119 protein-coding genes, 1 pseudogene and 1 riboswitch (1 of these 121 running past the window's edge) are annotated in these 107,920 nt (G+C 64.7%); of the genes and pseudogenes, 55 read left to right on the top strand and 65 right to left on the bottom strand.

Annotation, left to right across the window (positions count from 1 at the left end; all coding sequences use genetic code 11):
* Nucleotides 1-10 precede the first annotated feature (10 nt).
* Nucleotides 11-967, top strand: a complete 957-nt coding sequence (locus JJC00_RS34385; protein WP_200470181.1) for an alpha/beta fold hydrolase — start codon at nt 11-13, stop codon at nt 965-967.
* An 18-nt stretch (nt 968-985) separates the two neighbouring features.
* Here the strand turns inward: JJC00_RS34385 and cycA are convergent, their stop codons facing one another.
* On the bottom strand, nt 986-1,381 hold the full coding sequence (gene cycA, locus JJC00_RS34380; protein ID WP_200470180.1) for a cytochrome c-550 CycA: 396 nt from the start codon (nt 1,379-1,381) through the stop codon (nt 986-988).
* Between the two features lie 267 nt (nt 1,382-1,648).
* Between cycA and JJC00_RS34375 the strand changes: the two genes are divergently transcribed.
* Nucleotides 1,649-3,142, top strand: coding sequence for an FAD-linked oxidase C-terminal domain-containing protein (locus JJC00_RS34375; RefSeq protein WP_200470179.1), 1,494 nt, complete (start codon nt 1,649-1,651; stop codon nt 3,140-3,142).
* 52 nt (nt 3,143-3,194) lie between these two features.
* Here the strand turns inward: JJC00_RS34375 and JJC00_RS34370 are convergent, their stop codons facing one another.
* Nucleotides 3,195-3,533 carry a putative quinol monooxygenase gene (locus JJC00_RS34370; RefSeq protein ID WP_200470178.1) on the bottom strand — a complete coding sequence of 113 codons (339 nt, stop codon included), beginning with the start codon at nt 3,531-3,533 and terminating at the stop codon, nt 3,195-3,197.
* A 168-nt stretch (nt 3,534-3,701) separates the two neighbouring features.
* On the opposite strand from JJC00_RS34370, the gene JJC00_RS34365 reads away from it, so the two are divergent.
* From JJC00_RS34365 to JJC00_RS34355, 3 genes are all read left to right on the top strand, one after another.
* On the top strand, nt 3,702-4,937 hold the full coding sequence (locus JJC00_RS34365) for an FAD-binding protein (RefSeq protein WP_200470177.1): 1,236 nt from the start codon (nt 3,702-3,704) through the stop codon (nt 4,935-4,937).
* Nucleotides 4,938-6,260 (top strand): glycolate oxidase subunit GlcF, encoded by a 1,323-nt coding sequence (glcF, locus tag JJC00_RS34360; protein WP_200470176.1) that lies wholly within the window; start codon nt 4,938-4,940, stop codon nt 6,258-6,260.
* A 68-nt stretch (nt 6,261-6,328) separates the two neighbouring features.
* Nucleotides 6,329-6,703, top strand: a complete 375-nt coding sequence (locus tag JJC00_RS34355; protein WP_200470175.1) for a histone — start codon at nt 6,329-6,331, stop codon at nt 6,701-6,703.
* Between the two features lie 329 nt (nt 6,704-7,032).
* Here JJC00_RS34355 and JJC00_RS34350 read toward each other — a convergent pair whose 3' ends face one another.
* Nucleotides 7,033-7,215 (bottom strand): hypothetical protein, encoded by a 183-nt coding sequence (locus JJC00_RS34350; protein ID WP_200474379.1) that lies wholly within the window; start codon nt 7,213-7,215, stop codon nt 7,033-7,035.
* On the opposite strand from JJC00_RS34350, the gene JJC00_RS34345 reads away from it, so the two are divergent.
* Nucleotides 7,142-8,143: a TorF family putative porin gene (locus tag JJC00_RS34345; protein WP_200470174.1), complete on the top strand. Its 1,002-nt coding sequence runs from the start codon at nt 7,142-7,144 to the stop codon at nt 8,141-8,143. The two genes, JJC00_RS34350 and JJC00_RS34345, sit on opposite strands and share 74 nt — an antisense overlap.
* A 197-nt stretch (nt 8,144-8,340) precedes the next feature.
* Here JJC00_RS34345 and JJC00_RS34340 read toward each other — a convergent pair whose 3' ends face one another.
* Nucleotides 8,341-10,104, bottom strand: coding sequence for an ABC transporter ATP-binding protein/permease (locus JJC00_RS34340; protein WP_200470173.1), 1,764 nt, complete (start codon nt 10,102-10,104; stop codon nt 8,341-8,343).
* A gap of 315 nt (nt 10,105-10,419) precedes the next feature.
* On the opposite strand from JJC00_RS34340, the gene JJC00_RS34335 reads away from it, so the two are divergent.
* Both JJC00_RS34335 and JJC00_RS34330 read left to right on the top strand, forming a co-directional pair.
* Entirely contained in the window at nt 10,420-12,084 is a 1,665-nt protein-coding gene (locus JJC00_RS34335) for an L-lactate permease (RefSeq protein WP_200470172.1), read from the top strand.
* 139 nt (nt 12,085-12,223) lie between these two features.
* A complete protein-coding gene (locus JJC00_RS34330; protein ID WP_200470171.1) occupies nt 12,224-12,622 on the top strand; it encodes an META domain-containing protein in 399 nt (132 codons plus the stop codon).
* Between the two features lie 153 nt (nt 12,623-12,775).
* Here the strand turns inward: JJC00_RS34330 and JJC00_RS34325 are convergent, their stop codons facing one another.
* From JJC00_RS34325 to JJC00_RS34315, 3 genes are all read right to left on the bottom strand, one after another.
* Complete coding sequence (locus JJC00_RS34325; protein ID WP_200470170.1) at nt 12,776-13,987, bottom strand: hypothetical protein; 1,212 nt, start codon at nt 13,985-13,987, stop codon at nt 12,776-12,778.
* 141 nt (nt 13,988-14,128) lie between these two features.
* Nucleotides 14,129-15,757, bottom strand: a complete 1,629-nt coding sequence (gene groL / locus JJC00_RS34320; protein ID WP_200470169.1) for a chaperonin GroEL — start codon at nt 15,755-15,757, stop codon at nt 14,129-14,131.
* 117 nt (nt 15,758-15,874) lie between these two features.
* Entirely contained in the window at nt 15,875-16,171 is a 297-nt protein-coding gene (locus JJC00_RS34315; RefSeq protein WP_027534160.1) for a co-chaperone GroES, read from the bottom strand.
* 317 nt (nt 16,172-16,488) lie between these two features.
* On the opposite strand from JJC00_RS34315, the gene JJC00_RS34310 reads away from it, so the two are divergent.
* On the top strand, nt 16,489-17,010 hold the full coding sequence (locus tag JJC00_RS34310; RefSeq protein ID WP_200470168.1) for a hypothetical protein: 522 nt from the start codon (nt 16,489-16,491) through the stop codon (nt 17,008-17,010).
* Between the two features lie 164 nt (nt 17,011-17,174).
* On the opposite strand, the gene JJC00_RS34305 is transcribed toward JJC00_RS34310, so the two are convergent.
* Nucleotides 17,175-17,954 (bottom strand): protein phosphatase CheZ, encoded by a 780-nt coding sequence (locus JJC00_RS34305; RefSeq protein WP_200470167.1) that lies wholly within the window; start codon nt 17,952-17,954, stop codon nt 17,175-17,177.
* 311 nt (nt 17,955-18,265) lie between these two features.
* Between JJC00_RS34305 and JJC00_RS34300 the strand changes: the two genes are divergently transcribed.
* Both JJC00_RS34300 and JJC00_RS34295 read left to right on the top strand, forming a co-directional pair.
* Nucleotides 18,266-19,081 carry a L,D-transpeptidase gene (locus JJC00_RS34300; protein WP_200470166.1) on the top strand — a complete coding sequence of 272 codons (816 nt, stop codon included), beginning with the start codon at nt 18,266-18,268 and terminating at the stop codon, nt 19,079-19,081.
* Between the two features lie 115 nt (nt 19,082-19,196).
* Nucleotides 19,197-19,412: a hypothetical protein gene (locus JJC00_RS34295; protein WP_200470165.1), complete on the top strand. Its 216-nt coding sequence runs from the start codon at nt 19,197-19,199 to the stop codon at nt 19,410-19,412.
* A gap of 63 nt (nt 19,413-19,475) precedes the next feature.
* On the opposite strand, the gene JJC00_RS34290 is transcribed toward JJC00_RS34295, so the two are convergent.
* The 5 genes from JJC00_RS34290 to JJC00_RS34270 form a co-directional block, all read right to left on the bottom strand.
* Nucleotides 19,476-20,306 carry a DUF2076 domain-containing protein gene (locus tag JJC00_RS34290; RefSeq protein ID WP_200470164.1) on the bottom strand — a complete coding sequence of 277 codons (831 nt, stop codon included), beginning with the start codon at nt 20,304-20,306 and terminating at the stop codon, nt 19,476-19,478.
* Nucleotides 20,307-20,432: 126 nt separating this feature from the next.
* Nucleotides 20,433-21,278, bottom strand: coding sequence for a ChbG/HpnK family deacetylase (locus JJC00_RS34285; protein WP_200470163.1), 846 nt, complete (start codon nt 21,276-21,278; stop codon nt 20,433-20,435).
* The gene (locus tag JJC00_RS34280; RefSeq protein WP_200470162.1) at nt 21,275-22,309 is read right to left on the bottom strand and encodes a glycosyltransferase family 2 protein; all 1,035 of its coding nucleotides are present in this window, start codon (nt 22,307-22,309) and stop codon (nt 21,275-21,277) included. Before JJC00_RS34280 ends, JJC00_RS34285 begins: the two co-directional genes overlap by 4 nt.
* 86 nt (nt 22,310-22,395) lie before the next feature.
* Nucleotides 22,396-23,373, bottom strand: coding sequence for an ATP phosphoribosyltransferase (gene hisG / locus JJC00_RS34275; protein WP_200470161.1), 978 nt, complete (start codon nt 23,371-23,373; stop codon nt 22,396-22,398).
* A gap of 3 nt (nt 23,374-23,376) precedes the next feature.
* A complete protein-coding gene (locus JJC00_RS34270; protein WP_200470160.1) occupies nt 23,377-24,528 on the bottom strand; it encodes an ATP phosphoribosyltransferase regulatory subunit in 1,152 nt (383 codons plus the stop codon).
* Nucleotides 24,529-24,910: 382 nt separating this feature from the next.
* Here JJC00_RS34270 and JJC00_RS34265 point away from each other — a divergent pair, with 382 nt between their 5' ends.
* Nucleotides 24,911-25,417, top strand: coding sequence for a hypothetical protein (locus JJC00_RS34265; RefSeq protein WP_200470159.1), 507 nt, complete (start codon nt 24,911-24,913; stop codon nt 25,415-25,417).
* A 202-nt stretch (nt 25,418-25,619) separates the two neighbouring features.
* Nucleotides 25,620-26,435: a helix-turn-helix domain-containing protein gene (locus tag JJC00_RS34260; protein WP_246774021.1), complete on the top strand. Its 816-nt coding sequence runs from the start codon at nt 25,620-25,622 to the stop codon at nt 26,433-26,435.
* Between the two features lie 15 nt (nt 26,436-26,450).
* Here JJC00_RS34260 and JJC00_RS34255 read toward each other — a convergent pair whose 3' ends face one another.
* A complete protein-coding gene (locus JJC00_RS34255; RefSeq protein WP_200470157.1) occupies nt 26,451-27,206 on the bottom strand; it encodes a 16S rRNA (uracil(1498)-N(3))-methyltransferase in 756 nt (251 codons plus the stop codon).
* A 207-nt stretch (nt 27,207-27,413) separates the two neighbouring features.
* Here JJC00_RS34255 and JJC00_RS34250 point away from each other — a divergent pair, with 207 nt between their 5' ends.
* Nucleotides 27,414-28,073 (top strand): hypothetical protein, encoded by a 660-nt coding sequence (locus JJC00_RS34250; RefSeq protein ID WP_200470156.1) that lies wholly within the window; start codon nt 27,414-27,416, stop codon nt 28,071-28,073.
* A complete protein-coding gene (gene ubiA, locus JJC00_RS34245) occupies nt 28,070-29,002 on the top strand; it encodes a 4-hydroxybenzoate octaprenyltransferase (RefSeq protein ID WP_200470155.1) in 933 nt (310 codons plus the stop codon). The genes JJC00_RS34250 and ubiA overlap by 4 nt, the downstream gene beginning before the upstream one ends.
* On the opposite strand, the gene JJC00_RS34240 is transcribed toward ubiA, so the two are convergent.
* Nucleotides 28,999-29,517 carry a DUF6101 family protein gene (locus JJC00_RS34240; protein ID WP_200470154.1) on the bottom strand — a complete coding sequence of 173 codons (519 nt, stop codon included), beginning with the start codon at nt 29,515-29,517 and terminating at the stop codon, nt 28,999-29,001. The genes ubiA and JJC00_RS34240 overlap by 4 nt on opposite strands.
* Before the next feature lie 278 nt (nt 29,518-29,795).
* Between JJC00_RS34240 and JJC00_RS34235 the strand changes: the two genes are divergently transcribed.
* The 7 genes from JJC00_RS34235 (at nt 29,796) to JJC00_RS34205 (ending at nt 35,869) form a co-directional block, all read left to right on the top strand.
* Nucleotides 29,796-31,199, top strand: coding sequence for a TldD/PmbA family protein (locus JJC00_RS34235; protein WP_200470153.1), 1,404 nt, complete (start codon nt 29,796-29,798; stop codon nt 31,197-31,199).
* Entirely contained in the window at nt 31,186-31,998 is an 813-nt protein-coding gene (locus JJC00_RS34230; protein ID WP_200470152.1) for an inositol monophosphatase family protein, read from the top strand. The genes JJC00_RS34235 and JJC00_RS34230 overlap by 14 nt, the downstream gene beginning before the upstream one ends.
* A gap of 62 nt (nt 31,999-32,060) precedes the next feature.
* Nucleotides 32,061-32,306: a DUF4170 domain-containing protein gene (locus JJC00_RS34225; RefSeq protein WP_200470151.1), complete on the top strand. Its 246-nt coding sequence runs from the start codon at nt 32,061-32,063 to the stop codon at nt 32,304-32,306.
* Entirely contained in the window at nt 32,303-33,016 is a 714-nt protein-coding gene (locus JJC00_RS34220; protein ID WP_200470150.1) for a lysophospholipid acyltransferase family protein, read from the top strand. The genes JJC00_RS34225 and JJC00_RS34220 overlap by 4 nt, the downstream gene beginning before the upstream one ends.
* Nucleotides 33,009-34,337, top strand: a complete 1,329-nt coding sequence (locus JJC00_RS34215) for a 3-deoxy-D-manno-octulosonic acid transferase (protein WP_433996470.1) — start codon at nt 33,009-33,011, stop codon at nt 34,335-34,337. The genes JJC00_RS34220 and JJC00_RS34215 overlap by 8 nt, the downstream gene beginning before the upstream one ends.
* Entirely contained in the window at nt 34,330-35,346 is a 1,017-nt protein-coding gene (gene lpxK, locus JJC00_RS34210) for a tetraacyldisaccharide 4'-kinase (RefSeq protein ID WP_200470148.1), read from the top strand. Before JJC00_RS34215 ends, lpxK begins: the two co-directional genes overlap by 8 nt.
* 214 nt (nt 35,347-35,560) lie before the next feature.
* Nucleotides 35,561-35,869, top strand: coding sequence for a hypothetical protein (locus tag JJC00_RS34205; RefSeq protein WP_200470147.1), 309 nt, complete (start codon nt 35,561-35,563; stop codon nt 35,867-35,869).
* Between the two features lie 16 nt (nt 35,870-35,885).
* Here JJC00_RS34205 and JJC00_RS34200 read toward each other — a convergent pair whose 3' ends face one another.
* Nucleotides 35,886-36,113 carry a DUF2093 domain-containing protein gene (locus JJC00_RS34200; RefSeq protein WP_200470146.1) on the bottom strand — a complete coding sequence of 76 codons (228 nt, stop codon included), beginning with the start codon at nt 36,111-36,113 and terminating at the stop codon, nt 35,886-35,888.
* 182 nt (nt 36,114-36,295) lie between these two features.
* Between JJC00_RS34200 and JJC00_RS34195 the strand changes: the two genes are divergently transcribed.
* Nucleotides 36,296-37,126, top strand: coding sequence for a dienelactone hydrolase family protein (locus tag JJC00_RS34195; protein ID WP_200470145.1), 831 nt, complete (start codon nt 36,296-36,298; stop codon nt 37,124-37,126).
* Between the two features lie 160 nt (nt 37,127-37,286).
* The gene (locus JJC00_RS34190; protein ID WP_200470144.1) at nt 37,287-37,436 is read left to right on the top strand and encodes a hypothetical protein; all 150 of its coding nucleotides are present in this window, start codon (nt 37,287-37,289) and stop codon (nt 37,434-37,436) included.
* A 192-nt stretch (nt 37,437-37,628) separates the two neighbouring features.
* On the opposite strand, the gene xseA is transcribed toward JJC00_RS34190, so the two are convergent.
* Complete coding sequence (gene xseA / locus JJC00_RS34185) at nt 37,629-39,251, bottom strand: exodeoxyribonuclease VII large subunit (protein ID WP_200474320.1); 1,623 nt, start codon at nt 39,249-39,251, stop codon at nt 37,629-37,631.
* Between the two features lie 139 nt (nt 39,252-39,390).
* Between xseA and JJC00_RS34180 the strand changes: the two genes are divergently transcribed.
* The 3 genes from JJC00_RS34180 to JJC00_RS34170 are packed head-to-tail and all read left to right on the top strand — an operon-like array spanning nt 39,391 to nt 41,259.
* Nucleotides 39,391-40,401: an alpha/beta hydrolase gene (locus JJC00_RS34180; RefSeq protein ID WP_200470143.1), complete on the top strand. Its 1,011-nt coding sequence runs from the start codon at nt 39,391-39,393 to the stop codon at nt 40,399-40,401.
* Nucleotides 40,398-40,952, top strand: a complete 555-nt coding sequence (locus JJC00_RS34175; protein WP_200470142.1) for a hypothetical protein — start codon at nt 40,398-40,400, stop codon at nt 40,950-40,952. The genes JJC00_RS34180 and JJC00_RS34175 overlap by 4 nt, the downstream gene beginning before the upstream one ends.
* Before the next feature lie 4 nt (nt 40,953-40,956).
* Complete coding sequence (locus JJC00_RS34170; RefSeq protein ID WP_200470141.1) at nt 40,957-41,259, top strand: winged helix-turn-helix domain-containing protein; 303 nt, start codon at nt 40,957-40,959, stop codon at nt 41,257-41,259.
* Between the two features lie 128 nt (nt 41,260-41,387).
* Here JJC00_RS34170 and JJC00_RS34165 read toward each other — a convergent pair whose 3' ends face one another.
* The 3 genes from JJC00_RS34165 to JJC00_RS34155 are packed head-to-tail and all read right to left on the bottom strand — an operon-like array spanning nt 41,388 to nt 42,677.
* The gene (locus tag JJC00_RS34165; protein WP_200470140.1) at nt 41,388-42,197 is read right to left on the bottom strand and encodes a TIR domain-containing protein; all 810 of its coding nucleotides are present in this window, start codon (nt 42,195-42,197) and stop codon (nt 41,388-41,390) included.
* Nucleotides 42,197-42,445, bottom strand: coding sequence for a hypothetical protein (locus JJC00_RS34160; RefSeq protein ID WP_200470139.1), 249 nt, complete (start codon nt 42,443-42,445; stop codon nt 42,197-42,199). Before JJC00_RS34160 ends, JJC00_RS34165 begins: the two co-directional genes overlap by 1 nt.
* Entirely contained in the window at nt 42,420-42,677 is a 258-nt protein-coding gene (locus JJC00_RS34155; protein WP_200470138.1) for a hypothetical protein, read from the bottom strand. The genes JJC00_RS34160 and JJC00_RS34155 overlap by 26 nt, the downstream gene beginning before the upstream one ends.
* A gap of 348 nt (nt 42,678-43,025) precedes the next feature.
* Between JJC00_RS34155 and purD the strand changes: the two genes are divergently transcribed.
* Nucleotides 43,026-44,309 (top strand): phosphoribosylamine--glycine ligase, encoded by a 1,284-nt coding sequence (purD, locus tag JJC00_RS34150; protein ID WP_200470137.1) that lies wholly within the window; start codon nt 43,026-43,028, stop codon nt 44,307-44,309.
* Between the two features lie 165 nt (nt 44,310-44,474).
* The gene (locus tag JJC00_RS34145) at nt 44,475-45,380 is read left to right on the top strand and encodes an alpha/beta fold hydrolase (RefSeq protein WP_200470136.1); all 906 of its coding nucleotides are present in this window, start codon (nt 44,475-44,477) and stop codon (nt 45,378-45,380) included.
* On the opposite strand, the gene JJC00_RS34140 is transcribed toward JJC00_RS34145, so the two are convergent.
* A complete protein-coding gene (locus JJC00_RS34140; protein ID WP_200470135.1) occupies nt 45,377-45,835 on the bottom strand; it encodes a nucleoside deaminase in 459 nt (152 codons plus the stop codon). The two genes, JJC00_RS34145 and JJC00_RS34140, sit on opposite strands and share 4 nt — an antisense overlap.
* 119 nt (nt 45,836-45,954) lie before the next feature.
* On the opposite strand from JJC00_RS34140, the gene JJC00_RS34135 reads away from it, so the two are divergent.
* Both JJC00_RS34135 and rsmD read left to right on the top strand, forming a co-directional pair.
* Nucleotides 45,955-48,036, top strand: coding sequence for a pseudouridine synthase (locus JJC00_RS34135; RefSeq protein WP_200470134.1), 2,082 nt, complete (start codon nt 45,955-45,957; stop codon nt 48,034-48,036).
* A 1-nt stretch (nt 48,037) separates the two neighbouring features.
* A complete protein-coding gene (gene rsmD, locus JJC00_RS34130; protein WP_200470133.1) occupies nt 48,038-48,592 on the top strand; it encodes a 16S rRNA (guanine(966)-N(2))-methyltransferase RsmD in 555 nt (184 codons plus the stop codon).
* Between the two features lie 114 nt (nt 48,593-48,706).
* Here rsmD and mutL read toward each other — a convergent pair whose 3' ends face one another.
* A complete protein-coding gene (gene mutL / locus JJC00_RS34125) occupies nt 48,707-50,521 on the bottom strand; it encodes a DNA mismatch repair endonuclease MutL (protein ID WP_200470132.1) in 1,815 nt (604 codons plus the stop codon).
* A gap of 271 nt (nt 50,522-50,792) precedes the next feature.
* On the opposite strand from mutL, the gene JJC00_RS34120 reads away from it, so the two are divergent.
* Nucleotides 50,793-51,092: a ribbon-helix-helix domain-containing protein gene (locus JJC00_RS34120; protein WP_200470131.1), complete on the top strand. Its 300-nt coding sequence runs from the start codon at nt 50,793-50,795 to the stop codon at nt 51,090-51,092.
* A 136-nt stretch (nt 51,093-51,228) separates the two neighbouring features.
* On the opposite strand, the gene JJC00_RS34115 is transcribed toward JJC00_RS34120, so the two are convergent.
* From JJC00_RS34115 to JJC00_RS34100, 4 genes are read right to left on the bottom strand one after another with little or no spacing between them, the layout of a single operon-like run.
* Nucleotides 51,229-52,797, bottom strand: a complete 1,569-nt coding sequence (locus JJC00_RS34115; RefSeq protein WP_200470130.1) for a GMC family oxidoreductase — start codon at nt 52,795-52,797, stop codon at nt 51,229-51,231.
* A 30-nt stretch (nt 52,798-52,827) separates the two neighbouring features.
* Complete coding sequence (locus JJC00_RS34110; protein ID WP_200470129.1) at nt 52,828-53,376, bottom strand: gluconate 2-dehydrogenase subunit 3 family protein; 549 nt, start codon at nt 53,374-53,376, stop codon at nt 52,828-52,830.
* Nucleotides 53,377-53,422: 46 nt separating this feature from the next.
* Nucleotides 53,423-53,818 (bottom strand): VOC family protein, encoded by a 396-nt coding sequence (locus JJC00_RS34105; RefSeq protein ID WP_200470128.1) that lies wholly within the window; start codon nt 53,816-53,818, stop codon nt 53,423-53,425.
* Entirely contained in the window at nt 53,819-54,205 is a 387-nt protein-coding gene (locus JJC00_RS34100; RefSeq protein ID WP_200474319.1) for a c-type cytochrome, read from the bottom strand.
* Between the two features lie 195 nt (nt 54,206-54,400).
* Here JJC00_RS34100 and JJC00_RS34095 point away from each other — a divergent pair, with 195 nt between their 5' ends.
* On the top strand, nt 54,401-54,814 hold the full coding sequence (locus tag JJC00_RS34095) for a hypothetical protein (protein ID WP_246774020.1): 414 nt from the start codon (nt 54,401-54,403) through the stop codon (nt 54,812-54,814).
* A 167-nt stretch (nt 54,815-54,981) separates the two neighbouring features.
* On the opposite strand, the gene arfB is transcribed toward JJC00_RS34095, so the two are convergent.
* The 7 genes from arfB to JJC00_RS34060 all read right to left on the bottom strand — a co-directional run bounded on the left by arfB (nt 54,982) and on the right by JJC00_RS34060 (nt 64,106).
* The gene (arfB, locus tag JJC00_RS34090; RefSeq protein WP_200470127.1) at nt 54,982-55,398 is read right to left on the bottom strand and encodes an alternative ribosome rescue aminoacyl-tRNA hydrolase ArfB; all 417 of its coding nucleotides are present in this window, start codon (nt 55,396-55,398) and stop codon (nt 54,982-54,984) included.
* A 115-nt stretch (nt 55,399-55,513) separates the two neighbouring features.
* Entirely contained in the window at nt 55,514-56,905 is a 1,392-nt protein-coding gene (locus tag JJC00_RS34085) for a M16 family metallopeptidase (RefSeq protein WP_433996469.1), read from the bottom strand.
* Nucleotides 56,902-58,293: a M16 family metallopeptidase gene (locus JJC00_RS34080; protein ID WP_200470126.1), complete on the bottom strand. Its 1,392-nt coding sequence runs from the start codon at nt 58,291-58,293 to the stop codon at nt 56,902-56,904. The genes JJC00_RS34085 and JJC00_RS34080 overlap by 4 nt, the downstream gene beginning before the upstream one ends.
* A 193-nt stretch (nt 58,294-58,486) precedes the next feature.
* Nucleotides 58,487-59,218 (bottom strand): hypothetical protein, encoded by a 732-nt coding sequence (locus tag JJC00_RS34075; RefSeq protein WP_200470125.1) that lies wholly within the window; start codon nt 59,216-59,218, stop codon nt 58,487-58,489.
* A 110-nt stretch (nt 59,219-59,328) separates the two neighbouring features.
* Nucleotides 59,329-59,823 (bottom strand): signal peptidase II, encoded by a 495-nt coding sequence (lspA, locus tag JJC00_RS34070; protein WP_200470124.1) that lies wholly within the window; start codon nt 59,821-59,823, stop codon nt 59,329-59,331.
* A 9-nt stretch (nt 59,824-59,832) separates the two neighbouring features.
* A complete protein-coding gene (gene ileS / locus JJC00_RS34065; RefSeq protein WP_200470123.1) occupies nt 59,833-62,931 on the bottom strand; it encodes an isoleucine--tRNA ligase in 3,099 nt (1,032 codons plus the stop codon).
* Nucleotides 62,932-63,134: 203 nt separating this feature from the next.
* Complete coding sequence (locus JJC00_RS34060) at nt 63,135-64,106, bottom strand: bifunctional riboflavin kinase/FAD synthetase (RefSeq protein ID WP_200470122.1); 972 nt, start codon at nt 64,104-64,106, stop codon at nt 63,135-63,137.
* 231 nt (nt 64,107-64,337) lie between these two features.
* On the opposite strand from JJC00_RS34060, the gene JJC00_RS34055 reads away from it, so the two are divergent.
* A complete protein-coding gene (locus JJC00_RS34055) occupies nt 64,338-64,733 on the top strand; it encodes a response regulator (RefSeq protein WP_027551917.1) in 396 nt (131 codons plus the stop codon).
* A 163-nt stretch (nt 64,734-64,896) separates the two neighbouring features.
* On the opposite strand, the gene JJC00_RS34050 is transcribed toward JJC00_RS34055, so the two are convergent.
* The 9 genes from JJC00_RS34050 to uvrC all read right to left on the bottom strand — a co-directional run bounded on the left by JJC00_RS34050 (nt 64,897) and on the right by uvrC (nt 73,646).
* Entirely contained in the window at nt 64,897-65,751 is an 855-nt protein-coding gene (locus JJC00_RS34050; RefSeq protein ID WP_200470121.1) for a TIGR01459 family HAD-type hydrolase, read from the bottom strand.
* 15 nt (nt 65,752-65,766) lie between these two features.
* The gene (locus JJC00_RS34045; protein WP_200470120.1) at nt 65,767-67,233 is read right to left on the bottom strand and encodes an EAL domain-containing protein; all 1,467 of its coding nucleotides are present in this window, start codon (nt 67,231-67,233) and stop codon (nt 65,767-65,769) included.
* 150 nt (nt 67,234-67,383) lie between these two features.
* Nucleotides 67,384-68,514 carry a YihY/virulence factor BrkB family protein gene (locus JJC00_RS34040; protein WP_200470119.1) on the bottom strand — a complete coding sequence of 377 codons (1,131 nt, stop codon included), beginning with the start codon at nt 68,512-68,514 and terminating at the stop codon, nt 67,384-67,386.
* Nucleotide 68,515: 1 nt separating this feature from the next.
* On the bottom strand, nt 68,516-69,097 hold the full coding sequence (locus JJC00_RS34035; RefSeq protein WP_200470118.1) for a phage holin family protein: 582 nt from the start codon (nt 69,095-69,097) through the stop codon (nt 68,516-68,518).
* Between the two features lie 80 nt (nt 69,098-69,177).
* Nucleotides 69,178-70,137, bottom strand: a complete 960-nt coding sequence (prmB, locus tag JJC00_RS34030) for a 50S ribosomal protein L3 N(5)-glutamine methyltransferase (protein WP_200470117.1) — start codon at nt 70,135-70,137, stop codon at nt 69,178-69,180.
* The gene (locus tag JJC00_RS34025; RefSeq protein ID WP_200470116.1) at nt 70,137-70,619 is read right to left on the bottom strand and encodes a molybdenum cofactor biosynthesis protein MoaE; all 483 of its coding nucleotides are present in this window, start codon (nt 70,617-70,619) and stop codon (nt 70,137-70,139) included. The genes prmB and JJC00_RS34025 overlap by 1 nt, the downstream gene beginning before the upstream one ends.
* Nucleotides 70,620-70,622: 3 nt before the next feature.
* Complete coding sequence (moaD, locus tag JJC00_RS34020; protein WP_200470115.1) at nt 70,623-70,874, bottom strand: molybdopterin converting factor subunit 1; 252 nt, start codon at nt 70,872-70,874, stop codon at nt 70,623-70,625.
* Nucleotides 70,871-71,488 (bottom strand): CDP-diacylglycerol--glycerol-3-phosphate 3-phosphatidyltransferase, encoded by a 618-nt coding sequence (gene pgsA / locus JJC00_RS34015; protein WP_148777642.1) that lies wholly within the window; start codon nt 71,486-71,488, stop codon nt 70,871-70,873. Before pgsA ends, moaD begins: the two co-directional genes overlap by 4 nt.
* A 94-nt stretch (nt 71,489-71,582) precedes the next feature.
* The gene (gene uvrC, locus JJC00_RS34010; RefSeq protein WP_200470114.1) at nt 71,583-73,646 is read right to left on the bottom strand and encodes an excinuclease ABC subunit UvrC; all 2,064 of its coding nucleotides are present in this window, start codon (nt 73,644-73,646) and stop codon (nt 71,583-71,585) included.
* A gap of 252 nt (nt 73,647-73,898) precedes the next feature.
* Here uvrC and JJC00_RS34005 point away from each other — a divergent pair, with 252 nt between their 5' ends.
* Nucleotides 73,899-74,522 carry an outer membrane protein gene (locus JJC00_RS34005; RefSeq protein ID WP_200470113.1) on the top strand — a complete coding sequence of 208 codons (624 nt, stop codon included), beginning with the start codon at nt 73,899-73,901 and terminating at the stop codon, nt 74,520-74,522.
* Between the two features lie 86 nt (nt 74,523-74,608).
* On the opposite strand, the gene JJC00_RS34000 is transcribed toward JJC00_RS34005, so the two are convergent.
* The 4 genes from JJC00_RS34000 to JJC00_RS33985 form a co-directional block, all read right to left on the bottom strand.
* Nucleotides 74,609-74,824, bottom strand: a complete 216-nt coding sequence (locus JJC00_RS34000; RefSeq protein WP_027534220.1) for a cold-shock protein — start codon at nt 74,822-74,824, stop codon at nt 74,609-74,611.
* 252 nt (nt 74,825-75,076) lie between these two features.
* A complete protein-coding gene (locus tag JJC00_RS33995; RefSeq protein WP_200470112.1) occupies nt 75,077-75,937 on the bottom strand; it encodes a 23S rRNA (adenine(2030)-N(6))-methyltransferase RlmJ in 861 nt (286 codons plus the stop codon).
* 158 nt (nt 75,938-76,095) lie between these two features.
* The gene (locus JJC00_RS33990) at nt 76,096-76,797 is read right to left on the bottom strand and encodes a ribonuclease T2 family protein (RefSeq protein ID WP_200470111.1); all 702 of its coding nucleotides are present in this window, start codon (nt 76,795-76,797) and stop codon (nt 76,096-76,098) included.
* 135 nt (nt 76,798-76,932) lie between these two features.
* Entirely contained in the window at nt 76,933-77,397 is a 465-nt protein-coding gene (locus tag JJC00_RS33985) for a hypothetical protein (RefSeq protein ID WP_200470110.1), read from the bottom strand.
* A 182-nt stretch (nt 77,398-77,579) separates the two neighbouring features.
* Between JJC00_RS33985 and JJC00_RS33980 the strand changes: the two genes are divergently transcribed.
* Together JJC00_RS33980 and JJC00_RS33975 are read left to right on the top strand one after the other, a co-directional pair.
* Nucleotides 77,580-77,885 (top strand): hypothetical protein, encoded by a 306-nt coding sequence (locus tag JJC00_RS33980; protein WP_200470109.1) that lies wholly within the window; start codon nt 77,580-77,582, stop codon nt 77,883-77,885.
* A 45-nt stretch (nt 77,886-77,930) separates the two neighbouring features.
* Nucleotides 77,931-78,461, top strand: a complete 531-nt coding sequence (locus tag JJC00_RS33975) for a DUF3617 domain-containing protein (protein WP_200470108.1) — start codon at nt 77,931-77,933, stop codon at nt 78,459-78,461.
* Between the two features lie 16 nt (nt 78,462-78,477).
* Here JJC00_RS33975 and JJC00_RS33970 read toward each other — a convergent pair whose 3' ends face one another.
* The 3 genes from JJC00_RS33970 to JJC00_RS33960 are packed head-to-tail and all read right to left on the bottom strand — an operon-like array spanning nt 78,478 to nt 81,156.
* Nucleotides 78,478-79,866 carry an ATP-binding protein gene (locus tag JJC00_RS33970; protein ID WP_200470107.1) on the bottom strand — a complete coding sequence of 463 codons (1,389 nt, stop codon included), beginning with the start codon at nt 79,864-79,866 and terminating at the stop codon, nt 78,478-78,480.
* Nucleotides 79,867-79,885: 19 nt separating this feature from the next.
* Nucleotides 79,886-80,617 carry a response regulator gene (locus JJC00_RS33965; RefSeq protein ID WP_200470106.1) on the bottom strand — a complete coding sequence of 244 codons (732 nt, stop codon included), beginning with the start codon at nt 80,615-80,617 and terminating at the stop codon, nt 79,886-79,888.
* Entirely contained in the window at nt 80,614-81,156 is a 543-nt protein-coding gene (locus tag JJC00_RS33960; RefSeq protein ID WP_200470105.1) for a MarR family winged helix-turn-helix transcriptional regulator, read from the bottom strand. The genes JJC00_RS33965 and JJC00_RS33960 overlap by 4 nt, the downstream gene beginning before the upstream one ends.
* A gap of 338 nt (nt 81,157-81,494) precedes the next feature.
* Between JJC00_RS33960 and JJC00_RS33955 the strand changes: the two genes are divergently transcribed.
* The 4 genes from JJC00_RS33955 to JJC00_RS33940 all read left to right on the top strand — a co-directional run bounded on the left by JJC00_RS33955 (nt 81,495) and on the right by JJC00_RS33940 (nt 85,091).
* Nucleotides 81,495-82,577, top strand: a complete 1,083-nt coding sequence (locus JJC00_RS33955; RefSeq protein ID WP_200470104.1) for a branched-chain amino acid aminotransferase — start codon at nt 81,495-81,497, stop codon at nt 82,575-82,577.
* 146 nt (nt 82,578-82,723) lie between these two features.
* On the top strand, nt 82,724-84,244 hold the full coding sequence (gene hisS, locus JJC00_RS33950; protein WP_200470103.1) for a histidine--tRNA ligase: 1,521 nt from the start codon (nt 82,724-82,726) through the stop codon (nt 84,242-84,244).
* A gap of 117 nt (nt 84,245-84,361) precedes the next feature.
* Nucleotides 84,362-84,565: a tautomerase family protein gene (locus JJC00_RS33945; protein ID WP_200470102.1), complete on the top strand. Its 204-nt coding sequence runs from the start codon at nt 84,362-84,364 to the stop codon at nt 84,563-84,565.
* Between the two features lie 133 nt (nt 84,566-84,698).
* Nucleotides 84,699-85,091: a thioesterase family protein gene (locus tag JJC00_RS33940; protein ID WP_200470101.1), complete on the top strand. Its 393-nt coding sequence runs from the start codon at nt 84,699-84,701 to the stop codon at nt 85,089-85,091.
* A gap of 3 nt (nt 85,092-85,094) precedes the next feature.
* Here JJC00_RS33940 and proC read toward each other — a convergent pair whose 3' ends face one another.
* Nucleotides 85,095-85,970 carry a pyrroline-5-carboxylate reductase gene (gene proC, locus JJC00_RS33935; RefSeq protein ID WP_200474316.1) on the bottom strand — a complete coding sequence of 292 codons (876 nt, stop codon included), beginning with the start codon at nt 85,968-85,970 and terminating at the stop codon, nt 85,095-85,097.
* 151 nt (nt 85,971-86,121) lie between these two features.
* A complete protein-coding gene (locus JJC00_RS33930) occupies nt 86,122-86,622 on the bottom strand; it encodes a YbjN domain-containing protein (protein WP_200470100.1) in 501 nt (166 codons plus the stop codon).
* A gap of 412 nt (nt 86,623-87,034) precedes the next feature.
* Nucleotides 87,035-87,208, top strand: a riboswitch (FMN riboswitch).
* A 74-nt stretch (nt 87,209-87,282) separates the two neighbouring features.
* Between JJC00_RS33930 and JJC00_RS33925 the strand changes: the two genes are divergently transcribed.
* From JJC00_RS33925 to JJC00_RS38660, 5 genes and pseudogenes are all read left to right on the top strand, one after another.
* Nucleotides 87,283-87,867 (top strand): 6,7-dimethyl-8-ribityllumazine synthase, encoded by a 585-nt coding sequence (locus tag JJC00_RS33925; protein WP_200470099.1) that lies wholly within the window; start codon nt 87,283-87,285, stop codon nt 87,865-87,867.
* A gap of 172 nt (nt 87,868-88,039) precedes the next feature.
* A complete protein-coding gene (locus tag JJC00_RS33920) occupies nt 88,040-88,381 on the top strand; it encodes a hypothetical protein (RefSeq protein ID WP_200470098.1) in 342 nt (113 codons plus the stop codon).
* A 23-nt stretch (nt 88,382-88,404) separates the two neighbouring features.
* On the top strand, nt 88,405-88,716 hold the full coding sequence (locus JJC00_RS33915; RefSeq protein WP_200470097.1) for a hypothetical protein: 312 nt from the start codon (nt 88,405-88,407) through the stop codon (nt 88,714-88,716).
* Nucleotides 88,717-88,839: 123 nt separating this feature from the next.
* Nucleotides 88,840-89,187, top strand: a pseudogene (locus JJC00_RS33910) (MHYT domain-containing protein); the annotation flags it as partial.
* 29 nt (nt 89,188-89,216) lie between these two features.
* On the top strand, nt 89,217-89,339 hold the full coding sequence (locus tag JJC00_RS38660; RefSeq protein ID WP_283816756.1) for a hypothetical protein: 123 nt from the start codon (nt 89,217-89,219) through the stop codon (nt 89,337-89,339).
* A gap of 8 nt (nt 89,340-89,347) precedes the next feature.
* Here the strand turns inward: JJC00_RS38660 and JJC00_RS33905 are convergent, their stop codons facing one another.
* The 8 genes from JJC00_RS33905 to JJC00_RS33870 form a co-directional block, all read right to left on the bottom strand.
* Entirely contained in the window at nt 89,348-90,382 is a 1,035-nt protein-coding gene (locus JJC00_RS33905; RefSeq protein WP_200470096.1) for a D-alanine--D-alanine ligase family protein, read from the bottom strand.
* Nucleotides 90,379-91,407: a putative zinc-binding metallopeptidase gene (locus tag JJC00_RS33900; RefSeq protein ID WP_200470095.1), complete on the bottom strand. Its 1,029-nt coding sequence runs from the start codon at nt 91,405-91,407 to the stop codon at nt 90,379-90,381. Before JJC00_RS33900 ends, JJC00_RS33905 begins: the two co-directional genes overlap by 4 nt.
* 217 nt (nt 91,408-91,624) lie before the next feature.
* On the bottom strand, nt 91,625-92,578 hold the full coding sequence (locus tag JJC00_RS33895) for a ribose-phosphate pyrophosphokinase (RefSeq protein ID WP_200470094.1): 954 nt from the start codon (nt 92,576-92,578) through the stop codon (nt 91,625-91,627).
* Between the two features lie 194 nt (nt 92,579-92,772).
* The gene (locus JJC00_RS33890) at nt 92,773-93,396 is read right to left on the bottom strand and encodes a hypothetical protein (RefSeq protein WP_200470093.1); all 624 of its coding nucleotides are present in this window, start codon (nt 93,394-93,396) and stop codon (nt 92,773-92,775) included.
* Nucleotides 93,397-93,510: 114 nt separating this feature from the next.
* Nucleotides 93,511-94,278, bottom strand: coding sequence for a peptidoglycan editing factor PgeF (gene pgeF / locus JJC00_RS33885; protein WP_200470092.1), 768 nt, complete (start codon nt 94,276-94,278; stop codon nt 93,511-93,513).
* Nucleotides 94,278-95,396, bottom strand: a complete 1,119-nt coding sequence (locus tag JJC00_RS33880; RefSeq protein WP_200470091.1) for a class I SAM-dependent methyltransferase — start codon at nt 95,394-95,396, stop codon at nt 94,278-94,280. Before JJC00_RS33880 ends, pgeF begins: the two co-directional genes overlap by 1 nt.
* A 21-nt stretch (nt 95,397-95,417) precedes the next feature.
* A complete protein-coding gene (gene lgt / locus JJC00_RS33875; protein WP_200470090.1) occupies nt 95,418-96,263 on the bottom strand; it encodes a prolipoprotein diacylglyceryl transferase in 846 nt (281 codons plus the stop codon).
* A gap of 8 nt (nt 96,264-96,271) precedes the next feature.
* The gene (locus JJC00_RS33870) at nt 96,272-97,009 is read right to left on the bottom strand and encodes a dienelactone hydrolase family protein (protein WP_200470089.1); all 738 of its coding nucleotides are present in this window, start codon (nt 97,007-97,009) and stop codon (nt 96,272-96,274) included.
* Nucleotides 97,010-97,181: 172 nt separating this feature from the next.
* On the opposite strand from JJC00_RS33870, the gene JJC00_RS33865 reads away from it, so the two are divergent.
* The 5 genes from JJC00_RS33865 to ychF all read left to right on the top strand — a co-directional run bounded on the left by JJC00_RS33865 (nt 97,182) and on the right by ychF (nt 101,396).
* A complete protein-coding gene (locus JJC00_RS33865) occupies nt 97,182-97,433 on the top strand; it encodes an accessory factor UbiK family protein (protein WP_200470088.1) in 252 nt (83 codons plus the stop codon).
* A 220-nt stretch (nt 97,434-97,653) separates the two neighbouring features.
* A complete protein-coding gene (locus JJC00_RS33860) occupies nt 97,654-98,649 on the top strand; it encodes an IS5 family transposase (protein ID WP_200470087.1) in 996 nt (331 codons plus the stop codon).
* 257 nt (nt 98,650-98,906) lie between these two features.
* Nucleotides 98,907-99,629, top strand: a complete 723-nt coding sequence (locus JJC00_RS33855) for a 50S ribosomal protein L25/general stress protein Ctc (protein WP_200470086.1) — start codon at nt 98,907-98,909, stop codon at nt 99,627-99,629.
* 58 nt (nt 99,630-99,687) lie between these two features.
* Nucleotides 99,688-100,293, top strand: coding sequence for an aminoacyl-tRNA hydrolase (gene pth / locus JJC00_RS33850; RefSeq protein ID WP_200470085.1), 606 nt, complete (start codon nt 99,688-99,690; stop codon nt 100,291-100,293).
* A 5-nt stretch (nt 100,294-100,298) separates the two neighbouring features.
* Nucleotides 100,299-101,396: a redox-regulated ATPase YchF gene (gene ychF / locus JJC00_RS33845; protein ID WP_200470084.1), complete on the top strand. Its 1,098-nt coding sequence runs from the start codon at nt 100,299-100,301 to the stop codon at nt 101,394-101,396.
* Between the two features lie 18 nt (nt 101,397-101,414).
* On the opposite strand, the gene JJC00_RS33840 is transcribed toward ychF, so the two are convergent.
* Nucleotides 101,415-101,711 (bottom strand): DUF4282 domain-containing protein, encoded by a 297-nt coding sequence (locus JJC00_RS33840; RefSeq protein WP_045003742.1) that lies wholly within the window; start codon nt 101,709-101,711, stop codon nt 101,415-101,417.
* 159 nt (nt 101,712-101,870) lie between these two features.
* Between JJC00_RS33840 and JJC00_RS33835 the strand changes: the two genes are divergently transcribed.
* The 3 genes from JJC00_RS33835 to JJC00_RS33825 all read left to right on the top strand — a co-directional run bounded on the left by JJC00_RS33835 (nt 101,871) and on the right by JJC00_RS33825 (nt 103,163).
* Entirely contained in the window at nt 101,871-102,323 is a 453-nt protein-coding gene (locus JJC00_RS33835; protein ID WP_200470083.1) for a MaoC family dehydratase, read from the top strand.
* Complete coding sequence (locus tag JJC00_RS33830) at nt 102,323-102,802, top strand: MaoC family dehydratase (protein ID WP_200470082.1); 480 nt, start codon at nt 102,323-102,325, stop codon at nt 102,800-102,802. The genes JJC00_RS33835 and JJC00_RS33830 overlap by 1 nt, the downstream gene beginning before the upstream one ends.
* A gap of 214 nt (nt 102,803-103,016) precedes the next feature.
* Nucleotides 103,017-103,163: a hypothetical protein gene (locus JJC00_RS33825; RefSeq protein ID WP_164938884.1), complete on the top strand. Its 147-nt coding sequence runs from the start codon at nt 103,017-103,019 to the stop codon at nt 103,161-103,163.
* A gap of 39 nt (nt 103,164-103,202) precedes the next feature.
* Here JJC00_RS33825 and JJC00_RS33820 read toward each other — a convergent pair whose 3' ends face one another.
* From JJC00_RS33820 to JJC00_RS33805, 4 genes are all read right to left on the bottom strand, one after another.
* The gene (locus JJC00_RS33820) at nt 103,203-103,340 is read right to left on the bottom strand and encodes a hypothetical protein (protein ID WP_200470081.1); all 138 of its coding nucleotides are present in this window, start codon (nt 103,338-103,340) and stop codon (nt 103,203-103,205) included.
* A gap of 269 nt (nt 103,341-103,609) precedes the next feature.
* Nucleotides 103,610-104,035 (bottom strand): hypothetical protein, encoded by a 426-nt coding sequence (locus tag JJC00_RS33815; protein ID WP_200470080.1) that lies wholly within the window; start codon nt 104,033-104,035, stop codon nt 103,610-103,612.
* Nucleotides 104,036-104,207: 172 nt separating this feature from the next.
* Nucleotides 104,208-105,119: a hypothetical protein gene (locus JJC00_RS33810; RefSeq protein ID WP_200470079.1), complete on the bottom strand. Its 912-nt coding sequence runs from the start codon at nt 105,117-105,119 to the stop codon at nt 104,208-104,210.
* A 242-nt stretch (nt 105,120-105,361) separates the two neighbouring features.
* A complete protein-coding gene (locus JJC00_RS33805; protein WP_200470078.1) occupies nt 105,362-105,802 on the bottom strand; it encodes a nuclear transport factor 2 family protein in 441 nt (146 codons plus the stop codon).
* 310 nt (nt 105,803-106,112) lie between these two features.
* Between JJC00_RS33805 and JJC00_RS33800 the strand changes: the two genes are divergently transcribed.
* Nucleotides 106,113-106,346 (top strand): hypothetical protein, encoded by a 234-nt coding sequence (locus JJC00_RS33800; protein WP_200470077.1) that lies wholly within the window; start codon nt 106,113-106,115, stop codon nt 106,344-106,346.
* 123 nt (nt 106,347-106,469) lie between these two features.
* Here the strand turns inward: JJC00_RS33800 and uvrB are convergent, their stop codons facing one another.
* Nucleotides 106,470-107,920, bottom strand: partial view of an excinuclease ABC subunit UvrB gene (uvrB, locus tag JJC00_RS33795; RefSeq protein ID WP_200470076.1) — the 3' portion only. Its footprint extends 1,507 nt past the window's final position; 1,451 of the gene's 2,958 nt are visible here — the last part of the coding sequence; the start codon falls outside the window, past its right edge; the stop codon is at nt 106,470-106,472.

Here is a 107,920-nt window from a genome sequence, read left to right as displayed (position 1 = left end):
GACTCACTTCATGATCGTTATGTCAGCCGTGACGGCGCTGGTGCTGCTGGCGCTGGTCACACAGGCCGGAATTGTCGCCGTGCAGCGCGCCTTTCCGCCGCAGGGCCGGATGATCGAGGTCGATGGCGCGACGCTCCACGTCGTCGACATCGGCCGGCGCGATGCCCGCCTGCCGATTGTAATGCTGCATGGCGCGAGCTCCAACCTCGAAGTGATGCGGCACCCGCTCGGCGACCTCCTGGCCAAGCAGCATCGTGTCATCCTGATCGACCGTCCCGGCCACGGCTGGAGCACGCGCGCGCGACGGCAGGATTCGACGCCGGACGTCCAGGCGAGGATGATCGTCGCGGCGCTCGGCAAGCTCGGGATCGATCGCGCGGTCTTCGTCGTGCATTCCTGGAGCGGCGCACTCGGCGCGCGACTGGCGCTCGATCATGCGAGCCGCGTCGCCGGTCTTGTGATGCTGGCACCGGTGACCCATCCCTGGCGCGGCGGCGTCGGCCGCTACAACGAGATCATCGCAATGCCGGTGATCGGCCCGCTGCTCGCTTACACCATCACGTTGCCGCTGGGCTATTTCGTCGCCGAGTCCGGTGCGCGCAATGTGTTCCTGCCGCAGACAATGCCGGACGGCTTCGTGAAGGACTCCGCGACGCCGCTGCTGCTGCGCCCGCGTGAATTCATCGCCAATGCCTATGATCTGGTGACGCTGAAGGCAGCGGTGGCCGCGCAGGCTCCGCACTACGGCGAGATCAGGGTGCCCGTTACGATCATCGCTGGCGCGCCCGACAAGACGGTGAAGACCGACATCCACGCGCGTCCGTTCGCAGCGACGGTGCCGAACGCAAAGCTGATCGTGCTGCCCGATCTCGGCCACATGGTGCAAAACGCGGTGCCGGATCTCGTGAAGACGGAGATCGAGACGATGATCGCTAACATCGCCCCGGCGCAGGCGGCCGCAGATTAGCGGCCGCCGTTCGTCCGCTTACTGCTTGATCTTCCCGTCCTTGTCGAACTGCGACACGTAGGTCCAGAGATTGTTGATCTCGGTCTCGTTCTTGATGCCGGCGAACGCCATCTTGGTGCCGGGGATCTTGGCCTTCGGATCCTTGATGTATTCCTTGAACTGCGCCTCGTTCCAGGTGATGCCGGAATTCTTGTTCGCATCCGAGTAATTGTAGTCGGGCGCGGTGCCGGACTTGCGACCGTCGAGGCCGTTGAGCTCGGGGCCGACCTTGTTCTTGGCGCCTTCGCCGATTGCATGGCAGGCCAGGCATTTGTTGAACGACGATTTGCCGGCCGCGGCATCCTGCGCCATCGCGCTGGTGGCCGTGGCAGTGACGGTGAGGATCATCAGCGCGCCAAAAGTCAGTTTTTTCATAGGGTGCTCTTCGTCTCTTTCCCGGTGGGTCCTATTCGGTCGGCGATCGTCGAACCCTGCCGGTTTTGGCACGGCCCGCTCGGCTTGGACAAGCCACGAAACCATGACAGGTTTCATGATTTCCTACTTGTCCCAGAGCGAACTCGGCCTGAGATCGTGGCTCCGACTTTCGGACGGCCTATCCAAACCATCGCGGACGTGGTTGATTTGCCGTGATAAATCGCCGTTCGGCGCGAGCCGGAAGGATATGCCCGTGAAGGATTTGATATGGCCATCATGATGCCTGCGAGCGATCAGACGGTGCTCGCGCGCCGCGCGGAGATCGTTGCTGCATTGCGCGCAATCGTGCCCGGCGAGGGCGTGATCGATAGCGCCAGCGAGATGCGGGCCTATGAATCCGATGGGCTGACCGCCTACCGGCAGCCGCCGATGGTCGTGGTGCTGCCCGACACCACCGAGCAAGTCTCGCTCGTCCTGAAATATTGTGCCGCCCACGGCATCAAGGTGGTGCCGCGCGGCTCCGGCACCTCGCTATCCGGTGGCGCGCTGCCGCTGGAGGACGGCGTGCTGCTGGGCCTCGGCAAGTTCAAGCGCATCCGCGAGATCGATTTCGACAACCGCGTCGTCGTCACCGAGCCTGGCGTGACCAATCTTGCGATCAGCCAAACGGTCGCGCATGCCGGCTTCTATTACGCGCCCGATCCGTCCTCGCAGATCGCCTGCTCGATCGGCGGCAATGTCGCGGAAAATTCCGGCGGCGTGCATTGCCTCAAATACGGCATGACCACCAACAACGTGCTCGGTTGCGAGATTGTCCTGATGAGCGGCGAGATCCTGCGCATCGGCGGCAAGTCGGCGGAGCATTCGGGTTACGACCTGATGGGTGTCATCACGGGCTCGGAAGGGCTGCTCGGCGTCATCACCGAGATCACGGTGCGCATTCTGCAGAAGCCGGAGACGGCGCGCGCACTGATGGTCGGTTTTGCGCAAGTCGAGGCAGCCGGCGAATGCGTGGCGCGGATCATCGGCGCCGGCATCATCCCAGGCGGCATGGAGATGATGGACAAGCCCGCGATCCACGCCGCCGAAGCCTTCGTTCATGCCGGCTATCCGCTCGATGTTGAGGCGCTGCTCATCATCGAGCTCGACGGCCCGAAGATCGAGGTCGACGAGCTGATCACGCGCGTCGAGGCCATCGCGAACGGCTGCGGCTCGACCACCTGCCAGATCTCGACCTCGGAGGCCGAGCGCAATCTGTTCTGGGCCGGGCGCAAGGCCGCATTCCCCGCGGTGGGGCGCATCTCGCCCGATTATCTCTGCATGGACGGCACCATTCCGCGCGGCGCGCTGCCGAAGGCGCTCGCGCGCATCCGCGAGCTCTCGGAAAAATACCAGCTCGGCTGCGCCAACGTCTTCCACGCCGGCGACGGCAATCTGCATCCGCTGATCCTCTACGATGCCAACAAGCCCGGCGAGATCGAGCGCGCCGAAGCCTTCGGTGCCGACATCCTGCGCGCCTGCGTCGAGTTCGGCGGCGTGCTCACCGGCGAGCATGGCGTCGGCATCGAGAAGCGCGATCTCATGGGCGACATGTTCACCGAGATCGACCTGAACCAGCAGCAGCGCCTGAAATGCGCCTTCGACTCGCAAGGTCTGCTCAACCCCGGAAAAGTGTTTCCGACCCTGCACCGTTGCGCCGAGCTCGGCCGCATGCATGTGCACGCCGGCAAGGTGGCGTTCCCGGACATTCCGCGGTTCTAGCGAGAGTGCGGAGGGAAGGGCTCGCGACCCGAGCGCTTCCCTCCAACAAGGCTTACAGCAACCCGTATTGCGCGCGCTCACGCTTCGCCAGCAGTGGCAGGGCCTGGCCCGTGATGTAGGTCTTGAAATGCGCGCTGTCCTGGTGCGCCTTAAAGGCAGCCTCGTCGCGGAACAGCTCGTAGAACAGGAATTGTGCCGGATTTTCCCTGGCGCGGCTGATCAGGAACAGTTTTACGCCGGGCTCGCTCTGCGCTTCCGGCAGGAAGCCGCGCAGGATCTCGGCGACCCGCTCCGCCTCGCCCTCCTTGGCTTCCCACTGCGCGACGACCAGAAGGCCGCCGCCATTGATCGCCTCGGCAATGGTGCGCTGGTTCATGGTCTGTTGATTCATATTGAACTCCTTTTCGCTGGCCCGCCCTCAGAAGCTCGATCAGTAGCGAAATTTGGAAGGCAATGGTTCGATACTGATCGAAGCGAGATGTGGCGCCGCGCTGCACCAAGTTCTGTCATCCGACGCGCGAATTGATTTTCGACGCGAATTTCGCTACCGCCTTTTCCCGTGGATACGCTCAGGGTCAGAGACGCCAAAGACGTCGAAGAGGTGGTGCGCGCGGCGATTGCCAATGAGCAGCCGCTCGAGATCATCGGTCATGGCTCCAAGCGCAGCATCGGGCACGCGATGGCGACCAACGCCGTACTCGACATCTCGGCGCTGAATGCCGTCACCTCCTACGAGCCCAATGAGCTGATCGTGACGCTCCAGGCCGGCGCGCCGCTCGCCGACGTGCTGTCGCTGATCGATGCCAAGAACCAGCAATTCGCCTTCGAGCCGATGAACACCGCGCCGCTGCTCGGCACGCCCGTATCAGGCACCATCGGCGGCATGATCGCGGCAGGTCTCGCCGGCCCGCGCCGGATCAAGGCGGGCGGGGCGCGCGACCATCTCCTGGGGGCGCATGCCGTCTCCGGTTTCGGCGACAGCTTCAAGACCGGTGGCAGGGTGGTGAAGAACGTCACAGGTTACGACCTCTGCAAGCTGCTTTCGGGCTCCTGGGGTACGCTGTCGGTGATGACTGAAGTGACGCTGAAGGTGATGCCGAAGCCCGAAGCCGAGCGGACGCTGCTGCTGCGCGGGCTCGACGATGCCGCCGCCAACAAGGCGATGACCGCGGCCCTCGGCTCGCCCTTCGACGTCTCCGCCGCCGCGCATCTGCCGAAATCGGCCCTCCGCGCCAAGGCCGACGGGCTTGGCGATCTCGCCGGCCAGGGCGAGGCGCTGACGGTGCTGCGGCTCGAGGGCATCACCGCCTCCGCCAGCCACCGTGCCGGCTCCTTGCGCGAATTGCTGGCGCCGTTCGGAACCGCAACCCTGATCGAGGACGCAGCCTCATCCACGCTGTGGGCCACCATCCGCGACGTGCTGCCGTTCGCGGCCAGCGGCGCGATCGGCGCCTGGCCGGTGTGGCGGATCGTCTGTCCGCCGGCTTCGGGCGCGGCGCTCGGCTCGCAATTGGCACGCGAGACCGGCGGCGACGTCATCTATGACTGGGGCGGCGGGCTGATCTGGGCGGCACTGCCGCCGAAGGCCGACGCGCATGCCCCGGCCGTGCGCCAGCGGACCAATGCGTTCGGCGGGCATGCGATGCTGATCCGGGCCGTTGAGGACGTCAGGCGCAGTGTCGACGTTTTCAATCCGCAAGCGCCGGGTATCGCCGCCCTGAGCGAACGGGTCCGCGCCAGTTTCGATCCGAAGTCGATTTTGAACCGGGGACGGCTGACGCGGGGCGCTTGCTGAATGAAGACCGAATTCTCACTCGCGCAGCTCGCCGACCCCGACATCGCGGAAGCCGACAAGATCCTGCGCGCCTGCGTTCATTGCGGCTTCTGCACCGCGACCTGCCCGACCTACGTGCTGCTCGGCGACGAGCTCGATAGCCCGCGCGGCCGCATCTATCTGATCAAGGAGATGCTGGAAAAGGACCAGGCGCCGACGGCCGAGGTGGTCAAGCATGTCGACCGCTGCCTGTCGTGCCTGTCCTGCATGACGACCTGCCCCTCCGGGGTGAACTATATGCACCTTGTCGATCAGGCCCGTGTCAGGATCGAGCAGCGTTATCAGCGGCCGCTCGCCGAGCGGCTGCTGCGCCAGGTGCTGGCCTTCGTGCTGCCCGACCCGCAGCGGTTTCGCATCAGCATGCGGCTGGCGCAACTGGCCCGGCCCTTTGCCGTCTTCCTGCCGACCCCGCGGCCCTCGGCCACGCCCGGTCTGATCGAGCGCCTCAAGGCGATGCTGGCGCTGGCCCCAGGCCGGCTGCCGGCGCCAGGCGCGCTTCCGGGCAGCGTGTTCGCAGCGCTCGGCAAGAAGCGCGGCCGGGTCGCGCTGCTCCAGGGCTGCGCCCAGCAGGTGCTGGCGCCGCGCATCAACGAGGCCGCCATCAGCCTGCTGACCCGTCACGGCATCGAGGTCGTCCTGGTCAAGGACGAGCAATGCTGCGGCGCGCTGACCCATCACCTCGGTCACGACGACGACGCGCTGGGCCGGGCCCGCGCCAACGTCACGGCGTGGCGGAAGGAGGCCGCTGGCGAGGGGCTCGATGCCATCCTGGTGACGGCGTCCGGCTGCGGCACGGTGATCAAGGGCTACGGTTATCTGCTGCGTGAGGACCGCGCGTTCGCCGCCGATGCGGCGAAGGTGTCCGCGCTTGCGAAGGACATCACCGAATACGTTGCGGGTCTCGGACTCGAACCTACCGCGCGACAGGACGACATCGTCGTCGCCTATCACTCTGCGTGTTCGTTGCAGCACGGGCAGAAAATCACGGGCCTTCCGAAAGAATTGCTTTCCAAGAATGGATTCGTGGTGAAAGATGTCCCGGAGAGCCATTTGTGTTGCGGTTCGGCGGGGACCTACAACATTCTCCAGCCCGAGCTTGCGGGCCGGTTGCGCGATCGCAAGGTCGCCAACATCGCGAGCGTCAAGCCGGACATGATTGCCGCGGGCAATATCGGCTGCATGGTGCAGATTGCCAGTGGCACGTCAGTTCCGGTCGTACACACGATTGAGCTTCTCGATTGGGCTACGGGCGGGGCGCGGCCGGCACTGAACGCGTCGCGCTGAGCTTCGTCCGGAGTGACGGCTGAAGGGCACCCGATCGACCATTGTTCGGCGGCAACAGGAGGACCACGATGGCGAAAGCGAGCAAGAAGAAAAGCAAGAAGGCTAAAAAGGCCAAGAAGGCCAAGAAGGTTGTAGCGGCGAAGAAGGCGACGAAGAAGAAGGCGGCCAAGAAGTCCGCAAGGAAGTCGGCGAAGAAATCGGCCAGGAAGGCTGCGCCGAAGAAGGCCGCCAAGAAGACGGCCAAGAAGGCTGCGGCCAAGAAGGCTGTGAAGGCCGCACCGAAGAAGGCTGCAAAGAAAGCAGCTCCGAAGAAGGCGAAGGCAGCTCCCGCGCCGAAGCCGGCGGCTCCAGTGGCAGCGCCTGCACCCGAGCCTGCCGCCGAGACGAGCTGGGCGATGCCTTCGTCTTCTGCGGAACCGACGCCGGCCGAAGGGCAGGGTTAGGTCCAAAGGACTGGGCCCAAGTTGGAGCCAAGCTCCAGGCTCAAGGCCCGGTCCATCCCTCGACCACGATCGACAGCAGGAAGGCCGCAGCGGTGACGCTGCGGCCTTTTTGCATCGTCGCTCCGGCTGCCGGACGCTGCCCTTTTTTGAGTCAGCTGATTCGTTGCACGCGCGCCACGGCGTCGGGGACCTGCGTAGTATCCCGGACCGCTCTGTGCACTTTGGCGTGAAAATAATGTGATCGAGAAGCAACACCGGCTGACAACCTTTCGTGGAATCGTCAGAACGCCCAAAAAGTCGGCAGATGCTCTTGTTTTTTGCTTCTCGCTTCACGTCCCTCCCTTCAGATTGCCGCTGTAACGCAATTTTGCAGACAGGTCGTACGCCCCGGGGGGCTTCCGGGAATCCGACTGGGTAGAACTGGTGATGGGGATCGAAATGAAAAAAGTGACTTTGTTAGCAACGGCGCTGGCAATGGTGACGGGTTCGGCTTTCGCGGCGGACATGCCCATGAAGGCTCTGAAGGCTCTTCCGGCGCCCGCGTTTGATCCCTGGGATGTCGCCTTCGGCGGCGCGGTCATGAGCGACTACATCTTCCGCGGCGTGACCCAGTCGAACCACCAGCCCTCGGTCGCCGCCTATTTCGAGCCGCGCTACAACGTCACCAAGGACCTCCAGCTGTACGCGGGCGTGTCCGCGGAAAGCATCTCCTTCGCCAACCGCGCTGCGGCTGAAGTCGACGTCTACGGCGGTATCCGCCCGACCTTCGGCGCCTTCGCGTTCGATATCGGCGTCTGGGGCTACCTGTATCCGGGTGGAAGCTGCGCCGACAACGTGCTCACGGGTGGCATTCCCGGCGGCGGCGTGTGCCCCGTCAGCACCACGACCATCTTCCTCGGCGACGGCAACGTCATGAAGAAGGACGTCAGCTTCTTCGAAGTCTACGGTAAGCTGAACTACACCATCAACGACAGCTGGGCGGTCGGCGTGAACGAGTACTACTCGCCGAACTTCCTGAACTCGGGCGCCTGGGGCAACTACTCCTCATTGACCGCCAAGTGGACCGCGCCGAGCACGACCTTCGGTGCTTCGGGCGTCGGCATGTACGTGTCGGGTGAGTTCGGCCGTCAGTGGCTCGGCACCTCGGATGCCTTCTATGGCATCCCCGGAACGATCTATGCCAACGGCATTCCCTACAAGAGCTACAACACCTGGAATGTCGGCGTCGGCTTCACCTACAAGGTGTTCACGCTGGACCTGCGTTACTCCGGCACCGACCTGAACAAGGGTGATTGCAACGCCTTCACCAGCGCCTTCAACGCCACCGGCACCACCAGCGTGACCGCGATCAATCCGGGCGGCGCCGGCTCGAACTGGTGCGGCTCGGCGGGTATCGCCAAGCTGTCCTTCGACCTGACGGCGATGAGCAACCTGAAGTAAGTTTTGTCCCGAGACGACTAACGAGGGCGGCAGAGCAATCTGCCGCCCTCTTGTTTTTGGGGGGCTAGTCCGTTGAGTTGACGAGCGCTCCACAAGCTCGTCATGGCCGGGCCTTGTCCCGGCCATCCACGTAGCCGCACAAAGAACGTGGATGCCCGGGACAAGCCCGGGCACGACGATGTGGACGTTTCAGAGCCTCAGTGCGCCGCGCTCGGCTCCGGCTCGGCCGACGCGCTGCCGTCGCCCAGCACGTGGATCGCGCCGTCCTTCACCATTGCCACCTTGCGGGTGTGGAAGACGTCGAGCGTCGAGCGATGGCCGATCGAGACGATGGTGGCCTGCGGCAGCTTCTCCGCCAGCAGCCGGTACAGCCGCGCCTCGGACGGCTCGTCGAGCGAGGCGGTGGCCTCGTCGAGGAAGAGATAGTCTGGCCGATGCAGCAGCGCGCGGGCGAGCCCGAGACGCTGCTGCTCGCCGAGCGACAGCATCCGGTTCCAGTGGCCGTCCTCGTTGAGCCGTTCGGCGAGGTCGGGCAGGCCGACGGCGATCACGGCGTCACGGATCTGGGTTGCCTGGAATGCGCCGGGGGCTGCGGGATAGATCACGGCGTCACCCAGCGCGCCGACCGGAAAATAGGGGCGTTGCGGCAGCATCATCAGCTTCGCCTGCGCGGGGATGGCGATGGTGCCGGTGCCGAACGGCCAGATGCCGGCGATGGCGCGGAACAGCGTCGACTTGCCGGAGCCCGACGGCCCGGTCACGAGCACGCGCTCCGGCGCCTGGATGGCGAAGTCGTCGGCTGCGACCAGCGGCGTGCCGTTGGGGAGATACACGCAGAGCTTCTCGAGACCGATATTGCGGCTGCCGCCTGCCGCCTTGAGTTCGATCGTCGCCTCATGCGCCGGCAGGTTCGCCGCGCTATCGACCGACATCTCGAAGCCGTCGAGACGCGCGACGATCGCGCGCCATTCCGCGATCGTTCGATAGGCCGTGACGAAGAAGGACAGCGCATCCTGCACCTGGCCAAAGGCCGAGCCGGTCTGCATCATGTCGCCGAGCTGGATGCTCTTGGCGAAGTAGGCCGGCGCGACCACCACATACGGAAAGATCGTCGCAGCCTGACCGTAACTCGCCGTGAAGGCGGTGAGGCGCTTGGTCCGGCTCATGATCGCATACCAGTTGCCGATGACGTAGCCGAAGCGCTGGAGGAGATGACCTTGCTCCGCGCTCTCTCCTTTCAAGAGTGCAATCTGCTCGGAATTTTCGCGCACGCGGATCAGGTTGAAGCGGAAGTCGGCCTCGTAGCGCTGCTTCTCGAAATAGAGATTGATGAGCGGCGCGCCGATCCAGTGCGTCAGTGCTGTTCCCAGGAGCGCGTAGGCCAGTGCGCACCAGACCAGGAAACCCGGGATGACGATATCGGTGCCGTAGATGTGCAGGGGCGCCCTGTTGGACAGACCCCAGAGGATGACGATGAACGACGCCAGCGTCACGATGGAGGACAGCAGGCCGAGACCGAGAACGAGCGTTTGCTCGACGAAGTTCGTGACGTCCTCGGTGAGACGCTGGTCGGGGTTATCGGCGGCGTCGCCCTTCAGCTGCATGCGGTAATGCGTGGCGCCATCGAGCCATTCGCCGAGATAGTGCTGCGTCATCCATCGCCGCCAGCGGATCTGCAGCCACTGGTTCAGGTAAAGCTTGTAAACGGCGAGCGCGACGTAGGTGAAGGCAAGGCCGAGGAAGATCCAGACCTGCATGACGAACTCATTCAGATCGTAGGCCTGGAGTGCGCTGTAGAACCGGTTCTGCCACTGGTTGAGCAGCACATTGATCGCGACGAGCGCCAGCTCCATTGCGACGACGACGCCGAGCAGGCCACGGCCGGCCCATTTGTCCTCCGATCGGAAATAGGGGCCGGCGATTCGCCAGACAGTCGCGAGCGTGGCGCTGATGTTCTTCACAGAGGGGGATCTCCTGACGGGGTATGCACGACGGCCCGAAGCCAGATGGCTGAGGTCACGGCGGAAATGGGGTGCGCTTAGACTAAAGTCGCAATTTCTGCAATTTGCGTTGGCTTGTCGCGGCTTGCAACCCTAGCATGGGCGCAACGGCGTGGGGTGGGGGCCTCCAGGACTTCGCGGGCTTGTGAGCGGGACGGGAACCGCGACATTCGCGAGGAATTCGCATCCTGATCAGGGGTTATCGCTTCCAGCGTCAAGCAGGTTCGGCTGTCCACGCGGGCCGCCTGCCGCAGACAGGCGTGGGGGAGGAAGACCATGTGGAATCAAATCTATGATCCGCTGCACAGCCCGGTGCTGTCGACGATCGCGGCGGCGATACCTGTCGTCACGTTGCTGGTCCTGATCGCGAGCGGGCGCGTCAAAGCGCATATCGCGGCGGTCATCGCCGTGATCCTGACCAACCTGATCGCTATCTTTATCTTCACGATGCCGGCAGGCATGTCGCTTCGTGCCTCGGCACTCGGCGTCGTTGCCGGCTTCTTCCCGATCGGCTGGATCGTGTTGAACGTTATCTTCCTCTATCAGATCACGGTTGCAACGGGCCAATTCGACTTATTGAAGCGCGCGGTCGGCGGCGTCACGGAGGATCGGCGTCTGCAGCTGTTGCTGATTGCGTTTTCCTTCGGTGCCTTCTTCGAAGGCGCCTCTGGCTTCGGTACGCCGGTCGCCATTACGGGGTCCGTCCTGATCGGGCTTGGCTTCTCGCCGCTTGCGGCTTCGGGTCTGTCGCTGATCGCCAACACCGCACCGGTTGCCTATGGCGCGCTCGGCACGCCGATCCAGGGCCTTGCTACCGTCACGGGGCTCGATCCCTACATCCTCGGCGCGATGGTCGGACGGCAGTTGCCGCTGTTCTCGCTGATCGTGCCTTTCTGGGTGGTGTGGGCGTTCGCGGGCTGGAAGGGCATGAAGGACATCTGGCCGGCAATCCTCGTTACCGGCGTATCGTTCGCGATCCCGCAATTCGTGATCTCGAATTACATCAATCCCTGGATCGTCGATATCGGCGCGTCGCTGATCTCGATGGGTTGCCTGATTCTGTTCCTCAAGGTCTGGCAACCGAAGCAGCTCTGGCTGTCGCCGGCGCTCCGAGGCAGGGACGAATCGGCCGCGACCATGACCAAGCCGGCATCGATGGACAGAACCCCGCTCACGCAACGCGAGCTCTGGACCGCCTTGCTGCCGTGGATCATCGTCTGCGTCGTCATGCTGATCTGGGGTAACGGCGCGTTCAAGACCTGGGCGAACTCGATCTTCACCGTGAACTATCCAGTTCCGGATCTGCACAATATGATCAACAAGGTGCCGCCGGTGGCGGCGAAGCCGACGCCTGAGGGCGCGGTGTTCGCATTCACCTATCTGTCGTTCACCGGCACGGGCATGCTGATCGCGGCAATCATATCCGCGGCCTTGGCCGGGTTTTCGCCGGCGAGGATGCTCGCGGAATATGGCCGTACGATTCGGCTGTGCGCGATCTCGCTGATCACGATCTCGGCGATGCTTGCCATCGGCACGCTCACCCGTCTCTCGGGTGTGGACGCAACGCTCGGTCTCGCCTTCGCCGCAACCGGCGTGCTCTACCCCTTCTTCGGCACGCTGCTCGGCTGGTTGGGCGTTGCGTTGACGGGATCGGATACCGCCTCGAACATCCTGTTCGGCAACCTCCAGAAGATCACCTCGCAGCAGCTCGGCCTGTCGCCGATCCTGATGGCGGCGGCGAACTCGTCCGGCGGCGTGATGGGCAAGATGATCGACGCGCAATCGATCGTCGTCGCCTCCACCGCGACCAACTGGTACGGCCATGAGGGCTCGATCCTGCGCTTTGTGTTCTGGCACTCGATCGTGCTGGCCTGCCTCGTCGGCTTGTTCGTGACATTGCAGGCCTATGTCTGGCCGTTCACGGAGCTGGTCCTGAAGTAGCCGGCAGCGCCTGGCTTCGACGCAAATCCCCGCATGGCTTCGCGCCTTGCGGGGGTTTTACGTTGGTCGCCCGCGAACCTTCTCAACGGCCTCGCCGTCTTATAAAAGACGCGGCAAATCAAGACGATCGGAAGGTTCTATGGTTTTGGTCAAGCGAATGATGTTTGCAGCTGTCGCCGTGCTCCTGATGTCGGTTGCCGCGCATGCCGAGGAGGGCTTTCCCTTCGGCACCGAGATGACGCTGGAGGCCGTGCCGCAGCCCGGTTCGAAGCGGATCCCGAACATCGAGATCGGTGACAATGGCGAGGTCGTGCTCGAGCTCTGGTGCAAGGGCGGCAAAGGCCAGTTCTCGGTGGCCGGCAACACCGTGATTTTCGTTCCCGGCGCAATTCAGGATCGTTCCTGTCCGCCGGTAAAGGCCCAGGCCGATGACGATCTCGTCACGGCGCTCGCCGCCGTCGAGACCTGGAAGCGCCAGGGTGACGTGCTCACGCTGATCGGCCCGAAGCCGCTGCGCTTTCGGACGAACGGGAATTAGCTCTCTCGTGTCCCGGACAAGGCGCAGCGCGCAAGCGATGCGCCGCAGAGCCGGGACCCAGAATCTATCCGCGACTTCACTGTGAGGCTTCTGGGCCCCGGCTCTGCAGCGCACCGCTGCAGAAGCGCTGCGCTGCGTCCGGGGCACGAGAGCCTACTTCCACACCGACTTGTCGGCGTCCCAGCGCTGGCCTTTCAACTCCCTAGCGAGCGCCTCGATCGAGCCGTTGTCGTCGGGCTGGTCGCCTTCTTCATCGGCCGTCGCTTCGTCCGACACGTTGAGCTTCGCGCCGCTGCTCTCGTCGGCGGTCGTGGTCGAGGGGCTGCCGATCCAGACGATCAGCTTGTCCGTCGTCCCCGGCTTGTCCGCGGAGACGAGGCCCGAGACCTCGATCGTGTCGGTGAGCTCGAGCGCCGGGAAATCCTGGTTCGGCCGCTTGAAGACGAGCTTGAGCTTGCCGGTGGCGGCGTTGAAGCTCTGCGAGGCCGGCTTGGCCGCGAGCGTCTTGCTCAGCACGCCGGCAATTGCAGCGGCGAGCTTGTCGCGGTTGATCTTGTCGCCGTCGCGCCAGTCGGCGGCGGAGATGCGGATGGTGCGGTCCATCTCGGCCAGCCCCGCGGTCCAGCCCGCGGCTGTGACACCCGGCATCGCCTTGAATTTCGCGAGCAGCGCGACCGCGCGCTCTGGATCGACCGACATGTTGATGGTCTGCTCGCCGGCACGCAACGCGTCGCAGCCGACGGAGAGACTTGCCAGCGTCACTTCGACGTCCTGGCCCTTGAGGCTCTTCAGGAAGTCGGTCGCGTTATCCAGCTTGACCTTGACCGCGATCGCCTCCGGCGAGACTTCGGTAAAATCCTTCGGCTGGGGCGTGATGCCGTCGTCGGTGGTCTGGTTGTCCAGAAATTCCTTCTCGCTGAGATCGGCATTGTCGGGCGAGGTCACCTCGGTCACGGTCTGGCCGATGCCGATCTGGCCGCGGAACTCGAAGGTGTCGCCGGTCGGCTTGCGCGTGAGCTTGACCGTAACAGGCGCCTTCGCGCCGAGGCTCGCGGTCGTGCCGGTCAGCGTCTGGCCCGCGATCTGGAGATTGACGACGAAGCGGTCCTTGCGGTCGGAGTTCTTGGCGACGGGGTAGCAGACGTCGAGCACCGCCGCAGTGACCGTCTTGCCCTGCCGCGTCTCTTTCAGGATCACGTCGGCATTGCCGTCCATCAGGCCGTCGATCGAGGTGAAATAGCGCGTCTCCATGCCGCCCGGCGCCGTGGCCTTCGGCGACAGCTTCATCTGGGCCGAGGCGACCTCGGGCGGAACTGCAAGCAGGATCGCCAAAACGGCGGTGGAGCAGATCAGAAGCGCGCGCATTGACGAAATCCTCGATCGAAAGAATCGGCGCCACCGTAGTGGGTTTTGGCCGCCGGTTGAATCGGAAAGCGTGAGGCATGATCGGCAAAAAAGAAGGCCGCCCGGAGGCGGCCTTCGCAATACTGTCAGGTGAGGATGGGCTTAGAAGCCGCCCATGCCGCCGGCCGGCATGCCGGGCGCGGCTTCCTTCTTCGGCGCCTCGGCGACCATGGCTTCGGTGGTGACCAGGAGGCCGGCCACGGACGAGGCGTCCTGGAGCGCGGTGCGCACCACCTTGGCGGGATCGATGATGCCCTTCCCGATCATGTCGACATACTCCTCGGTCTGGGCGTCGAAGCCGAAGGTCTCGGACTTGTTCTCGAGGATCTTGCCGACCACGATCGAACCCTCCACGCCGGCATTCTCCGAGATCTGGCGGATCGGAGCTTCCAGCGCCTTCAGCACGATGTTGATGCCGGCCTGCACGTCGGCATTGGGGTTGGTGAGACGGCCGACCGCCTTCTTGGCGCGCAGCAGCGTCACGCCGCCGCCGGGGACGATGCCTTCCTGCACCGCGGCGCGGGTGGCGTTGAGCGCGTCCTCGACGCGGTCCTTCTTCTCCTTGACCTCGATCTCGGTGGCGCCGCCGACGCGGATCACCGCGACGCCGCCGGCAAGCTTGGCGAGACGCTCCTGGAGCTTCTCACGGTCGTAGTCCGAGGTGGTCTCCTCGATCTGGGCCTTGATCTGGCCGACGCGGGCCTCGATTTCCGGCTTCTTGCCGGCGCCCTTGACGATCGTGGTGTTCTCCTTGTCGATCACGACCTTGCCCGCGCGTCCCAGCATCTTCACCGTGACGTTCTCGAGCTTCATGCCGAGGTCTTCGGAGATCAGCTGACCGCCGGTCAGGATCGCGAGGTCTTCCAGCATGGCCTTGCGGCGATCACCGAAGCCCGGCGCCTTGACGGCGGCAACCTTGAGGCCGCCACGCAGGCGGTTGACGACCAGGGTGGCCAGCGCCTCGCCCTCGACGTCCTCGGCGATGATGACGAGCGGCTTACCCGACTGCACCACGGCTTCCAGCACCGGCAGCATGGCTTGCAGGCCGGAGAGCTTCTTCTCGTGCAGGAGGATGTAGGCGTCCTCGAGCTCGGCGGTCATCTTCTCGGGGTTGGTGACGAAGTAGGGGCTGAGATAGCCGCGGTCGAACTTCATGCCCTCGACGATGTCGACTTCGGTGTCGAGCGACTTGTTTTCCTCGACGGTGATGACGCCCTCGTTGCCGACCTTCTGCATCGCCTGGGCGATCATCTTGCCGATGGCGGCATCGCCGTTGGCCGAGATGGTGCCGACCTGGGCGACCTCGGCGGAGGAGGCGACCGGCTTGGCGCGCTTCTCGATGTCCTTGACGACGGCTGCGACCGCGATGTCGATGCCGCGCTTGAGGTCCATCGGGTTCATGCCGGCGGCAACCGACTTGGCACCTTCGCGCACGATGGATTGGGCCAGCACGGTCGCGGTGGTGGTGCCGTCGCCGGCGAGGTCGTTGGTCTTGGATGCGACCTCACGCACCATCTGGGCGCCCATGTTCTCGAACTTGTCCTCGAGCTCGATCTCCTTGGCGACGGTGACGCCGTCCTTGGTGATGCGGGGCGCGCCGAAGCTCTTCTCGATGACGACGTTGCGGCCCTTGGGGCCGAGCGTCACCTTGACGGCGTTGGCGAGAATGTCGACGCCGCGCAGCATGCGATCGCGCGCGTCTCCGGAAAATTTGACGTCCTTGGCAGCCATGATCTGCAGTCCCTCGTGTTTCGTGATGTGTCTTGTTTGGTGCTGTGCGGCGGAATGATGGATGCCCGGACCTGATGATCCGGGCATGGCATTCAGCGGCCGTTCAGGCGTCTGGCCTTAGGCCATCACGCCCATGATGTCCGACTCCTTCATGATCAGGAGCTCTTCGTTGTCGATCTTGACCTCGGTGCCGGACCACTTGCCGAACAGAACGCGGTCGCCGACCTTGAGGTCGATCGGAATCAGCTTGCCAGCTTCGTCACGGCCGCCGGAGCCGACGGCGACGACTTCGCCCTGGGACGGCTTTTCCTTGGCGGTGTCGGGGATGATGATGCCGCCCTTGGACTTTTCCTCGGCGTCGATACGTTTGACCACGACACGGTCATGCAGCGGACGAAATTTGGACTTAGCCATGACGTTTCCCTTTGGAGGCTCGCTTTTCCGAAAGCAGCGGATGTGGGTGGGGGCGGCGCTGCCGTCCATCCTCTTCCCGAGGATCGAACGGCGCCCTTAGCAATCGGTCTTTTCGAGTGCTAATAGGCGCAGGGGATATGGCTTGGCTGCGATCCTGTCAAGCAAAGGTGGTTAAGCGATTGGTGAGGCGGATATAGGATGGTGGGACTGGAAACTCGTTCGGCGCGCTGGCGTATATTAGGACGTCATTGCTACGGCTGCGGTTTTGCGCTTGGCTGCGGGAGGGATGCGGCCATGGTCTTGTTCGGGGGGATGCCATGATCAGTTCAGCTCACGCGCGCACATTTGCCAATCTGGCCGCCGCCTCTTGCCTGGCATTGCTGCTCGGCGCCTGCGGCGGCGGCATGAGCCTGCCGTCCTTCTCGTCGTCTCAGCCGGCGCCCGAGACCGAGCCCGGCGTCGCGCCGGAGATGCCGGCCTCGATCCGCGCCGACGAGATCGTCGGCCGCTGGGGCCTTGCCTCGTTCCAGAACCCGGCCGACCGCGCCCGCACCGAGGCGGCCGCGCGGGCCCAGTGCAAAAACCCTTACGTAATCGGCGCCGGTACCTCCGGCGGCGTGGTCATGCATCTGGCCGACCAGGCCACGCCGCAGGAGCTGCGGCTGAAGGGCTCGCCGAGCGGCAAGAACTATATCGGCCCGTCCGGTCCGACGCCAGGCGAGCAGGACCGCGAGATCGTCTCCTTCGACGGCCGCGTCATGATCACCCGCTTCATCGATAAGGACGCCGCCACCCGCTACGGCAACATGGTCTACGTCCGCTGCGCGCCAAGGGCGTAAGGCGGGCGCTGACCTAACCCCTCGTCATTGCGAGCGAAGCGAAGCAATCCAGGCTGTCTCTGCGGAGGCAGCCTGGATTGCTTCGTCGCTTCGCTCCTCGCAATGACGAGAAACAAAAACGCCGGCTCGCGCCGGCGTTTTGTTTGTCTCTCTGTCGCGTTCGCTCAGTCGAACAGCGCGTCGATGTCGTCCTGCGAGGCGTGGCCGACGTCGCCGGCGAGCTTCGGGCCGTTGAGCAGCTTGTCGTCCTCGCTGCGGGTGTCGACCTGCGCCGGCACGTGGGACTTGATCGCGTCCACGCCACCCCAGATGTCCATCATCGCATTGATGTGCTGCTCGATGAACTTCATCGTGCCCATCACCTTGCTGATGCGCTGGCCGGTCAGGTCCTGGAAGTTGCAGGCCTCGAAGATCGAGATGACGCGTTCCTGGATGTCGTCGGCGAGGCGCTTCTGCTGGTCGATCGAGTCGACCTTGCCGAGGGCGGATGCCGACTGGTCGATCGACTCGGCGGCTTCGAGAATCTGCTGGGTCGCCTGTTCGGTACCGCCGACCACCGCACCGAGCTCGCCGTTGACCTTGGCCATCTCGCCGCCGTCGAAGCTCTTGCCGTGCAGGGTCGCGATCTCGCGCTTGGTGCGGTCGATGGCGTCATGGATGAGGTCGAGCTCGACCTTCAGCTTCTCGCACTGCTCGATCTGGGCCCGATAGGTATCGAGCATCGTGCGTGCGTCGGAAAGCTCCTGGGCCGTGGAGGCGTCGATCGCCGCCATGGCCGCGCTGCCGCTCAGGGGCACCGAGCCCTTTGCCATCTGTGCGCGGATCGCGCGCAGCTCCGCCATAATCTCGCTATGCATCGGGCCTGCCTCTTCTGCTACGTCAAGAATCGGCATCTCGCCACCGGCGATATCCTCGACACGAAAACGCTTGCGGTGAACAGCCATCAGGAACTCCCCCCACCTCACTCACGCGTCTTTGTAGGCAGAAGCAATTTAACACGAGGTTCACAGCAGGAACTGTTGTGCGGCCGCGCGCGCCGGCATGCAAACGGGCGATTAACCATGAGGCTCGCCCCTTCATCGAAAATAAACGCTGATCGCCAAATTGCAGCGCCGCTCGCGACGTGGTGAATCGAAACGCTGCTTCCGTTTACCAAACGAAACGGAGTTTGCTCTTTATTGACCACGTCGAGGACGCGGACAGCCAACGCGTTCGGCGGCGAATGCAATGAGACGAAACAGTACAGAGTACGTCGATGTTCAAGAAAATGTCTGTCGCGCTGCTCGGCAGCGCGTGCGCCTTCATTGTCGGCGCCGATCGCGCCGCAGCTTTTGACAATACCGTACCGAACGATCCGCCCGCGGTGCTCTACCAGCCGCGGGTCCCGCCGGCGCCGGTGCGCGTCGCCTCCAATGCCAACATGGGCGGCGGCTTCATCGAGTTCCTGTTCGGCGACGGACCCGGCCGCGGCCCGGCCTATGCGCCGCAGCAGTCGATCTATCAGCAGCAGCCCGCCTATGCCGATCCGCGCGGCCTGCCGCCGATGGGCGAGCTGCAGATGCAGGGTGGATATCAGCAAGGCGCAAGTCTCCAGCAGGAGGCGATCGATCCGCGGCAGCGTCCGTTCGATCCGAAATTCGAGAAACAACTTGTTGACTACAGCGGCAAGGAAAGTGCCGGCACGATCGTGGTCGATTCCTCGAACAAGTTTCTCTATCTCGTCGAGGGCAACGGCCGAGCGATGCGTTACGGCATCGGCGTCGGACGCGAGGGCTTCACCTGGTCCGGCGTGAAGTCGATCACGGCCAAGCGCGAATGGCCGAATTGGACGCCGCCGGCGGAAATGCTTGCCCGCCGCCCCGATCTGCCGCGGCACATGGAAGGCGGCCCGGAAAATCCGCTCGGCGCGCGCGCGATGTATCTGGGCTCCACGCTCTACCGCATCCACGGCTCCAACGAACCCTGGACCATCGGCACCAACGTCTCCTCCGGCTGCATCCGCATGCGCAACGAGGACGTCATCGACCTCTACGGCCGCGTCAATGTCGGCACCAAGGTCGTGGTGATGTGAGGGCCTGCGGCATCAGCGATGCCGCAGATGTGAGCAGTCGTGAAGGAGCGGCGGATGGTGCGGTAAAACCCTGGTCCTACGTAGTACGCATAGCCACTCACCTTGGAGCAATGCGATGCGTACGATCTTGGCTTTGGGTGTTCTCGTCGCCCTGACCGCCTCGGTTAGTGCGGGGACCGTGCATCATCGACACCATGTCGCCCCTGCTGGCCAGACCTTCGTCCCCCAGCTCACGCCGCGCGCGGCTGAGGGCTTCGCCTATGCTCCTCGCCCAGTCCCGTACTCGGCGCCGGTCGAATACAGCAATCCCTATCAGAACTGGGGCGGCTGACCGCCGCAAGAGACAAAACGGCCGCCAATTTGGCGGCCGTTCTGCTCTGCGGATCGGACTTGCTCAGGCGTAATCGCTGCCGCCGTCGTCTCCGCCGCCGAAGTCGCTGTCGTCGGCGAGGTCCGTATTGCCGTTGCCGTTGTTGTCGTCGTCCTGATCATTGCCGTCGCGATCGTTCGAGGCCTGGTCGAACAAGCCTTGGTGGGAATCTTGGCGCGAATCCCGGTTCGATCCGATGTCGTTGAGGCCGGCATCGCGCGCCAGCGAGCCGCCGGACTGGTCGCCACCACTCCACGGGCTGCCGCCACCGCGTTCCTCGATGATCGTGGTGTCGCCAAAAGCCTGGTGCGATCCGCCGCCCATCATGCCGCGGATGCTTGAGAGCAGCAGCGAGCCGCCGACCACGCCGGCCGCGGCCGCCGCTGCCGTGCCCAGGAACGAGCCGCCGCCACCGCCGACCGGCGGGGCGCCTTGTCCGTAACCCTGGCCTTGCCCGTAAGCCTGACCATAAGGCGGCTGGCCATAGCCCGGCTGGGCCTGCTGCATCGCCTGGCCGCTGTTCCAGACCGGTCGAGAGTCGCGCGGCGGCACGTTCGGAACCGAGCCGCGGGATGGGCTCGAGCCGAACAGCGTGTCGCGCATGGTATCCAGGAAGCCGCCGGACTGGGCCTGCTCGGGCGCATGGGCCGCTTCCAGCTCCTGGATGCGGTCATGGGCGCGCCTCAGCGCTTCGTCCTGCAACAGCGTGGTCTGCACCAGCGCATAGACCGCGCCGGGCGCCTTGCGCAGCCCGTCCGAAATCGCGGCGATCGCGTCGGGATCGCGCGGTGCATTTTCCAGTTTCGAAAGCCGGTCGAAAAGCTCGTCGACGAGTTGGCGTTCCTGCGGCGTCATGGTCTGTCTCCCTCGCGCGAAACAAGCGCAACCGGGATGTAGGGTTCCATTGTGGCCCCAACAGTGGCGGCTGGATTAAATTTCGGTATGCGACAGACTGCCTCGCGGCCCTCGCTTTCGCCGGTTTCATTCCAATGTCACGTGGCTGGCCGCGAGCAGCTGCGCGAAGGCGTCGCTCGCGAGATAGGCATGCTCGCGTTCCCTGACATCCGTCATTGGGTCGAGGCCGGTAAGGACCTCGTCGACGAAGCCGGGATGGCACATCACGAGGCCGCCCTCGGGGAGACCTTCCAGGAACTGCCGCATCAGATCGCCGAAATCGGCCGCGCGCGTGAAATCATAGGCGCCGGCAAAGGCGGGATTGAACGCAAGACCGGCGCGCCCCGCGCGGCGGCGGAATTGTGCGCTGAGGACATCGAGCAACATCGCTTTTGGTGAAGTGAGCCGTTGCGCCAGCGGCAGGTCGCGTCCGCCCTGGCGCACCCACGCGTGAGGCGCTGCCTCGCTGACGGCATCGACGAAGCCGTCGCGCACTTGCGGAAACAGCTGTACATGCTGATGGCCGTCGACGAAGTCGGGCGCGCGGCCGAACGCTTCCGCGAAGGCCGCCTGCTGCGCTCTCACCTCGTTGCGAAAGAATTCGCGGTCGAGCCGCCGCATCAATCCGGCGCGCAGCAGTTTTGGAAAGGCCATGAACATGTCGCCGTCGAGCGGACGGAAATGCATGGTGAGGGGGCGGAACGGCGCCGACAGCGTCACATGCAATCCGATCGCGCAGCGCGGGCTTGTCTTCGCTGCGGCCTGAAGCGCGTCGATCTCGCCATGCTCGATCGCGGGGCCGACCATCATCACCGAGGTCGCGTTGAGGCGGCCGCGCTCGATCAGGTCGCGGATGGCGCGGTTGACGCCCGGGCTGATGCCGTAATCGTCGGCGCAGAGCCAGATCCGCCGCGGCGTAGCCGCCGCGCTCATTCGGCCGCGGTCCTGTTCGATGCCTTGTCGGCTTCAAAATGCTTTTCGCTATGTTCGGCGACGAAGTAGATCGGACGCGCCTTCAGCTCGGAGAGGATCTTGCCGATATATTCGCCGACGATGCCGATCATGATGAGCTGCACGCCGCCGATCGTCATCAGGCCGATCACGAGCGAGGGATAGCCGGGCACCTGCTTACCGGTGGTGAAGACTTCCCAGAGGATCGAGAGGCCGAACAGGAAAGCGCCGCCAGCGAGCAACACGCCGAGCAGGCTCGCAAAGCGCAGCGGTGCGACCGAGAACGAAGTCACGCCTTCGATCGAAAGACCGAGCAGTCGCGCGGCGCTGAAGGTCGTCACACCATGGATACGCGGCGCCGGCTCGTAGTCGACGCGGATCTGGCGAAAGCCGATCCAGCTTGCAAGACCCTTGAAAAAGCGGTTGCGCTCCGGCAGCTGCCTGAGTGCCGCGACCGCGCGCGGCGACAGCAAGCGGAAGTCGCCGGCGTCTTCCGGGATCTTCTGGCGCGCGCCCCAGTTGATCAGCGCGTAGAAGCCGCGCCCGGCGAGACGGCGCAGGAAAGGCTCGTTGTCGCGATGCGCCTTGGCCGTATAGACGACGTCATAGCCGTCCTCGATCCAGTGTCGCACCAGCTGTTCGACCAGCGCTGGTGGATGCTGGCCGTCGCCATCCATGAACATGACCGCGCCGAGGCGCGCGTGGTCGAGGCCGGCCATCAGCGCGGCCTCCTTGCCGAAATTGCGCGACAGCGAGACCACCTGGACGTCGATCGCGTCGGCCGGCAGCGAACGGGCGATCGACAGCGTCGCGTCCGCGCTGCCGTCGTCGACATAGACGACTTCGCAGGCAAGCCGGTAGCGCTGCCGCAAGGTCCTGGCGATATCGCAGATGCGCTGGTGCAGCACGGCGAGGCCCGCCGCCTCGTTATAGACAGGGACGACGATCGACAGCCCCTTCGCGGCATTCGCTGCGATGGTGGTCAGGCCGGAAACGTCAGAGCCCAGCGTCATCGATCAAGGTTCCAGAGGCGTCGAAATCATCTCAGCAGCATATGGTAGCTGCCACTTGCTGTCGCTACGCTGAACGGACCTGAGGCTCACGGCCGCAGGAACGCTTCGAGCTTGGCGAACAGCGGGTTCTCCCGGTCGAACACGTAGTCGAGCGAGACCGCCGAGACCGTCTCGGCGCCATGGTCGCGCAGGAAACTCGCGAGCGCATAAAGCTGTCCGGGCGGGCAGTGCAGCGTGAGCATGCCCGACGAGGTCGGTCCGCCGAACGGAGCCTCGACGCCGAACCGGCTGTGAGCCTCAGTGAGCAGGGCGGTGTCGCACTGCCGGAAGCGGGTCCGGACCTCGCGGTATTTGTTGGCCCGGGCCCGGGCCGCGATGTGGTCGAGAATGACGCGGGCGGTCTCGCGGGCCTGCGGCGACCAGTCGGCCTCCTTCGAGGCGACCAGATTGGCCTGGCTGCGCAGGATCACGCCGTCGTCGAGCACCCGCAAGCCGTTTGCGGCGAGCGTTGCGCCTGTGGTGGTGATGTCGACGATCAGCTCGGCGCTGCCGGCCGCCGGCGCGCCTTCGGTTGCGCCCGTGCTTTCGACGATGCGGTAATCGGTGATGCCGTGGTTCTGGAAGAAGCTGCGGGTGAGGTTGACGAACTTGGTCGCGACCCGCATCCGCATGTGATGCTGCTCGCGGAAGCCGGTGGTGACGTCGTCGAGATCCGCCATGGTGCGGACGTCGATCCAGGCCTGCGGCACCGCGACCACGACGTCGGCATAGCCGAAGCCGAGCCCGTCGATCAGCGACACGTGCTTGTCGGCGTCGGCGATATTCTCGCGCACCAGGTCTTCGCCGGTGACACCGAGATGCGCCAAGCCGCGGGCGAGCTGCGATGCGATCTCGCTCGCCGAGAGATAGGCGACCTCGACATTGTCGAGGCCTGCAAGCGTGCCGCGATAGTCGCGGGCGCCGCCGGCCTTCGACAGTTTCAGCCCGGCACGGGAGAAGAAGGCCTCAGTGTTTTCCTGGAGGCGACCCTTGGAGGGAACGGCCAGAACAAATGGCGCGCTCATGACTTAAGCTCCCACCTTGCGGCCGATCCTGGTCAGCGCGTCCACCCAGACCGAGAAGCCGACGGCCGGGATCGGCGCCGGCGATCCGAGCTGGGTCATCAGTCCATCATAGCGGCCACCGGCAACCAGCGGCTCGGCGCCGTTGCCCTTGTGATGCAGCTCGAATTCGAAGCCGGTGTAGTAATCAAGGCCGCGTCCGAACGCTGTCGAGAAGCGCGTATTCTTCACGTCGATGCCGCGCGCCGCCATGAAGCCGATCCGGCTCTCGAACTGGTCGATCGCGCCGGCAAGGTCGAGCTTTGCGTTAGCGGTCAGCGCGCGCAGCTCGGCAATGGCATCGTCCGGATTGCCTGAGATCGACAGGAAGCGCTTCAGCACGGTGATCGCCTCGCGCGGCAGCGCGCCGCCCTTCAGCGTCGACTGCTCGAGGAAGCGGTCGGCGATCTCGGCCGTGGTGCGCCCACCGACATTGATGGTGCCGGCGATCGACATCAGATCGGTGACGAAGGCCAGCGCCGCCTTGCGATCGGAGCCGGCGAGCGCGGCCAGCACGCCCTCATATTCGCTGCGCGTGGTTGCGGTGGTGCGGGCCAGCCCTTCCAGATCCTGTTCCAGGCTGATCTTGCGATGGAAGTCCTTGACCAGGCGGCGGCGCCAGACCGGATAAAGGTCGAGCGCGTCGAGCAATGCGTTGAACAGCGCCACGTCGCCGGTGCGGATCTCGACGTCGCGCACGCCGAAAGCGGCGGTCGCCTCCAGCGCCAGCGCCAGTGTCTCGGCATCCGCGGCAGCACGATCCTGGCGGCCGAACGACTCGATCCCGGCCTGAAGGAATTCACTGGCCTGTCCGCTGCGGTAGCGGAACACGGGACCCAGATAGCTGAACCCGGCCGGCTGGCCGGCGCGGCTGGAGGCGAGATAGTCGCGCGCCACGGGGATCGTCAGGTCGGGGCGGAGGCAGAGCTCTTCGCCGGACAGGTCCGTCGTCAGATAGAGGCTTTTGCGGATGTCCTCGCCGGACAGATCGAGAAACGGCTCGGCCGGTTGCAGGATGGCGGGCTCGGCCCTGACGTAGCCGGCCTGCGCAAACGACAACAGCAGCGTATCCGCCCAGGCGGCGGAGCCGGCAGCATTTGAGGTGGCAGTCGCGGTCATCTCGGGATCCATCGTCCCGGTGGAACCGGGCAGGCAAGGGGAGGCCAAAGGGGAGGCACAGGAATTGGCGCAGCCCTTAGCATGGCCGGAAAACGGTTTCGACCTCCAAAGGATCAATCGCTTAACGACTTTGGAGCCATCCGGACTATCCTGCCCGCAGTCGCCCCACCGGACTGGAGAGCAGGTAATTTAATACCCTATTCTGGATTCTCCGCGGCGCCAATTGCGCCGGGACGCCGCAAGGCTGTTTCGTGCTCGTTCAAGTCGGCTAGGGGCGTCTCCGCATCCGTCCGCAATCGATTGTCGCATACTCAATTTGGGTAGGCGAGATGATACGTTCACGGCTGCCTTCGTTTACAAGATAACTATTGGTTTCCGATTCATGCACAATGCTTCTGATATCATCCGGACGGTCTCGCGACACACGCTGGCCTACATGCTGTTTTCGATCAGCGAGATGTTCCGGAACTACGACGAATTCGATCCGATGGACCTTCTGATCGTTCATGCGATTCTCAATGCGAACGTCATCAACGTGATGAACGATCCGTCGCTGGACGAGGAGTTTTCCAGCATTCACACGGTCGAGCCGGATACGATCAAGCAGGGCGTGTCCCGCGCGGCACTCTCTCGCTTTCTCAGCCTGCCGCTGGAGACGGTTCGTCGTCGCGTGGCGGGATTGAAGAGGCGGAAGATTCTCGCTGAGACCAAGGCCGGGTTGATCGTGACCGAGCAGAACGCATTCAAGTTTGGCAACAACCACGAGCTACAGAAGACCAACATGCTGCTGCTGACGAAGCTGCTTCGCGATCTCAAGCGCGCCGGCATCAACGGACCGGATGATCTCAGTGCTGCCAAAGTCGTCGTGGCGACGAAGAAGGCGAAGTAAGCGGCACGACATGGATCAAAGCCATCTCAACATTGCTCGCGATGGGGTTCAAAAAGGCGCTGCGCAGCGCTTGTTGTCGTTCCAGGGGCTCAAGCCATCCTCGGCGCTCGAGCTCCAGTCGTATGACATCGATCATTTCGGCGACACTGAGAGATATGCCGGTGCGTCCAGCATGCCGTTGTCTGCCGGCTCGACTGCGATCATGCGCGCGCGGCTCAGTCTGCCGACCCTGAGCCTGTCATTGGTGCAGACCTTCCCGCGCATCATTCGCGGCTATCAGTTGGCGCACGCCGCCGCCGTGGTGGTGCCGATGGACCACGTGACCTCGACCCGCATCAATGGGCAGTCAATCGGCAGTTCGATCGTCATTCTGAAGGGCGCGTCCGATTGCCTGGTCTATGAGCCGGTCGGCCGTCTGATCGGCGTCGTCTACTTCACGCCGCCCGCGTGCGAGCCCTGGTCTCGACTGGATGGCTATCATCTGCTGAGCCCGGCATCGGACATGCTTGCCTCCCTGCGGAGCCTGATCTCCGTGACGCTTGAAACCGCCGCCAATGATCCGGACTTCCTGAACGAGCCGACGTCGCGAGCGGTTGTCGAACAATCGCTGCTCAGCGCGATCGACGGCGCCATCCAGACCAGCGTGGACAGCAGGTCCGTGCACGCCACGACGGAGAGCTATCTGCGGATCGTCGCCGGCATGGAAAGATTGATCCGGCACGATCTGACGATCTGGCTCAAGACGACCGAAATGGCCGAGCGGGTGGGCGTGTCGGTTCGGACCCTCCAGAGTGCGACGCAGGCCATCTGCGGCATGAGCCCGCATCGCTATAGCCGGGTCCTGCGCCTCTGGTCGGTGCGCCGGCAGCTGCGCACCGGCCCGGGACGGCGCAGCGTGAAGGCCTGTGCCATTGCCCATGGCTTCTGGCATTTGAGCGAGTTCGCGGCGAGTTACCGGGCGGCGTTCGGCGAGCTGCCGTCCGAAACTCTGCATCGATCCTTGCGGGAGCACGGCTAGCCGGGATATCGCGAGCTAATCGCCCGTGGCGCCCCAATCGCCCAGCACGGCCTGCACCAGCGCCAGCGCCGCCACTGCGGCCGTGTCGGCCCGCAGGATCCGCGGGCCCAGCGCCAGCCGCAGGATCCTGGGCTGGCGCAGCAGCAAATCCCGCTCTTCCTCGGCGAAGCCGCCTTCGGGGCCGATCAGGACGTCGATACCGTGCCCGGACGCGCGCGCCTGTTGCAGGCTCCGGATGGGATTCTCGACCTCGGCCGCCTCGTCGCAGAACACCAGCAGGCGGTCGGCGGGGCGCTGGCTGAGGTAGCGCTCGAGCGGCGCGGGTTCGGCCACGGTGGCGAGGCTCAGGATCCCGCATTGCTCGGCGGCCTCGACGACGTTGGCGCGCATGCGCTCGGTGTTGACGCGGGAGGCCTGGGTGAACCGGGTCTGGACCGGTTGCAGGATGGCGGCGCCCATCTCCACAGCCTTCTGGACGGTGTAATCGAGCCGGGCATGCTTGAGCGGGGCGAAGACGTAAGCGAGGTCGGGCAGCCGATCCTGGCGGCGGACTTGCTGGAGGATGACGAGGTTGTCGGGCCGCTTGCGGCCTTCGATTGCGGCCTGCCATTCGCCGTCGCGGCCGTTGAAGGCCAAAACCTCGGCGCCTGCGGCCAGCCGCAGCACATTGCCGAGGTAGTTGCTCTGGTCACGGTCGAGCGGAACCCTGGCATCCTGGGCCAAGGGGAGCTCGACGAACAGGCGGGGGGCGCGAAAATCGTGGGAGGGCATTGATCAAAAGTCCGATTTGCCGCCGTTCTTAACCGAAAGCAGCCGTTTCGGTAAATATTGCCAAATTGGTGCGTCGGCGCGCCGCGCTCTTGCCCTATTCGACGGGTTGTTAAGCCCCGGCGGGAATCGTAAAATCGCGAGCACGCTGGTTGCGCTTCAATTGGGAAGACGCCGAGCCCGTAAGCTCCTGCCGGAGAGACTATCTTGATGATCCGTCGTTTGATGGTTCCGATCACTGCCGCCATGGTCACCATGGGCGCCGTCGGCGCTCATGCCCAGGGGTTCCCGGCGCCGCTGCCGAACCAGGCCGCAACCAGTTCCGCGTTTCCGCCCGTCAACGGTTCGGCGCCAGTCGCCTCCGTCGGCGGTGCGCCGCAAGCCTCGTTCCCGACCAACGGCGCGGCCCCCATCGGTGGTGCCGGCGCATTCAGCGCGGCGCCGCCGACGCAAGGCGGTCCCGGCGAGGATTGCATGAAGGCGTTCATGCCGCTCCGCGAGGAGGCCGAGAAGCGCGGCAAGCTGATCAAGGCCGCGAGCGATCGTCACGCGCCGCCGGACGAGGCCTGCAAGCTGATCCGCAATTTCAGCCAGGCTGAGACCAAGATGATCAAATACATCGAGGTTCATGCCGCCAAATGCGGAATCCCGGCGAACGTCGGCGCCCAGATGAAGGACGGCCACAAGAACACCGAGGCCATGGCGACGAAGGTCTGCAACGTTGCGCAGCAGATGCAGAACCAACCGCGCGGTCCGGCCGGTCCGTCGCTGAGTGAGGTGGTGGGTTCGGGCTCGGCGCCGGAAGCCAATGCCGGCAAGAAGGGCGGCAGCACCTTCGACACACTCAACGGCAACGTCCTCACCCGATGAGCGACGCATCCGCCCGCGTTGCCGATTCCACCGGCAACTGGGTCGATACGCTCGCGCCGCAATGGGCGCGGCCGTATCTGCGCTTGTCCCGCTTCGATCGTCCGATCGGCTCCTGGCTGCTCTTGATGCCGTGCTGGTGGTCGGCCGCACTCGCGAGCGGCATGGCGCATGATGTCCATCGCCTGCCGCTTGTCATCGTGCTGTTCTTCATCGGCGCCTTCGTGATGCGCGGTGCCGGCTGCACCTGGAACGACATCACCGACCGCGACCTCGACGACAAGGTCGAGCGCACCCGCTCGCGGCCGCTGCCGTCGGGGCAGGTGACCACCAAACAGGCGCTGGCCTTCATGGTCGCGCAGGCCCTGATCGGGCTCGTGGTGCTCTTGCAGTTCAACCGCTTCGCGGTTCTGACCGGGATCGCCTCGCTTCTGATCGTTGCGATCTATCCCTTCATGAAGCGCATCACCTGGTGGCCGCAGATCGTGCTCGGGCTGGCTTTCTCCTGGGGCGCCCTGATGGGATTCGCCGTCACCTTCGGGCGCATCGACGTCACCGCACTGGTGCTCTATGCCGGCGCGATTTCCTGGGTGATCGGCTATGACACCATCTATGCGCATCAGGACGCCGAGGACGACGCGCTGATCGGCATCAAGTCCACCGCGCGCCTGTTCGGCGCACATACGCATCAGGCGCTGATCCTGTTCTATGGCCTCGCGGTGATGCTGATCGGTGTTGCGCTGGCGTCAGGCGATGCGCGCTGGCCGGCGTGGATCGGGCTTGCGGCCTTCGCCGCGCATCTGGCGTCGCAGATCATGCGGCTCCGGATCGAGAATCCCGAGCTCTGCAAGCGGCTGTTCTATTCGAACAAGTACGCAGGGGCGCTGCTGTTTGCGGGATTGCTGGTCGACGCGGTGATGCGAGCGGCTTAGTTCCGTGCGATGATCTCGCGTTCTTCGCGATGAACCGGCAGCTCGCGCGTCATGGCGGTGCGGCGGCGCATCAGGAATTTCGGACGGCGGTCGCGGATCGCGTTGTGGCGACGGCGACGCGGTGCCGGTTTGCGGGCACCTTCGTCGAGTTGCGGCAGCGCAAAGATCTCGCTCCAGATCGCCCAGGCTTCGGCGAGATCGTCGCCATCGGCACTGACCAGCAGCGGAACGGAGAGTGAGGGATCGCGATGCACCAGGACGAGGGTCTGCGCCTCGTCATTGCCGCGCAGCGCGACGCCGGTGAAGTCGCTGACGCGGACGTTGATCGCCATCTGCATGCCGCGGACAGCACGGCGCAGCACGACACGTTCGCGATGAAGCTCGATTTGCCTGGTGTAGCCGTCGGCGCGCGGATCATGCGCATCGAAGCGGACCGGAAGGGAAAGGGGGTCGAGCCGCAAGCTGCGGCTCGACCCGGCGGGGTTGGCCCCGCATGTTGCTGTTTGACGCCTCACGGCTTTAGTTCTCCCCGCCAGGATTATGTTCCCGGTCGATGCGAGCACCTTAGCGCGCTCGTTTCCGAAACCGCTTAAAAAGGCTGGTTAATCCAGCGTCACCGCCCGCCATGATTGACAAGACCTTGGCGCGCATGATTGACGAGACGTTGCGCGGAAGCCGCGAATCTGAGCGTTCTGCGGGCTGATAATGCTTGAAGTCCGCACCATTTGGGCACATCTGGTGTTCAGGGCCCCGACCGCCCCGAAACCTCCCGCGCCCCAACAGGATTTCGTTTGTGAACCCTTCACCAAGCTCGACGCTTTCGCCCCAGGACTCTTCAAAGTCCAATCGCGACCTGTTCGATCAGTCCGCGCTCTCCGATCTCGCGCAGCGTCTGGTCGAGGCGGCGAAGCGCGCCGGCGCGGATGCGGCCGATGCGGTCGCGGTGCGCGGCATCTCGCAAGGCGTCGAGGTGCGCGACGGCCGCGTCGAGGAATCCGAGCGGTCCGAGGGCGACGATGTCGGCCTGCGCGTTCTGGTCGGCCGGCGCCAGGCTGTGGTCTCGACCAATGACGCGAGCGGCGATGCCGTCACCAAGCTGGCCGAGCGCGCGGTGGCGATGGCACGCGTCGCGCCCGACGACAAATATGTCGGCCTTGCTGATCCCGCGCTGCTCGCGCGCGACTTCCCCGATCTCGATCTGCTCGATCCCGATGTGCCCGCAACTGCCGAGCTCGAGCGCCGCGCACTCGAAGCCGAGGCTGCCGCGCTCGCCGTGAAGGGCGTGTCGAAATCCGGTGGCGCCTCGGCCTCTGCCGGCATGGGCGGCATGGTGCTCGTCACCTCTACCGGTTTCCACGGCTCTTATCTGCGGTCCAGCCAGGGCATCTCGGCGACCGCGATCGTCGGTGAAGGCACCGGCATGGAGCGCGACTACGACTTCACCTCGGCGCCGCACGGGGCCGATCTGTTGTCGCCGGACCTGGTCGGCCGCTCCGCCGGCGAGCGCACGGTGGCGCGTTACAATCCGCGCAAGGTCGAGACCTGCAAGGTGCCCGTCGTGTTCGACCCGCGCGTCGCGGGCTCGCTGGTCGGCCATGTCGTTGGCGCCATCAACGGCGCCTCGATCGCGCGCAAGACCAGCTTCCTGAAGGACAAGCTCGGCCAGCAGCTGTTTGCCAGGAACATCCGCATCATCGACGATCCCCTGCGCAAGCGCGGCTTGCGCTCGCAGACGTTCGACGCCGAGGGCGTCGCGGTGAAGAAGACCGCGCTGATCGACGAGGGCGTGCTCACGACCTGGCTGCTCGATTGCGCCACCGCGCGCGAGCTCGGGCTCACCACCACCGGCCACGCCCATCGCGGCGTCTCGTCCTCGCCCTCACCGGGGCCGTACAATCTGCATCTCGAGCCCGGCACGCCGACGCCGGCCGAGCTGATCGCCGACATCCAACAGGGATTTTACGTCACCGATCTGATCGGCTCCGGCGTCAACGGCGTCACCGGCGATTACAGCCGCGGCGCCTCCGGCTTCTGGATCGAGAACGGCGAGCTCACCTATCCCGTCAGCGAGGTGACGATCGCGGGGCACCTGTTCGAAATCTTCAAGTCGATGCAGCCAGCCAACAATCTCGAGTTCCGCTACGGCATCAATGCGCCGACGGTGCGCATCGAGGGTTTGACGCTTGGCGGACGCTGACAGTCTCGACGCAAACGTTCTGACGCGCGACGCAGCGCTGCTGCAAGACACGGTGCGGGAGGCGGGTGCATTCGCACAGTCGATGTTTCGCACCGAACTGAAGAAGTGGATCAAGGGCGCGTCCTCGCCGGTCTCGGAAGCCGACATCGCCGTCAACGATCTCCTCGAAGCACGCCTGCGCGGCGCCACGCCCGGCTATGGCTGGCTGTCGGAGGAGAGCGTCGATGACGCCACGCGGCTGTCGCGGCGGCTGACCTGGGTGGTCGATCCCATCGACGGCACCCGCAACTATCTCAACGGCCATGACGAATGGTGCGTCAGCGTCGCGCTGGTCGAGGATGCCTCGCCGGTGCTCGCGGCGGTGTTCGCGCCGACCTGCGGCGAATTCTTTCTCGCCGCCCGCGGCCAGGGCACGCTGCTCAATGGCAAGCCGGTCCGGGCGACGGGAGGGACCGCGCTCGACTTTGCCCGGGTCGCCGGTCCGAAGCCGATGGTCGAGCGGCTCAATCCTAGCGGCGGCGAGATCAAGCTGCATCCGCGAATCGGTTCGCTGGCGCTCCGGCTCTGCCGGGTCGCCAATGGCGGGCTGGATGCGGCTTTTGCGGGGGGCAACAGCCATGATTGGGATCTTGCGGCGGCCGATTTGATCGTGCAGGAAGCGGATGGTAGGATGAGCGATCTCTCCGGAGATCCCATCCTCTATAACCGTCGGGAAGTGACGCACGGGGTGCTGGTGGCAGCGGGACGCGATCGTCATGCGAGCATTGTCGCGCATTTTCGAAACCGCCCCCTGGCCTGAAGCGCTTGTCGTCGTGCTTGTCGAACACTGCTTTGCCGGGCAGCCTCTTAGGAACCGAACCCATGTCAGATAGTGCCCCGCAACAACTGCTTCATCTCGTGATTGGCGGCGAGCTGCTCGACCTCGAGCACAACACCTTCAAGAACCTCGACGACGTCGAGATCGTCGGCCTCTATCCGAACTACGCGACCGCCCACGCCGCCTGGCGCGCCAAGGCGCAGAGCACGGTCGACAACGCGCAGATGCGGTATTTCATCGTCCATCTCCACCGGCTGCTCGACCCGAATCAAGAAACGAAGGCGCGTTGAAAAAACTGCTTCGCAATACGCTGCGGAGCAGCTGGTTTCAGCGTGCCGTCGGGGTCCTGGCGGCCGAATATCTGCGTTTGGTCTGGCGGACCAACAAGTTTACGTTCGATCCGCCCGATGTCTATGGCATCGTCGAGCCGCAGATCCCGGCGATCTTCGCATTCTGGCACGGCCAGCATTTCCTCACCCCGTTCATCAAGTCCAAGGAGTCCTACCGGGCCAAGGTGCTGATCTCCCGGCATCGCGACGGCGAGTTCAATGCGATCGCCGTCGAGCGGCTCGGCATCGGCCTCATCCGCGGTTCCGGGGACCACGGCGGCGCTTTCCACCGGAAAGGCGGCGTCGGCGCCTTCAGGGAAATGGTGTACACGCTCCAGGACGGTTGTAATGTCGCGCTGACCGCCGATGTCCCCAAGCGCTCGCGCGTGGCCGGCCTCGGCATCATCATGCTGGCACGGGAATCGGGGCGGCCGATCATGCCTTTCGCCATGGCGACCAGCCGCTTCATCCGGCTCAAGAACTGGGACCGCACCACCATCAATCTGCCGTTCGGGCGGGGCGCCCTGGTCGGCATCAAGGAAATCCACGTGCCGCCGGATGCCGATGCCGCCACCATGGAAGCGCTGCGGCAGGAGCTGGAAGACACGCTGAACGAAGCGACCCGCCGCGCCTATGCGCAGCTCGGTCGCGCGGGACCTGCAGATGGCTAATTCGCTGCCCCATGCGCTGCCCAAATCGCTGCCCATGACGCTGCGGATGTATCAGCGCCTGGCCACGGGCCTGGTGCCGCTCGCGCCTGCGCTGATCAAGCGGCGGCTGAAGCAGGGCAAGGAAGATCCCGCGCGCGTCGGCGAGCGGAGGGGTCTGTCTCAGGACGTGCGCCCGCACGGCCCGCTGGTCTGGATCCACGGCGCCAGCGTCGGCGAGGTCTTGGCCGCGGCCGCGCTGATCGAGCGCCTGCGCGATCTCAACCTGCGCATCCTGCTGACCTCGGGCACGGTCACCTCGGCCGCGGTCGTCGCAAAGCGTTTCCCGCCCGACGTCATCCATCAATACGTGCCGTATGATTCGCCGCGCTATGTCGCGCGCTTCCTCGACCATTGGAAGCCGTCGCTGGCGCTGTTCATCGAATCCGACCTCTGGCCGAACCTGATCCTGGCGGGGGCGGCGCGCCGGGTGCCGATGGTGCTGATCAACGGGCGGATGTCGCCGCGCTCGTTCCCGCGCTGGCGGCGGATGCACGGCACCATCTCGGCGCTGCTGTCGCGCTTCGACATCTGCCTGGCGCAGTCGAAGCTAGACGCCGATCGTTTCTCCGCGCTCGGCAGCCGCGACGTCGTCACGACAGGCAATCTCAAGCTCGACGTCCCGGCGCCGCCGGCCGATCCGGCCAAGCTCGAACGGCTGATGGCGATGACGCGCGGGCGGCCGATCATCGTCGCGGCTTCGACCCATCCGGGCGAGGACGAGATGCTGGTCGCCGCGCATCGCAACCTCGTCGGCTTTTTCCCGCAGCTTCTGACCGTGATCGTGCCGCGGCATCCGGATCGCGGCTCTTCGATCGCGGGGATGATCACGGCGTCGGGCCTGAAGCCGGCACTGCGCTCGCGCGACGAGCAGCTGTCGGCTACCACCGATATCTATGTCGCCGACACCATGGGCGAGCTCGGCCTGTTCTACCGCCTCTCGGCGATCGTGTTCATGGGCGGATCGCTGATCCGCCACGGCGGACAGAATCCGATCGAAGCGATCAAGCTCGGTGCGGCCATCGTCCATGGTCCGCACGTCTTCAATTTCGCCGATGTCTATGAGGCGCTCGATGGCAGGGGCGGCGCGCGCCAGGCCGACACCCAGGAGGCGCTGGTCAAGCAGCTCGGCCTGCTGCTGGCCGAGCCGACCGTGCGCGACAAGCTGCAGAGCGCAGGCACCGGTGTCGTCGCGGAGCTCGGCGGCGCGCTCGATCGCACCATGATGGCGCTCGAGCCGTATCTGATGCAGTTGCGGATCGAGATGGGAGCCGCCAATGCGTGAGCCGGCCTTCTGGTACCGGCCGCGTTCCCCGAAGTCGCATCTGCTCAGCCCATTGGGCGCGCTCTATGGCGCCATCACCGCACGCCGCATGGCGCGCAAGGGATTTGACGCCGGCATTCCCGTGCTCTGCGTCGGCAATTACCATGTCGGCGGCGCCGGCAAGACGCCGACTGTATTGGCACTGACGAAGCTGTTGCGCGAGCTCGGCGAGACGCCGGTGGTGCTCAGCCGAGGCTATGGCGGACGCTTGCACGGCCCGGTGATGGTCGATCGGATGCGTCACACCGCCGCCGACGTCGGCGACGAACCGCTGATGATGGTGCGCGATGTGCCCGTTGCGGTCGCGCGCGATCGCCTCGACGGCGTCGCGCTGGCCAAATCGCAAGGCGCCACCGTGATCCTGATGGATGACGGCTTCCAGAACCCGCTTCTGTTGAAGGATGCCTCGCTGATCGTGATCGACAGCGAGCGCGGCCTCGGCAACGGCAAGGTGTTTCCCGCAGGTCCGCTGCGCGCCCCGCTGAAGCCGCAGCTTTCGCGCACCGACGCGCTGGTGCTGATCGGCGACGGTCATGCCGCGGACGCCGTCGCGACCGAGATTGCCGCGCGCGAAAAACCGGTGCTGCGCGCGCGCTTGAAGCCGGATGCGGCCGCGGTCGCGCAGCTCTTCGGCAAGCCCGTTTTCGCCTTTGCCGGCATCGGCGATCCCGAGCGCTTCTTCCGCAGCTTGCGCGCCAGCGGCATCGAGGTCGCACGCACGCGCCCCTTCGCCGACCATCACATGTTCTCTCAGCCCGAGCTTGCCGCGCTCGCGGCCGACGCCCAGCGCGAGCAGCTCATGTTGGTGACGACGGAGAAGGATCTTGCACGCCTGCGCGGTACCAAGGGCGTGCCGGAAGGTATCGTGCCGTTCGCGGTTCAGCTCGAGTTCGACGACCCCGCCGCGCTCCGCCAATTGATCAGCGACCATCTCTACAAGGCCCGCGAACGAAGGTTCAGCAGGCGATGATCCCGTAGGGTGGGTTAGCCCTGCGACTGCGCGAAGCGCAGTTGCTGGGCGTAACCCACCATCTTCGTCCCGCATTCGCTGAAACATGGTGGGTTACGCCTAGCGGTTTGCGCTTCGCGCAATCCGCGGGGCTAACCCACCCTACAGCAGTTCGCCATTCAGCCGACATTCATCGCAAAGCCCTTATCGCTTCAGGGCGGTCCTGGAGAATGCGATGAAATTGCCTCTCGCGGCTGTTGCCGCAAGCCTTGTGTGTCTGATTGTCGCGCCGGTGTTTGCACAAACGACGCCGGCTCCCGCTGCTCCGGGCGCCGCGGTGCCGGTTCCCGCGACCAAGCGCGTAACCTGTCTCGCCACGACGCAAAATCTGAAGGGGCAGGACAAGCGCGACCAGATGCAGCTCTGCATGGCGCAGGCGCGGCTCGATTGCCTGAAGCAGGCGATCGATCAGAAGGTGGTCGGCGAGGCGCGGAAGAGTGCGATCAAGACGTGCGTGGGCGCGGATGGTCCCGAGCAGCAATAGCCACGCGGACGAAGCCTCACGACTGCGGCTTTGGCGCGTTGGGGAAATGCCGCTGCAGCACGGCGCCAGGCGTGGCATAGGCTTCCTGCAGGTCCACGCTCCAGTATTTCAGCTCGTCGAGCGGGATCCGCGTGTCGGTGATGGCGCAGCGCACGAACGTCCCCGGCGAGATCACGCGGAAATCGCCGTCGAGATATTGCACCTGCGCTTCACCATGGCCCGAGGGGCCGAACTTGTTCAGCACGGTCGAAAGTCTCCGTGGATGGGCCCCGTTTGGAAAACCTTGCGGGGCACGATGTGTTGGACCGGATGTAGCATAGATAGGGTAGCTTGTCCGCCCGTTAAACCCACCGGTTTGTGATGTTTTGCCGCCGTTTTCGCATGATAGTGCTTGAGACCGTTCGGCACCTCCTGCGACAGAGTCCGATGCGCCTTCGACTGACCGCCCTGTTCCTGACGCTCTCGATGTCTGCCGTGCATGCGTCGCCGGCGCCTGCGCCGCAGCAGGTCGAAATTCCGCTATCGTCCGGCGTCCTGCATGCGCAGCTCTTCAAGCCCGAGGGGGCGGGGCCATTCCCGACCGTGATCGCGCTGCACGGCTGCGGCGGCCTCGGCAGCCATTCCGATTCCGTTCAGCCGCGTTATCGCGACTGGGCCGAGCGGCTGCTCAGGGCGGGCAATGCGGTGCTGCTGCCCGATAGCTACGGCTCGCGCGAGTTGGGGCCGCAATGCCGCGTCAAGGACATCCACGTCACGGCGCGGCGCGAGCGCGTCACCGACATCGCGGCATCGCGCGCCTGGCTGATGAAGCAGACCTGGGTCGCGCGCAACCGCGTCAGCCTGATCGGCTGGGCCAACGGCGCCAGCGCGCTGCTCTGGGCGGTGCGCCCGCAGAGCGTGGCACGCGACGTGGGTCCGGACTTCCGCGCCGCGATCGCGTTCTATCCGGATTGTCGGATCTCCGCCGGCCTCGGCTGGAGCACGCGGGTGCCGACGCTGGTGCTGATCGGCGCGAACGACGACGTGTCCTCGCCGCCGGCCTGCCGCCAGATGGTGGACGGCGCGCACGGCCGCAGCGCGCTCGCGCGCATCGTGGTCTATCCCGGCGCCTATCACGATTTCGACCGCGCCAACACGCCGCTGCATGCGGCCGCCAGCAGCGCCGATGCCGCCGCGCCCGAGCACGGCCATCTCGGCACCGATTCCGAGGCGCGCGCGGAGTCGCAGAAGGACGTCGCGGAGTGGCTGGCGCGGTAAGCGGGGCCGCCCGAGGAACAGGGTGAGGCGGACAGCCCCGCATCGACCACCGCCCTGCACGGATAATGGCCGACCGTGAATCTACGGATCGCGCGTCACACCGGTTTCAGCGGATGTCGGTGCCTTAGTTCGACCATGATGTCGGCTAAACGCATCCTTCATGCGCAACCGCCTCGCCATCTTCTTGTCCGCACTGGTCGTCTTCACCATCGTCGTCTTCCTGTTCGAAGCCCGCGCCGGCGCACCGCAACTCGCGCCGGAACATTGCGGCTTCTGGACGACGATGGACGCCGGGTTGTCCTGCCGGTAGAGGCGCACCAATCTGCCACCGTCACCCTGAGGTGGCCGCTTCTTCAGCGGCCCTCGAAGGGCGACGGCCCGGCTGCATCTCGGCCGTTCATCCTTCGAGGCTCACCTTGCGATGCATTCGCATCGCAAACCTCGCACCTCAGGATGACGGGGTGGCATTCAGAATGCTGCGATAGCAGGGGCGCACCGCGCCCTAAAACAAACTGCCCTGATCCACCGGCTTGCCCACGCGTTTCGGCGCTGGCTTCGTGTCTTGCGCCGCGGACTTCGGCTGCGCCGGTGCGCGCTTGGCCACAGGCGCTGGCCGATCGGCATCCGCCGTCGCGCCCACACGGCCATCTGCGAACTCGATCTCGACGCGTGCGCCGGGCCCGACGCTGTCAGCCGAATGCAGCGGATGCCCGGCTTCGTCGCGCACCAGCGCGAAGCCGCGGGCGAGCACGCCGCGATAGGACAGCGCGGAGAGCAGCTTGCCGCTGTTTTCGACGCGGGCATCGAGCCGCTGCAGCAGCGTGACAACCGCGCGGTTGGCGCGCTCGGCGAGGCGATGCGTGCGCTCGCGCTGGCGCGCGATCGCATTGCGCTGCGCCTGCGCATTGGAGAGCTTTGAGGCGCGCAAGCGCACTTCAAGTCCGGCGAAGCGGTCGCGTCGTTGCCGCAGCAGCGAGCGCGCGGACAGGCCGAGCCGCTCGCCGCACACGGTGAGGCGATGATCGGCCTGTGCGATCTGGCCGTGCAGCACCCGCAGCGTCAGCTTTGAGCTCGCCGCGGTGAACCTGCGGAAATGCGCATGCGTGCTGGCCTTGAGCCCGCGGGGCAGGGCGCTGCCTGCGGAATCCAGCCGCTGCCGCGGGATCGCGAGCAGATCGGATGCCGCCGGCAGCGCGCGTGCGGCGGCGCGCAGCTCGTTGCGGCGGTTCTCGTGGCCGCGCTGCCAGCAGGCGCGCGTGCGCCGCGCGAGATCGGCGACCTCGACGAACAGATCGCTGCGCACCGGCACCGCCATCTCGGCGGCCGCCGTCGGCGTCGGCGCGCGCTTGTCGGCGACGAAATCGATCAGCGTGATGTCGGTCTCGTGCCCGACCGCAGAGATCAGCGGGATCATGCTCTCGGCCGCGGCGCGGACCACGATCTCCTCGTTGAACGACCAGAGATCCTCCAGCGAGCCGCCGCCGCGCGCGACGATGAGCACGTCGGGCCGTGGAATCTTGCCGCCCTCGGGCAACGCGTTGAAGCCGCGGATCGCGGCTGCAACCTGCTCGGCCGAGCCTTCGCCCTGAACTTTCACCGGCCACACCAGCACATGACGGGGAAAGCGGTCCTCGAGCCGGTGCAGGATGTCGCGGATCACAGCGCCGGTCGGCGAGGTCACCACGCCGATCACATCCGGCAGCCAGGGCAGCAGCTGCTTGCGCGCCTCGTCGAACAGGCCCTCGGCGGCGAGCTTCTTCTTGCGCTCCTCCATCAGCGCCATCAGCGCGCCGATGCCGGCCGGCTCCAGCGCCTCGATCACGATCTGATATTTGGAGGAGCCCGGATAGGTCGTGAGCTTGCCGGTGGCGATGACCTCGAGCCCTTCCTGGGGCTTGAAGCGCATCCGGCCGTGCACGCCCTTCCAGATCACCGCCTCGATCTTGGCGCTCTCGTCCTTGAGCGCGAAATAGCAATGCCCGGAGGAATGGGCGCCGCGGAACCCGGAGATCTCGCCGCGGACCCGGACATGGCCATAGGTGTCCTCCACCGTCCGCTTCAGGGACTGGGAGAGCTCGGAGACGGTGAATTCAGGCGCGTTGTGAAGTTGTTCCGCAGGCGGCATCGGCAATCGATTCGGCATTTTGGGGTCGGACCCGACGTTAAGGATTTTCGCAGCGTGGCGCCAATCCCCAGGTTGATCGGAAGAGTACTCTGTAGTATAGAGTTATCTATTGTTGATGCGTTCTACGGGAGATTGAGCCATGGCGATCCGGCTGCTGCGCGGCGTTTTGAGCGGACTGAAATGGGCCCTGTGTGCGGTCGGCGCAGTGGCGCTGCTGTTGACCGCCCTGATCGCGACGCCGCTTGAACGGCCTGCGGAGATGCGTTCGGTCTCGGACTCCGCCAAGGGCATCGACTGGTCCACGCTGCCGCCGCTCGAGCGTTTCCAGGCACGCGACGGCACCTGGCTCGGCTTCCGCCACTATACGCCGAAAGGGACAGCCACCGATCGCGGTGCGATCTTCATCCACGGCTCGTCTGGCTCCTCCGGCACGGTCAATCACGCCCTGACGGCGGCCTTCGCCGCACACGGTATCGAGACCTGGGCGTTGGATACGCGCGGCCACGGCGCTTCGGGCACGCGCGGCGATATCGGCTATGTCGGCCAGCTCGAGGACGACCTCGTCGACTTCGTCGCCCATGTCCGCCGAAGCGCGCCCGATCTGCCGCTGACCCTGATCGGTCATTCCGCCGGCGCCGGCTTCTCGCTGCGCGTCGCCGCGACGCCGATCGTGCAGGACCTGTTCGTGCGCACCGTGCTGGTCGCGCCCTATCTCGGCTATGACGCGCCGACCAACCGGCCGCATGCCGGCGGCTGGGCCAATGCTGACCTGCCGCGCTTCTTCGCTCTCGCTGCGCTGCGCAAGCTCGGCATCGACTGCTGCGCGCAGCTTCCGGTGCTCGCCTTCGCGGTGCCTGCGAATTCGGAGCGCTTCCTGACCCCGACCTATTCCGACCGCCTGATGCGTAACTTCGCCACGCACGGCTACCGCCTCGATCTGCCGGCAGTGACGCATCCGCTCACGATCTTCGGCGGTGCCGAGGACGAGATGATGATCTCGGACAAATATGCCGAGGCCGTGCAGGCCATCAAGCGGTCCGTGGACGTCAAGCTGATCGAGGGCGTCAACCACATGGGCATCGTCACCAACCCGAAGGCGGTCAACGCGATCGCAGAGGACGTGGCGACGCGTGGAGCCGGCCAGTCATGATCGACAGCAAGCAGGCCTCCGAGGCGCTGGCCGAGATCGACGACATCGTCCAGCGCGTGCGGCAGTCGCGCATCTACGATCTCGCCAGCCAGATGATGATCATGTGGGGCGTGCTGGTGTTCGCCGCCAACATCGTGACCTGGCTCTGGCCGCGCGAAGCTTATTACTACTGGCTCGCGGTCTACGTCGTCGGCATTGCCGGCTCGTTTGCGATCAGCGCCGCGAACCAGGCCTCGACCGGGGTTCGTGGTTTTGACATGCGTATGCTGCTCGCCTTCCTGATGTTCGTCGCCTTCGGCTTCCTCTGCGCGCACGTCCTCGGCCACTTCACGCCGCGCCAGCAGGGCACGTTCTGGACCATCTACTTCATGTTGTTCTATGCGCTGGCGGGGCTGTGGTTCGGCTACGCCTTCGTCGTGATCGCGCTCGCGATCACCGCATTGACACTGGTCGGGTATTTCTTCGTCACCGGCGACGCCTTCCTGCCGTGGATGGCCGTCGTCAATGGCGCTGGCCTGATCGTCGGCGGCCTCTGGATGCGACGGAGCTAGCGCCATGGCCGAGCTCGACGACATCATCCACCAGCCGCTGCGCCTCAAGATCATGGCCGCGCTGAACTCGCTGCCAGCCACAGCCGCGGGCCTCGAATTTTCCCGGCTAAAGAAGCTGACCGGTGCCACCGACGGCAATCTCGGCGCGCATATCGAGACGCTGGCGAAGGCGGGCTACGTCTCGGTGGAGAAGGCCTTCGTCGGCAAGAAGCCGCAGACGACAGTGACCGCCACCGCAGCCGGCCGCGGTGCCTTCGCGCGGCATGTCGCGACCTTGCAGGAGATCATTGCGGGGAAGCAGGTTTAGGCCATCGGCAAGATCGGCACAGTTGGGTGGGTACCACCACGCTTCGGCCTAGCCCCTGATAAGCTTTTCGTGCGCGCTCTGGTTCGCTTCGTAGCAGGCCTTTGTATTTGAGAGAAGCCCATCGCGCTTCAGCGCGCAAAGTCGCCTTCCGTCATCCAGTCGTCCCCTCGCCGATTGATCACGCACCCGATTTGCTCAAGGCGATTTGCGACGTCATTTCGGCGAGAAGTGTCATTCGTCAGTCGCGCAAGGTGTCTCCCCGCGATGTCAGAAAATCCCCGAACTTTGCCGACTTGAACCAATAGCGTCTTCTCTGGGTGTCTTCCGAGCGCCAAACCCGCCTCGAAGAGCACGTTGGGTCTAGGCTGTCCCGCAAGCGCCCCTTCAGTGCGCTTTTCACCTCTCCCGCAGAGAGATTCCTTCAGGCGTGCCTCTTCATCCGGTGAAAACAGGACAACCACCGCCTGCACCTTACTCATGGCAGAGTCGATGATGCTTTCAATCTGCGGATTGGCCCCCTTGGCCGTGGCGAGCGCGTCTCCCCACTCCATCGGCTTAAGCCCCAGCGCTCTAAGGAACGCAAACATTGATTTCCGCAAGGCCTCATCCCGACCGTGGACCACGAACACGGTGTTGTCCTTGGGACGAGGAGCCGGTTTGGCTTTGGCACGACGTACGCTTGATCGCGGCATGGCGAGCGCCGGTGCTGATGTGCCCGAATGCCCGCTGGCGCCCTGCCCCCGAAGCTCTGAGAGGTCTTCCTTGGTAGCGTACTTCTGAAAGCTTATGCCGTTGTCACCAGCGAGGATCAAAGCCGCAAGATGTCGTGGGACACGGTGTTGCGAGGCTACTTGCTGAATGAGAGTGTAGACCCGCGCTTGGCCTACTTTCAATTTCCTCTGAAGTGCCCCGAGTAGGTCCGGATTGATCCTTGCCATCAGCCTGCCTTCGGCTTCTTTTTCTTGCCCTTCTTGGCCTTGCGCTGAAACCGAACCTGTCTTACGTACGACTCACCAACGCCCAAAAGCTCGGTGATTTCTCGGTCGGAGAATCCTGCGCCCTCTAGGATGTTAGTCGCTTCATCGGGCTTCATTCCGCGCGTCACGTGAGCGGCGAAGAGCCGCGCCATCTTATCCAGCGCGCCAATTTGCGCCGCGCCGTCAGCGTTTTGCTTTTTTGCGGCCATTGGCGGCGCCCTTTTTCTTCCGACTCTGCAGGGTGGCAACCGAAGCCGACGTGCTGCCGAGGATCAGCGCGGCGTCCCCCTTGGGCACGCCTATTCCTTCAAGAAATTGCACTTTGTCCAAAAGGCTTCCCACGCGCCCCGGGTCGTTTTGCGATACGTGCTGAACGCAAAGGTAGGCTAAGGCCTTGCCGATCACCGACAGCCAAAGCGCCTCATTCAAGTCGTCTGTCACTTCAAAACACCTCAAATTCAGGTAGAGCGAATCGCCTCCAACAATTCGCCCGCACTTTACTACGGTCGTCCGTCTTTCAAGCCGGCCTCGCCGAGTTATCCACGCGCTCCCCGCCTCGAATGTTCGCGTTCGATCCATGCAAAATGGAATCGCAGGGGTTCCAGAATGCTCATTTGTACCCGGGCGCGTTGCCAACCGATCTGCGCAAGGCACGGGACGATGAATCCCCCGCTCGCGCCCAAGCAGCGCGCCCCGGCAACGACGGGGAGTTTGGAGCCATCCCCCTTGAGGCCCGCCCCGATTCGTGCGACCTCCGCCCCCAGCAAACCCCCTCGTTTCGAGCCTTCGATGCACATTCTCCTGCTTGGTTCTGGCGGCCGCGAACATGCCCTGGCGTGGAAAATCGCAGCCTCCCCCCTGGTGACCAAATTCTGGTGCGCGCCCGGCAATGCCGGCATCGCGCGTGAGGCGGAATGCGTGGCGCTCGACGTCGCCGACCATGCCGCCGTGATCGACTTCTGCAAAAAGAATGCAGTCGAGCTGGTGGTGGTCGGCCCGGAGACGCCGCTGGCGGCCGGCATCGTCGATGATCTCACTGCCGCCGGCATCAAGGCGTTCGGGCCGAACAAGATCCCCGCCCAGCTCGAAAGCTCCAAGGGCTTCACCAAGGCGCTTTGCACCGAATTCGGCATTCCGACGGGCGCCTACAAGCGCTTCACCAACGCCAAGGACGCGCGCGACTACGTCCACAGCCAGGGCGCGCCGATCGTCGTGAAGGCCGACGGCCTCGCCGCCGGCAAGGGCGTCGTCGTCGCCAAGACCGTGCGCGAGGCCGAGGACGCCATCGCCATGATGTTCGAGGGCGCCTTCGGCGAGGCCGGCGCCGAAGTGGTGATCGAAGAATTTCTGCCGGGACGCGAGATCAGCTTCTTCGCGCTCTGCGACGGCGAGACCGCGATTCCGCTGGCCTCCGCCCAGGACCACAAGCGCGTGTTCGACCACGACGTCGGGCCGAACACCGGCGGCATGGGCGCCTATTCGCCGACGCCGCTGGTGACGCCCGCGATCCACGACGCGATCATGGCCAAGATCATTTTTCCGACGGTCGCCGGCATGAAGCAGCGCGGCACGCCGTTCCGCGGCATTCTCTATGCCGGGATCATGCTGACGACGCAGGGCCCAAAACTGTTCGAGTTCAACGTTCGCTTCGGCGATCCCGAGTGCCAGGTGCTGATGCTGCGCATGATGTCGGACATCGTGCCGGCGTTCCTGGCCTCATGTGATGGTCAGCTCAAGCATTTCGATCTGCGCTGGTATCCGGAATCCGCGCTCACCGTGGTATTGGCCGCGAAGGGCTATCCCGGCGACTATCAGAAGGGGACGCGGATCGAGGGGCTCGATGACGCGGCGAAGGTCGATACCGTCGAGATCTTCCACGCCGGCACGGTTGCGAAGGACGGCGCCGTCCTCGCCAATGGTGGTCGCGTGCTCAATGTCTGCGCGCTTGGTGCGACCGTGACCGAAGCGCAGGCCCGCGCCTATCAGGCCGTCGACCGCATCAACTGGCCGGAGGGCTTTTGCCGCCGCGATATCGGCTGGCAGGCTGTGGAAGCGGAGAAAGCGAAGACCTAGCGCGTCATTCCGGACGGCGCGTGCAACGTGCCGATCCGGAATCTCGATCTGTGGGCGCCATCTCGACATTCCAGAAATGCGCAATCAGCTGTTGGGGTTAGCAACCCCGCTGATAATACCGCTACTGTGCATGGGGTTGTTTTCGACTTTTGAGTGGTGGAACTGATGTCCGATCTCGCCGACCTCTATCTCGGCTTCGCCTCCGAATGGATCGACACCTCGTTCGGCCGCATCTTCGCCCGCGTCGGCGGCAAGGGGCCGCCGCTGTTGCTGCTGCACGGCTTCTCCGAAACGCACGTGATGTGGCACCGCGTCGCGCCGCAGCTGGCCGACCAGTTCACGCTGATCATCGCCGACCTGCCGGGCTATGGCTGGTCCGACATGCCCGAGAGCGATGCGCTGCACGTGCCCTACAGCAAGCGCGCGATGGCCAAGGCCATGGTGGAAGCGATGGAGCAACTCGGCCACGTGCACTTCGCGCTCGCCGGCCACGACCGCGGCGGCCGTGTGTCGTATCGGCTGGCGCTCGATCATCCCGGCCGGCTGTCGAAGCTTGCCGTGCTCGATATCCTGCCGACCTATAATTACTGGGAGCGGATGAACCGCGCCTATGCGCTGAAGATCTATCATTGGACGTTTCTGGCCCAGCCCGCGCCGCTGCCGGAGACGCTGATCGCAGGCCAGGGCGAGTTCTTCCTGCGCTTCAAGATGGCGAGCCAGACCAAGTCGAAGACGCTGGAGGCCATCGACAAGCGCGCGCTCGAGCACTACATCGCGCCGTTCCGCGATCCCGCCCGCGTGCACGCGATGTGCGAGGACTACCGCGCTGGCGCCTATATCGACTACGATCTCGACAAGGCCGATTTCGAGGCCGGCAAGAAGATCACGGTCCCGATGCTGGCGCTATGGGGTGGCGTCGGCATCGCCCAGGCCGCCGCGACGCCGCTCGACATCTGGAAGCAATGGGCGACCAATGTCGAAGGCCAGCCGGTGGACTCCGGCCACTTCCTCACCGAGGAGAACCCTGATGTCACCGCGCAGGCGCTGCGGGCGTTTTTCGCAGCTGGTTAACGCCGCTCGCGAAAGAACTCCTTGAGCAGCCGCGCCGCCTCGCTCTCGCCGACGCCGGAATAGACGTCCGGAGCGTGGTGGCAGGTTGGCGACGCAAAGAACCGCACGCCGGACTCGACCGCGCCGCCCTTGGGGTCGGCCGCGCCGTAATAGAGCCGGCGGACCCTTGCAAAGGAGATCGCGCCCGCACACATGGTGCAGGGCTCCAGCGTCACGTAGAGGTCGCAGTCGACCAGGCGCTCGCTGCCGATCTTTTTCGCCGCCTCGCGCAGCGCGATGATCTCGGCATGGCCGGTGGGGTCATAATCGGTCAGCGTCCGGTTGGCGGCGGCGGCGATGACCTCGTAATTGCGGACGATCACGCATCCGATCGGAACTTCGCCCGATTTTCCGGCATTTTCGGCCGTTTTGAGCGCCAAATCCATGAAAGAGGGGGCTTTCAAGCCTCGTATCATCCGAAGAAACCTGCTAGTAGCTGCGCCTTCAGCAGAAGTGTTACCGATATTGCCTAAGCATGCGGCTCGGAACGAGCGCGCACAATGCTCATCGCGCCACCCCCTGAGTGAGATTATTCATGCCTCGCGACAGCGACAAAGACAACGATTCCCGCGGCCGGCGAGGCCCGGCCAAAGGCGGCCGCAGCGGCAAGCCGCGCGGTCCCGACAAGAAGTTCGCCAAGCGCGGAGCTGAGGGCAAGGGCGACCGCGACAGCCGTCCACCCCGCGGTGACCGCGAGGCCCGTCCGTTCCGCCGCCGCGAGGAGGGCGATGCGCCACGCCGCGATTTTTCCGACCGTCCCCGCTTCAAGCGCGACGATCGCGGCGGCGAGGGCCGCGGCGAGCGCAGCTTCAAGCCGCGTGGCGACCGTCCATTTTCCGATCGTCCGTCGCGCGATGGCGACAAGCGCCCGTTCAAGCCGCGCGGTGACCGTCCGTCCCATGGCCGCGACGACCGTCCGCCGCGCAGCCGGGATCGCGACGATTCGCGTCCTGCCGGGCGTTTCGGCGACAAGAAGTTCGCCGACAAGCGGCCGTATTCGCCGCGTGGCGATCGCCCGGAACGCAAGTTCGACGGCGAGCGCAAGTTTTCGCGAGGCGCACCGGACCGCGGGCCGCGCGAGGACCGTGGCGAACGCAGCTTCAAGCCGCGTGGAGACCGCCCGAATTTCGATCGCGGTGATCGCGCGCCTCGTGGCGAGCGCCCCGAACGCAAGTTCGACGGCGAGCGGAAGTTTTCGCGGGGGTCACCGGATCGCGGGCCGCGCAAGGATTTTGGCGACCGCGATCGCGGCGCCGACAAGCCCTGGCAGAAGCGCGAAGGCGGCGGTGAGGACCGTCCGCGCTTCTCGCGTTCGCGCGACGATCGCCCGTCGGGCGATCGTCCGTTCCGCGATCGGCCCAAGTTCGATCGGCCCAAGTTCGATCGGCCGCGTCGTGACGATGATGGTCCACGCGGCGGGCGCGGCGGTGACCGTCCGAAATTCGATCGTCCGCGTGAGCGCTCTGAAGGCCGCTCCGATTGGCACGAGCATCCGCGCAGCGAAGGTCGCTTTGGCGACCGTCCCCGCCGCGAAAACGAGGATGAGAGCAGGATCTTCGAGAAGCGTCCGGCCTTCGGCGGCCGTGGCGCCTATCGCGCGCGCGAGCGTGACTTCGAAGGACGGCCGCGCCGGGAAGAGGCACCGAAACCGAAGAAGGCCGGTGAGCGCATCGCCAAGGCGCTGGCGCGTGCGGGCCTCGCTTCGCGCCGCGATGCCGAGGAGATGGTCACGCAGGGCCGCGTCACCGTCAACGGCCGGGTGATCAACTCGCCGGCGCTCGATATCACGAAGAACGACGTCGTTTTGGTCGACGGCAAGCCGTTGCCGGAGCGCGAGCGCACGCGGCTGTTCCTCTACCACAAGCCGCGCGGCCTGATGACGACGCATGACGACCCCGAGGGCCGCCCGACCGTGTTCGACAATCTGCCCGAAGGTCTGCCGCGGCTGATCTCGGTCGGCCGGCTCGACTTCAACACCGAAGGTCTCCTGCTGCTCACCAACGATGGTGGCCTTGCACGCACGCTCGAGCTGCCGGACACCGGCTGGCTGCGCCGCTACCGCGTCCGCGCCCATGGCGATGTCACTCAGGCGCAGCTCGACCAGCTCAAGGAAGGCATCGAGGTCGAGGGCGTGAAATACGGTCCGATCGAGGCGACGCTTGAGCGCGATCAGGGCGCCAATGTCTGGCTGGTGTTCGCGATCCGCGAAGGCAAGAACCGCGAGGTGCGTAACGTCTGCGCCCATCTCGGGCTCGAGGTGAACCGGCTGATCCGCGTCTCCTATGGTCCGTTCCAGCTCGGCGAGGTGCCCGAGGGCCAGGTCGAGGAGATCCGCGCGCGCGTGCTGCGCGAGCAGCTCGGCGACAAGGTGATCGAGAAGTCGGGCGCGCAGTTCGACGTGCCGAAGAAATCCGCCGAGGGTGACGCATCAGGCGAGAACAAGACGTCCAAGCGCGCCGTGATCGCCGACCGCAAGGGCCGCCGGGTGCTGGTGCAGCGTACCGGCAGCGAGGAGGCGCGCGAGCGCAACGACGACGAGGCCAACGGCTACGGCCCGCCGCGCCGTCCAAAGCGCGGCTATCACGGCAAGCGCGATCTGACGCCGCGGGAGGACTGAGTTGCGCGTCGTCGGCGGTCGTCTGAAGGGGCGCAATCTCGCCTCACCGTCTTCGCGCGACATCCGTCCCACGGCGGATCGCCTGCGCGAGTCTGTATTCAACATCCTCGTGCACGCCTATGACAATCCGATCGAGGATGCGCGCGTGCTCGATCTCTTCGCCGGCACCGGCGCGCTCGGCATCGAGGCGTCATCGCGTGGCGCGAGGTTCACGCTGTTCGTGGACAATGGCGCGGAGGCGCGCGCGCTTCTGCGCAACAACGTCGAGTCGCTCGGCCTCGGCGGCGTCACAAAAGTCTATCGCCGCGATGCGACCGATCTCGGCCCCGCGCATCCTGTCGAGCCGTTCTCGCTGGTGTTCCTCGACCCGCCCTACAACCAGGGCTTTGCGGAGAAGGCGCTCGCGTCCTTGCGTGATGGTGGCTGGTTGACGCCAGGCGCGCTGCTGGTGGTGGAAGAGGCGAAAGCCGCGCAGTTCACGACGCCGGACGGGTTCGAGGAGTTGGAGCGGAGGACGTATGATGACACGGAGTTCGTGTTTTTGAGGAAGCCGTAGCTTCGTACTCGGTGCGTAGGGTGGGTTAGCGGAGCGTAACCCACCACTTCTGTCTCGCTGATGCTAAAGAGGTGGGTTACGCTTTCGCTAACCCACCCTACGAAGTTTCGTAGGTCACCTCCGCCCGAACAGTTTCTCCACATCGGCCAGCTTCAGCTCGACATAAGTCGGCCGGCCGTGATTGCACTGGCCGGAGTTCGGCGTCTCCTCCATCTCGCGGAGCAACGCATTCATCTCCTCCGGCCGCAGCCTTCGGCCGGCGCGCACCGAGCCGTGGCAGGCCATGGTGGCGGCGACGTGCATCAGGCGGCGCTCGAGCGGCAGCGCCTCGTCCCATTCGGCCATGTGCTCTGAGAGATCGCGCAGGAGCCCGCCGGCATTGGTCTTGCCCAGCAGCGACGGCGTCTCGCGCACCGCGACCGCGCCGGGGCCGAAGGACTCGATCGCAAAGCCAAATGAACCGAGTTCTTCGCTGCGCTCCAGCAGCCGTTCCACCGTGGCCTCGTCCATCTCGACGATCTCGGGAATCAGCAGGATCTGCCGCTGCACGCCGTTCTCGGCGAGCGAGGCCTTCAGCCGCTCATAGACGATGCGCTCATGCGCGGCGTGCTGGTCGACGATGATGAGACCGTCGCGGGTCTGCGAGACTATATAGGTCTCGTGCAGCTGAGTGCGCGCAGCGCCGAGCGGACGGTCGACGAGATCGGTCAGGGGCTGCGATTCGAATCGCACGTCAGCGCTCGGCGCGCCGACGTCGAACGCTGCCTGCGTGCGCTCGGCGAAGGCGGGCGCGGCGGAGCCGTCGAACGACGTCATTGGTGGGATCGGCGCGGATGGCGAGGCCCGCCAGTCCCAGCTTGCGGGGCGCGGCGGCGTAAAGGCAGGCCGGAACGAAGACAAAGCGCTTTCGCCGCTGTTGGCGGCCGTGCGGCGGCCTTCGCGCGCAAGACCTTCCTTCAGCCCATGCACGATCAGCGCACGCACGAGGCCGGCGTTGCGGAAGCGCACCTCGGTCTTGGCCGGATGCACGTTGGCGTCGACCTCGCGCGGATCGAGCGTGACGAACAGCGCCAGCACCGGATGCCGGTCGCGCGGCAGATAGTCGGCATAGGCCCCGCGCACCGCCCCTAAGATCAGCTTGTCGCGGACGGGACGGCCGTTGACGAAGAGATATTGCCCGAGCGCGTTGGCCTTGGTCAGCGCAGGTGCTGCGGCATAGCTGGCGACAGCGACGCCATCGCGCTCGGCATGGACCTCGAAGGCATGGCTGCGGAACTCCGCGCCGAGGATGTCGCCAAGCCGCGTCAGCCGCCCGGCGGCGCCAGGCAACGCCGCAGCCCAGGTCACCGGCGCGCGCTCTTCGCCCGCGAGTGTGAAGGCGACATCTGGCCGCGCCATGGCGAGGCGCCTCACGATTTCGCGGATCGCCTCCGCCTCGGTGCGGTCGGTCTTCAGGAATTTCAGCCGCGCCGGCGTCGCATAGAAGAGATCGTTGACCTCGACGCGGGTGCCGTGCGCGAGCGCGGCCGGCATGATCTCGGACTTCTCGCCGCCCTCGACATTCAGCGCCCAGGCATGCGGTTCGCTGACATGCCGCGTGGTGATCGAGAGCCGCGCCACCGAGCCGATCGAGGGCAGCGCCTCGCCGCGAAACCCGAGGGTGCGGATCTGGAGCAGGTCCTCGCCGTCGAGCTTGGACGTCGCGTGGCGCTCGACTGCGAGCGCGAGATCCTTCGCCGTCATGCCGCTGCCGTCATCGGTGATACCGATCCGCCGTCGCCCACCGCCGTCGGTAAAGACGTCGATCCGGCTCGCGCCGGCATCGATCGCGTTCTCGACGAGTTCCTTGACCACACTCGCAGGACGCTCGACCACCTCACCGGCGGCGATGCGGTTGACGACCTGCTCTGGAAGCTGACGGACGGGCATGGGCTCTGGGGCTTGGGCTCTGGGCTTGGGCTTGGGCTTACGATCTGGATTCGCTGACGGCGCTATTCTAGGCCGTGTTGCGTCAAAAGCATGTGTCGGGCAACAGCCGTATCGCGCCCTGGGGAAGAGCGACGCCTATCACATTGAAGATATTGGACGTTCGAGAAAATCGCCCAACCGGCATAGGCCGATCCCCAGCGACGGTCCTGATTGTGGGGTGCCGGGCTGCGGTGTAGCATCGTGAAAAACGGCAACAGGACGGGAGGACGCCATGTGCCATCTCTTCGCGCACCAGCCTCAACGCGACTATGAATCCCAGACCCGCTCGTTGCGGATCGGCGGTCACTGCACTTCGATCCGGCTGGAGTTGGCGTTCTGGGACACGCTGGAGGAAATCGCGGCCAAGGAGAGCATGAGCGTCGGAAAGTTCCTGACCACGCTCTATAACGGTGAGGTCAACAATTTCGCCTCACTGCTGCGCTGCTCCTGTCTGATCTATCGCTCCAAGAGCCTGGCGCCGGTGCAGGAGTTCAAGGCCACGGTGGCACCCATTCTCGACGCGGCTGAATAGTCGCATTGTCATTGCGAGGAGCGCTTGCGACGAAGCAATCCAGACCGTGACTGCGGCGGGACTCTGGATTGCTTCGCTTCGCTCGCAATGACGGGGAGGGAGCGGTGTGCTTTATTTCGAGCCGATGGCTTCGACCTCAGATCTCTTTCTTCTGCATCGCCCCCGCAATGTAATCCGCCTGCCGGATCGCGAGCGCGACGATGGTCAACGTCGGGTTGCAGGCCGCGCCGCTGGTGAACTGGCTGCCGTCGGAGACGAACAGGTTCTTGACGTCGTGGCTCTGGCCGAACTTGTTGACGACGCCGTCGCGCGGCTTCTCGCTCATTCGGTTGGAGCCGAGATTGTGCGTGCTCGGATAGGGCGGCGTCGGATAGGTCACGGTGGCGCCGACCGCGTCATAGACCGCCGCGCCCTGCTTGTAGGCATGGGCCCGCATCGCGAGGTCGTTGGGATGATCGTCGTAATGCACGCTCGCCACCGGCTGGCCGAACTTGTCCTTCACGGTCGGATCGAGCGTGATGCGGTTGGTCTCCTGCGGCATGTCCTCGCCGACCAGCCACATGCCCGCCATTCGCGGATAGCCGTCGATCGCAGCGGTGAACGGCCGGCCCCATGAGCCGGGATTGAGGAACGCCGCCATGAAGGGCAGTCCGAGCGACAGCGTCTCCATCTCATAGCCGCCGACAAAGCCGCGCTTCGGATTGTTGGCGGCTTCGTCGCGGATGATGCCGGCCATGGTGGTGCCGCGATACATGTGTACGGACTTCTCGAACACGGCGTAGACGCTGCCGGTCATGTGACGCATGTAGTTGCGGCCGACCTGACCGCTCGAGTTGCCGAGCCCATCGGGGAACATGCTCGACGCGCTGTTGAGCAGCAGCCGCGGGCTCTCGATCGAATTGCCTGCGACCGCGACGATCCGCGCCTTCTGGCGCTGCATCGCGCCGGTCTCGTCGGCATAGACCACGCCGGTGACCTTGCCGCTGGCATCGTGCTCGATCTTGACCACCATGCTGCCGGGGCGGACCTCCAGATTGCCGGTCGACTCACCCTTGGGGATCTCGGTGTAGAGCGTCGACCATTTCGCGCCGGATTTGCAGCCCTGGAAGCAGAAGCCGATCTGCTGGCAGGATCCGCGTCCGTCGCGCGGCTGGCTGTTGATCGCCATGTTGCCGGTGTGCACGGTCTTGTAGCCGAGCTTTTTCGCACCGGCCTCCAGCACCCTGAAATTGTTGTTGCCGGGAAGTCCGGGGATGCCGTTGGTGCGGGTCACGCCCATCTTGTTCTCGGCCTTGGCGTACCACGGCTCCATCTCGGCGAGCGTGACCGGCCAGTCCAGCAAATTGGCACCGGGAATGTTGCCGTAGGTGCTCTTGATCCTGAACTCGTGCTCGTCGAAGCGCAGCGACGCGCCGGCCCAGTGGATGGTGGAGCCGCCGACTGCCTTGACGATCCAGGCGGGGAGGCCCGAGAAATCCTTGGCGACGCGCCAGTTGCCCGATGTGGTGCGGGCATCGGTCCAGGCGAGCTGGGAGAAGCTGTCCCACTCGTCGTTGATGAAGTCTTGATTCTCGATGCGCGGACCGGCCTCGAGGATGACCACCTTGACGCCCTTCTGCGCGAGCTCGTTGCCCAGCGTACCGCCGCCGGCACCGGAGCCGACGATCACCACAACGCTGTTATCGTTCAGATCGAATTTTGCCATCTGCGTTCTCCTGAACCCGTTGGGTGCGACTTAGGCTTTCGGCAGCCAGTCGATGTCGGCGAAGCCGCGGTTGATGTAGCCGCCGTGCTCGGCGGAGGAGCCCTCATAGCCGAACCGCGGCCAGACCTCTTTCTGGTTGTAGAGCGAGACGACGAGGTCGCCGCGCACCTTCTGGAAGAAGTCGCTTTGCTCGATCTCCTTCAGGAGCACCACGCGATCGGCTTCCCAGGGCACCTCGGCATAGGGTGCCTTGTGGCGATCCCTCGCGTTCTGATCGAGCCTGGCAATGCCGTCGCTGATCAGCGACTTGACGGAGGCATCCTTGGCCGCCTTGTCGTCCCACGGCTTGATCGCGGTGATGTAGTAGCTGTCGCCGAGGATGTCGTGGGGATAGATGTCGCGCGCGACCTTCAGCAGCGTCTTCATCGTCGCGGGCGAAAGTGCGCCGGCCTCTTCGGCCCAGGCATCCTCGATGCTGACACTGAGGTTGGTCGCGACAGCCACGACCGGCACGGCGGTCGCCGCGCCCTTGAGAAAGACACGACGGCTGTGCTTGCTTCGACGATCGACTTCTCTCATGGCATTCCTCCGTCATTTTTTGTGATTTGGATCTTTGTGATTTTGATTAGCCGAAGCGTCCGCCCCGCTGGATCACCTCGATCTTGTAGCCATCGGGATCGCTGACGAAGAAGAAGCGCGCCAGCGTCTTGCCGTCGTGCTTGAAGTCGCGCAGCGGCCCCGGTGCGAGCTGCTCGCGCGCGAAGCGGGCATGTTCGGCATCGAGATCCTCGACCACCACAGCGAGATGGCCGTAGCCGTCGCCGAGCTGGTACGGTTCCTTGCGATCGAAATTGACCGTCAGCTCGACCTCGAAAGGTGAGGAGGGGTGACGCAGATAGATCAGGGCAAAGTCTGTGAACTTCAGATAGTCGGCGACTTCGAGGCCGAAGGCACGCTTATAGAAGTCGAGGGATCGCGTTTCATCGCGCACGCGGATCATGGAATGGACAGGCTTGGCCATTTAGTTCAGCTCCTTGAGATAGGCAATGATGGCGGTGCGCGTCTCCGGCTTGCCCTGGCGATAGGCCATGACCACGCCGGGGATGACGGCTTGCGGATTGGTCAGCCAGGCGTCGAGCTTGACCTCGTCCCAGCTGAAATCCGCCTTCGCCAACGCCTCCGAGTATTTGAAACTTTCAACCCTGCCGGCGGGGCGGCCGACGATCTTCACCAGCGGCGGGCCTTGCCGCATCGGTTCCGACAGACTCAATGTGTGGCACACGGCGCATTGCTGCCTGAACAGCGTCGCGCCATCCGGCGGCTTGGCGACCGGCAACGGCATCTGTGCATCGGAAGCACGCACCACCAGCACCATCGCGGTGCACAATCCCAGCCCGACTCCGCGCATCGCCAAGAATCCGCTCATCCACATCAACGTGCGCAAACTCTAGGCGGCGTCAAAGATGCGGTGGTAGTAGCGGGCTGTTTCGCGGTGAGCCGCGGTGCGCGCGGCGTGCAATGTTCCGCGCTGCCCCATATGCGGAGCACAATTCCGCGAAACCGCCGTCAAATCCCTAAACGTTCACCACACCATGCGGATTGCATGACGATCGCGCCGCTTGAACTCTCTATGCGATGCAATGGTCCGGTGCAGACGAGCGGCGCAGGGAGCCGCCGAGCCATTTATCGCGAAAAAATCCAGGAGAAATGGATGAAGTTGGTGAAGACCTCGATGATCGCATGCGCTCTGTCGGCTCTCGTTGCCGCGCCCGTACTTGCGCAAGGCACGCCACCCGCCAGGACAGGCGGCGCCGTGCAAAGCAAACCCATGCAAGGCAGCACGATGGACAGCGGCGATGAGGAGATGAGTGCTCAGCCGGGTGCGGCGGGCGAAAAGACCGGCATGAAGCCGACCAAGGGCACCAGGGGGGCGGTCGGCACCACAGGCAGTGCTGCGCACAAGGGAGCCGCCGACGATGCCGCGACGGGCGGCGCGGCCACAGGCAAGCGTTACTAGCCAGCTCTGTGACACGGCAGAACTCCGGCCACCTCCGCGGCCGGAGTTTTTGCTGCGTCGGCTAGCTAGAGCGTTTTCGAGCGAAGTGGATACCGGTTCGCGTAAAGAAAACGCGTCAAAACAAGAATCTAGAGCCCCGTTCCGATTCCATCGGAACGGAAAAGGCTCTAGTCGTCGAAGTGGCCGCCGCGACCGGCCTTGACGTCGCTGCGGCGCTTCTTGCCGTCGAGCCGGCGTTGCTTGGAGGCAAAGGTCGGCCGCGTCGCGCGCCGCGGCGTCGGCCGGATCATCGCTTCGCTCAGGATCTCGATGAGGCGGTCGATGGCGTCCTGCCGGTTACGTTCCTGGGTGCGAAAGCGCTGGGCATGGATCACGATCACGCCGTCCTTGGTCATGCGCTGTCCGGCGATGCGGGCGAGCCGAATCGCCGCATCCTCCGGAATGGTCAGCTTGCGCGTGTCGAAGCGCAGCTGGGCCGAAGTCGACACCTTGTTGACGTTCTGCCCGCCCGGGCCGGAGGCGCGGACAAAGCCGATCTCGATGTCGTCCTCGTCGATGACGAGATCGCGGGATATCCGCAGCATGATGGCACCACTTGTGATGCCCGGACATACCGTGGACATCGACGTTCGGCAATGGCGCGCACGCCAAACGCAAATGGCCGGGCGAACCCGGCCATTTCAGGACACGTAGACGACGTCAGTTCGACTTCGTCGCCGGTGCCGCCGCCGGCTGTGCGGCGGCCTGCGGGGCGCGACCGACGATGACGGTCAGGAGCCCCTGGCTCCACAGCCGCTTCGCGGCGGCCTTGGCGTCGTCCAGCGTCACCGCGTCGACGATGCCGTTGCGCTTCTCGATATAGTCGATCGGCAGCTTGTCCTGCTGATATTGCAGCAGCGCTTGCGCGAGCTTGGAGGAGGTGTCGAGCGCCAGCATCTGCGAGCCCTTGAGGTAGGACTTGGCCTCGTCGAGCTCCTTTTGTGTCGGGCCCTCGTCGGCGATGCGGCGCACTTCCTTCTCGATGGCATCCATGGTGTCACCGGCGCGATCGGCCCGGGTGCCGGTGTTGCCGATGAAGACTGCCGAATGCTCCATCCAGAGCAGCGATTCGAACACGGAATAAGCCAGCCCGCGCTTCTCGCGGACCTCGCGATAGAGCCGCGAGGACAGGCCACCGCCGCCTAGGATGTGGTTGACGACATAGGCCGCCATGAAGTTCGGATCGCTGCGCATCACGCCGGGGCCGCCGAAGGTGATCACGGTCTGCGGCACGTCGAGCGGCACGAAGGCGCGCTGCGGCGGCTTTGCGGCCTCGACGTCGGGGACCGGCGTCAGAGTGGCTTTGGCAGGCAAGCTCCCAAACGTGTGGTCGAGCAGCTTGCCGAGGGTGGCCGGATCGACGTCGCCGACGACTGCGATCTTCAGCGTGTCCTTGGCGAGGATGCGGCCGACATAATCCTTCATGTCGGCGACCGTGATGGTCGGCACGCTCTCCAGCGTGCCGGTGGTCTGCTGGCCATAAGGATGATCGCCGAAGGTCATCTCCAGGAATTTGCGGCTCGCGAGCGAGGTCGGGTTGGTGGTGTCGCGGCGCAGCCCCGAGATGACCTGCGAGCGAATGCGCTCGACGTCGGCCGTGTCGAAATGCGGCGAGGTCAGTGCCGAGCGCAACAGGTCGAAGGCCTCGTCCTTGTTGTCGCGCAGCATGCGCAGGCTGCCGCGGAAGGTGTCGCGGCTGGCGCTGAAGGAGAGCTCGATGGCGCGGCGGTCGAGCCGCTCATGGAACGTCTTGGAATCGAGATCGCCGGAGCCCTCGTCGAGGAGGTCGCCGACGAGATTGGCGACGCCGGACTTGTCCTTGGGATCCTGCGCCGAGCCGCCGGCAAAGGAATATTCCATGGCGATCAGCGGCACGGTTGCGTCCTGGACGAACCAGGCCTCGATGCCGCCCGGCGAGACCAGGTGCTGGATTTTTGCTGCCGCCTGCGAAGGCGAGACCGAGGCAAGCGCGAGTGCCGCGCCGGTGGCGACGGACAACGCGAAGTGACGTATGCGCAGGAAGTGTCTTGCGCGAAGGAAGGGATGGGTCACGAACGCTTCTCCTCGCGCTTGGCGGTAGCGGTGTCCTTGATCAGATAGCCGGTCACCGAGCGCTTCTTCTCGAGCCATTTTTGCGCGGCTTGACGGACCTGCTCGGCGGTGACGGCGCGGATGCGGTCAGGCCAGCTCCTTATGTCCTCGATCGAGAGGCCCGTGGTCAGTGCGCCGCCATACCAGCGCGCCAGCACCGCCTGATTGTCCTGGGCGTAGATCGCCTCAGCGACGAGCTGGGTCTTGACCCGCTCGAGATCCTCGGCGCGGATCGGGTTCGCAACGATGTCGGCGATGACGCCGTCGATGGCCTGCTCGACGTCTGCGAAGGTGACGCCGGACTTCGGCGAGGCCGAGATCGCAAACTGGGTCGGGTCGAGCGAGATGCTGGAATAGCTGGCGCTGGCGGAGACCGCGAGCGGCTTGTCGACGACGAGCGCACGGTAGAGATAGGAGTTGCTGCCGCTGCCCATCAACTGCGCCAGCACGTCGAGCGCGGCGCTCTCGCCGGCCGCGGCCGTTGTCGCCGATGGCACCAGGTAATTGCGACGCAGGCTCGGCTGCTCGACGCGCGGGTCGGAGAGCGTGACGGTGCGCGGTGCCGCCGGCTCCGGCTCTTGCGGGCGGATACGTCGTGCCGGGATCGCGGGCTGGGCCGGGATCGGGCCGAAATTGCGTTCGACCAGAGGACGTATGTCGGCGGCCTCGACGTCGCCGGCGATCACCAGGATCGCGTTGTTCGGCGCGTAGAAGCGGCGGTAGAACGCGAGCGCATCCTCGCGATTGAGTTTTTCGATCTCCTGGTGCCAGCCGATGACCGGCCGACCATAGGGATGGTTGAGATAGAGCGCGGCCATGATCTGCTCGTTGAGCCGCGCGTCGGGGCTGTTGGCGACGCGCATGTTGTACTCTTCGAGCACGACGTCGCGTTCGGGCAGCACATTCTCGTCCTTGAGGATCAGGCCGGTCATGCGATCGGCCTCGAATTCCATCATGGTCGGCAGTTGCTCGCGCGGCACGCGTTGGTAGTAGTTGGTGTAGTCGACCGAGGTCGAGGCGTTCTCGTTGCCGCCGACGCGGAGCACCGTCTGCGAGAACTCACCGACCGGGTGCTTCTCCGTGCCCTTGAACATCAGGTGTTCGAGGAAGTGGGCGAGGCCGGACTTGCCCGGCGTCTCGTCGGCCGAGCCGACCTTGTACCAGATCATCTCCGTGACGACGGGCGTGCGATGGTCCGGAATCACCACAACCTGGAGGCCGTTGCTGAGCGTGAAGCTGGCGGGCGGTGCGGACGTGACCGTCGTCTGGGCGAGTGCGCTGCCGACGGAGAAAGCAGATGTCGAGAGCAGCGCGGCGAAGAGGCAGGCAACCGATCGGTGTGAGGACATCACGATCCTTGTGAAAGCCCGGACACTGATGTCCGGGCGTGAAAGCACGGCATGCTACACCGCGCGGCTTTGAGCTTCGGGTCACGAAGCAGAGAACGCAGTCAAATTGTACTTAAAAATAAGTCATCTGCCGCGTCCGGCCTACACCGGACGATTGCGGCGGATCCACGCCTGAGCGCGACGGGCAAGGAGCTTATTGCTCCTTTTCCTTACCCGACTGGACGTCGAAATAGGTCCGCCGCGACTTATCCTCTCCGGAACCGTAGGCATAGTTCGACGAAGGCGTCTGATATCCAGGCGGCGGCTCGACGAGCGATTGGCGCGGTGGCTCGCTCGTGAATTGCTTGGACTCGCCTTTGTTGCCCGAGAACATCTTAAACAGACCGCCGGTGTAACCGAGCTCGGCCGGGCTCATCGCCGGGCTGTTGGTGTTGGTACCCGGCTGGATCGGATCATTGACGGTCTTGTCGGGGCCGACCGTCTTGTGGGCGTCCAACTCGGCCGGTGACAGCGGCCGGGCCGCTTGCCAGTACTCCGCTGCCTTGTTGCCTGCCTTCTTCCGCTGGGCGATGGCCTCCTTGCGGCGCTTCTCGTCGGGATCCTTCGGCCAGTTCGGCGCATTCTTGGCGTCGGCGCTGGCGGGCGGCGGCAGGTCGAGCTTGGGCGGCACCACCAGCGGCGACCGCTCGCGGTACTCGATGCCCTTCTTTTCCATGCCCTTGGCGCCGATGCCGGACATCAGATTGTCGATGAGCTTCTCTTCGAAGGTCATGTCGTCATCGTCGTCACCGTCATCACCGGCGCGGACCGGGCCTGCGGACATCACCAGACCGATGCCGAGTGCGACGGCTGACAGTTTCAGCGCCAGCCAAAGTCCCCGCCGGGGGTCTCGACCCATCGAACCGCTGGTCTCGGAGCTGCGCATGCCTGTACCTGTTCCATATTGTGGCAGTCTTGATTGTGCCGGTCTCGCCGCGTCTCGCGCGACCACCCCTCGCCAAGCAAGGTTCCGCCTCTGGCCCGTATCGGCCGGGATCAGGGCGCTTTTGCGGCGGGTACCCCCAGGAAGGAATCATACAATAGGGCCGCCACCCCAGCAACGATGGCCACGTCCGCCAGGTTGAAGACGTACCAATTATAGGTATTTCCGCCGATTTCGATGTGGAACAGGGCGAAATCGACCACCGCGCCATAGGCCAGGCGGTCGATGCCATTGCCGATGGCGCCGCCGATGATCAGTCCCAGGGCCACCGTGGCGAGCCGGGTCTGCGACCGTGCCATCCAGATCGCGAGCGCGATCACCGCGACGACCTTCACCGCCATCAGCGCGAACTGCGCGGCCTGACCGTCGTTTTGCAGCCAGCCGAAGCTGATCCCGATGTTCCAGGCCAGCACCAGGTCGAAGAACGGCATCACCTTCACCACGCCCTGACGGGCGAGGTCGAATCCATTCAGCAGCCAGAGCTTTGAGGCCTGATCGGCCACGAGCGTGACCATTGCCGCGAGGATGCCGGCGCGGAGCGGGGTCATGGCGGGGGATCAGACGCTCACGCCCAACGCCTTCCATTCGCGCAGCGCCTTAGCGTCGCGCGGGGTGACGTCGGGATATTCAGGGTCTTCACCCACGGTCGGCGAGATCTTCCAGGAGCGGGCGCATTTGGTGCCGACGGCCTTCTCCACCACGACCGCGACGCCGGGCACGGCATCGAGACGGAATGCGGAGGCCGGCGCCTCGCCCTCACGCACCTCGTAGTTCGAGGTGATGCAGATCTCGGCGAGATCGGTGTCGAACAACGTCGCCAGCATGTCGCGGTCGGCGACATAGATCACCGGCGAGGCCTCGAGCGAGGAGCCGATGTTCTTGGCGGCACGTTCGAGCTCCAGCGCGCCGGTGACGACGCGGCGGACGTCGCGGATGGTCTCCCATTTCGCGGCGAGCTTGTCGTCGCGGAATTGTTCGAGGCCTTCCGGGAACAGCGTCAGATGCACCGACGGCTCGGCATCGGGCTTGTACATGCGCCAGCCTTCTTCCGCGGTGAAGCTCAGCACCGGCGCCAGCCATTTCAGGATCGATTTGCACAACAGGTCGATCGTGGTCAGCGCCGCCTTGCGCGTCAGCGAGGACGGCGGATCGCAATAGAGCGCGTCCTTGCGGATATCGAAATAGAATGCGGAGAGCTCGCTGTTCAGGAAGGCGGACAGCGTGGCGACCACGCTCTTGAAGTCGAAGGTCTCATAGGCCTTGCGGACCAGTTCGGCGCGGAGCGCGAGCTCATGCAGCATCAGCCGCTCGAGCTCGGGCATCTCGGCGGGCGCGACCGCGTCGGCCGGCTTGTAGTGATGCAGCGTGCCGAGCATCCAGCGCACGGTGTTGCGCAGCTTGCGGTAGGTCTCGACCGTGTTCTTCAGGATCTCGGGGCCGATGCGCTGATCGTCGGTGTAATCGCAGGACGCGACCCAGAGTCTCAGGATGTCGGCGCCAGATTCCTTGATGACGGCCTGCGGCTCGATGGTGTTGCCGAGCGACTTCGACATCTTGCGGCCGTCCTCGGCCTGGGTGAAGCCGTGGGTCAGCACGATATCGTAGGGCGCGCGGCCCCGCGTGCCGCAGCTCTCCAGCAGCGAGGAGTGGAACCAGCCGCGATGCTGGTCCGATCCTTCCAGGTACATCACCGTATCGGTGCCGCCGTCGACCTTGCGCTTGATGCCGGCAAGGCCGGGGAATTGCACGGGGTCTTCGAGCACAAAGGCGTGGGTCGATCCGGAATCAAACCAGACGTCGAGAATGTCGTCGACCTTCTGCCAGTCCTCGCTGGCACGCGGTCCCAGGAAGCGCTCGCGCGCGCCCAGAGCGTACCAGGCATCCGCACCTTCCTCTGCGAAGGCGTCGCCGATGCGGGTGTTGACGGCCTCGTCCTGCAGGACCTCGGCCGAGCCGTCGCCCTTCTCGCGGACGAACACGGCGATCGGCACGCCCCAGGCGCGCTGACGCGAGATCACCCAGTCGGGGCGGGCCTCGATCATGCCGTTGATGCGGTTCTCGCCGGAGGGCGGTACCCACTGCGTGACCGAGATCGCGTGCAGCGCGCGCTTTCTAAGAGTGTCCCATCTCTCGCTCGGTGGATGATTTGGGTCCAAAGCATCGAAATACCCTGCGGCGCGACCTGCGCTGACATTCCATGCTCTGTCGTGATCTCCACCACGAATGTCCCTGTCCATCGCGATGAACCATTGCGGGGTGTTGCGGAAGATCACCGGCTTCTTGGAGCGCCAGGAGTGCGGATATTGGTGCTTGAGCCGGCCGCGCGCGAGCAGCATGCCTTTCTCGACGAGCGCCTTGATTACGGCCTCGTTGGCGTCACCCTTCTCGCCCTTGTCGTTGATGACGCGCTTGCCGGTGAAGCCTGGCGCCTGGTCGGTATAGGCGCCGTTCTCGTCGACGGTGTAGGGGATCGCGCTGTTGATGCCGCGGGCATCGAGCTCGCGCGTGTTGGCCGTCCAGACGTCGAAATCCTCGCGGCCGTGGCTTGGTGCGGTGTGCACGAAGCCGGTCCCGGTGTCGTCGGTGACGTGGTCGCCGGCAAGCAGCGGCACGATGAAATCGTAGCCGCCGGCGAAGCCCTTTAGCGGATGCTGGCACGACATGATGGCGAGGTCATCCGGGGGAACAGCGCGAACCATTTCGTAAGCCGCCACCCGCGCCTGCTTGAGCACCTCCCCGGCCAGCGCATCGGCGAGGATCAGGAGATCGCCAGTCTTGGCCCAATTGTCGGCCGGTGCCTCGGTCACCTTATAGAGGCCACAGGCGATCTTCGGCGAGAACGAGATGGCGCGATTGCCCGGGAGTGTCCATGGTGTTGTAGTCCAAATGACGATAGAGGCGTGCAGCAAATCGCGAGCTTCTTGCTGCGTATCACCCGCGGAAAATCTCACCGGGAATTTCACCCAGACCATATCCGACGTATAGTCCTCGTACTCGACCTCGGCCTCTGCCAGCGCGGTCTTCTCGACCACACTCCACATCACTGGCTTTGAGCCGCGATAGAGCGTGCCGTTGGCAGCGAACTTCATCAGCTCGCGCGCGATCTGGGCTTCGGCCGGATAGTTCATGGTGGCGTAGGGATGAGCCCAGTCGCCGATCACGCCGAGTCGCTTGAACTCCTCGCGCTGCACGTTGAGCCAGTGCGTCGCGTAGGCGCGGCACTCTTTCCGGAAATCGATCATCGCGGCGCTGTCGCGGAAGTCGGGCTTCTGCTTGCCCTTCTTGCGATAGTGCTCTTCCTCCACCTTCCACTCGATCGGCAGGCCGTGACAGTCCCAGCCCGGCACGTAGTTGGAATCGAAGCCGAGCATCTGCTGGCTCTTGGTGACGAGATCCTTGAGGATCTTGTTCAGCGCCGTGCCGATGTGGATGTTGCCGTTGGCGTATGGCGGGCCGTCATGCAGCACGAACTTGTCACGGCCCTTCGCAGCTTGGCGCAGCTTCTCGTAGAGGCCGATCTCGTACCAGCGCTTGAGGATTTCCGGCTCGCGCTGCGGCAGGCCGGCGCGCATCGGGAATTCGGTCTGCGGCAGGAACAGGGTTTTCGAATAGTCTTTGACTTCAGACTTTTGGGACTTTTGCGGCTTTTCGGACATGAGGCTGACTGGCTCGGAATGGCGCGGGAACGGATGGCGATGCGGAATCGCGGGGTGAAACGACAAAATCCCGGTCTTGCGCCGAGCCGGAGGCTCAGGCGGAAGCCGGGCCGCTAATCCCTATGATGCGCCGCGCGAACATGGGCTCTCCATAGCAGGGGGCTAAGGGAAGCGCAAAGGTCCGGCGGGCCGGCTTTGGGTCCTCAATCGACGGCCCCGAGCCGCGGAAAGGCGTCCGGGGCGGCGGCCAGCATGGCGCGGGCGCGGGCGGAATCGTCGTCCATCTGACGGATCAGGGCTTCGATATCGTTGAATTTCAGCTCCTCGCGGATGAAGCCGACAAAGGCGCAGTCCAGCGCCTGCCCGTAAAGGTCGCCCTTGAAGTCGAACAGGAAGATTTCGAGCAGCGGCGCGCCATTATCAAAGGTCGGCCGGCGGCCGAAGCTCGCCACCCCGTTCAGACGCTCGGGCCCGCGGCCGACCCGCACGGCATAGATGCCGTGCTTCAGGCCGCAATTGGCGTCAAGCCGGATGTTGGCGGTGGGATAGCCGAGGTCGCGGCCGCGCCTTTCGCCATGGATGACCTCGCCGGTGATGAACCAGGGCGCGCCCAGCATGGTGGTGGCCTCTTCGACCTGCCCCTCGGCGAGTGCGATCCGGATAGCGCTGGAGGAGACCGGCCGCTCGTCGATATCGACATGCGGCTGCACGTCGATCTCGATGCCGAGCCGGGGCGCTTCGTTGGCCAGCAGGCTCGGAGAGCCGACGCGTCCTTTGCCGAAATGGAAGTCGTAGCCGACCGCGATTCCCTTGACGCCGAGGCGTCCGATCAGGTCATGGTGAATGAAATCTTGCGCGCTGGTGCCGGCGCGGGCCTTGTCGAAGGTCATGACCACGGCGCCGGCAAGTCCGGTCCCGGCCAGAAGCCGCAGCTTGGCCCGTTCGTCGGTCAGGCGAAATTGCGGGGTGTTGGGGCTGAAAAACCGGCGCGGATGCGGCTCGAAGGTCAGCGCCAGCGCAGGGCGGCCATGCGTCCGGCCCATTTCCAAGGCGGCGGCAATGACGGCCCGGTGACCGAGGTGAACCCCGTCGAAATTGCCCATGGCGACCACCGCCCCCTTCAGGATCGCAGAATCCGGCGTGGTATCGCGGATAACGGTAAATTGCGGGGCCATCAGGGGAATTCTCAAGCCGGCGGGACCGGCCGGGACCGTGGCGTGAGCCGGCCGATGAAGTCAAGCGGGGCGGGGGCGGGCGCAAGGAACATGATTTCGATCCCTCGCGGGTCGCTCCAGTTAACGCGCTGTTTAACGCCTTGGTGCTAGTGCTTGGGAGGTGGAACTGACGGGCTCCGGCCTGTCAGGTCCGATTTTGAATATTCCTGGGTACGCGTTGGGGGAGTCGAGATGGCGGTTGATTTGTCGATGCCGGTTCTGGTGGTGGATGACTACAGCACCATGATCCGTATCATCCGGAATCTGCTGAAGCAGCTTGGCTTCGATAATATCGATGATGCCAGCGACGGTTCGGCGGCGCTGAACAAGATGCGCGGCAAGAAGTACGGGCTCGTGATTTCAGACTGGAACATGGAGCCGATGACGGGTTACGACCTGCTCCGCGAAGTGCGGGCAGATCCGAACCTCGCCACCACGCCTTTCATCATGATCACGGCGGAATCGAAGACCGAGAACGTGATCGCGGCCAAGAAGGCCGGCGTGAACAACTACATCGTCAAGCCGTTCAACGCGGCGACGCTGAAGACCAAGATCGAGGCGGTCTTCCCCGACATGGCGAGCGCGTAAGCGCGCGATTGACGCCATCAGCTCAATTTGGAAAGCCCGGACGCTTGTCCCGGGCTTTCTGCGTTGGGATTTGTCGTTCCGGGGCGCCCGAAGGGCGAACCCGGAATCTCGAGATTCCGGGTTCAGTGCTGACGCACTGCCCCGGAATGACGATGCTGGAAAATCACCACTTCAATTCGCGCATCAGCGCCTTCGGTGGGTGGCCGAACAATTCCGTCACTGACTTGGGATCGAGCTGGTCGAGGCCCTCGAACTCCTCGGCATGGATGCCGCGGGTGACGAACAGGCAGTCGATGCCGAATTCGCGCGCGCCGGTCAGGTCGGTGCGGACGGAATCGCCGATCGCCAGCACCTTTTTCCGGTCGATCGGGTGGCCCTGGCGCTCGCCCGCGAGCGTCATGGCGCGCTCGTAGATCGGCCGGTGCGGCTTGCCGTAGAAGATCACCTCGCCGCCAAGCTCACGATACAGCTCGGCGATCGCGCCGGCGCAATAGATCAGCCGGTCGCCGCGCTCGACCACGATGTCGGGGTTGGCACAGACCAGCGTCAGCTTGCGCTCGCGCGCCTTCAGCATCATGCCGCGATAGTCTTCCGCGGTCTCGGTCTCGTCGTCATAGAGGCCGGTGCAGACGATGTAGTCGGCCTCTTCCAGCGGCGCGGTCGTCGCATCGAGGCCGCGATAGATCGAGTTGTCGCGCTCGGGTCCGAGCCAGAACATTTTTCGTCCGGGGTGCTCGGCGACATAGAGTCGCGTCAAATCGCCCGAGGAGACGATCGCGTCATAGGTCTCGTCGGCGACGCCGAGCTTGCGCAATTGCCGCTGCACGGAGTCGGCCGGGCGCGGCGCGTTGGTGATCAGGATCACCGTACCGCCGCGGCTGCGATAGGTGTGCAGCGCCTCGCAGGCTTCGGGGAACGATTCCAGCCCGTTATGGACGACGCCCCAGATGTCGCTGAGCACGACATCGACCCCGCCCACGAGCTCGCGCAGGCTTCGGGCGAAATGCAGCGTGGTCATGATGCCTGCGGCCGATCAGATGCGTCGCGCCAGCGCCGCGTTGCCGGTGATGCGCGATGACGGGGCGGCAGGCGCCGCGCCTGGGCTTGGTGTTCCCTGGCCATTGGATCCCTGAATGTCCTGCGTCGGGTTCGACGCGGCCCCGCCGGTAGCAGATGCCCCCTCGGGCCGCAATGGCCGGGGCGGCGCGAACAGAAAGCCTTGGCCGAACCGCACGTCATAGTCGAGCAAGTCGACCACCGCGCGCTCGCCCTCGATCCGTTCCGCGATCAGGTCGATGCCGAAGCGGCCGAGCAGGTCGGACAGGTCGGAGGGATGAATGTCCGAGGTCGACGCCTGCTTCGGGTCGAGCAGCAGGGATGCAGGCACCTTGATGAAGCGCACGCCGCGATCGGCGAGCTCGCGCGGCTCGATCCGCAAGTCCGTGACATGGTCGATCGAGAAGCGGAAGCCGCGCTGCGCGAGGGCCGCGAGATTCTCGGTTTCGGCGGGGCCGAGTCCGCGGAACGTCGACTGCTTGAACTCCAGCACCAGCGACGGCGCCAGGGCGCGGTTGGCCTCGAGGAAGTCGAGGCATTGCGCGAATGTGGTGGAATTGCCGAGCGTCGAGGCCGCGACGTTGCAGAACACGCCGACATCCTTGTTGCGCACCATCAGCCGGCGCAACACCTGGACACAGCGCAGCAACACCATGTTGTCGATGCGTCCGATCAGCCCGGAGGCCTCGGCGATGCTGATGAACTCTTCCGCGGCCATCAGCTGGTCGCGCTCGTCGCGCACCCGGGTCACCGCCTCGTAGAAGCGGACCTTGCGCTGCGGCAGCGTCACCATCGGCTGGAGGAAGATGTCGATGCGGTTCTCGTCGATGGCGTTGCGCAGCATCGCCAGCATCTGGGTCTGGTTGCGGCCGTTGACCGTCTGAACGGCATTGGCGGTCTGGGTCTGGACGGCCGGCGGCGTCGGCCGCGGGGGTGCGGGAAGCGGCGGAGGAGCGGCCAGTCGCTCCTCGAAGGGGGCAGTCAGGTCGATCGGCGCCTCCGGCTCCGGACTGGCGACCGGGGCGGGGGCCGGCGCGTGACCGGCCAGCAGATCCTCATGGGTCGACACCGTGGCGGCAAGCTGCCTGACCAGCCCGCCGAGTTCGTTGATCTCGCCCACCACCGACTGGACACGATCGGAATTGGTCGAATTGGACGAGGCGACACGGCCCTCGATGGCGGCGAGCCGGCGCCCGAACTCGGCCACCTGGCGGGCGAGGTCGGCGGTGCCGCGGGAGAGGTCGGCGATCTGGCCGCCGACGTCGCTGCGGTCGCGCAGTCGCATCGAGACCGCGTTGTAGAGGATCAGGAAGGTCAGCGCAGTCAGCGCCACGATCGCGGATTCGGTTCCGCTGATGCCGGCGACCGCGTAGAGCACGAGCCCGAGCGATGCCGCGACCAGAACCATGCAGATGGCGATGAAGATCGTCGAAATGCGAATCATGCCGCGCGTTACACCTCAAGAGCTGACTGCCTCACCCGGGAAAACACGGGTCGCAATTCGCACCCGTTGCGCCTCATGCTCCCCAAGCCCGCATCATCGTAACATCATTGTTGATTCGAGGGGATAGCGGCCTCAGGCGCATGGAAGCAGTCAGGACGGCGCGCCGGCGCCGACCGTGTCGGCTGAGACCGCCTCGCGGCTGCCGAGCGGTTTGGGCCGCCCGGTGGTCGTATCGCGCAGGGTTTGCCGTTCGATCTCCGAATTCAGCTCGGCGCCGAACATGATCACGATCGCCGACATCCACATCCACGTCATCAGACCGATCGCAGCCCCAAGTGAGCCGTAGGTCGCGTTGTAATTGGCGAACGCCGAAAGATACCAGGACAGCAGCGCCGAGCCGGCGATCCAGAGCAGGGCGGCGGTCACCGCGCCGATGCTCAGCCATTGCCAGCGGGGCGCGTCGCGGCTCGGCGCGAAGCGGTAGAGGATGGCGAGCGCCGCCAGCAGGATGACGAGCAAAAGGGGCCAGCGCGCCAGCGCGGCGATCAGCTTGCTCTCGGGCGCGATGCCGAGATGATCGAGTGCCAGCGGGAAAGCGACCACGGCGCCGACCATCAACAGCAGCGCCGCGATGCCGCCGACGGTGAAGCTCAGGGAAATCAGGTTCAGCTTGATGAAACTGCGCTTCTCGCGTTCTTCATAGGCGACGTTGAGGGCATCGAAGATGGCTTTGACCCCGGCGTTGGCGCTCCAGACTGCGAGTACGAGGCCGAACAGGAAGGCGGCCCCGAGCGCGGTATTGCCTTTCGATACGACGCGTGCGACCTGGTCCTGGACAATCTGGAACGAGCCCTCGGGCAGCATTGTCGCAAGCGTCTGAAGGTTGGCGCTGATCGTTGAGGGATCGGCGAACAGCCCGTACGACGAGACCAGCGCGGTCACGGCGGGAAAGATCGCGAGCAGCCCGAAGAACACGACGCCGCCCGCGGTCGCGAGCAGGCGGTCGTCGTCGATGCGCTGATAGGTGCGCCAGAAGATATCCTTCCAGCCCGCCCAGGGGATTTTGAACGGGCTCTTCGAGCGTCGGCCATGGCCGGGCTGCATGGCCGCACTTGCCGGGTTGGTTTCCGGTGAATTCGCTTCGTTGTTGCGATGGTCTTGCGGCGGTCCCGGCCGGACGCGCCCCGGCTCCTGGAAATAGCGTTCCGCGGTGAGAACGAAGATGGCCGTGGCGGCGACCAGCAGCCAGGAGTCGAGCTGCTCGCTGTGCCGCGCACGCATGTCAGGCGTCCAGTCGGTGACGTCGCCGGCGGGCGGCCGTGAAACCCAGCAATCCGATCGCGGCAAGCATCAGGCCAAGCTGCACGGGGCGGTTGGTGCGCGTTGGTGAAGCGTTGCCGCCATGGCCGCGTTCGCCCGGCGCGAGCGGCACCAATGGAATTGTTGTCGCGACTTCCTTGACCGCCTGCTTGACCGTGCCGCGCGGGATCCGCGGCGTGGCGATCGCCACCCGCATGCGGCTGGCGAGCGGCACGATCGGCTTGGTCCGGCGATTCATTTGCGCCATCGCCACCCCGGCGCAGACGGCGGCGAGCACCAAAAGCACGGCCGCAACGGCGCCAAGGCCCCAGAATTGTCCGTAGGTGATGGCAACCCAAAGGTAGAGTGCGATCAGGCCGACAAAGAGGGCCGCGATCAGGAACAGCCCCGCCACTGCGAGCAGTCCGGCCGCGACAGCGTAAGACGTCAGGCGTCCGGTGGTCTGGCTGGTGCGGTCACGCAAGTAAGACTGCGCCGCGCGCTTGAGCTGGTTGAGTTTCAGCGCCATGCCGGCGCGCAGCAATTCGCCCGATGGCGCGAGCATGCGGACATCCTCCGAGAGCGAGTACATTCGTCGGGGGATGAACGTGGCGGAATTTGACTTGTTCCGCCGCGCGCGCTCGATCAGCCGAGATCGGCGGCTGCGATCCAGAACACTTCGCCCTCGGACTCCTCGGTATCGAGCCAGAGCAGCGGCAGTTCCGGAAAGGCATCGTCGACCAGCTCGCGACCGCGGCCGATCTCGCAGAGGAGGCCGCCATCCGACGTGAGGTGATCGGGCGCATCGCGCACGATGCGGCGGATCACGTCGAGACCGTCCGCGCCGCCGTCGAAGGCGAGCTTCGGCTCGGCCCGGCATTCCGGCGGCAGTGCCGCCATGCCTTCGGCGTCGACGTAGGGCGGGTTGGTGATGATCAGATCGTATTTGTTGGTATCGAGCGGCGCGAACAGGTCGCCCCGATGGAGCGCGATCCGCTCATCCAGCCCATGTTCCCGAACGTTGCGCGCGGCGACTTCTAGCGCGCCCTTGGAGACGTCGACCGCATCGACCACGGCATTGGGGAAATGATACGCGGCGAGGATCGCAAGACATCCCGATCCCGTGCAGAGATCGAGCACGCGCTCGACGGCCGTGGGGTCGTCGATCAGCGAACCCGCTTCGCCGTCGCCGCCGAAATGCGAATCCAGCAGCTCGCCGATGAAGGAGCGCGGAACGATGACGCGCTCGTCGACGTAGAACGGCAGGCCGCGCATGTAAATCTTGTTGACGAGATAGGCCGTCGGTTTGCGCGTCGTCACGCGCTGATGGATGAGGTCGAGCAGGGTCTTGCCTTCTGCGGCGGTGACGCAGGCATGGCCAAACATCTCGAACTGGTCAGGATGCAGGTGCAGGGCCTCGCAGACCAGGAAGACGGCTTCCGCGACCGGATCGGTCGTGCCGTGGGCAAAGGCAAGTCTCGCCTCGACGAAGCGGCTGACCGCATAGCGGACGAAATCGATCAGCGTGAGCAGCTCGCCGCGTCCGACCTTCGCGAGTTTTGGCGCGGCGCGGCCGCGCGTAGGCTTTCTCACAGCTCTTGCCATCAGGATCGGGTCCAGCGTGCGGCGGCTTCGTCGTCACGGGCATGCGCCTCGACCCAGCCGGTGCCGGTGGCGCTCTCTTCCTTCTTCCAGAACGGTGCGCTGGTCTTGAGATAGTCCATCAGGAATTCGGCTGCCTCGAACGCCGCGCGGCGGTGTTGCGAGGCGGTGAGCACCAGCACGATGTTCTGGCCGGGAATGAACCGCCCGACGCGATGGATGACCGTGACGCCGTTGAGCGGCCAGCGCGATGTAGCCTCGTCGGCATGGCGCTTGATCTCTTCTTCTGCCATGCCGGGATAATGCTCGAGCGTGAGCGCCGCGATCTTCGAACTATCGTCGTCGGTGCGGCAGATACCGGAGAAGCTCACGACCGCCCCGATATCGGTGCGGCTCTTGGTCAGGACCGCGATCTCGCGCGCGATGTCGAAATCGTCTTCCTGGATGCGGATGGTGACGGGGCAGGTGGTGACAGGGGAGGTCATGATCTAGCCGCCAGTCATCGGCGGGAAGAACGCGATCTCGCGGGCGCCCGCGATTGCGGCGTCGGCCTTGACGTGGGCATGGTCGATCGCGGTGCGGATCACCTTCGGCTTCTCGAAGGCGTAGGCATAAGCCTCGCTCTGGCCGGACAGCCAGGCGATCAGCTCCTCGACGGTGCGCACGGTTGCGGGCGGCTCGATCGTCTCCTCGGCCTTGCCGACGCGCTCGCGCACCCAGGCGAAGTACTTCACCTTCATCCCTCATCCTCCTTGATGAGGTGATGGATGCCGGCGCGGAAATAGTCGTAGCCGGTGTACATGGTCAGGATCGCCGAGGCCCACAGCAGGACGAGGCCGATCAGCGACACCATGGGAATGACCTCGTCGCCGGCCGGACCGGCGAGCAGGAAGCCGATGGCGACGAGCTGAACGGTGGTCTTCCATTTGGCGAGCTTGGTCACGGGCACGCTGACACGCAGCGCCGCGAGGTATTCGCGCAGGCCCGAGACCAGGATCTCGCGGCACAGGATCACGATGGCGGCCCACAGCGACCAGCCGTGGATGATGCCGTCGGCGGCCAGCATCAAGAGGCAGGAGGCGACCAGCAGCTTGTCGGCGATCGGGTCGAGCATCCGGCCGAACGCCGATTGCTGATTCCAGATCCGCGCGTAATAGCCGTCGAGATAGTCCGTCACCGCGGCGCCGATGAAGATCGCGACCGCAACCCAGCGCAGCCACAGCGGGTAGTCCATGATCGACTGCGCATAGATGCATCCGACCACGACCGGGATCGCGGCGATCCGGCCATAGGTCAGGATGTTCGGGAGGGACATCGCGCGGCTGGTCGTCCCTCGTGTCGTGGCGATGTTCATCCGTCCTACCAATACCGCTCAAGCCTGAAGGTCAACCGTCCGTCCCCAATTGGGGTGCGGGATGCGACGACCATATGACTACAGCCCGTTTAGTTCACCCCGGCTGGGGATGGAAATAGTCGAAAATCCTGCGGGCACTCTCGGCGCTCACCCCAGGAACCTTGCCGAGATCGGCGATCGAGGCCCGTTCGATCTCCTTCAGGGTTCCGAAATGGTGCAGCAAGGCACGTTTGCGTGACGGGCCGATGCCCGGAATCTCCTGCAAGCCAGCCTCGCGAATGTCCTTCTTGCGCAGCTTGCGGTGCGAGCCGATGACGAAGCGGTGGGCCTCGTCGCGCAGGCGCTGAATGAAATAGAGCACGGGGTCGCGCGGCTCCAGCTTGATCGCCTCGCGCTCCGGCATGAACAGGGTCTCGCGGCCGGCATCCCGGTCCGGCCCCTTGGCGACCGACATCAGCGACACCTGGGTGAGCCCGAGATTGGTGAAGATCTCCCTGACGGCGTTGAGCTGGCCGCGGCCGCCGTCGATGATCACGAGATCGGGCCATTGCGGGAAATCGTCGTCCTTGGCCTTGGTGGCGCTCTCTTCCGGCGGATTGATCAGACGCTTGAAGCGGCGCTCCAGCACCTCGCGCATCATGCCGTAATCGTCGCCGGGCGTGAGCCCTTCCGACTTGATGTTGAACTTGCGGTATTGGTTTTTCACAAAACCGTCCGGGCCGGCGACGATCATGGCGCCGACCGCATTGGTGCCCTGGATATGGCTGTTGTCGTAGACCTCGATGCGCTTGGGCGCATGCGGCAGGCTCAGCGTCGTCGCCATGGCGTCGAGCAGGCGGCTTTGGGTCGCGGTATCCGCGAGCTTGCGGCCGAGCGCCTCGCGCGCATTGGTCAGCGCGTGGGTGACGAGCTCCTTCTTCTCGCCGCGCTTGGGCGTGGTGACCTCGACCTTGTGGCCGGCCTTGATCGACAGCGCGTTGGCAAGCAGGTCGCTCTCCTCGATCTCATGCGAGAGCAGGATGGTCTTCGGCGGCGGCTTGTCGTCATAGAATTGGGCGAGGAATGAGCCCAGCACTTCCTCCGGGGTATAGGTCTTTTCCGCGCGCGGGAAATAGGCGCGGTTGCCCCAGTTCTGTCCGGTGCGGAAGAAGAACACTTCGACGCAGGAGAAGCCGCCTTCCTGGTGGATGGCGAACACGTCGGCTTCCTCCACCGTGCGCGGATTGATGCCCTGCTGCGACTGGATCGCCGACAGCGCGGCGAGGCGATCACGATAGAGCGCCGCACTCTCGAATTCGAGCTCGCCGGACGCCTTCTCCATTTCGCCGGCAAGCTCCTGCTTCACCGCCTGGCTCTTGCCGGACAGGAAGTCGGTCGCTTCGCGTACCAGCGTCGTATAGCCTCCGAAGTCGATCTCGCGGGTGCAGGGACCGGCGCAGCGGCGGATCTGGTAGAGCAGGCAGGGCCGCGAGCGGCTCTCGAAGAAGGAATCCGTGCAGGAGCGGATCAGGAACGCGCGCTGCAAGGCCGTGATGGTGCGGTTGACGGCTCCGGCGGAGGCGAACGGACCGAAATAGCGCCCCGGGCGGGTCTGCGCGCCGCGGTGCTTCAGGATCTGCGGCGCCCAATGGTCGCCGGTGATCAGGATGTAGGGAAACGATTTGTCGTCGCGCAGCTGCACGTTGAAGCGCGGCCGCAGCTGCTTGATGAGGTTGGCTTCCAGCAGCAGCGCCTCGGTTTCGGTCGTGGTCGAGACGATCTCCACGGTCACCGTGGCCGCGATCATGCGCAGGATGCGCGCCGGCAGCGGCGCACTCTGGCGCGCGTAGTTGGACAGCCGCTTTTTGACGTTCTTGGCCTTGCCGACATAGAGCACGTCGGCATGCGCACTGAGCATGCGATAGACGCCGGGCGAGGTCGGCGCGAGCCGGACCGCACGCTCGATCGCCTCGTGACCGGTCGCCAGCGGCTCTTCGCCGATCGCGCCGCTCTCTTCCAGAATATCCGGCAGCCGCGCATCGTCCTCGTCATCGCCACCGGCAACCGCGGGATCGAGGTCCGGCGGTGTCAGCCCTTCGGGCGGGACGTCGGCGGTCGCGGCTCGCGGCGCTTTGCGCGCGCGTGCGTCGTCCGGATTGTCGGTGGAATCGTGAACCATGGTGCGAATTTAGGCGCTGGGGGGACCGATTTGAAGTTCCGGCCGTGACGCACGCACAGAATGGCGCGCCGAGTTCCCGGTAACGCTTCCTTAAGTCTGTTAACAGCGCGGTAACAGGTCTTAACAGCCCTTTAACTTAAAACTCTCAATAAATCTTACGCGAAAAAGTGGTGGTTCCGTAACCATGCGGTCTGGCCTTGCGCGGCGGCGCGGGCATCGCACCCGGTTGCGGCAGTTGCGTTGGAGTGTGTGATGAAGGGGCTCGTTGTGGGCGCAGCCGCGTTGGTTGCAGCCGGCTGGACGGCTTCGGCAGGGGCCGCCGATCTCAGTTACGGGCAGCGTGCGCCCTATACGGTCAATCAGCCGCTCAATGCCTATAGCTGGGCCGGCCCGTATCTCGGCGCCAATCTCGGCTATGAATGGGGCTCGGTGAGCAACACACCCGTGAAGCCCTCCGGCTTCGTCGGCGGCGTGCAGGCTGGTTACAATTTCCAGAACGGCCCGTGGGTGTTCGGCGTCGAGGGCGACATCCAGGCCGCAGGCGCCGACGACACTTTCGCGCCGTGGAAGTTCTCCAATCCCTGGTTCGGCACGCTGCGCGGCCGCGCCGGCTATGCCTTCAGCAACGTGCTGGTCTACGGCACCGCCGGCCTCGCCTTCGGCGAGCTGCGCGCGCAGACATTCGGCTGGACGGAGTCGCACACTACTGCCGGCTGGACTGCAGGCGTCGGCGCGGAAGTCGGCTTCGCGCCGAACTGGAGCGCGAAGCTCGAATATCTCTACGTCGATCTGTCGTCGAGCCAGTTCGCAATTACAGGCGTGTCAAACGGCTATAGCGCCAGCGTTGTTCGCGCAGGCGTGAACTATCACTTCTGATAGCCAAATAAGAAAATACCGGACAACAACCTCCCGGCCGCTTGCGGCCGGGACTTTTTTTGCGCCAGGTTTTTGGGGCGGGTCCGCTACGAAAGGATCACGAGATTGACCGCTTTCGGCCCCTTCCCCTTCTTGTCCGGTTCGACTTCGAACGTGATACGCTGTCCTTCGGCAAGGTCCTTCAGTCCCGCGCGCTCAACAGCGGTGATGTGAACGAAGACATCGCGACCGCCGTCATCCGGCTTGATAAAGCCGTAGCCGCGCTCGCCGTTGAAGAACTTAACCGTTCCCGTATTGGCCATCGGGAAACTCCCCCTCATTGCTCCTCCGTCGCAACGCAGACGCGCGTCGCGACATGACCGGGCATCACGAAGCCCGGGAGAGCTGGCCATCCTTGGGCAGACCCTTCGGTCCGACTGGATCTTTCTTAGGCCTTCACTCCGCCGCAACCATTCGCGGAAGCGGAACGTAAAGCCAGTCACACAAACAGCATAATACGGTTCTCTGCAGATTGACTACCGTTACTGCATATTTTTCCCAAGAATGCCGGGATGTTACGGCTTCGGCACCTCTAATCGGAATCTGGCAGCGCCGCCTTGTCCGAGCGGCATTTCCAGCTCGGGCAATATCGTCTTGAGCTCGCCTTGGAGTGTGTAAGGCGGGTTCACGATCAGGAGCCCGGTGGAGGTGAGGGCTGCGCCGTCGAGCTGCGGTGCAACGCTGAATTCAAGACGCAGACACTTTCCCGGCGTCTTTGCTGCGGCTGCGGTCCGCGCCACCAGTTGCGCCAGCGTGTCGGTGGCGCGTCGGCTCTTGGCGGGGTACCAGATTACATAGATACCGGTCGGCCATTTCGCGTAGGCGGTGGAGAAGGCCTCGCCGAGCTTTTCGAACTCGTCCTTTGCCTCGAAGGGCGGGTCAATCAGTACCAGCCCGCGCCGCTCCTTCGGCGGCACGAACGCCGGCAGCGCCATCCAGCCGTCGAGATCGACCACGCGGGCCTGTTCGTCGCGCCGCAACACGTCGATCAACGCCTTGCGCGCCTTCGGCTCGAGCTCGCAAGCCACGAGCCGGTCCTGCGGCCGCATCAGCCCGCGCGCGATCAAGGGCGAGCCGGGATAGGCTTTGAGCTCGCCCTTTGGGTTGAAGGCGCGAACGATGTCGAGATAGGGCTTGGTCAGTGCGACTGTCTCATTCGTGAAGCGCGCCTGCATGAGCCGCGCGATCCCTGTCAGCCACTCGCCGCTGCGGCGCGCCTCGTCGCTGTCGAGATCATAGAGGCCGGCACCGGCGTGGGTGTCGATGACGCGGAAGGCGGCCGGCTTGTCCTGCAAATAGGTCAGGATGCGTGCCAGCACGATGTGCTTGATGACATCGGCGAAGTTGCCGGCGTGAAAGGCGTGGCGGTAGTTCATGGCGGAGAGTTACGACATCGCGCGATGAAAGTAACTGCTGTCATTCCGGGGCGGTGCGTTAGCACCGAGCTATGGTGCGCAATTGCGCACCTTAGAATCTCGAGATTCCGTGTTCGACGCGTCGCATGCCCCGAAATGACGATGAGAGGTCCCGCTCTCTAACCACCCCTGACCGGCGGCATCGTCACCTGGTCGCGGCGGCAGGCGCGGCGGTCGAGTTCTTCGCAGGGGCGGAACTGCAAATCCTTGCTCAGGCAGATGCGGATCTCGGACAGCCGGGTCCGGTTGCAGGTGACCGAGACAGCGGCGCTGCTCAGGCCCGGATTGGCCTTGATGAAGGCTTCTTCGACGTCGGCCGGAGCGACGGTCTTGGCCTCCGACAAATCGAGATATTCGGCCGGGATCTTGATCGCGGCGCGCGCCTTGCGGATCGTCTCGAAATAATTGCGGCCATCGAGCCCGGAGCAGGTGCCGTGCTTGTCCCACTCGTTGAAGATCAGCCCCGGCGCCGGCATCAGATCGAGCATCGCGGAGACGATGTTGCGGTTCAGCCGCGGCGACGGCCGCTGGCAGTATTCCGGAAAGCCGTTCTCATATTGCGGCCACAGCCCGTGCACCACGAAGGAATAGGGTCGTCCCTCGCACTGGATATTCGAGCGCCCGCCACCGCGACCGCGCTCGGCCGCCTCCTCGCAGAAGGACGGCGACCACGACAGCGACAGCACATAGAAGTCGAATTCGCCGGGTGCGTTCTGCCGCTTGTCCTGGGCCTTCGCGCCGCCGGCCCACGAGATCAGCCCGGCGGCAAGGGTCAGCGAGATCACGAGACGGGAGAACGAATGCAATCTAAAGTGAAACATGGCAACGCCCCTCAACTAGACTGTGCAATCAGCCTAGCAGGCAATAAGAACATTTCAAGAACAAATTTCAGGCGACCGACGATTGGCCGCGTGGCCGGTCCGAATCAGGACCTTGTCGAATCAAGGCTTGTCGAATCAAGGCTTGGCGGCGCGACAGGACGGATTGTAGGCCCAGTTGCGGTCGAGCCCGACCACGCACCATTCGACGCCCTGGCCGTAACCGGCAAAGCCGCCATCCTCGACGATCGAGAAGTGCACCCTGCGCATCTTGCCGTCATTGAGCATGGCCTCGCCGGTGCAGTAGCGGCGCGGAATGTTGTCGGACGCCCAGGGCCGGAATGCGGTCTCGTGAACGGCCGAGAAGCCCTCGATCTTCAACGGCGAATTCCAGAACGAGCTTTCCTTCTCCCAGAACTGGGTCGCGATCGTCGGCAGCGCCTTCTCGCAATCGGCGACATTGCCATCGTAGCGCGGGCCGCTGAGCCAGAAGTTCAGCTCCAGCGGGTTGGCAGCCCTGGCCTCACCGGGCGACAGCGCTCCGAACATCAGGCCGAGAACGGCGGCAAAGCGAAGCGATTTCGGGGAGGTCGAGGCGCGCATGGGCAATCCAGACAGCATGATCTGCGGAGATTGGACGGTGCCGCGAAGGGCGGGGGAGGTCAAGTGCAGCGCGGCAACACTTGGCCAGGAGTTGATCACAACCTCGCAGTCAACCGGCCTTCCGTTCTTTCCACGGCCGCCGCGGCACCGTAAACTGCCGCCAACCAATCGGAGTGACGGGAATGCGAATCATTGCGGCCGCGGGCCTTCTTGCCAGCCTGGTTGTCTCGGGGATGATGGCGAGCCAGTCGGCACGCGCCGACATCCTTCCGGTGCCGCCTTTCAAGGGCAACGACACCGGCGGCATCATCGCCTATTCCATGGCAACGCAGACCGATGCGCGCCAGGTCGCGGTCGATCACTGCGCGCGCTACGGCAAGGTGGTCAAATTCCTCGCTGTGCAGGCCTATGAGGGCGGCTACATCTCGTTCTCGTGCCGCTGGGTGCCCTATGGCGCGGCCGAGCGGCCGATCCGCACGCTCTACTGAGGCGTTTTTCGGAAAGCCAGGATCTCTCGGCCGGGAGTCTCTCGCATGACGCGCAAGCTTGCTTTGCTCGGATCAGCCGTTTGCTTCGTGTTGTCGGCAGGGAGCGCCGTCGCTGACGATCTGCCGGTGCGCAAGGCCGGTTTGTGGGAATTGAAGATGGTCAGGACCGGCTCGGCGATGCCGGAAATGACCATGCAGCATTGCACCGACGAGGCCGTCGACAAGGAGATGAACAACAACATCTCGCCGATGGCCAAGCAGGTCTGCTCCAAGCAGGACATCAAGAAGACGGCGACCGGCTATGTCAGCGATTCCGAGTGCAGCGTCGCCGGCATGTCCACGACCTCGCATGCCGAGATATCAGGCGATTTCAATTCGGCCTACACGGTGAAGACCTCGTCGCATGCGCAAGGCGGCGCGGTCGGTGCCGCGGGGCGCGACACCACCATGACGCTCGAAGCGAAATGGCTCGGAGCCTGCAAGCCGGACCAGAAGCCCGGCGACATCGTGATGCCCGGCGGCTTCAAGATGAACGTCCGCGACGTCGACAAGCTGAAGGCGCTGCTGCCGAAGTAGGTGAGGGCTATTGCAGCTACACCGGTATCCGCACGCTCGCCCTTAATCCGCCCATCGGGCTGTCGCCGAGCGTGATGTCGCCGCCATGCGAGCGGGCGATGTCGCGGGCGATCGCGAGGCCTAGGCCCGTGCCGCCTTCGTCCTGGTTGCGGGCGTTGTCCAGCCGCAGGAACGGCTTGAACACTTCCTCGCGCAAATGCGCGGGGATGCCGGGACCGTCGTCGTCGACCGTGATGGTGAGATAGCGGTGATCGCGCTGGCCGGAAATGGCGATGGCCCTGCCGTAGCGCGCGGCATTGGTGACGAGGTTGGCGAGGCAGCGCTTGAACGAGGCCGGCTTCACCGTGACCACGGGCAGGCCGCTGAACGTCACCGTCGCGGTGTGGCCGTGGCGTTCGGCATCGCTGCGCAACTCCTCGAGCGCCTGCGCCATGTCGGTCGGCTGCGACTGCTCGCCGGAATCGCCACGGGCGAACGCAAGGTAATCCTCCAGCATCATCGACATCTCGTCGACGTCCTTGCGCATGCCCTCGAGCTCGGGATTGTCGCCGATCAGCGCCAGCTCGAGCTTGAAGCGGGTGAGGATCGTGCGCAAATCGTGGCTGACGCCGGCGAGCATCGCGGTGCGCTGCTCCATCGCGCGCTCGATGCGCGACTTCATCTCGAGGAAGGCGCCCGCGGCGCGCCGCACCTCGCGCGCGCCGCGGGGCCTGAAGTTCGGCGCCTCGCGGCCCTTGCCGAAACTCTCGGCGGCGTCCGCAAGCCGCAGGATCGGCTTGATCTGGTTGCGCAGGAACAGGACCGACACGATCAGGAGGATTGACGATGTCCCGACCATCCAGAACAGGAAGATTTCCGAGTTCGAGGCGTAGGCGGCGCTGCGCTGTGCGAACACGCGCATCACGGCATCGTCGAGCTGGATGCGGATCTCGACAAGGTTGGAACGGCCGACCGTGTCGATCCAGAACGAACGCCCGATCTGGCGGCCGAGCTGCACCGACAGCGTCTGGTCGAGCAGCGAGAAAAACGGCTTTGGTCCCGGCGGCGGCATGTCACCGGCCGGCAGGAAGTCGACGACGAGACCGAGACGCTGCTGCGCGATGCGGCGGATCTGATCGCGGTCCTTGTCCTGCGGATAACCCTTGTAGACGTCGATCAGCGCGGCGATGTCCTGCACCACTGCGGCTGACAGCCGGCGCGTCACCGTGTTCCAGTGCCGCTCCATGAACACGAAGGCGACGACCGATTGCAGGATCACCATCGGCACGATCATGATCAGCAGTGCGCGCGCGTAGAGGCCGGTCGGCATCCAGCCCTTGAACGCGTTGCCCATCCAGCCATTGGCGGCGGAGACGCGCCCGGCGGCGCTCTTGAGCAGCGTCAGGCCGGTATCGATCGTGCTCATCGGTCGTGCTTCACTTGATCTATGGCGAGGCTACCAGCCGGTAGCCGATGCCGCGCACCGCCTGAAGGAACAGCGGATTGGCTGGATCGGTCTCGATCTTGCGCCGGAGGCGATTGATCTGCACGTCGACGGCGCGCTCGTTGACGCTGCCGTTGCCGGTCAGCGCGCTGCGCGGCACGGTTTCGCCCGGCGTCTCCGAGAGAACCCGCAGCATCTCGCGCTCGCGGTCGGTGAGATGGATGACCTCCTCGCCCTGACGCAATTCGCCGCGATCGAGATGGTAGACGTACGGGCCGAACGCGATCTTCTCCACCGCCGCGGCCCGGACCGGCGGCGCCGCGCGCTTGAGGATGTTGTTGATGCGCAGCGCCAGCTCGCGCGGCTCGAATGGCTTTGCCACGTAATCGTCGGCGCCGATCTGAAGGCCCTCGATGCGGGCCTCGGCTTCATGGCGCGCCGTCAGCATCACGATCGGCACCGAGGAGGATGTGCGGATGAACCGGGCGAGATCGAAGCCGGTCTCGCCGGGCATCATGACGTCGAGGATGAGCAAATCGAAATGCAGGCCCAGAAGCTTTGACCGCGCATCACCTGCGCTCGAAGCGGTGGTGACGCGATAGCCTTCGGCCGCGAGAAAGCGCGACAGCAGATCGCGGATGCGGCGGTCGTCGTCGACCAGCAGCAGATGCGGGGCGTCGTCGGCCGGTTGCACCGGCGGGCGGGCGAGCGTGGCAGCGAGCGGCACGGTCACTCCTTTGCGTCTTGATTGACATTGGCGAAGATCGTCTCGAGCACCTTGTCCGGATCGTCGCGGTCGATCATCGCGCGCAGGAAGCGCTTGACCGTGTCGGCATCCTGCGGCGCCATCTCGGCGAGCGCCTTGGTGATCCGCGTGGTCTGGAGCCCGGCGAGCTTCTGCACCAGTGCCTCGCCCTTCGGCGTCGCATAGAGCAGGCGCTGGCGGCGGTCGTTGTCGCCGGTCTTCTGGACGATATAGTCCTCGTCCAGGAGCTGCTTCAGCACCCGGCCGAGCGACTGCTTGGTGATGCGCAGGACGTCGAGGAGGTCGGCGACCTTCAGGCCCGGATAGCGGTAAACGAAGTGCATGACCCGGTGATGGGCCCGGCCGAAGCCGAAAGCCTCCAGCTCCTGGTCGGGATCGCCAACGAAATCGCGATAGGCGAAGAACAGCAGCTCGATGATATCCCAGCGCAAATTGCCTCCTTCACCTGCGGCCGGCCGTGGCTCGGCAGCGTTTTGAGAGGGAGTCGCGAAATTTATGTCAGGCATATTGACGTATCTTGGTTTCAATGTTACAAAACGATCAGCCCGCACGAAATTTTAGATCGTTTCGCGTCGGGCGGCATTTCTAGCAGCGGCCGGAGTGAGCCGGACAGGCGGCGACGGCCGGATCAGATCTACCGTGCGATTGTCGAGCGGCATTTCGGCAAAACATACTGGACTTCCGCCTTCCGCAAAAGCATGTCCTCGGAAGACATGCTGGCCACGGAAACCGGCCGTAACAAGGCTGGCGGTCGTCCGGCCAGAAAGCACATCAAGCCAGCCGGGCCGAAACAGGCTAGGCCGGCGCCAGAACAGCGCCGCCACCGGCAGCGGGAGCCAAGGACATGAGCATGAAATTCGACATCCAGCCCGCATCCAATCCAACTCCTGAGAAGGACCGGGTCGCCAAGCTGGTGGACCCCGGCTTCGGACGCGTCTTCACCGATCACATGGCGATCGTTCGCTACAACCAGGCCAAGGGTGGCTGGTACGAGGCGCGCATCGAGGCGCGCGCCAACTTCCAGCTCGATCCGGCCGGCGCGGTCCTGCACTACGCCCAGGAGATTTTCGAAGGCCTCAAGGCCTACAAGCGCGACGATGGCGGCGTGAACCTGTTCCGGCCCGACGCCAATGCGCGCCGCTTCAAGAACTCCGCCGACCGCATGGCAATGGCGCAACTGCCCGAGGATGTCTTCATCGAGGCGGTCGAGCAGGTCGTGCGCATCGATCGCGCCTGGATGCCGGGCGGCGAGGGCAGCCTTTATCTGCGTCCCTTCATGATCGCGAGCGAGACCTTCCTCGGCGTCAAGCCGTCGTCGGAATACATCTTTGCAGTGATCGCTTCGCCGGTCGGCTCCTATTTCAAGGGCGGCCCTGCGCCGGTCTCGATCTGGGTCTCGGAGAATTACACGCGCGCGGCCGTCGGCGGCACCGGTGCCGTCAAATGCGGCGGCAATTACGCGGCGAGCCTGCGCGCGCAGGCGGAAGCGATCCAGCGCGGCTGCGATCAGGTCGTCTTCCTCGACGCGATCGAACGCCGCTACATCGAGGAGCTCGGCGGCATGAACGTGTTCTTCGTGTTCGACGACGGCTCGCTCTCGACACCGCCGCTCGGCACCATCCTGCCCGGCATCACCCGTGACTCCATCATCGCGCTCGCCCGCGATGCCGGGAAGACCGTGCGCGAGGAGCTGTATTCGCTGGATCAGTGGCGCAAGGATGCGGCTTCCGGCAAGCTGAAGGAGGCTTTCGCCTGCGGCACCGCGGCTGTCATCTCTCCGATCGGCAAGGTGCGCTCGGTCAGCGGCGATTTCGAGATCAGCGGCGGCGCCGCCGGCCCCGTCGCCATGGGCCTGCGCAAGCAGCTCGTCGATATCCAGTACGGCCGCGCCAACGATCCGCACAACTGGATCAGGAAGGTGTTTTGACACGCGCACCGTCATTCCGGGGCGATGCCAAGCATCGGTGCGCAATTGCGCACCTGAGAATCTCGAGATTCTGGGTCCGCTCCTTCGGACCGTCCCGGAATGACGGGAGCGGTTGCCGCATCGCGCGTCGGCTGGTAAACGCCCGCATGGCCGAAAAACCCAAAAAACCCCAGAAATTGAAGGCGCGCCTGCCGCGCGGGCTCGAGGATCGCGACCCCGCTGCGATCCGGGCGACGCGCAAGATGGTCGAGAAGATCCGCGCGGTCTACGAGCTCTACGGGTTCGAGCCGGTGGAGACGCCGGCGATGGAATACACCGACGCGCTCGGCAAGTTCCTGCCGGACCAGGACCGCCCGAACGAGGGCGTGTTCTCGTTCCAGGACGACGACGAGCAGTGGATCAGCTTGCGCTACGATCTGACCGCGCCGCTGGCGCGCTATGTCGGCGAGCGTTACGGCACCGATGGCCTGGTCCTGCCCTATCGCAGCTACCGCGTCGGCTACGTCTTCCGCAACGAGAAGCCAGGCCCCGGCCGCTTCCGCCAGTTCATGCAGTTCGACGCCGACACGGTCGGCTCGGCGACGCCGGCGGCCGATGCCGAGATCTGCATGATGGCCGCGGACACGATGGAGGCGCTCGGCGTTGCGCGCGGCCAGTATGTGGTCAAGGTGAACAACCGCAAAGTGCTCGACGGCGTTCTGGAAGCTATCGGGCTCGCGGGTGAGGAGAATGCAGCACGCAGGCTGACCGTGCTGCGCGCGATCGACAAGCTCGACAAGTTTTCCGCCGACGAAGTGCGCAAATTGCTCGGCCCCGGACGATGGGATGGCGGCGAAGAAGGCAAGGGCGACTTCACGAAAGGCGCGAACTTGAGTGCGGCGGAAGCTGACGTCGTTCTCGCCATCACCAAGCCGCGCGACGATTGGAAAGAAGCCATTGCCACGGCCGAAACCTATCTCGCCAAGAGCGAGGTCGGTCAGGCCGGCGTGAGCGAGCTGGAAGAGATTGCCAAGCTGGTCACGGCGTCGGGTTACGGCGTCGATCGCATCAAGATCGATCCCTCCGTCGTGCGCGGCCTCGAATATTACACCGGCCCTGTCTACGAGGTCGAGCTGCTGCTCGACACCAAGGACGAGAAGGGCCGTCCCGTTCGCTTCGGCTCGGTCGGCGGTGGCGGCCGCTATGACGGTCTAGTCTCGCGCTTCCGCGGCGAGCCGGTGCCGGCGACCGGCTTCTCGATCGGCGTGTCGCGGCTCCAGGCCGCGCTGACGCTGCTCGGCAAGCTCGACACGCGGCCGGAAGTTGGCCCCGTCGTCGTCACCGTGTTCGACCGCGACCGCGTTGCCGACTATCAGAAGATGGTCGCGTCCCTGCGGATCGCCGGCATTCGCGCCGAGCTCTATCTGGGCAATCCCAAGAACATGGGCAACCAGCTCAAATATGCCGATCGCCGCAACTCACCTTGCGTGATCATCCAGGGCTCGGATGAAAAGGCGCGTGGCGAGGTGCAGATCAAGGATCTGATCGAAGGCGCGAAAGCCGCCGCTGCGATCGCCTCCAACCAGGAATGGCGCGAGACGCGCCCCGCGCAGTTCTCGTGCAGCGAAGCCGATCTCATCGCCAAGGTGCGCGAAGTCCTGGCGCGCCATGACGTAAAGTGGGGATAGCCATTCCGGCAGGCCGTCATGCCGAGCTTGTCCCGGGCATCCACGTCCTGTTTGATGCGCGCCTTCATCAACGATCGGGGTGTGCCCGGTCATCGCGACAGCAGTAGGGAGACGACAATGCCTGAGATCACCGTCAGCATGGCCGAAGGCCGCACCGACGAGCAGAAGGCCGGCATGATGCGCGACATCACCCAGGCGCTGGTGAATAATCTCGGCGTCGACGCCGATGCCGTCGTCATCCAGATCAACGAAGCCCCGCTCCGCCACAAGATGAAGGGCGGCAAGACCTTTGTGGAGCGCGCAGCGGCGGCGAAGAAGTGACGCGCTAGCGTCATTCCGGGGCAGCCCGCAGGGTTGATCCCCAATGCGCAACTGCGCATTGGGGAATCTCGAGCCACAATCTTCTGGATTCCGGGTTCGCGCTTCGCGCGCCCCGGAATGACGAGCAAGCCACATGGACGCACGCGACTTCATTAAAGTCGGAATGAGGGCCGAGCGCACGCTGGTGGTGCCGGCCGAGCGCACGGTCGGACATTTCGTGCCCGGCATGCCGATGGTCTATGCGACCCCGATGATGATCCTGGAAATGGAGATGACGTCCGGCGATGCGATCCGCTCCGCACTGCAGCCGGGCTGGGTCACCGTCGGCACCGAGGTCGACATCCGCCATCTCGCTGCCGCCCTTGTCGGGGCGACGGTGCGGACCACGGCGAAAGTGATCGCGGTCGAGCGTCGCGTCATCCGTTTCGAGGTCGAGGCCTTCGAGGGTACGCGCAAGCTCGGCGAAGGCCGCCACGCGCGCGGGCTCGTCAATGTCGAGTTGTTCAACAAGCGGCTGGGGGCGTAGCCGCTACTTCGCCAGTTCCTTCGACCGCTTCGTCGCCGCCGCGATCGCGCGGATCATCAGGTCGCGCAGGCCGGGCTCGCCCATCAGCACGCCGAGCGCCGCGGCGGTGGTACCGCCGGGCGAGGTGACGTTCTGCCGCAACGTGCTGGAGGGAAGGTCCGACTGGTGCAGCAGCTCACCGGAGCCCGCAACCGTTTCACGCGCGAGCTTCGTCGCCAGCGCCTCGGGCAATCCCGCTTCCACGCCGGCGCGTGCGAGCTCTTCGGCGAGCAGGAACACATAAGCGGGCCCGGAGCCGGAGACGGCAGTCACCGCATCCATCAGGCTTTCATCCTCAACCCATTCGATCGAGCCGGTGGCGCGCAGCAGTGCATCGGCGACAGCACGCTGCGAGGGGCTGACATTCTTCGCAGCGACGGCCACCGTGATGCCGCGGCCGATCGCGGCCGGCGTGTTCGGCATCGCGCGCACCACGGCGCCGCCGCAGACCTCCTCCAGCGAGGCGATCGTGGTTCCAGCCATGATCGAGACCACCGAGGTCTTGTCCGAGACGAACGATTTCAGCTTGGCGCCGGCCTCGCGGAACATCTGCGGCTTCACCGCAACGACCATCGTTTCAACTTGGCCTGTCGCCGTCACATCAGGATTGAGCGCGATGCCCTTGGCGGCCAGCGCTGTGATCTCGGGCGAGATGTGCGGATCGACCACCGCGACGCGGCGCGGATCGAGCCCGCCTGCCAGCCATCCAGTCAGCATCGCGCCGCCCATTTTGCCCGCGCCGGCGAGAAGGATGGTGCCGGTGATGTTTTGGAGAGTGCTGTTGTTAGCCACTGCGGTCACCACAAATTCGGTGTCGTCCCGGCGAAGGCCGGGACCCATAACCACAAATGGTTCTAGTGGATGGGGATGTTGGCAACAAGCCGCGTGCCACAAGTGAAATCACGCGGTATGGGTCCCGGATCTGCGCTTCGCTTGTCCGGGACGACGGCGGGAGGGAGTAGGGGCTCCCTTACTATGTTGGAGCGCGGGCTTACGCCTCGCCCACCGTATCGAACATCGCGGCGTCCATGGCCTGCGCGGTGGTCTTGCCCGCCCACACCACGAACTGGAACGCCGGAAAATAGCGCTCGCAGGCGTGGATGGCGCCGGCGAGCATGGCTTCGCATTGCGCGGTCGAGGCGGTGAGGCCGCCCGGCAGCACCAGCGCCTGGCGGTGCATGATCATGCCGGTGTTGGACCACAGGTCGAAATGGCCGATCCACAATTGCTCGTTGACCGCGGCGACGAGCCGCTGCACCTCGCCCCGTCGTGCGACGGGAATCTTCATGTCGAAGGCGCAAGCCAGATGCAGCGCCTCGATCTCGCCCATCCAGGTGAACGAGATCTGGTAGTCGGTCCATTGTCCCTTCGAGACAATGGTCAGTTCGTCTTCGCCGGAGCGTTCGAACGGCCAGTTGTTGCTGGCAGCGATATCCTCGACCACCGCGAGCGGATGGCTTTTGGAATCGATAGTGCCTTCGAGCAGGGACATGCCGTCTCGACCTCTTGCCTTTTTGTTGTCTTTAGATACGCACGCGGTTGGTCCGGCGCGCGCTTCCTTAACTTCGTTAAGGGCAATCTCCTCGGAGTCGCTTTCGCTCTCCTCGGACCAGCGCGGGCTTGTCGCGGATCAACTGATGTGATTTGCGGAATCTGCGCAACCGGGTCCCGAGTCCGTCCACAAGCCAGGACTCGTTCGTCCACAGCTGATCTCGGACACAATTATTAATTTGAGAACAAACCGGAATCGGATCGGGGCCGTGGGGCTCAATCGTTAATTCCGCCCCGCGAGGGCTGCACCGCCCTGGCGGCATGGGACCATGCGGATTTTTGCTATGGAACACGCTTGCTGCGGCCCCGGGCCGGCGTCATATTTCCACTCAGGCCGTTCAATCCCGAGCGGCCGATGTTCTCAGGGCGGGGTGAAAGTCCCCACCGGCGGTAAGGGTCGAAAGGCCTAAGCCCGCGAGCGCCTTCCCCCAGGATATTCCTGAAAAGGAATTTGCCGAAGGGAAGGGCCAGCAGATTCGGTGCAACTCCGAAGCCGACGGTTAAAGTCCGGATGAAAGAGAACGGTCGGTGGCAGACGCATCGCAAGATGCGGCTGCTTGTCGTTCCGTGTGCCCTGATTCTGGTCCTTTGAAGGAAAGCCATGAATCAGATGTTGCAAGATCCCCAAATCCAAACTTCCCAAGTCCAAACTTCCCAAGCTGACACGTCCCAATCACCGCCGCCGGTTCCTCAAGGTCCGACGACCGAACATCCGCGTTTCGCAAAGCCGCAGCGGGTGGCCTTCGTGCAGGCCTGCTGGCACCGCGACGTGGTCGAGGAAGCCCGCATCGCCTTCATCAAGGAGGCGGAGGCGCGCCACCTCACCCATGTTGATGTGTTCGAGGTGCCGGGCTCGTTCGAGATCCCGCTGCACGCGCAGGTCCTCGCCAAGACGCGGCGCTACACCGCGATCGTCGCGGCCGGCCTCGTCGTTGACGGTGGCATCTATCGCCACGAGTTCGTCGCCGACACCGTGATCAAGGCGCTGATGGACGTGCAACTGCGCACCGAGGTGCCGGTGTTCTCTGCGGTGCTGACGCCGCAGCAATTCCACGAGACCGAGGTGCACTACGATTTCTTCCGCAGGCACTTTGCGATCAAGGGCGTCGAGGTCGCGGCCGCCTGTGCGGAGACATTGCTTGGCCTGGAGCGTCTGCGTGGCCAGGTCGCGGCGGGGATTGTGTAATCGACGTCTGCCCATTGGCGGAAAAGGCTGCCACCTCCTGCCCACCAACAAAGCGTCTCCTTCTTCCTTAAGCCAAGGGAGAGGGGGGCGTGCCGCGTCAAATGTCGCCGAATAGTCTCCGACGGGAGCCCGGAGCTTGTCTCGCCCTCAGGTGGAGGGCATAACGGGAGGCATGCCCGGCAACGACGACATCGACAAGCTTGCTTTCTTGGCAATGGAAGCCAAGAAGGAGGCGGCATGGCTTGAGTTCGCGCGTTTCTGCGAGTTCAGAGCGCAAGGTGTCCGCGCAACCGCGATGGAGCATCTAAGCCGCTTCGTGCAGGCTGCTGCCCATTGGTCGTTGGAAGAGCGTCTGACCTTCTCGAAATGGGTGTTGTGGCGCAGTCGGAAATTTCATGACGATCGCGTCGTGCTGCCGCAGCCGCTCCGATCGAAGCTACTCATCATGACCCTCGCAGTTGGATTGAGACCTCCCCAGGTGAAGCAGAGGCTCACCTGTGGTTGGGACTTCTGAGGTGCGATGACCCGTCGCGCCACTTGGAACGGGCGATCGAGCTCGACCCATCATGCGAGCTCGCGCGCCTAACTCTCACAAACTGGATCATATCCGACATCGAATACAACCAGCACGAACTGCCGAGTTTCTACATCAATGATCCCGTGAAAGATCTCAATGATCTGGAAAAGGCTTCAAGGTTGGCGTCCGGCAGTGCTACGGAAGCCAGGGCGAGACTGTGGCGGCAAGAGATTGCCGAGCTTCGCGCGCGCGCTGAGGTATGGCGGGCGGCGGAGGGCTCAAACAGTGTCATTCCCTTTCCCGACAGGAAGACGTGGATCAACGGGAAATGAGGGGCGTTCGCGGCGGGGATGTGAGCCGCCCCTTCCCACGCCGCTGATTGTCAATCCCCCCGCCGTCCCTATAAAGTCGGCGGCGGGAGGAGGCCGTGCCGTGGAGACGGGGCCGACAAGATCATGTTCGAAGGACACGATCCCTATCTCGTCGCGCCCTCTGTGGCGATCGTGAGTCTGGGTGGCTATACCGGCTTTGCGCTTGCTGCTCGCATCCGCAACACGCCCGGCGTCAGCAATCGCCTGCTGCTCGCGGGCGCGGCCGCGTTTCTGGCCGTCGGCATCTGGACCATGCATTTCGTTGGCGTGCTGGCCGCGCCGCCCGACACCGTCTATCTGGTGCTGCCCACCATCATCTTGTTCCTGATCTGCGCACTGGTGGTCGGCATCTCGCTTTTCTTCGTCTCGATCGGCGAGCCGAGCTTGAAGCGCGTGGCCTCCTCGGGCGTGCTGCTCAGTGTGGGCATCGCGGTATCGGCTGGGGCGGTCAGTATCTGTTCGTGATCCCGGCGCGCGATCTCGCCGTCGTGATCCACTGCGGAAACTATCGGCGATCCGGCCAGGAGCAGACCGCCGTGATGCTCGCGCTGATGAAGGAGGTGGTGCTGCCGGGCTTTGCCTGAATTCTTCCTCAACCGAGCGACACGCCCGCCTTGGCGCGGCTGATCCCGAGGGTCAGGATGCGATGCAGGAGTTCCCCGTATTTGAGCCCGTCATGTTGAGCTGCCGTGGCGAACTCCTGGCTCTTGGCGATTTCCGGATTGGGGTTGGCTTCGATGAAAAACGGCGTGCCGTCGGCGGCGAGACGGAAATCGATGCGCGCGTAACCGTCGAGGCCAAGCGCCCGGTAGATGCGTTTCGCGGCGCGCTGGATGCGCGCGGTGACTTCGGGCGCAAGGTCTTTCGCCGGCCCATCGACGATGCCGAGGCGCTCCTGATAGTCGGTGTCGTGCTTGGCCTTCTCGGTGGCGATGTGGCGTGAGCTGCGCCCGCCCATGCTGCCGAACTTCAATTCCCAGACCGGCAGCACCCGCAGCCGGTTGTTGCCGAGCACGCCGACATAGAGCTCACGCCCCTCGATGAATTGCTCGGCGATGGCGGCGGTCTCGCTCCGATCGTGGATGAAGGCGACGCGCTCCGCGAGCTTGTCGTCGGTATCGACGATGGAGGCCTGAGAAATGCCGGCGGATCCGTCCATGTTCAGGCTCTTGACGATCAGCGGCAGCGCAAGATGCTTCGGCCGCTTGACCTTGCGCCGCATCGGGAAGACGGCAAAGGCCGGGATCGCGATGCGTCGGTGATGCACCAGCGTCTTGGAAAGGTCTTTGCCGCGCGCCAGGATCAGGCCGCGCGGATTACACCCGGTATAAGGGACTTTCATCAGTTCGAGATAGCTGGCGATGTGCTGGTCGTAGGCGACGTTGTAGTGGAATTCCTCCAGCAGGGTGAAAACCACGTGCGGCTTGAACTCCTCGATCGCTTCGCGGATCGGCCTGATTTCCTCCTGCGCGCCGAGTGCGCGGACCTCGTGGCCGGCCGCGCGCAAGGTGCTGACGACGTCGTATTCCGTTTTCCAAGTGTTGATTTCCTGCGCCGTGTATCCGTCGGACGAGTCCGGCGGCAGGAAGTCGGGATGCATCAGCACGAGAATACGGAGTCGTCTCATAGCGCGATCCATTTGCGCCGAGACGGGCCAAACAGCGCGTGCATCGTCTTGGCGGTCACAAGGACAGTGAAATCGAGAACGAGCTTCTGTTCGGGGCCCACCGCGCGCAGGTCGAGTTCGCGGCAGCGGGAGATCATGTCGTCGAGCACAGCATCGAGCGTGAGCTGATTCTCGCCCGTCCACCGCGCGACCAGTCGCCTGATCTGGGCGCGGTGCCGCCTGATCAAGCTCGAAGCGGGTTTGGAGCGATGATGCCGTGGATCGGTGGAAAACAGCCGGGAGAGGTCGCGGTCGTAGGTCTTCGGCGGCGTGAAGGCATAGAAGGCCTGCTTCTTCTTGTAGTGGTCTTCGAGCGTCTGGCTGAGCTTGCTGAGTGGATCGACCCGCTCTCTGGTCGCGATCAGCGGTCGCTTCCCCGCAATCTCGCCCATCAGTTCGTCGACATATTCGAGCTTCTTCAACGCCGGCCAGCCGGCATACCGCGTCCGCCAGTTCGAGCGCGGCCGCAGCCACACCGCAAACGTCTCGGCAAAATCCTCGTCCGGGTGGCTCTGCGCGTACCAGAGCCGGAGATGTTGGACGTAACGCCGGCTCGCCGGGTTGGGCCGGTAGTAGCGCGGATAGTGTTTTGACGACGGCCCGAACAATTGCTGCCAGCGCCGGCGGCGCTGCAGCTGGTAGCCATGCTGCAGCGCATGGCCGGCCTCGTGACGGAGGATGGCCATGCACTCGCGCCAGGTTCCGCCCTCGACGTCGAACATCATCTTCTTCTCGAGCTTCATCAGGCGGGGATGGGCGAGATAGAAGGGGATAGCGATACCTGGCACGTCTCCGGGACTGAACCATTCGCTCGAGATCCACGTGTGCGGTCGCAGCCGGATGCCCCGCTCTTCGAGTTCTTCGTGAAGCGTGCCAACGCAGTCTTCGAGCCAGGTGCCTTCGACCGTAATCCTCAGGCTCGAAAGGCGTTGCTTGAGCAACTCGTCATCCGACAGCTTTTCCCAAGCAAATTTCCGGCGTGGCATCAGGCATCCAGAGGGCAGAGATGACTCGGTAACTGGATGATGTCATGGGCGGCAGCCGGCAACAACCCGGGGGCTGTGAGGTGCGTTGCGGCGCGTCAGAGGCACGGCATCGTAAGGCGGGCAAAGCGAAGCGTGCCCACCGTCTTCACGACAAAAAAGGTGGGCACGGCGCTTTGCGCCTTTGCTCACCCTACGAGACCTTCCGAAATCGAAAAAACTAGTCGAACAGGCTCGAGACCGACTCTTCCGCCGCGGTGCGCGCGATCGCGTCCGAGATCAGGCTTGCGATCGGCAGCGTGCGGATGTTCGGCGCCTTGGTCACCGCTTCCGTCGCCAAGATCGAGTCGGTGATGACGAGCTCTTTCAGCTTCGAGCCGGCGATACGAGCGGCCGCGCCGCCGGAGAGCACGCCGTGGGTGATGTAGGCGTAGACATCCTTGGCGCCCTTGGCGATCAACGCGTCGGCCGCGTTCACCAGCGTGCCGCCGGAATCGACGATGTCGTCGACCAGGATACAGCTGTAGCCTGAGACGTCGCCGATCACGTTCATGACCTCGGATTCACCCGGACGTTCGCGGCGTTTGTCGACGATCGCGAGCGGGGTGTTGATGCGCTTGGCGAGGCCGCGGGCGCGGGCCACGCCGCCGACGTCGGGCGAAACCACCATCACCTTGCCGAGGTCGAAACGTTCGCGAATGTCGCGCACCATCACGGGGGCAGCGAACAAATTGTCGGTCGGGATATCGAAGAAGCCCTGGATCTGGCCGGCATGCAGGTCGAGCGTCATGACGCGGTCGACGCCGGCATGGGTGATCAGATTGGCGACGAGCTTGGCCGAGATGGGCGTGCGCGAGCCGGAGCGGCGGTCCTGCCTGGCGTAGCCGAAATAGGGGATCACTGCGGTGATGCGGCGCGCCGAGGAGCGGCGCAGCGCGTCGGTGATGATCAGCAACTCCATCAGATTGTCGTTCGCCGGAAACGAGGTCGACTGGATGATGAAGGCATCCGAGCCGCGGATGTTCTCCTGGACCTCGACGAAGATCTCCATGTCGGCGAAACGCCGGACCACCGCTTTGGTCAGCGGCACATTGAGGCCTTGCGCGATCGCTTGCGCAAGGGCAGGATTGGAGTTGCCGGCGACAAGCTTGATGGAGCCGTTCTTGGCCGACATGGACGCTTCCTCCCGCGCTTTGCTGGATACGACGTTCAACATCAGAGAATACCCACTGGCAGCACGGTTACGACGGGCGAGGAAATATCAGGCCGAAGCCCGCAATGGCAACCCGGGATGCTACGTTTTCCCTCTGAAAATCCTGAGTCGGGCCAACGGCTTGGCTGGTACTTGGGCCCGTGGTTTAGCGGTGGTTATTGCTGGGCATAGCCGAGCGCCGAGGCCGGCATCTCCGGCGCCGGAGCCTCCAGCGTCACACTTGCCACGGCGGGTCCGCGCAGGCCCGGAACCGAACCCGGCGCGTCCGGCGTTCCGTTGATCATATTGGAAAGTCCACTGAATCCGGCCTGGGCGATCTTCCGCAGCACGAGGTCGTCGGCGGCTTGCCAGGGGTCGCGGGTCGCGTCGCGGCCGGCCTTGGCGGTCGTCGGTTCCTCGCCGGAGAGGCGCAGCGCCCGCTGCTGGTTGGCGTCGTAGACGTCCCAGACCCAGGCGATCACGGTCTTGCCGCGGACCACCTGGGCGGAGAGGTAGCTGCGCACGCGGTAGGCAGCCGTCCCCTCGCGCGAGACGACCGAGAGGCTGCGAAGCTTGGATTCGGTGTCGAGCACGCCGACCATGCGGTCGAACACCTGCGGCGGCGGGCCGTCGATGGACTCGAAGGTTACCGTCCCGGAGCCGGCGCTCGGCGCCATCGCGTAGGAATTGGCGGGCGCGTTGCCGCCGGCGCAGCCGGCCAGCACGGTTGCTGCTGCCAGCAGCATGACCGCCAGCCCGCGCGAGCCCGCACGGCGCAAGATGGATGACGCTTCCCTCATTGAGGGCAGCGATATCGTTAAAATCGATTAAGGTCTAGGGCGGGGCGGCACAAAACACACTGTCATTCCGGGGCGCGCCACTTGGCGCGAGCCCCGGAATGACGGTTGCTGTGTTCACCCCTCCAGCGCGATCGCGTGAATGTGGCGGCCGTAATCCGGCTCCTTGCGATGAACTGAGCGGCGATAGCTGAAGAAGCGTTCGTCGGCGTAGGTATCGAGGCCGAGATCGTCGATCATCAAAATGCCGGCGGCTTCCAGCCGCTTGCGGATGAAGCCGGCGAGGTCGAACATGGCGTGGCCCTCGCGCACGGATGGGATGAAGAACACGGCGTTGTCCGCATCCGCCTCGATGAAGCGCGCGACGAACTCGTTGCCGACCTCGTAGCTGTCCTGCCGGATCAGCGGGCCGATCGCGGCGATGATGCCGCTGCGGGTGGCGCCGAGTTTTTCCATCGCCAGAATCGTGGATTCCAGCACGCCCGTCAGCGCGCCCTTCCAGCCGGCATGGGCGCCGCCGATGACGCGCGCATGGGGATCGACGAACAGCACGGGGCCGCAATCGGCGGTGGAGACGCCGAGCGCCATGCCCGGCGTCTTCGTCACCAGCGCATCCCCCTTCGGGCGCGGGCCGCTCGGCCAGGGCGCATCGGCGACGCGGACGTCGGGCGAATGGATCTGATGCAGGCTGAGGAAGCGATCGGCTGCGACGCCGACATGCTCGGCCATGCGGCGGCGGTTCTCTGCAACAAGGGCCTGGTCGTCGTTGGAGCCGAGCCCGCCGTTCAGCGCGGCATAGATGCCGCTGGAAACACCGCCCTCACGCGTGAAGAAGGAATGGCGCAGGCCGGGCACCGCCGACAGCAGCGACGAAGTGAGGGTCATCAATGGCCTCCGGCCTGTCCGAGATCGCTGAGGCCCGCAAGGCCCGTCAGCCGCGGCTCGGAGATGGCGAGCACCTTGAACATCGCGCCCATGCCGCTGCGCCCGGTGTCGGTCAGCCGCTTCAGCGCCACGGAAATGTCGGTCGCCACCTCCGGCGTCGCCTTCTGCATCAGCGCGGCCGCACGGGTTTCGATGCCGACGCGCTTGAGGAAGTCGCCTTGCGTCACCGGTCCGTGCACGCGCGCACCGACGTCCTCTGCCGCGCGCGCGAGGGCCTGGAAGTCGACATGGGCGGTGACGTCGGCCTGGCCCGGCGCCTTCAGGGGATCAGTGAAGCTATGACGTGCGATGGCCTGAAAGGTGTCGCCGGCATCGCTGCGCATATGGCCGTAATCGATGATCAGCGCCGCGCCGTCCTGGTCGCGCACGCGCGTGGCGAGCTTCATGATCTCGGTATCGGGTCGCCATTCGAACACTGCACCGACCGGCGCCGCGCGCACCAGCGGCGGCAGCAGCACGTCGAAGCGTGGCGTCGGCTCGGCGGCCGCGCCGAACTGAAGCTTGCCGTTGGGGTCGATCTCGACCACACGCTCGTGCCAGCCGTTCTCGCGCTTCACCATCTGGTGGATCGGCAGCACGTCGAAATATTCGTTGGCGAGGATGATGCCCGGTCCCTCAGGCACGTCGTCGATGCTGTCGTGCCAGGCGATGTTGTTGCGCACGCCCGACAATGTCGCGCTCTGCCGCTCGCGCAGGACCGGGTTGACCTCGACCAGATGAATGCTGAGCCCCTGGTAGAGCGGCGGCAGCACGCGAAGCGCGCGCAGCGCGTCCGCCATCATGGTGCCGCGGCCGGGGCCGATCTCGATCAACCGCAGCAATTGCGGCGAGCCCATCTGCTTCCAGACAGAGGCGGTCCACAATCCCAGCAGTTCGCCGAACATCTGGCTGACTTCGGGCGCGGTGGTGAAGTCGCCTTCTCGTCCCAATGGATCGCGCGAGACGTAATAGCCGTAGCGCGGATGCATCAGGCACGATTCCATGTATCGCCAGACCGGCATGGGGCCTGAGGATTTGATCAGCGCCTTGATCTCGTTGAGCAGCGGCTGTTCGGTCACGACCTGTCTTCTCGAAATGGATTAACGAATGGCATCGAGCGCCTTCGGCGCCCCGCGCCTGACAGCCCATACAATAAGTATACCGCCGACGATAAGCATCGGGATCGACAGCAGCATGCCCATGGTTAATCCGCCCCAGAGGAAGCCCAGCTGGACGTCCGGTTCGCGGAAGTGCTCGCCGGCGATGCGGGTCAGGCCATAGATCAGGATGAAGGCGCCGAGGATCATGCCGGGCCGCTTCAGCGCGCCAAGGCGGATCATCACGGCGAGCGCCGTGAACAGCAGAATGCCTTCCATACCGGCTTCATAGAGCTGGCTCGGATGGCGCGGCAAATGCGAGGGATCGTTGGGGAAGATCATGGCCCAGGGCAGGCTCGCATCGGTGACGCGGCCCCACAATTCGCCGTTGATGAAATTGGCGATGCGTCCGAGCAGCAGCCCGATCGGGGCGACCGCGGTGGTGATGTCGCCGAGCGACAGGATCGAAATGCCGTTGCGATGGGCAAACCACATCACCGCGACGACGCAGCCGAGGAAGCCGCCATGGAACGACATGCCGCCCTCCCAGAGGCGGAAGATGGCGGCGGGATGATCGATGAAGAAGGGCAGATTGTAGAACAGCACGTAGCCGGTGCGGCCACCCAGGATGATCCCGAGCGTGACCCAGAGAATGAAATCGTCGATCTGCACCAGCGACATCGGCGCGGGGCCGCCCCACAGCCGCTCGTTCTTCAGCAGCGAGCGCGCATAGAGCCAGCCGATGATGATGCCGCCGATATAGGCCAGCGCGTACCAGCGGATCGCGAACGGCCCGATCGCGACCGCGATCGGGTTGAAGGACGGGAAGTCGATGAGCAGAAAGGGCATCGCGCCTGCTATTGCTGGACGAGATTGCGGCGATAGAGCGCCAGCAGGCGCTCCCAATGCCGCTCAGCGGCGTCGCGGTCATAGACCGGGCGCTTGGGAAAGGCGAAGCCGTGATGGGTGCCGGGGTAGATCTCGACCTCGGCTTTCGCGCCGCTCATGCCCTGCTTGACCTTCTCGATGATCTCGGTCGGTGCATAGACATCGGTCTCGGCGCAGGCGAAATAGAGTTCGGCCTCGCTTTTGCTCGCGGCAAGATGCGGGCTGTCGTCCTGCTCCGTCGCGAGCTGCACACCGTAGATCGAGGCGGCGGCCTTGACGCGGTCCGGGAAATGCGTGGCGGCATTGATAGCGTAGCGGCCGCTCATGCAATAGCCGACCGTGCCGATGATTTTGGTGTTCGCGGCCGTCTGGCCCTCGGCATAGGTGAGCAGCGCGCGCGTGTCCTCCATGATCAGGGGAATCGTGAGCGAGCCCATCAGCGCGAACATGCGCTTGCGCTCCGGCGCGTTCGGATCGGCTGGCAGCGCGCCGAGCTCCATCACGCCGGAGCGGTAATAGAGGTTCGGCAGCATCACGTAATAGCCCGATGTCGCGAGCCGGCGCGCCATGTCGCGCAGCTCTTCGCGGATCGCCGGCGCGTCCATGTAGAACAGGATGACCGGGAAGGGGCCGCCGCGCTCGGGATGAACGATGAAGGTCGCGGTGTGCCCGTCCTTGGTGGGAATTGCGATCTGCTGCTCGATCATGTCTTGCGTTCCGCCTTGTGATTCTTGTTATGCAGGGACGTTGAATACGATTGCAAGGAAACCGGGGCATGACAAGGATACCGCCGCGCGGCCCTTGAACCCGCCTCCGCGGATTGCCATTGTCTTATCCGCTGTTCGCGCAAAGTTTATCGCAGGCCGCCAGGAGACCGACATGACCCAGACCACCAACCGGTTTTTCGACGAGATCGGCCGCATGATGAACGATGCCGCCGGTGCGGCCCAGGGCGTCAAGCGCGAGTTCGACACGGTGATCCGGACGCAGGCGGAGAAGTTCCTGCGCGACATGGACCTGGTCAAGCGCGAGGAGTTCGAGGCGGTCAAGGACATGGCCCGTCTGGCGCGTGAGGAGAACGAGGCGCTGAAAGCGCGCATCGCGGCGCTGGAGGCCAAGCTCGGCGGGTAAGGCAGCTCTTTCTTACCCTCCCCTGGAGGGGTCCTGGAGGGGAGGTCGGCGCGTAGCGCCGGGGTGGGGTGATGATCTATCCACTCGGGCACCGCCTCAATGGAGAGACTGTCACCCCACCCCGCTCGCGCGTCGCGCGATCGACCCTCCCCCTCCGAGGGCTTTGCGCAATTGGGATGGCGTGATTCTCTAAGCATGGCTGATTCTGGCGAGGAGAGCCATGGTTGAGCGCAATATCGGTCAGATGAGCTTGGCGGATGGTCTGGTCCAGACGCCGCGAAGCAGTATTCTGGATGAGGTCGAAGCGGTTGTGGATTGGGCGCCGCTGGAGTCGTTGCTGGGCAAGCGGGGCAGCGATGGCGCCGGCAACAGCAGTTATCCAGCGAAAGTCTTGCTGCGCTGCTTGCTCGCCGGGATATGGCACAATCTGTCTGATCCCGCCTTGGAAGCTGCGGTTGCGGATCGGTTGTCGTTCCGTCGCTTTGTCGGTTTGAGCCTGCACGATCAGACCCCGGACCACTGCACGTTGTGGCGGTTTCGGCAGGAACTTGCCAAGGACGGGCTGATCGAGAAGATTTTCGCTGAGATCAACCGGCAGTTCGAAGCCAAGAAGCTGATCCTCAAGCAAGGTACCCTGGTCGACGCCTCGTTGATCCCGGCGCGGGCCAATCCGCCACGCAAGCCGCGCAAGGATGCGGAGGATACGCCGTCCAAACCATCTGCAGATCGCGACGCTCGCTGGGGCCGCAAAGGCAAAAAGAGTGTGTTCGGCTACAAGATCCACACGGGTGTGGATGCAGGCCACACCATCATTCGCCGCATCCATGTGACGGATGCCTCGATCACTGATACCGAGCCGGCGGATTGTCTGTTCTGTGGCGATGAGCAAGCGGTCTACGGCGATCAGGCCTACTACACGCATGCCCGGCACGCGCGCCTTAAAGAAGCTGGCATCAAGGACCGCCTGATGCATCGGCCCAACAAGCATCATAAACTGCGGCCGCGGCAGAAGCTGCGCAACAAGCTGATCGCCAAGGTGCGCGCAGCCGTTGAGCGTCCGTATGCGGTGTTCAAGGAGCACTACGGCCTACGGCGATTGCGCTTCTTCAACTTCGAGCGCAACCAGGTGCACATCGTGCTGGCCTGCTGCGCCTATAGTCTGCGTCGCGCGGCAGGCGCTTTGGCCACACTACGCCAGGAGTCCGCCTGCGCTTGAAATGAGCAAGATGCCGCTCACCGCAGCAGGCTCACGTCAAAAAAAGCCCGCTACGGCCCCCAAAGGCCAGCTCAGACCTTTGCGCAAAGCCCTCCCTCCAGGAGAGGGTAAGAGCAGCCCATTCTCCTTGTCATTTCTGCATCTTCCGGGTAAAAGCCCGCCAGTTCGTGGCCCCCGCACCCCTGGAGGCTTGCTGCGAACGATGCCATGGGCCGCGCTGCGGCCCATTAACTTTTGCAAAAACAAGGACTTAGACTATGGCGACGACCGTCAAGGAATTGAAGGCGACCGCACGTCCGAAGAGCGGCAAGGGGGCCGCCCGGGCTGAGCGTCGTGCCGGGAAAGTGCCCGGAGTGATCTATGGTAACAAGCAGCCCCCGCTCCCGATCTCGGTCGATGATCGCGAACTGCGTCAGCGCATCCTCGCCGGCCGGTTCCTGACCACGCTGGTCGACATCGACCTCGACGGCAAGAAGCACCGCGTGATTCCGCGCGACTACCACCTCGATCCGGTCAAGGACTTCCCGATCCATGTCGACTTCATGCGGCTCGGCGAAGGCGCCACCATCCGCATCAGCGTGCCCCTGCACGTGGTGAAGGCGGAAGGTTCGCCCGGCGTAAAGCGCGGCGGCGCCGTCAACATCGTCGCCCATGCGATCGAGCTCGAATGCGGCGTCGAGAGCATACCGCAGTACATCGAGGCCGATGTCGGCGCGCTCGAAATCGGTCACTCGCTGCATCTGTCCGACATCAAGCTGCCGGCCGGCGTGAAGGCGCTGACCCGCGAGGACGCAACCCTCGTCACCATCGTGCCGCCGTCCGGCTACGCCGAAGAGCAGAAGGCCGCGGCTGCGGCCGCTGCTGGTGGCGCGGCTCCGGCTGCGGGTGCTGCTGCTCCGGCGGCAGGTGCTGCGGCTCCGGCTGCGGGTGCTCCGGCGGCTGCTGCCAAGGCTCCCGCCGGCGGCGACAAGAAGAAGTAATCTCTCAAGGCTGGCGCGCGGTCTCTGATCGCGCGCCGAGCGAAGGGCGCGCCGCGTCATGCGACTCTTTGTTGGGCTCGGCAATCCCGGCGCGAAATACGCACGTAACCGGCACAATATCGGCTTCATGGCCGTCGACGAGATTGCGCGGCGTCATGGTTTCGCACCATGGCGCCGTCGTTTTCAGGGCGAGACCTCGGAAGGCACGCTCGGCACTGAGCGCGTGATCCTGCTCAAGCCCACGACTTACATGAACGACTCCGGCCGCAGCGTTCAGGAAGCCGCAGGCTTCTTCAAGATCGCGCCGGGCGACACCACGGTGTTTCACGACGAGCTCGAACTGCCGCCGGGCAAGGTGCGGGTGAAGATCGGCGGCGGCATTGCCGGGCATAACGGCCTGCGTTCGATCTCCGCGCATATCGGCAACGAATATCGCCGGGTGCGGCTCGGCATCGGTCATCCCGGCGTCAAGCAGATGGTGCACGGCCATGTGCTGTCGGACTTCGCCAAGGCCGACAACGACTGGGTGACGACGCTCTGCGACGCGGTGGCCGAGCATGCCGCACTGATCGTCAAGGGCACGGACGCGACCTTCGCCAACAGGGTGCATCTCGCGATGCAGGCGAAGGGATTTTTGACCAAGGACGAGAACGGCAAGGAATAACGCTCGTGGGATTCAAATGCGGAATCGTCGGATTGCCCAATGTCGGCAAATCGACCTTGTTCAATGCGCTGACCGAGACGGCCGCGGCGCAGGCGGCGAACTATCCGTTCTGCACCATCGAGCCGAATGTCGGCGAGGTCGCCGTGCCCGATCCGCGGCTCGACAAGCTTGCGGCGATCGCCAAATCGGGCCAGATCATTCCGACCCGGCTGACCTTTGTAGACATCGCGGGCCTCGTGCGCGGCGCCTCCAAGGGCGAAGGCCTCGGCAACCAGTTCCTGGCCAACATCCGCGAGGTCGACGCCATCGCGCACGTCGTGCGCTGTTTCGAGGATTCCGACGTCACCCATGTCGAGGGCAAGATCGCCCCGCTCGCCGACATCGAGACCATCGAGACCGAGCTGATGCTCGCCGACCTCGATAGCCTCGAGAAGCGCGTCGACAACCTGACCAAAAAGGCCAAGGGCAACGACAAGGACGCCAAGGAGCAGCTCGACCTCGTCAACCGCACGCTGGTGCTGCTGCGCGAAGGCAAGCCCGCGCGCCTGGTCGAGCGCAAGGCCGAGGAGGAGCGCGCCTTCGGCATGCTCGGCCTGCTGTCGTCCAAGCCCGTGCTCTATGTCTGCAACGTCGAGGAAGGCTCGGCGGCCACAGGCAATTCGTTCTCGAAGGCGGTGCAGGACCAGGCCGCCAAGGAAGGCGCGGTTGCCGTCGTCATCTCTGCCAAGATCGAATCCGAGATCGCGACCATCTCGCGCGAGGAGCGCGCCGACTTCTTGGAGACGCTGGGTCTGGAAGAGGCCGGCCTCGATCGCCTGATCCGCGCCGGCTATACGTTGCTCGACCTGATCACCTATTTCACGGTGGGGCCGAAGGAAGCGCGCGCCTGGACCATCTATCGCGGCACCAAGGCGCCAGGCGCCGCCGGTGTGATCCACACCGATTTCGAGAAGGGTTTCATCCGCGCCGAGACGATAGCGTATGAGGACTATGTCGCGCTCAACGGTGAAGCCGGCGCCCGCGATGCCGGCAAGCTGCGCCTCGAAGGCAAGGAATACGTCGTCGCCGACGGCGACGTGATGCATTTCCGGTTTAATACGTAAGAGGCGGCCCGCGCCGCCTCACCGCACTCCGCCGCCCTGATCCCGGATCGCGCCGAGATGCTCGTTGATGCGGAACACGATCAGGATCAATTCCGCGGCGATGCGCGAGAACACGATTCCGACGACGACGCCCGCGATCGATTCCAGCACGACCAGGAAGCCGGCGAACGGGCTGATCGCCATCGCGGTGAGACCGGCGAAGATTCCGGAGAGCCCGAACAGGCAGATCACGCCGATCACCAGCCAGTAGAAGGTCTTGATGATCGTCGGCGTGATGAAGCGGTCCCATTGAAACAGATCGCTGAATGAAAACATCTCTCTCCCCCGGGCAAATTGCGCTGCGGCCCGCGTCAATCCGACAATGAGGCTGGTCTGGCCCGACTCGCCGAATGTAGCACGAGCCATGCGGACCGGCGGGTTGAGATTGCCGCAAAGTGCGGCCACAATCTGACCTTCCCGCAAAGCATTGCCAAGATGACCCTGACCTTCGAAGATTTCCCGACCGGCCGGTATGGAACGTTCGGCCCGCGCCATGTCACCCGCGACGAGATTTTGGCCTTTGCCGCCGAATTCGATCCGCAACCGATGCACCTCGACGAGGAGGCCGCGGCCAAGAGCATGCTGCGCGGCCTGTCGGGCTCGGGCTGGCACCTCTGCTCGCTGATGATGCGGATGATGGCCGATGGTTTTATCACCCGGGCCGCGTCGCTGGGATCTCCCGGCGTCGACGAGGTGCGTTGGCTCTCGCCGCTCAGGCCGGGTGACGACCTGACGCTCGATGTCGACGTGCTTGAGGCGCGGCCCTCGAAGAGCAGGCCAAACCTCGGCATCGTCAAGTTCAAATGCACGATGCGCAACGCCAGCGGCGAAGCGCTGTGCGAGATGACCTCGCCGATCCTGATCGAGCGGCGCGCGGGAGCGGTCTGATGCGGTTCTTCGAGCAGATCGAGATCGGTCACCGCCGCGAGCTCGGCACCCATACGTTCACGGCGGACTCCATCAAGGCCTTTGCTGCAAAGTTCGATCCGCAGCGCTTTCACCTCGATGAGGAAGAGGGCAAGAACTCGCTGTTCGGCGGTCTCGCCGCATCGGGCTGGCATGTCGGCTCGGCCTGCATGAGTCTTGTTGTCGCCGACGGCCAGCGTCTGGCGCGGGAAGCGGCGGCCTGCGGCGAGGAGGTCGCGGTGTGGGGCCCGTCACCGGGCTTTCGCGACCTGCGCTGGATCAGGCCGGTGCTCGCCGGCGACACCGTCGCTTACGTCAGCGTCGTCATCGACAAGCGCACCTCCGCCTCGCGCCCCGGCTGGGGCATTTTGACCGCCCGCACCACCGGCACCAACCAGCGCGGCGAGGAGGTCTATTCCATCACCGCCACCGCCTTCGTGCCGGCGCGGAAGGGCGGTTAGACCAGTTCCAGGATGAACGGCCGAAATGAGCGCGAAAAACTAGTCAGCCAGTGTTGCCCGCGCGCTATGGACGCGATTCAGGGCTGCTGCCATAAGCCTCCGCGAGATGGCTGGTCTCTGCGAAGCAGCTGCCGGAACCATCGAGTTGCTAACCAATTATGAACCTGTCGCTGTCTATTTGAACGAACTGGGCAGAGGACAGGGGACGAGAACAATGGCAGACCGCGGCGCACTCAAGCTGGTCGGATTTATCTTCGCTACCGCGACGCTGGCCGTGATGCTGGTGGCCGGCATGGTGGTGAAGGGCTACGCCGACGGCGCCTACACCCTGGAAGCCTCGACGGTCGACGCGAGCCGTTAAGGTCTCGTTTACGTTTGGAGGCCGGTATCCGGCCTCATCTCAGCGGCTATAGACGAACGCCAAAATCGCGATCGCAACCGCCAGCAGCCCGACAAAGCGCAGCATGATGGTCCCGAACTGGCTCGGCGCGGGCCGCAGCGGTATCGGGTCCGTGTTATCGGGCCGAATGCTTTCCATCTGAAATGTCCCCGAGCGCGGCCGTAGGCGGCACGGGCGCTTGGCATTGGTCGCAGGGGATGGGCGGAGGGTTCAAGGCCCCGCTGTCATGCTCCGCGAAGGCGGGGCATCCAGTACGCCGCGGCCTCTCCGTATCCTCGCACTGCCTCGGAGTACTGGATCACAGCTTTCGAGCGGCGCATGTGTGCGCTCATCACGCCCCCATGAATCAAAACCGCCGCGCCCCTTCCGGACCGCGGCGGCTGGTGATGCTTGGTAGGTACGCGCGATCAGCTATTGCGCAGGCCGTCGGCGGCGCGCTTCCACTGGGCGACGTTGTCGGCGATCATGCGGGTCGACTTCATCGCGGCCTGGCTGAGCTGGGCGTAGCCGGAGATCTCGCGCTGGACGCGCTGGCCTTCGGCATGGAGCAGGTCGCGCAGGCTCTCGAGCTCGGAGATCAAATTTTCGATCTCGGCGAGCGAGGTGCCGGCGACGCGCTGGATCAGCGAGTTGACGTTGGTGACGGTGGCTTCCGCGCTCGGATCGAGCGGCGGCGCATCGGTCGTGGTGCCCGCGGCCGGCCGGCGCAGATAGGCGATGTCGTTGCGAACGAAATCGCGGATGCCCGCTTCGACTTCCGTCACGGCGGCGAGGTTGGTGTCGACCGTCTCGGTCTCGGTGGTCTCGGTCTTTTCCGGACGCATGGCGTTCATCGTTATTCCCCTGTTCGCGTTGAGCGCAGCGCGAGTGTCCCCCGCACGACGATGTGTGTCAGGCCGATGCATCAGGGCGTCCGATTTTGACCGCAAAGGGGCCGAGATGCGGCAAGGGCGGACGATTCGGGGGTTTTGCCGTGGCGTATGGTTACGAGACTCTAAATAAGGCTCACCAGCTCTTCTTGAAGCCCGCGGTCAGGCTCTTGTTGATCGCGCCCTGCGAGGTCTCGCCGACCGAGCCGGAGACGGTAACGTTGTCGAACAGCTTCTGCTCGGCGCCGAATTTGCGCAGCCATTTGTCGTCGGTGGTCGACATGGTCTGGCCGGCGGTGATGCTGGTGCCCGTGTCGGTGATCGTCACTTTGGCGGATTGGTCGGTCTCGTAATTGCGGGTGATGTGCCCGCCGACGCCGGGCAGCGCCGTCGTGCCCTGCTGGTTGACGCTGTAGCCGTTCCGAAGCGTCAGCGAATAATCGCTCGACAGCGGCACCGATTTGGTCAGCGACGCTCCGAGCTTGCTCTGCTCGGCGCCGGGATCGATGCGGGCTTCGACCGCGGTTTTGTCCCAGACGGGGCCTGCGCCCGGTGCGGTCGCGGCGGCCCAGGCGCTGCCGGAGGATTGCGGCAGGTTGCCGCCATTGGCGGCCTTCTGCGCCATCAGCTCCGACATCGTGGTCGGCTCTTTCGCGACCGTCATGTCGGCGCCGATGCGGGTATCCCAGAACGACGACACCGACTGCTTCACGGTCACGGCCGAGGAGCCGTTGGCGTTGGCGTTGGCCGACCAGTTCAAGCCGTTATTGGCGGCGGCCTGCGCGCGCTTCTTGGCGGCGATGATGTCGTTGAGCGTGCCGGCGTCGATGGCGAGCTGGCCCCAGTCGAGCTTGTCGACGTCGATGCCTTTGAGCACGTCGGGATCGTTGACATCGGCGGTATCAGCGGCCTCGGCCTCCTCGTCAGGCACGGTGGCGGCGGGGGCGAAGGGCGGAATGATCTGCGCCGACGCCGTCAGCACCGAGCCGAAAATGAATGCAACCGCCAGCGGCAGCCTGGTCCAGCCCAAACCTGTCGTGAATTCCATTGCCTTGCCCGCAACCCAGTTCGCGCACACGATGCGGCGGTATCGTTGCAAAATTATGGCGCATGCCGCGACGGTTTGGAAGCGGCCGGACCTTCAGAATAACGAACCAACGGGCCGCGCGGGAAGGCGCGCGCCCGATGACGAGCGTCTCCACGACGGTGTCCGGCGGGGCTGGAGGCCAGAACGCGTCGTGGGAGCATCAATCGATCGGTCCCGAATTGCGGAGCCCGTTGGTGTCCCCGTCAGCCGACGCCGGTCATCTTTGGCAGATGAATGGCGCGGCCGAGTGCCTGCTCGATCAGGTCAAAAGTGTCGATCAGCACACGCATGCTGATCAGCCGGTCCGCCCTGAACTGGGCGAACTGCGCGACGCGCAAGCTGATCGGCTTGTCGGAATCCAGTGCCGTGAGTGAATAGCGCAGCATCGAGGAGGCGGAATCGACCCCCAGCATGATGCTCTCGCGGTCGAAACGGCGGACGCGGAAATTGTCCGCGAGCTGGCGGATGACCTGGAGCACCGCCGCCTTGCCCTGGCGCGCGCCGAGGAACGGAAACATGTCGATCGGGCCGTAAATTGCCCACTCGACATCCTCGTCGATCAGGGCCTCGATATCCTCGAAGTGCCGGTCGTTGATCGCGCGGTGCAACGCACGCGAGAAACGCCAGAGGCTGTGCTCTGTCATCTTGGGGCGTCCTGAAACTGGCTTGCAAAAACGAAAAGCAACCCCATGCGCAGCAATGCGCGGCGGGGCTTGCTCAATTCATTGGTGTACGAACAAATAGGCGATTTCGGCCGAAACGCAAATCACGTTTTTGCAATGCACAAGTGAGCGCACTTTGTGAGATTTACAATAGAACCCCGCATTTTACCGGTCCCGGTGTTTGCCGCTCCGGTGCGGCGTTTGACGAAGTTCGGTCGAAGCAAGCGCTGTTGGAACCGCGATGCGCGCGTGCTCGTTGAGAGGCCGACATTCATTTGGAGACATCGATCCCATGACACGTCCGCACATCGTTCTCGCCGCCGTCCTGCTCTCGCTGGCCGCGGCACCCGTCGCCAACGCCAAGGGCTGCATTAAGGGCGCCGTCGTCGGCGGCGTCGCCGGCCATTATGCCGGCCATCACGGCATGCTCGGCGCCGCCGCCGGCTGCCTCTACGGTCGCCACCACGCCAAGGAGCAGGACAAGCAGCAGCAACAGCAGAGCCAGAGCGGACAGGGGAAGTTGTAGGCCACTGTCATTCCGGGGCGCGCGAAAGCGCGAACCCGGAATCTATTCCGCTCCTTGTTCAGGCACCGGAAATGGGGCGCGAGCCATCTCAACACCGCGACTCCGCCCTCAGTGACCAGCGTCCTACCTCTTCTTCCACCCACCCCGTCGCCCCGGCATCCCACCCGTCGACTTCGGCGTAGGCCCGAACTCCGGTCCTGACTGCCGCGAGTCCGTCGGCTGGATGATCCGGCTCGTGCTGCCGAACGGCTTTGACGGCAGACTCGGGCTCTCGCGGTAGGGCAGGGATTCCGGGCCGTGCATCTCGTCGAGGTGCGGCTTGTGCACCTTTGAGCCGCTGCTGCTGCCACCTCCGCTCGCCTTCAGCGAGGAGCTCACGGTCTTTTTCTTCATGGCGCTAACTGGCAAGTTGGCGGCGTCGCCGTACTTCTTCGTCCCCGCATAGGCGCCGGCCTTGCCTGCGACGGTGCGCTGCTTGGCGGTGGGGTCGTCGACCACGGCGAGCTCGGTCGCGCGCAGGCGCTTGACTTCGTCGCGCAGGCGGGCGGCTTCCTCAAAATTCAGATCGGCGGCGGCCTCGCGCATCCGCGTCTCGAGATCGGCGAGCACGGCTTCAAAGTTGTGGCCGATCGAGATGACGTCGTCGGTCATGTCATGGCCGCCGACCTCGACCAGCACGTGGTCACGCTCGTAGACGGAATTGAGGATGTCGCCGATCTGCTTCTTGACGCTCTCCGGCGTGATGCCGTTGGCGGTGTTGTACTCGACCTGTTTTTCGCGGCGGCGGTTGGTCTCGGCGATGGCGCGCTCCATCGACCCGGTCATCTGGTCGGCATAGAGGATCACCTTGCCGTCGACGTTGCGCGCAGCGCGGCCGATGGTCTGGATCAGCGAGGTCTCGCTGCGCAGAAAACCTTCCTTGTCGGCGTCCAGAATCGCGACCAGCGCGCATTCGGGAATGTCGAGGCCTTCGCGCAACAGGTTGATGCCGACCAGCGCATCGAAGGCGCCGAGGCGGAGATCCCTGATGATCTCGATGCGCTCGATGGTGTCGATATCGGAGTGCATGTAGCGGACGCGAATGCCCTGCTCATGCAGATATTCGGTGAGGTCCTCCGCCATGCGTTTTGTCAGCACGGTGATCAGCGAGCGATAGCCGGCCTGGGCGGTGGCACGGACCTCGCCGACGAGATCGTCGACCTGGGTGCGGGCGGGGCGGATATTGACCGGCGGATCGATCAGGCCGGTGGGGCGAATGACCTGCTCGACGAACACGCCGCCGCTTTCGTTCAGCTCCCAGCCGCCGGGCGTCGCCGACACCGCGACCGTCTGCGGCCGCATCATGTCCCATTCCTCGAAGCGGAGCGGGCGGTTGTCCATGCACGACGGCAGACGGAAGCCGTATTCGGCGAGCGTTGCCTTGCGGCGGAAGTCGCCGCGGAACATACCGCCGATCTGCGGCACGGTGACGTGACTCTCGTCGGCGAACACCAGGGCGTTGTCGGGGACATATTCGAACAGCGTCGGCGGCGGCTCGCCGGGCAGGCGCCCGGTGAGGTAGCGCGAATAGTTCT

Source organism: Bradyrhizobium diazoefficiens (assembly GCF_016616885.1).
GTDB classification, from domain to species: Bacteria; Pseudomonadota; Alphaproteobacteria; order Rhizobiales; family Xanthobacteraceae; genus Bradyrhizobium; species Bradyrhizobium diazoefficiens_F.
This window is presented reverse-complemented; position numbering and strand designations above follow the sequence as displayed.

Excerpts from the sequence above, each read along its gene's own strand:
- JJC00_RS33860 (WP_200470087.1), top strand. The coding sequence starts at position 97,654 with ATGGTTGAGCGCAATATCGGTCAGATGAGCTTGGCGGATGGTCTGGTC.
- JJC00_RS34355 (WP_200470175.1), top strand. The coding sequence starts at position 6,329 with ATGGCGAAAGCGAGCAAGAAGAAAAGCAAGAAGGCTAAAAAGGCCAAG.
- JJC00_RS33940 (WP_200470101.1), top strand. The coding sequence starts at position 84,699 with ATGGACGCACGCGACTTCATTAAAGTCGGAATGAGGGCCGAGCGCACG.
- moaD (WP_200470115.1), bottom strand. The coding sequence starts at position 70,874 with ATGAAGGTGAAGTACTTCGCCTGGGTGCGCGAGCGCGTCGGCAAGGCC.
- JJC00_RS34025 (WP_200470116.1), bottom strand. The coding sequence starts at position 70,619 with ATGACCTCCCCTGTCACCACCTGCCCCGTCACCATCCGCATCCAGGAA.
- JJC00_RS33890 (WP_200470093.1), bottom strand. The coding sequence starts at position 93,396 with ATGAGGGAAGCGTCATCCATCTTGCGCCGTGCGGGCTCGCGCGGGCTG.
- JJC00_RS34385 (WP_200470181.1), top strand. The coding sequence starts at position 11 with ATGATCGTTATGTCAGCCGTGACGGCGCTGGTGCTGCTGGCGCTGGTC.
- JJC00_RS34055 (WP_027551917.1), top strand. The coding sequence starts at position 64,338 with ATGGCGGTTGATTTGTCGATGCCGGTTCTGGTGGTGGATGACTACAGC.
- JJC00_RS33805 (WP_200470078.1), bottom strand. The coding sequence starts at position 105,802 with ATGACAGAGCACAGCCTCTGGCGTTTCTCGCGTGCGTTGCACCGCGCG.
- JJC00_RS34035 (WP_200470118.1), bottom strand. The coding sequence starts at position 69,097 with ATGCTCGCGCCATCGGGCGAATTGCTGCGCGCCGGCATGGCGCTGAAA.
- JJC00_RS34110 (WP_200470129.1), bottom strand. The coding sequence starts at position 53,376 with ATGAGAGAAGTCGATCGTCGAAGCAAGCACAGCCGTCGTGTCTTTCTC.
- JJC00_RS33820 (WP_200470081.1), bottom strand. The coding sequence starts at position 103,340 with ATGGAAAGCATTCGGCCCGATAACACGGACCCGATACCGCTGCGGCCC.
- JJC00_RS34205 (WP_200470147.1), top strand. The coding sequence starts at position 35,561 with ATGAAATTGCCTCTCGCGGCTGTTGCCGCAAGCCTTGTGTGTCTGATT.
- JJC00_RS33920 (WP_200470098.1), top strand. The coding sequence starts at position 88,040 with ATGCCCGGCAACGACGACATCGACAAGCTTGCTTTCTTGGCAATGGAA.
- JJC00_RS34170 (WP_200470141.1), top strand. The coding sequence starts at position 40,957 with ATGGCCGAGCTCGACGACATCATCCACCAGCCGCTGCGCCTCAAGATC.
- JJC00_RS34265 (WP_200470159.1), top strand. The coding sequence starts at position 24,911 with ATGCACAATGCTTCTGATATCATCCGGACGGTCTCGCGACACACGCTG.
- JJC00_RS33870 (WP_200470089.1), bottom strand. The coding sequence starts at position 97,009 with ATGATCGAGCAGCAGATCGCAATTCCCACCAAGGACGGGCACACCGCG.
- JJC00_RS34330 (WP_200470171.1), top strand. The coding sequence starts at position 12,224 with ATGGTTTTGGTCAAGCGAATGATGTTTGCAGCTGTCGCCGTGCTCCTG.
- lgt (WP_200470090.1), bottom strand. The coding sequence starts at position 96,263 with ATGCCCTTTCTGCTCATCGACTTCCCGTCCTTCAACCCGATCGCGGTC.
- JJC00_RS34260 (WP_246774021.1), top strand. The coding sequence starts at position 25,620 with ATGCGCGCGCGGCTCAGTCTGCCGACCCTGAGCCTGTCATTGGTGCAG.
- JJC00_RS34165 (WP_200470140.1), bottom strand. The coding sequence starts at position 42,197 with ATGGCAAGGATCAATCCGGACCTACTCGGGGCACTTCAGAGGAAATTG.
- JJC00_RS34180 (WP_200470143.1), top strand. The coding sequence starts at position 39,391 with ATGGCGATCCGGCTGCTGCGCGGCGTTTTGAGCGGACTGAAATGGGCC.
- JJC00_RS34300 (WP_200470166.1), top strand. The coding sequence starts at position 18,266 with ATGTTCAAGAAAATGTCTGTCGCGCTGCTCGGCAGCGCGTGCGCCTTC.
- JJC00_RS34295 (WP_200470165.1), top strand. The coding sequence starts at position 19,197 with ATGCGTACGATCTTGGCTTTGGGTGTTCTCGTCGCCCTGACCGCCTCG.
- JJC00_RS34060 (WP_200470122.1), bottom strand. The coding sequence starts at position 64,106 with ATGGCCCCGCAATTTACCGTTATCCGCGATACCACGCCGGATTCTGCG.
- pth (WP_200470085.1), top strand. The coding sequence starts at position 99,688 with ATGCGACTCTTTGTTGGGCTCGGCAATCCCGGCGCGAAATACGCACGT.
- JJC00_RS34310 (WP_200470168.1), top strand. The coding sequence starts at position 16,489 with ATGATCAGTTCAGCTCACGCGCGCACATTTGCCAATCTGGCCGCCGCC.
- JJC00_RS33825 (WP_164938884.1), top strand. The coding sequence starts at position 103,017 with ATGGCAGACCGCGGCGCACTCAAGCTGGTCGGATTTATCTTCGCTACC.
- arfB (WP_200470127.1), bottom strand. The coding sequence starts at position 55,398 with ATGCTGCGGATATCCCGCGATCTCGTCATCGACGAGGACGACATCGAG.
- JJC00_RS34325 (WP_200470170.1), bottom strand. The coding sequence starts at position 13,987 with ATGCGCGCGCTTCTGATCTGCTCCACCGCCGTTTTGGCGATCCTGCTT.
- JJC00_RS33990 (WP_200470111.1), bottom strand. The coding sequence starts at position 76,797 with ATGTTTCACTTTAGATTGCATTCGTTCTCCCGTCTCGTGATCTCGCTG.
- lspA (WP_200470124.1), bottom strand. The coding sequence starts at position 59,823 with ATGACCCCGCTCCGCGCCGGCATCCTCGCGGCAATGGTCACGCTCGTG.
- JJC00_RS34075 (WP_200470125.1), bottom strand. The coding sequence starts at position 59,218 with ATGCGCAGCTCCGAGACCAGCGGTTCGATGGGTCGAGACCCCCGGCGG.
- JJC00_RS33840 (WP_045003742.1), bottom strand. The coding sequence starts at position 101,711 with ATGTTTTCATTCAGCGATCTGTTTCAATGGGACCGCTTCATCACGCCG.
- JJC00_RS34190 (WP_200470144.1), top strand. The coding sequence starts at position 37,287 with ATGCGCAACCGCCTCGCCATCTTCTTGTCCGCACTGGTCGTCTTCACC.
- JJC00_RS33925 (WP_200470099.1), top strand. The coding sequence starts at position 87,283 with ATGAATCAGATGTTGCAAGATCCCCAAATCCAAACTTCCCAAGTCCAA.
- JJC00_RS34145 (WP_200470136.1), top strand. The coding sequence starts at position 44,475 with ATGTCCGATCTCGCCGACCTCTATCTCGGCTTCGCCTCCGAATGGATC.
- glcF (WP_200470176.1), top strand. The coding sequence starts at position 4,938 with ATGAAGACCGAATTCTCACTCGCGCAGCTCGCCGACCCCGACATCGCG.
- prmB (WP_200470117.1), bottom strand. The coding sequence starts at position 70,137 with ATGGCAAGAGCTGTGAGAAAGCCTACGCGCGGCCGCGCCGCGCCAAAA.
- JJC00_RS34095 (WP_246774020.1), top strand. The coding sequence starts at position 54,401 with ATGACGATCGCGCCGCTTGAACTCTCTATGCGATGCAATGGTCCGGTG.
- JJC00_RS34285 (WP_200470163.1), bottom strand. The coding sequence starts at position 21,278 with ATGAGCGCGGCGGCTACGCCGCGGCGGATCTGGCTCTGCGCCGACGAT.
- JJC00_RS34370 (WP_200470178.1), bottom strand. The coding sequence starts at position 3,533 with ATGAATCAACAGACCATGAACCAGCGCACCATTGCCGAGGCGATCAAT.
- JJC00_RS34040 (WP_200470119.1), bottom strand. The coding sequence starts at position 68,514 with ATGCGTGCGCGGCACAGCGAGCAGCTCGACTCCTGGCTGCTGGTCGCC.
- JJC00_RS33810 (WP_200470079.1), bottom strand. The coding sequence starts at position 105,119 with ATGGAATTCACGACAGGTTTGGGCTGGACCAGGCTGCCGCTGGCGGTT.
- JJC00_RS33955 (WP_200470104.1), top strand. The coding sequence starts at position 81,495 with ATGAGCATGAAATTCGACATCCAGCCCGCATCCAATCCAACTCCTGAG.
- pgeF (WP_200470092.1), bottom strand. The coding sequence starts at position 94,278 with ATGACCCTCACTTCGTCGCTGCTGTCGGCGGTGCCCGGCCTGCGCCAT.
- JJC00_RS33830 (WP_200470082.1), top strand. The coding sequence starts at position 102,323 with ATGCGGTTCTTCGAGCAGATCGAGATCGGTCACCGCCGCGAGCTCGGC.
- cycA (WP_200470180.1), bottom strand. The coding sequence starts at position 1,381 with ATGAAAAAACTGACTTTTGGCGCGCTGATGATCCTCACCGTCACTGCC.
- hisS (WP_200470103.1), top strand. The coding sequence starts at position 82,724 with ATGGCCGAAAAACCCAAAAAACCCCAGAAATTGAAGGCGCGCCTGCCG.
- JJC00_RS34120 (WP_200470131.1), top strand. The coding sequence starts at position 50,793 with ATGTGCCATCTCTTCGCGCACCAGCCTCAACGCGACTATGAATCCCAG.
- JJC00_RS33905 (WP_200470096.1), bottom strand. The coding sequence starts at position 90,382 with ATGAGACGACTCCGTATTCTCGTGCTGATGCATCCCGACTTCCTGCCG.
- JJC00_RS34175 (WP_200470142.1), top strand. The coding sequence starts at position 40,398 with ATGATCGACAGCAAGCAGGCCTCCGAGGCGCTGGCCGAGATCGACGAC.
- JJC00_RS34105 (WP_200470128.1), bottom strand. The coding sequence starts at position 53,818 with ATGGCCAAGCCTGTCCATTCCATGATCCGCGTGCGCGATGAAACGCGA.
- JJC00_RS34305 (WP_200470167.1), bottom strand. The coding sequence starts at position 17,954 with ATGGCTGTTCACCGCAAGCGTTTTCGTGTCGAGGATATCGCCGGTGGC.
- JJC00_RS33985 (WP_200470110.1), bottom strand. The coding sequence starts at position 77,397 with ATGCGCGCCTCGACCTCCCCGAAATCGCTTCGCTTTGCCGCCGTTCTC.
- JJC00_RS33945 (WP_200470102.1), top strand. The coding sequence starts at position 84,362 with ATGCCTGAGATCACCGTCAGCATGGCCGAAGGCCGCACCGACGAGCAG.
- JJC00_RS33980 (WP_200470109.1), top strand. The coding sequence starts at position 77,580 with ATGCGAATCATTGCGGCCGCGGGCCTTCTTGCCAGCCTGGTTGTCTCG.
- groL (WP_200470169.1), bottom strand. The coding sequence starts at position 15,757 with ATGGCTGCCAAGGACGTCAAATTTTCCGGAGACGCGCGCGATCGCATG.
- JJC00_RS34045 (WP_200470120.1), bottom strand. The coding sequence starts at position 67,233 with ATGATTCGCATTTCGACGATCTTCATCGCCATCTGCATGGTTCTGGTC.
- JJC00_RS33895 (WP_200470094.1), bottom strand. The coding sequence starts at position 92,578 with ATGTCGGCCAAGAACGGCTCCATCAAGCTTGTCGCCGGCAACTCCAAT.
- JJC00_RS33855 (WP_200470086.1), top strand. The coding sequence starts at position 98,907 with ATGGCGACGACCGTCAAGGAATTGAAGGCGACCGCACGTCCGAAGAGC.
- JJC00_RS34005 (WP_200470113.1), top strand. The coding sequence starts at position 73,899 with ATGAAGGGGCTCGTTGTGGGCGCAGCCGCGTTGGTTGCAGCCGGCTGG.
- JJC00_RS34050 (WP_200470121.1), bottom strand. The coding sequence starts at position 65,751 with ATGACCACGCTGCATTTCGCCCGAAGCCTGCGCGAGCTCGTGGGCGGG.
- mutL (WP_200470132.1), bottom strand. The coding sequence starts at position 50,521 with ATGCCCGTCCGTCAGCTTCCAGAGCAGGTCGTCAACCGCATCGCCGCC.
- JJC00_RS34280 (WP_200470162.1), bottom strand. The coding sequence starts at position 22,309 with ATGACGCTGGGCTCTGACGTTTCCGGCCTGACCACCATCGCAGCGAAT.
- JJC00_RS34255 (WP_200470157.1), bottom strand. The coding sequence starts at position 27,206 with ATGCCCTCCCACGATTTTCGCGCCCCCCGCCTGTTCGTCGAGCTCCCC.
- JJC00_RS34000 (WP_027534220.1), bottom strand. The coding sequence starts at position 74,824 with ATGGCCAATACGGGAACGGTTAAGTTCTTCAACGGCGAGCGCGGCTAC.
- JJC00_RS33970 (WP_200470107.1), bottom strand. The coding sequence starts at position 79,866 with ATGAGCACGATCGATACCGGCCTGACGCTGCTCAAGAGCGCCGCCGGG.
- JJC00_RS33995 (WP_200470112.1), bottom strand. The coding sequence starts at position 75,937 with ATGAACTACCGCCACGCCTTTCACGCCGGCAACTTCGCCGATGTCATC.
- JJC00_RS34335 (WP_200470172.1), top strand. The coding sequence starts at position 10,420 with ATGTGGAATCAAATCTATGATCCGCTGCACAGCCCGGTGCTGTCGACG.
- JJC00_RS34350 (WP_200474379.1), bottom strand. The coding sequence starts at position 7,215 with ATGGGCATGTCCGCCGCGAAAGCCGAACCCGTCACCATTGCCAGCGCC.
- JJC00_RS34345 (WP_200470174.1), top strand. The coding sequence starts at position 7,142 with ATGAAAAAAGTGACTTTGTTAGCAACGGCGCTGGCAATGGTGACGGGT.
- uvrC (WP_200470114.1), bottom strand. The coding sequence starts at position 73,646 with ATGGTTCACGATTCCACCGACAATCCGGACGACGCACGCGCGCGCAAA.
- hisG (WP_200470161.1), bottom strand. The coding sequence starts at position 23,373 with ATGAGCGCGCCATTTGTTCTGGCCGTTCCCTCCAAGGGTCGCCTCCAG.
- JJC00_RS34195 (WP_200470145.1), top strand. The coding sequence starts at position 36,296 with ATGCGCCTTCGACTGACCGCCCTGTTCCTGACGCTCTCGATGTCTGCC.
- JJC00_RS34250 (WP_200470156.1), top strand. The coding sequence starts at position 27,414 with ATGATCCGTCGTTTGATGGTTCCGATCACTGCCGCCATGGTCACCATG.
- JJC00_RS33930 (WP_200470100.1), bottom strand. The coding sequence starts at position 86,622 with ATGTCCCTGCTCGAAGGCACTATCGATTCCAAAAGCCATCCGCTCGCG.
- JJC00_RS33835 (WP_200470083.1), top strand. The coding sequence starts at position 101,871 with ATGACCCTGACCTTCGAAGATTTCCCGACCGGCCGGTATGGAACGTTC.
- proC (WP_200474316.1), bottom strand. The coding sequence starts at position 85,970 with ATGGGTCCCGGCCTTCGCCGGGACGACACCGAATTTGTGGTGACCGCA.
- JJC00_RS33800 (WP_200470077.1), top strand. The coding sequence starts at position 106,113 with ATGACACGTCCGCACATCGTTCTCGCCGCCGTCCTGCTCTCGCTGGCC.
- purD (WP_200470137.1), top strand. The coding sequence starts at position 43,026 with ATGCACATTCTCCTGCTTGGTTCTGGCGGCCGCGAACATGCCCTGGCG.
- xseA (WP_200474320.1), bottom strand. The coding sequence starts at position 39,251 with ATGCCGCCTGCGGAACAACTTCACAACGCGCCTGAATTCACCGTCTCC.
- ubiA (WP_200470155.1), top strand. The coding sequence starts at position 28,070 with ATGAGCGACGCATCCGCCCGCGTTGCCGATTCCACCGGCAACTGGGTC.
- JJC00_RS34080 (WP_200470126.1), bottom strand. The coding sequence starts at position 58,293 with ATGTCCTCACACCGATCGGTTGCCTGCCTCTTCGCCGCGCTGCTCTCG.
- lpxK (WP_200470148.1), top strand. The coding sequence starts at position 34,330 with ATGCGTGAGCCGGCCTTCTGGTACCGGCCGCGTTCCCCGAAGTCGCAT.
- JJC00_RS34270 (WP_200470160.1), bottom strand. The coding sequence starts at position 24,528 with ATGACCGCGACTGCCACCTCAAATGCTGCCGGCTCCGCCGCCTGGGCG.
- JJC00_RS34225 (WP_200470151.1), top strand. The coding sequence starts at position 32,061 with ATGTCAGATAGTGCCCCGCAACAACTGCTTCATCTCGTGATTGGCGGC.
- JJC00_RS34140 (WP_200470135.1), bottom strand. The coding sequence starts at position 45,835 with ATGATACGAGGCTTGAAAGCCCCCTCTTTCATGGATTTGGCGCTCAAA.
- JJC00_RS33865 (WP_200470088.1), top strand. The coding sequence starts at position 97,182 with ATGACCCAGACCACCAACCGGTTTTTCGACGAGATCGGCCGCATGATG.
- JJC00_RS34215 (WP_433996470.1), top strand. The coding sequence starts at position 33,009 with ATGGCTAATTCGCTGCCCCATGCGCTGCCCAAATCGCTGCCCATGACG.
- JJC00_RS34160 (WP_200470139.1), bottom strand. The coding sequence starts at position 42,445 with ATGGCCGCAAAAAAGCAAAACGCTGACGGCGCGGCGCAAATTGGCGCG.
- JJC00_RS34290 (WP_200470164.1), bottom strand. The coding sequence starts at position 20,306 with ATGACGCCGCAGGAACGCCAACTCGTCGACGAGCTTTTCGACCGGCTT.
- JJC00_RS34135 (WP_200470134.1), top strand. The coding sequence starts at position 45,955 with ATGCCTCGCGACAGCGACAAAGACAACGATTCCCGCGGCCGGCGAGGC.
- JJC00_RS34315 (WP_027534160.1), bottom strand. The coding sequence starts at position 16,171 with ATGGCTAAGTCCAAATTTCGTCCGCTGCATGACCGTGTCGTGGTCAAA.
- ileS (WP_200470123.1), bottom strand. The coding sequence starts at position 62,931 with ATGTCCGAAAAGCCGCAAAAGTCCCAAAAGTCTGAAGTCAAAGACTAT.
- JJC00_RS33815 (WP_200470080.1), bottom strand. The coding sequence starts at position 104,035 with ATGAACGCCATGCGTCCGGAAAAGACCGAGACCACCGAGACCGAGACG.
- JJC00_RS34100 (WP_200474319.1), bottom strand. The coding sequence starts at position 54,205 with ATGCGCGGAGTCGGGCTGGGATTGTGCACCGCGATGGTGCTGGTGGTG.
- JJC00_RS34115 (WP_200470130.1), bottom strand. The coding sequence starts at position 52,797 with ATGGCAAAATTCGATCTGAACGATAACAGCGTTGTGGTGATCGTCGGC.
- JJC00_RS34375 (WP_200470179.1), top strand. The coding sequence starts at position 1,649 with ATGGCCATCATGATGCCTGCGAGCGATCAGACGGTGCTCGCGCGCCGC.
- JJC00_RS33975 (WP_200470108.1), top strand. The coding sequence starts at position 77,931 with ATGACGCGCAAGCTTGCTTTGCTCGGATCAGCCGTTTGCTTCGTGTTG.
- pgsA (WP_148777642.1), bottom strand. The coding sequence starts at position 71,488 with ATGAACATCGCCACGACACGAGGGACGACCAGCCGCGCGATGTCCCTC.
- JJC00_RS33900 (WP_200470095.1), bottom strand. The coding sequence starts at position 91,407 with ATGCCACGCCGGAAATTTGCTTGGGAAAAGCTGTCGGATGACGAGTTG.
- JJC00_RS33960 (WP_200470105.1), bottom strand. The coding sequence starts at position 81,156 with ATGCCTGACATAAATTTCGCGACTCCCTCTCAAAACGCTGCCGAGCCA.